This is a genomic window from Levilactobacillus yiduensis (genome assembly GCF_024718525.1).
Classification (GTDB): domain Bacteria; phylum Bacillota; class Bacilli; order Lactobacillales; family Lactobacillaceae; genus Levilactobacillus; species Levilactobacillus yiduensis.
In genome coordinates, this window is record NZ_JAMXAZ010000009.1 from 1 (window position 1) to 97,941 (window position 97,941).

The following is a 97,941-nucleotide window of genomic DNA, read 5'->3' on the forward strand; positions in this document are numbered from 1 at the left end:
GAAAACGTAAAATTCCCATCAAGCACTTGAATCATGTGTTTGATGGGGATTTTGGAGTTTCTGGTGAATAATTCAGGAATTCTTTGGCTCATTCTCTGGGGTGCAGCCGCCTACTGGGCGTTCAAGGGACCGCGACACCGGCGCGTGTTAGGTAGCGTGCTGGTCGGCCTTGCCCTACTGGGGAGCATTGGCGGTCTAGCGGCCAGCAATCCCGAGCCGACCGTTAAGACCAAGACGGTTCAGGTCGGCACCCACCGTTTAGCTAAGGCCCAGGCCGAATCGCGGCGTTTGGCCGTCTTGGTCAGTCAACAAGAAACCGCTAGCCAAAAACTCGATGACCAGTCCAGTTCACTGGCTGCGGCTAGTAGCCGTGCCGCCAGTCAGCAGGTCGCCAGCAGTCACGCTGCGGCCAAGCAAGCGGCTAAGGCGGCCGCTGCCAGTCAACGCGCTAGTCGTGCGCAAACTAGCAGCGCCACGCAAACCAGCAGCACACAGCGCGCAACCAGCCACCACACCACTAAGGGGGATGTCACGACCGGTCGCGCTGGCAAAATTATTGGTAACAAAAACTCAAAAATCTATCACGTTCCCGGTCAGGCCGACTATCACATGAATAGCAGCAATGCCGTCTACTTCCAGACAGAAGCTCAAGCCAAGGCGGCCGGCTACAGAAAGGCGCTCCGTTAAAATGAAAAAACTACTGATTAGTACCCTTACGATTCTCAGTCTCGGCGTGGTCGGACTAAGTGGATGCGCACGCAATGACGCCAGCGCAACTGCCAAACAGGCCAGTACCAAGGTCGTTTACGATCACCAGCCCCAGAAAAAGGCCAAACGGCTCGAAAAGCAAAATTCCGCGACCGCAGCGAAACTGGCTAGTGACCAGCAAGCGCTCGACCATAAACGTGCCAAGCTCAAGCAACGGACTAAAGCGAAGCCAGCTACACAACGCACCAAGTCCCAACCAACGCTGGCAAGCCGGACTTACGCGGGCCAACAGGAAATCACGCTAAGGCACAACAATCCCGGCTTCACAGCCAAACAATTGTCAAAATCCCACGGTGCTTGGCAGACTTACCACGCATTGGACCGGTTGAACCGGGTCACGGGCGCGGCGGCACTGTTGAATCAGTCGCTGATGCCCAGCGCACAACGTGAGGCCTTGACCGTCGATCCCACCGGTTGGCACAACAAGCGGACCCATCACGGTTGGCTTTATAACCGCAGTCATCTCATCGGTTACCAATTTACCGGACAAAATAATAATCCCAAGAACCTGATGACGGGGACGCGAACGCTGAACAATCCCCTGATGCTACACAATGAAATGGACATCGCCACTTACCTGCACGCCAGCGCCAAGCATTACGTTCGCTACACCGTGACGCCAGTCTTCCGCGGAAACGAACTGGTCGCCCGTGGTGTCCACATGCGGGCCCAATCGTTGGGCTCCAATGCCATTCGTTTCAATGTTTACATTTTTAACGTCGAACCCGGTTACACCATTGATTACGCGACCGGCTACAGTCACGCAAGCTAATCACTGCCCAATCCTGAAGGCACTAAAAGCTGAGAACGCCGATTTGGAGGAGTATTCTCATGAAAACCATGCGTCAAGCACTAGCCATCATTGCCGTCACCTTTACTTTAGGTGGCGTCGTTGAACCCCTGACCGCCCCCGTTCCCGATGCCCAAGCAAAGGCAGTTAAGGTCTGGATTGCCCCGAATCACGGGCACCGCTACCACTACAGTAAGACCTGCCGCGGCCTGAATCACGCTGGTAAGCTCAAACACGTGACTAAGAAATGGGCTAAGCACCATCACTATTCTCTATGTGGCTGGGAAAAATAACCGGCATCGAGGGTATCTGATTGCCCTTCAGCAGTATTAAATCAGCCGACAAAATGGCCTGGTAGATCCTACACCAGACCATTTTTATTTACTAAAAATCCGCCGCTGAGGCAAAACGGCACTTACTATTTCGGATGAAAATGCTATACTATTGAGAGATACGATTTTCTTAAGATAGCGCGGGAATTTTAAAAGATTTAAACGTAACTTATTTTAGTGAATCTAGAGGTCGACAGAAAATGAAAGAACAAGCACAGGAATTTACTGAAACTGATTGGCAACGGGCTCAAACAGCGGTCTTTGATGAGTATGATCTGTTCACGAAGCAGCTCCACGTGGAGGGTGTGGATTATACCATTTTGCAGGCTCGACGCATCGTCATTTACCAGGACTTGGTCGAAGAATGGCGGCACAGTGCCCCAACGCTGAAGGTCGACTTGGAGGATAACGTCCAGGCGCTCACGGTGTTTGAAGACCTCGCCACAGATGGCAAGAGCCACCTGCTTGATCGGTGTGCCACCAAGATGGAGAAATGGCCTGACTACATCCCCTCACCGCTGACCATTTGGTTGGAACTGGCGGAAGATGCTGAGCGAGAATAGGTTACTGGACAATTAATCAAGAAGCTTAACGGCCAGCGGTGACGCTGGTTTTTTATATACAACAAAATAGCTAGGACCGCACGTACGCACCATCCTAGCCATTCGCTTTACACCCGTACACCTAAATCAATCAGTTCCAAGTCCTCTAATTTATTCAACCGCGTGGCCACCTCCTGCGGCGACAGTTCCACTTCACCAGCTGGAATCACACAGTCGTTGGTCCATGACCAGTTGCATATCTGTTCCAATAATTGAATATCAGTATCGTCTAAGTGGTTAATCACCTGGGATAAGTGGTCCAAGAAGCCCATCGGTCCGTTGTGAAACTGAAACGCCAATCCTTTTGTCATTGGGTAACTCCCCCCTTCACCGAAGCACGCGCGAGTACTATAAAGATACTGGTAGCGTACCATTCAGTGCAGGCAGCTGCACGGGGGGCGGCTTGGCTGGATAGGTTGGTTTCTGAACGAACTGGGGGAATGAACGCCTCCATTGCCAAATACATGGAGCATTCATTGATAGCAAGATTTTAATTTAATACCAAGCAATCGTATATTGGCTAGGAAATTCGTCGACTTTCCCCATCTTAAATAAAGTACTCCTAAGATGATAGCGATAATTTTTAGCATACTCATCAATGAGTCGAGAATTGAATTTTGTCGCGGCCCTACTCCGGCTGTACATCACAACCCCCGTCCGCTTATCGCTCTCCACTTGAAACTTAAATTTAACGATATCACCATCATCTGAAAGTTGCCAAAGCTGAATCACTAGCTATCCCTCTTTTCACGCTTCCTGTAGCATCCCCTGTGAAATTACACTTCTAACTTTGCTCTTAATGCTTCCGTCAACACCTGAGAGACATTGATTTTCCGCTCCTTAGCCATCACGTTCAAGTATTCAGGAATTGTCACATTCTTACGCACCGTCCGCGAGTATTTGAGCCGAAATTCTGCTAAGTCCACGGAAATATAGACCAAAGATTCGCCGTCCTTTAAGGCGATATCTTTAGGAGCAGACGGCTTGGGATATGCTGTTTGGTCTTCCAACAAATTGCCAATTAAATCCTCAGCCATAGTCACAGCGTCCAGAGCATCAGTCCCTTGGGTAAAGCCACCTGGAAGATCAGGAACCCGCACAAAAATATACTCTCCGTCTTGACTAAAAATAGCCGGATAAATTACTATATCTTTCTTCATATCATCAGTCTCCTTTCACGATGGCCTTTTAACGTTGGCTTCTCGCAAAATCGCACTTTCCAATCCCTTACCCAGTTCTTTCGCAGGGATTGGCACCATAACGGTTACGTTGCTTTGGGGATTATAGAGTTTCAAATGTGATGAGTCATTTTGCGATTTCTCAACAAAACCATTTTCTTTTAGCAGCTTAATCATCTGCCGCGGCTTCATTGGCATGTCCCCACCTCTTTACCTATTGGACGTATTATACACACTAAATACACACTAAGCAAGACATTAGTCCTTGGCAAAATCTTTCCATTCCACACTTAGCGGTTATGGTAAAATTAGGTTAACAACAAGACTTCAAGATATTTTCGGGAGGAAAACATGAAGATAAGTAAAAGCATATTACTTGCACTGGCATCAATATTACTATGTACAACAGCGACTGGCGTACAAAATACTTCTGCTAATGCATATGGTAAACACGGCCCATCTGACATTGGATACTGGATGCACAAGCATAGAGCAATCGTTACGAAATCAATTAGAATTTACCAGTACACAAAGGGTACTATGCGGACACCTTCTCGCCGCGTGCGCAGCTTTAAGTTACATCGCGGACAGATCATCCATATAAAGAATGGCATGTTTACGAACTGGAAAGTGATTGGCCATAAGTATGTAAATAATAAACACTACGAAACTGGCAGTAATCGTTTCAAGGGCTGGTTTACCAGCTACTAAGATCATTCGATTTTTGGATTATTCATTTGCTTCCGTCTGGTGACTCACCACGGTCCGATTCCGGGTGAAGTATCAATCTCTCACGTCACCAAGAAGACGAATTTTCAAACTGTCGACAGAACCGAAAAGAATGGCCCACCGTCAAGAAGGATGACAGTGGACCATTTCTAATATTCATTCGATTTTGTCGACAAATGGGGGGCAAACGTAAAAGCATTTTGCCACAATCCACATCACTACTTCGTTTCATCTTCATCAGTCTTCAAAACAGCCATGAACGCCTCCTATGTAATTAAAAATTCTTACCTATTTTAATTACAGCTAAAGGATTCGTAGCTATTCTATGGCAGATTACTTCATAGTGCAGTGGGAATTTTTATCTATATTTATAAGGCCTGTTCTATTTTATACTATTCTTGTGTAATGTCGGCAAAACGTAGGCATTTCCATATTAGCTTATTTTCTTGTCGGCGTTGCCTACCCAACATATCCATTTGGCGAGTATATCATAGCACATAAAAAAGGGCCACCCCGCCGATAAGCGAGGTGACCCAATTTGTCTTCTATTCTACTTTACCCATTTTACAAAGTTCTTGTTGGCGGTGAAGGTCGTCTTGTGGCCGCTGTGCTGAGCCCGCCACAGGCCACTGGAGTTCTTGGCGAACTTCGATACCGACAGTGTCTTTCCCTTCTTGTACGCGTGCTGTCGCTTGCCGTGAAGGTAGGTGTAGAAAGTATTCTTGGCACGTAGCTTCTTGACCTGCTTGCTGTGATAGTAAGCCGTCACGTCCTGTGCGCGGAACCAACCGATGACACTGCCACCGTTGTAGACTAGAATGACTTGCTTAGACTTGCCGGTGTTTGCCGCCTTGGTCTGCTTGATAGTCAGATTCTTAGCAGCCACTGAGTCAGCAAGCTTGGCAGTGCTCCCATAGAAGGTAGCACCTTTCTTGACACGGACCTGTTCGCCAACCTTGCGGCCACCCACGGTGTACTTGCTAGTGGCGTTCTTGAACCACGTTCCTTTCATGACCCGATTGCCATCGACGCCCTTGCCCAAGCTAGAAGAGTAGTAGTGATCGGTGTACTGCCACAGGTCACTGGAGTACCAGCGTGAACTACTGTAGTTGGCTTCCCAGAACTTGTCGTACTTAGCTAGACTACCGATGTATGACCGATAGAAGGAGCTGCCAGAGTACAAGACGACTGGCTTACTAGTCAGTGACTGCATCTCAGTACCCCACGCCTTCACGGCGGCCTTGTAGCTTCCACTGGTCGTAGTCAGCTGTTCGGCATCGTTGACGTAGAATGATGGCTTGTACGTCTTGGCCCGCGCATACAGTACCCGTGCTTCGCTCTTGGCATCAGCAGAACTCGTATACATCGAATAGCTATACACGCCAATTGGGACACCAGCTTTGTTCAGTGTCTTAGCATTGGCTGGGAAGTACGGGTCAGCAAAAGATGATCCATACTGCACACGAAGGATAACTCCCTGAACTTCTGACTTAAGTCGCTTGGCTTGGGTAGCCGTCACCCGTCCTTGCCACTGACTGATGTCGATAACTTTACGTGAATCAGCTTTTGCGGTCGAGTTTTCCCCGAAAATGGGGAAAAGTGCCAAAATAATGACAATTCCAAGCAGCCACTTACTTCGCGTCTTCACTGGCGTCAGCCCCCTTTTTAGGCGATTGTGAGTCGGTCGTAGACGACACGTTCGTTGATTGGGACGTAGACTTGGTCAACTGGCGGTTACTGAACCACCCGTAAATTGCGACCGCTCCAGTCAATCCAGTTGACACCCAGTAATTTAGCTCATCCGAATTAATCGGCAGTGGGCCTTGACCTCTCATGGATAAAAATTGGTTGATCAGTGTAAGAAAAAGGACCGCTAAACTTGCGGCCCCCTTTACGTCAATTTTTAAATTCTTCATTTACTGTTTCCCCCTGACCGCTCAAAGAGCGTCTTGATTTCTTCATCATGGCGAGCCAAGTGAACTTCATGCTCATCTAAACGCCGATCATGTTCCTTATGCACGACATCAGCGTTTCCGCCAATTCCCTCAACCTTTTGTGACAGTGTGTCAATCGAGACTTTTAACGGTTTTACGATTGCCGTATTTACTAGCCATACAATTGCTCCAGCAACCGCCACAACCAGCGTCGCAATTGATGCCCACTCAGTTAGCTTGTAGCCAAAGAAATAATGTGGCGGGATATGTGCCTGAGCCGTAGCCACCATCATGATTAAATAATTCCATCGCACACTCCCATCACCCCTTCCCGATAAATAATCCCATCAAAAAAGCACCAATCACTAGAACTAAACCTGTGGCGTAGAACCAGTATCGGTGCTCCCAGAGTTTTTTGCGGAACCAAGAATGCTTTTCACATCTTCTTGCAGGTAGGTTGGAACTTCATCAATAGTTCGGCCCCCGTCCAAGACGTTAGCGGCGTAGATTGCTGAGAGTGCTGAAAATTTAAAATTTAACATAGTTGATTATCTCCTTATTTAGTTTGTTGTAGCTGGTCTAACGCGGTTTGCGTGTCGGCGCGGAACGGTGCGGGGACCTCTTCGAGTGTCCGAGTGCCTTCCACAATCGCTTGTGCGTAAATCTGCGCCAATGCTGAGAATGCCATTACTTCGCCTCCCCGGTTGAAGTGTCAGTTACTGTGGTAGGCGTCTTTGCCAGTTGTGCCGACAGGTAGTCAACAGCCTCCATCAGTCCCTGTTGAGTAAGCTCATTGGCCGCCTTTAGGCTAGCAATTTCTTTGGCCTTTTCCGCATTATCTTGAAGAAGTTGCGTGGTCCCATCGTACACAGCAGGAACGGAATCATCGTCAACCCTTCGTTCCTGCTCTTTACCATCTTCATCTGTATAGGACTCAGATTTCTGTTTCACCATTTTCCATCCAAAAAAGGTGTGATCACCAAGCTGAACGCCCGGCATCTGATACACCGCGAACCCCGTCGGAATGGGGCCAGACAGCATCGCATATTCATCGTTTACTGCCATTAGACATTACCTCCTTAGCCTTCTTGATAGTGCAAGCAGGCTTCATGTATTTCATGTAGAATCCGTAGCTATCAGAGTGATTGAGCCAGCCCCAGTAAGCTATAACGCTCGCCGCGTCAAAACGGTTTAGCGTTGCTTTCTTGGAAATCTTAGCCATTCTTCGCTTGATTTTTAACGCGTTACGGCGCCGCAAAGTCGTGTGGCCCCGGTAAAGGCGCATTCCTAGGAAATCAATAGGCCGTGAATTTACCTTGAAAACCTGCCAATTTGGCTTAACCTTTAAGTCCTCAGCAGCTAGGTAGCTAGAGATGGCCCGCTCTGCCTTATGAAGTTTCTTCTTGTTGGGGCCAAGTAAAACCAAGTCATCGATGTTTCGCACCAGATACGGTACTTGCAAATCATCCTTGATGTAATGGTCCAGATCTTGTAGAAAAAAGTTAGCGAACCACTGAGAAGAGTAGAAGCCGATTGGTAGGCCTTTATCGAACTGGTTTACAAGTGTATCAAGCAACCAAAGCGTATCCTGGTCTTTAATTTTTCGGCGGAACTTGGACTTTAAAACTGTGGTGTTGATGGATGGGTAAAATTTATGCACGTCCATTTTCAAGCAATATTTCGTGTTTTTAGGGTCGTTCTGCAGCCACTTCTTAACCGCCTTCTGGCCCATCGAAGTGCCACGATGAGGAATCGACCCCACACTGTACTCGTACATACCTTTCAAGAAGATTGGCTGTAGCACTAGCATCGTTGCCCACTGAATTACCTGGTCCGGGTAGAACTGTGGCTTAGCAATTGTTCGTGTTTTCACCTTGTCACGGATAACGCGCCGAACCACATGGTTAGGCACGTACTCATGGTCTACTAGCATGTCGTGAAGCCGCATGATGTAAAAATACTTGTTAGCAAGAATCCGAGCGACGCCCTTACGGCTTCGCTTCCCTCGAGATGATTCATCAATTGCGAGCTCCAAATTATCTGAGCTCACAATTTTTTCGAACAGGTTTCCATATCGTTTCATCTGGTTCCTCCTTTCGCATTAAATAAGCGTTTATGCGGTTAATTATCCTTATTGGCTTCAAGAACGTTCGATATTGCTACTAGCTCCTGCTTTGAACAGCTTAATTTTTGCCAAGCGGCAAGGAAAACACAATGCATTGATATCAAATAAGGAGACGCGACCCGTGGTTCACGTTCGTGTTCGACGAAGTATAGTTGAAGTTCCAGTAGAACGCCCCGCCATAGCCAACGTTGCTATTCCAGTAGTCGCGCACCGTGAATCCCTAAAAACAAAGTTGCCGGGGGAAAGGTCCCCCGGTCCCCCTTAAACCAAAGCCCTTCTAATGAGACGCGACCCGTGGTACACGCCCGTGCCCGACGAAGCATAGTCGAAGCCCCAGCAGAACGCCCCGCCATAGCCAACGCTGCTACCCCAGTAGTCGCCGTAATAAGCAACCATGTTACCGGTAGTGGTGAACTGATAATCGGTGTAGTAGGTAGACAGAGTCCCGTTAGCTACAGTCGCAAACTGTGCAAACGGGTGATCAGGGTCATAACCCATTTTCGTGATAAACCCACTAGCAGGCAAAGCATAGCCTAACGGTTGATATGGTGCAGCAAACAAATCTGACTGGTACTTAGCCGGGTCGTCACATACCCATGGCTTCTGATTCGTAATGTTGATTCCATCCACGAATTGATACAAATTTCCGTACATGTTTTCGATACCACGATAGTCCATTGGTCCTGTACTTGTAGCATATCCAGATGACCCAGCATGGTTAGAACCAGTACCGTTAGTCTTAGCTGAACCATTTGCTCCATTATCCAAGTTACCAGGCATAATGCTCTGAGAACTTAGGGTAGCAAATTCGATGATAAAGAGGACTTGCCAAACATCTATAACGTGGATATCAAGCAATTGGTATCCGTCACCGTTTGCTTTAGCGTCTGAACGAAACGCCGTAATCTCTAGGCTATTAGTTGGCGCCACTCCACTCTTAGACTGCAGCAAGCCACCTGTAACTGTGCCTTGATAACGGCCCACATCCACGTAATCCAATTCCTTGTTGCTTGTGAAGTCCCAGAAACACTTCGGCAGGTACCAAGTATCGTCAATCTTACTCAGGGATACTTGCCATGTAGCCAGCTTGTCAGTCTGAGTTTTTTTAATGTACAGCTTGGGAATCCGAACGAATGAATTGCCCTTATCATCGGTAATGGTCTTGTCCATCTTTGCCCAAGGACCCACAGTGTCAAAGTCATTTTGAGCACCATTGATCCCAGCTTTTAGGCCCACCGCAGCATCGGTCCGCTGTAAGGCCCCGGATGAGGAGCCATCCCAACTAACACCGTAAATGTTACCGTCCACGGTTGGCAATGGGTAACTAACCGTAAAGTAGTCGCTTGACCCGACTGCATTTTCAGCATTAACGCGTAACAAGTAATCGCTTCCGGCTTCAATGCCATCAGTAACCGTCCCAGTAAGGCTATCAGAATTTAATGCGACTTTTGTCCATTCCGTGCCACCTTGCTTTTGATACTCCAGGCTGTATCCGGTGATTTCAGAGCCACCATCACTTTCTGGTGCCGTGACCGTGTAGTCGAAGCCTTTTTTGCCAGCGTTGTACTCAGCTGTCAGTGACGGAATTCCCGGTACTGAGGCAGCCGGCAAGGTAATCACATCAGTAAAGCCACTGGGACCCACCGCGTTTTGGGCCGCCGCTTTGAAGTCATACGTCTTCGTAATATAAACGCCAGTGAGCTGGCCGGTTAAGGCATCCGGCTTAACAATGACCGTTGTCCAGTCATCCACGCTATGATCTTTCCAAAGTAAATTGTATTGTATGATGTCGCTGAGACCGTCCTTCTCAGGCACAGTCAGTGTATAGTCAAAGGCTTTGCTAGTTGCGTTGTACTTAACTGCCAGTTTTGGAATTCCGGGCGTCTTCGCTGTGATGTACGGATTGCCTGTTGTCTTATCAATTGGCGCAGTATCAAAGGTTTTTTGACCAGAAATTTCTTCTGTACCAGTATTATGAACAACTTTTGAATCATCAGCAAACTGAACCCAACTAGTAAAACTATTATATGAATTCCAAGAACGCATTCCTGAAATGGCATTATTTGTTCCGTATGCAAGTTGAACTCCGTTTGCATAATAATCAGTCAAAGGAATTACTTGATAAAGTGTAAACTTATCTGCATTAGGCATCCCATTAGTTCCACTAATCAGCTGATAAAATCCAGCAGTTTGAACAGTATTCATATCAGTTGAATTTAATTCAGTTACAGTTGAATGTAAAACTTTACTGTCATCAGCAGGTGTGTAACCAATTTTATCTTGTTTGGCGTTAACCTCTTCAATTCCCGCTACATCACTAGCTGGTTTACGCATATCTGTAGCATGCACAACTTTGGAATCATCAGATAATAACGTCCAATCAGTCCAATTTATACCCATATAAACTCTAAAGTACATGAGATTTACACTATCAGCAATTGCTATTTGTGCTTTTCTACCACTCCAACCACTAAAGTAAAATGTAGTGGCGGTAAAAGTATGAGTTTTATCAGGGCCATCCGCTATTGAAGTACCTGCAAAAACGGTCCCTAAAGGTAAATCATTAAATGAACCAGAGTTAACAAGTTGTAAAGAAGTAAGGCCTGATTTTGACAAATCATAAGTCAAACTATTAGCCGTGATTGTACCATTTTTGTTATCAGTAACTTTTGTGCTCAATCCATTGTTTAAACCGGTGGCCACATCTTTCATCGTGGCATACGCGTTCCCCTTGCTGTCCGTGGCGCCCCCTGCGAGCGTCTGCGACTTGGCGAAGGTGTTGGCCGCATCGGTCGTCGCGATGTTCTTGGGCAGCTTGCTGGCAAAGTCGTCGTCGGTGACAAATTTGGCGTCGACTTCCGCCTTCGTGTAGTAGTTTTTCATGGTACCCTCAAATACTTGCTGAGTCACCATATTAGTAGGATCAACCACTACAACGACGTTAGAAGCTCTACCCACAGTGGTATTAATTCCAAAACCCAGATAGGAACCATCAGCATCTTTGTGGACAAAGACAGGATCCTGTAGCACGGTGACTCCATACAAGACTTCTGTGCCATCGTCATCCTTGGCATATAAGGCTGCGGACCGCATCTGATAGTCAGCCTTTGACTCGGCCTGATTCACATCAACTTGTACGTAAACCGTGGTCGTGTTAATTACTTGGACTGCTGTAACCTTCCCGTCTTGTTGAATATTAGATAATTCCGTTAGCTTAGCTAAAACGTCGTCCGTATCGCTAAAGTGGTCGTCCGTACTAATGGCGGCCCGTGTAAACTGCATCTTTGTTTCATCAGCGCGGACCCGCGTTTCTAACGCAAAACCCGCATCAGTCATAATGGTTCTCGAACTATCTGCCATTTTATCCCTTCTTTAATTGCGGCACACTCATCGTCGATTCGATAACCTGTGTCGTCTGAAATTGCATTGCGTAGTAAAGCGTGGACTTAACCGTCTTCTGGAATCCGATTCCAGCTACCCTGATGCCGGCTGCTACGGAACTGCGAATTTGGTCAAGAACTAGTTTTTCTTTACGTTGTGAGTCGATATATCCGGCTGGGATGTTGGTAACCTCAATAGCATTTGGTTCGTCCTTGACCGGCGTTACGTTGATTTCGGAGTAATTTGCCCCAAGCGACTCAGCAATCAGTTTGATAATGCTGTTATACGAACCATCGACCTGTCGTTGAAGCTGCTTGGTCCGAATCATGAACCGATAAAAGTCGTCGTCAAAGCCATTACGGGCAACTCCCCAGTCAGTCCCAATCTTATCGAGCCAACCACCTTTAGCATTCGTGATATCACGCCATAAATTGACTTGATCAATCAATTCTTGCATATCGACCATATCGTCGGCCAAGACTGATAAGAGCTTGGCGTTATTACTGTCAGGGCCGTTGCTGAGAGCAGCAGGCAACTCGTTTAGAAGGTCGGTTAAGTCGTAATGTTCATTACTGTCCATCGACCATCACCTCAATTCCCTCATCCAATACGGTAGCTGTCTCAAACTCACTAAGCTGGACGTCAGAGGTAGCCAGTGTGTCCTTAGAGCGTCCAATCGTGGCAGTAGCTGAAGTTACCCCAGTTACGTTGTAAATGGCCTGAAACAGCTTCGTGTAGACAATAGTGTCACCCATGTCTACGCTGTTTACGTAGGACTCAATCCCTTGTTTGATATTAGTCGGGCCATTCAGCGGGTCGAAGGTATCGTCAGTCTCAATAGTCACCGAAACGAATAGGTGAAGTTGTGTGGCGGTATCAAAAAAGACATCGTGGATATGGCCCCCGATGTCCTCTGCCTTAACTGTTAGACTGCCAACCGTTTGAATACCAGCCCCGATATTATCAAGGATTGCTTCCCCGACAGATTGCTGTTGACCGCCTAGAACGTAGATGTGAAGTGACTTGGGCGGGTTACCTTGCTCGTCTACATCAGTAGTCAAGTTCTGGATTATTTGTACCCGTTTGACCCCAGTAACATTGTAGAGAGCCGTGTACATACCATACAAGGTGGGACCAGGCTGAGCCGTGATTTGTGAATGAATCCGCTCACGCAAGGCTGTGTCAGTCTCAGCTGACATCCCCCCACTAGCAGCATTCAAGTTAGTCACGTCTGTGACCTCCTCAACGTCGCTGACAGAAACAATAATCGAATTAGCTGATACGTTACTGGATTCACCCATACTCTCTGCAGCGGCCCATCCAGTACCCACCCCGACACCAGTACCATCGTCAACTAGTTCTACGTTGTCGTAGAGGTCGAAGTTGATACCATCCTCAGTCCCATAAGTCATGGGCTCCGAAATGGTGTATCCGGGGGTTCCTTTGAAGGTCAGCTCTACCGTTGCAGCTTGAGCCGGATTGCGGTGCAGTCCGAAGTTACTAGCCAAACGGTCAAGGCTAACACCGGTGGCGTCGTCAATGAAGGCATTATGATAGGATCCATCAACATCCTGATAGAGCAGCGCCTGGAACCATGCGAACAGCCGTAGAAAAATCCCAGTTGTGGAATTCTCATCAGTATGTGCATCAGTTCCCCACTTAGACTGGGCCCGTGCAATCATTGACTGTAAAAGCTCCTCATTGGTTGGCACCTTCATGCCTTTATCATCAATCATCGACATTCACCCCCGTTTCCATTTCATTTTTCGTTCCGTCTTGTTTCACGTACTCAATCTTGATATCCAGATTCCGATCTTCATCAGGGTCACCAATCTGGATTGACGTAATAGACGCCACCCGTGGTTCTTGCTCCGTGATGGCGTCTGAGATATCAGTCGATAGGTACTCCTTGTTGATGCCCTTGCCGTACATGTTTCCCGGGTCAAGTCCCAGTTCATCTGCTGGTTCGAACTCCGACAAACGTGTTTGCAAGATGATTTTGACCGATTGTTCTAATTCATCGTCGTCACTCACTTCATCCAAGTCATTGTTTGTAAGACTGATGTCGCCGGTATCATCGAGTCTTAAGTCCTTCATCAGATCACCCCCACTACTACGGCGTCGTTGATATCATGCTTACGGTCGCTCGCCTTAGTAAAGGTGCTTGACCCACTGAAGTTATCGATGTCGCCGTCCACAAATACAGCTACAACAGTGTCACCAGCCGCTAATCCGGAACGAGCACTCTTAATAACTAGTGCTCCATGAATCATCCCTGACTTACTACCGTCAGAATCCAGACCAAGTGGCTGGATATTAGCTGTATGTTCGCCCGAGTCATAGCTGACCACCCGGGCTAACTTAGCAACGCTCATCGAGTCTTGCACCTCATCAATCACTTGCTGAAGGACTTGATGTAGTAGGTCTTCACCATTTCGACTTGCCATTAGGCATACACCTCCGCCGTTGTCAGGAATCCAGAATCATCGCACTGATGTTGACCAGACTGTACCCGTTTAGTACCGCTGAAGTACTCGTTACTGACCTCGATAACCGAACCCACACTGACCTGGTACTGTAGCAGCATTTGAAGCTCAACAGTCTTTTTAGAGCTATCGTCGTCATCTTCGTTATAGGCAGGATAGGCGATCAGACCAGTGCCACCATGTTTACCAGCTTGGTGCATGGTAAGGAACAAATGTTCTTTATGGCCATTTGCTTTCGTTAAGTCATCCACACAGAGTACTCCACGGCGTCTGAACGCCTTTGAGCCGCCCTTCTTTGCCACAGCTTTAATAAGGGTTAGTGGTTTGCCTTTTGCAGTGTAGCCAGTCTTATAGGCTGCGTTTGGTTTAGCAAGATTCAACGTTCCGAGTGTGATACCAGCTTCCTTGGCAATCCTTCGGATAATGGTCGAAGCATTAGTACCAGCCCCAAATGATAGGTTGACCTTCTTTTTAACCTTAGCGTCCTTACCCTCCTTGAAGTTGAAAGTGAAGGTCGTATTCGTACCATCACTGGTATAAGGCGGGACTGAACTGATGAACCCTTCTGACAGCAATCCCACACCAGATTCAGCATATCCAGCGTAGACTCGTACCTTACGCCCCTTCTTAAAGAGACGCCGATGAGACTTAGATAGATTCATAATTCCAACCTCACAAGTTTGTGCAGTGGTTGAATCACTGAAAGGGATAGTGAAGGTGATACCAAAAGAGTAATTCTCGGTTTGATGGTAGTAGAACTTATAGATTTTGGAGGCTGTTTCCAGCCATACTTCGACCCGGCGGCCGTACAAGTAGCTAACCAATCAGATCACCTTCCTCATCATCGTCGTCAACATCAATTGGAGTTGGATTATCTTCATCGTCGGGATCGATATCGTCTTCATAGAGGAACATTGTCTTCATGAATTCGTCAATCCCACAGTAAGTGGATACACCCGACTCATCCATTGGGACCAATGGCGTAGTTGGGAGTCGGTCGTCATAAACGTTAACCCACAACGGTCGGTCAGCAACTATCTTTTCGCCGCGAACAATCATGTCACCTTCATAGGTGGCAATATCCACGGTGAAATAGTTACCCTCGTCGTTGTAGTCAAAGGTCAGCTGGTAGGTCGTATTATCTAGTTCGTATTCGAAGGATTCCGGCAGATTAGCAACATCGACCGGAACGTAGCTTCTCAGCGCCATTCGCCATCATCTCCTATCTCACACGTAATTTCTTAGGGTACTTCCCCGTTTTCTTATCTGGGTACATGGTCTTTTTCTCAGAGCCATTCCATTTACGAAGCTGAGTGACAGTTGTCTTCCACTTCTTGGCCAGTCCCCAGTAGGTCATACCGTACTTGACGGTAATTTTCTTGACCTTCTTTGAGCCGCCCTTCTTGTTGCCAGGGCCTTTCTTACCACCGTTTTTCTTCTTTTTCTTAGTAGCAACCCGGGCCTTGTATGCAAACTGAAAGGTAATCGAGATTTGAACGCCACCCTTGTAAGGAGCGTCCAGAGTCTTTTCTAAACTGGTCATATAGAGGTGCTTGTAGTAGATATGGTTGAACCCAGACTTCTTGACCCAATCTGACTTGTAGACCAGCTCCGTACCATCAAACTGCCACTTGCGTAGGTTGGCGAACTGCTGCTGGACTGTCTTCTTAGTCAGGCCGGCTCCCGAAACATCATTTACCTTGCCTGCCCATATCCGATCAGTTTTACTCTGGTCAAACAGCCAGCCAGTGACAGTAATCGTCTTACCGGTGCGCCGGACGTGATCCACGACAGGATCGTCTCGGTCAATTGGGTATGTGGTAGCCTCAGATTCGTTAGATTCAGCTTCCGTGCTGGCAAACAAAAACACCTCCAAACCAGTCATCGAGTTAGTTGCATGGATGCTGGCATGAGGTGCCAAATATTGTTCATAATTTAGTTTTCGTTCGGTTGCAATTCGTTTAAGCGCGGTCTGATGTCTAAGCTTCTCATAGCTGTCACGCGCTGTCTTTGCCTTCGTCGAAACTTTTTTGGCATTTTTCACAGCGTTTTCAGCATTATTTACCTTTTTTTTAAAGGCAGCATTGTTCAGCTTGGTGTTGTTCTTAGTGGCATCCTTCTGAAGCTTGTCTATTTCAGCCGATTGTTTCTTAGTAAGAGGTTTGGATTTCTTGCGTTTGACCCACTTACCCTTTTTCTGATAGTAATTTACCCCCTTTTTCATTTCATCTATTTTTTTCTGGTCCGCGTCAACAATTGCCTTATAAGACTTCTTTTTGCTAAGAATAGCAGAGTTAGTCTTATTGGCTTTGTTAAGAGCGGTTTGTGCATTAGCAACCTTTTTTTTCTCTTTATTCCATTGTTTGGTGTATACGGTCATTTACATTACCTCTTTTAGTCGAAGTCGTTACCGAGTTCGTTCGTGAACAGGTTTACCAACACGTTCTTGACTTCCTTAGCAATAGACTTAGGTGTGCCTTTGTCAGCACTTCCCTTGACGTTGACGGTTAAGTTGACAGTCACATCCGGCGATGATTTAGCACCCCGAAGCATCGATTTGGTTTCATGGTTGTTATGGATATGAGCCCCTGAACCAAAGGTTGCCAGTTCTGGACCTTCTTCACCGACCATCACTGGTTGGTTAGCTGGTGGATTACCGCCGGACTTATACCAACCATGAGCGTGACGGAAGCTGATAGCATGGCCAATTGAACCATAGCGGCTCTTGATGTAGGACTTGTACCACTTCAGCTGAGTGATTGGGTTTGTGCGCCAGTCAGACCCGGCAGACGCCATCTTAGAAGCTGGTAAGGATTGTGGCAGACCGTAAGCTCCTGAAGAGTTATGGGCCTTAGGGTTCCACCCAGATTCAGCGGAGATTATTTCATTGGTTATTGGCCACCATGATTCAGGAATACCGGCTTGTTGAAGCCAATGCTTGTGGCTACCGCTTGGAGCAGCACTAGTGCCACCGGAGCCTGAGTCGTCCTCAGTCAGTGGCATGATGTGCTTGGTAATCCATGGTAGGACACCGGCAGCTTTCAACTGATTCTTAGCATACTTTTGGAGGCCAGTATCAGCCTTCTTCTTTTTGCTAAGTCCAGTTGACTTACCGTGCATTTTAGTAACGTCGTACCATCCACGGGTAGAAGAACCACCATGATCCCATAAATAGCCCTTAGACACCCCGATGTGAACGTGGGGACCAGTACTAGAACCGATGATGCCGCCTTGGGTAGCAACTGTGTCACCGGTCTTGATGGTTTGACCAACGTGAGCCTTGATGTGGCTAGAATCACCAAATTCTTGGTAGATTTCCTGATAGCCATCGTCAGACTTGACCGTGACAACATAGCCTAAGTCTTTGAAGTCCCAAACAGGCTTACCAGCACGGGTTACAACACCACCGTGGACAGCCTTGATTGGTGTGCCCTGTGGCCCGGAGAAATCAACCCCATCATGGGAACCGAACGACCGACTTGCGCCGAACCCGTTGGTCTTAGCCATACCAGGGTCATGTCGCCATGTACCACCGGCTCCAGAGCCACCACTTTGTGCAGCATCGTTCATGACACTCCATGCAGCGTTATTCCACGGAACGCCCTTGTTGTTGGCAGCCTTCTTACTCAGTGAGCCGATTCCTGACCCCAGTTGCGAGTCGGGATTGCCCTTAGCATGATTAGTGAAGTCATTTTTCCAAGCATCATTAAGCTTGGAAGAGTTCTTCTCAATCAGTGATAGGAGCTTCTGGTTTGAGACCCCAGTACCTTTAGCAAAGTGTGGTAGGTATGGCTTAGCTTGCTCAACTTGAGAACCGTTAAGGACTTGGTCACCCTTCTTCAAAGGAGTAAGGACATCCTGGCCTTCAGGCTTAAGCAAGGTATCACCACGAGCAACCAGTTCTTGCCGCGGTCCCGATTTGGCATCGTTAAGCACAGCCATTTGGTCACTGCCGATTGGCCCTTTAGAACCAGCCGCATAGTGAATTGGTTTCAGCACCGATTTGTTCCCACCAAATTGAGACAGAGTTGAGTTGATACCCGAGATACCGCCATTAAGTGAACTGATTGCGCCACCCATCGCCTTGTGAGCATAGGGCTTCAATCGACCCATGATGTCGCCGAAGTCGCTAGTAGTAGCCTTAGCAGCTGAGTTCATCCCCTTGTGGAGCTGAGTCATTTGCTTCTGACTACCCTTTTGCATTTGGTCATAGTCTTGGATCGTATTGCGGCGCACCTTGCTAGTTTGCTTGTTAGAGTCCTTGACGATGGACTTCCATCCGCTAGAACTCTTAGAGTTAAATTTTGAAATCGACTTATTGGCCTTGGAAGTTGACTTAGAATAGCCCGACGTAATCGAACCACTAATCTTCTTCATCGAGCTCTTAGTCTTTTTCTCAGTTGAGCTCAGATTGCCAAGCTTTTTGGTAGTCGTTTTACTAGTACCACTAGTACTCGAAACAGTACTAGAAGTCGTATTAGTTGTGCCACCAGCGTATCCGGGCAAACGCTTAGAATAGCTACCATTAGCCATTGCAATCGCGTCTGAATGTTTGTAAATATGGTCACCCGGTTTAGTTTGAATAAGCTGCGCGCCACGCTTACCAACAATAGTAAATTTTTGACCACGCTGATGAATTTCATATCCATTTTCACCAACTACAGCTGTTTCCGGTTTGGTAATAAATGACCCGTTAGCATGTCCTGGCGCATTAATACCGGCTATTTTGGTTCTAGTTTGTGTCTTTTTTACTGGAACATTTGGCACGCCAATTGCTCCGCCAGCATTTGTGCTAGCTGCTATTGAAACTGATGAGGTATGAGTAGCGTTATATGCCCGCTGTTTCTTGGTGTTATTCCCACCAGGACTAGCTGGACCGTTCTTCATAGTCCAAGTTGCAAACTTTGAGAAAGCCTTACCGGCCTCCTCCCCAATTTGCTCCCCAACTATCATTCCGATTGGTCCGAATGTAGAGCCGATGGCACCGCCTACAGCAGCACCGCCACCTTCCCACATTGCACGGCCACCTTTTTTGGAATCCAGTCCATATTTGATAGCTGTCTTTGCATGTCCGCCCACGTCGGAACCTAATTGCATCCAACCAAGCGCCATGACAGCCCCACCAAATATTCTTCCTCCGCGTCGCCCAGTTTTACCCATGCTAGCGTATGAGGTTGAAGCAAACGCTCGACCAGAACGTTTGCCAACTTTAGTAGCTCCTGAGTAACTATATCTAGTTGAAGTTGTTCCGATTTTTCGTCCAACCCTAGCTGAACCGGAATATGAGTAACTAGTCATTGTTCTGCCAATTGTTCGTCCGGTCTTAGCAGCTTTCCCAACCATATACGTTGAACTAGATGTCCCCACCTTACGTCCGGTTTTAGCAGCGTCGGCATACATCCAACGACCTGCAGAACGACCAACCTTTTCACCAGTTTCGTTAGGGTTTACGCTTAGTCCTCCCTGAGATCTAGTACTACCGCTAACAACAACTCGTTGAGCAGTAATTTGGACTTCCCTAGCTTGTTTGGACTGCGAATAATCAGTGTATTGTCCTTTTGGTGTTGGAGAAATTTCTGTTCGGTTTGACTTTCCAAAAACCGAGGATACTGACGAAATTCGGTTAACTTTTTGAATAGCAGTCCAAGTACCTGTAACTACGGACCTAAGAGTTCTAAAGTTTTTTAGCAGGATACCAGTTAAAGTCATAACCGGAGAAAATGCAGCAATCCCGATTGCACCGTAAGTCACCCATTTTTTGCTGCTATCGTTTAGTTGATCAAACCATTTTGTTAATCCTGACACACCCTTAATTGCATCGTTAGCTGCTGGGAGCAGACGTCCACCCATAACAGTTGCTGTATTGATAATATTTTGCTTAAAAATCTTCCACTGTTGTAAGGTGGTCTTCATGTTTTTGTTTGCTAATTGATTGATATAGTTCTTTTTCGGAGCCTTATCAACCTGATTCTGCAGCTTTTGCAGATTCTTAGCATTCTGAGACAGTAGCATTGCTGACGTTTGACCAGTTGTGCCAAAGAACGTGTGGAAGAAGTTGAATTTCTCGTTTGAAGACATGCCCTTCATCTTTTTATTAAACTGTAAGAAGATGGCAGCAAGGTCTTTCATCTTTCCTTTGCTATTCAGCAAGTCCTTTGGCGATAATCCAATTGACGCAAGTGCGGGAATCCCACTCTTGGGTCCAGGAGCTGCCAAAGAGTTATAAACCTTACGTAGCCCTGTTCCGGCAACTGTGGCCTCTTGACCGTTGTTTGATAATTCCCCCAATGCAGCAGCAACATGGCCAACCGACTGGTTAGTCGTCTTACCAGTAGCTCCGACGTAGGTCATCCCATAACCAAGATTTTTAAAGTCGGTGGCCGTCAAGTCGGCAGCGTAAGCCATCTCGTTAACGACCTTACTCGTATTGCGAGTCATTGTGGCCGTGTTCTTTGACCGCAATCCAAAGGCTTCTAGTGCAGACGTAGAGTTCTTAACGACGTCAGCATAATCATCGCCAGAAGCAATGGCACCTTTGACGAAAGTCTTTTGGGCTGCTAAAGCTTGGTTAGACGAATAACCACGTCGAACAAGTTCTTCATATCCTTTGCCAATTTGTTGCTGTGAGACACCATACTTATTTGAGATGCCAAGTGATTGTTGCTGCATCCGCTTCACATTTCGAGTGGCTTCTGCAGCTTTCTCGCCACCAGTAGTCAGCAAGTTGGTAATCACCTTGTACCGGTTTTGAAGCTTTGCTGCTTGAGAGACGCCATAGGCAAGTACACCGCCCATCGCAGCAGATAATACTTTGGTCTTTTGGCCAACTTCTAGCATGCTATTGCCGACCTTAGTCAGCCGACGGTCCATCCGTCCTAGTGAAGTATCGCTTCGACGGTCTGCAGCATCGAATTGGTTCATCAATTGATGATAGCCAGTGCTGTTAACTCGCCATGCCATTTGAATATACGCGCTACGTGCGGCATCTGCCATGGTGTCACCCCTTTCCTGAAATCATTTTGTAGATCTTGTTCATGAGCATGTCAGTCTTCTCATCTTCGATACGCTCAGCTACAGAATTGATAATTTGTAGATCACTCATACTCATCGACTCTGCTTCCTCTAAAGTGCAAAGACCGGCTTGAACTGGACGGTAGTAGCCAACTACTTTATCGACTTCTTTTTCTCTAAGCTGCTTGTTCTTTAAATACGGATTAGCGAAACATACGGTCCATGAAGTCCCGAATCAGGTTCATATCTGTGTAGATTGCTGAGTCTAATGCCCATTGGTACAACATTTCGTTACACTTATCGATTACTTCGGAGTACCCGTTGTGATGGTCAAAGTATTCCAACCCATTGACGTCCTTGTTATCGACAATGTTTTGCAAAATTCCGGTGTTATATTCCAACCCCAGTACTCGTCCAAAGGCATCGGTTGCTTGGTCACGCATTTGTAGCATCGTCAGAACTCCTGGGAAGCTTAACCGGTAGATATGCTTAGTACCGTCATCGTCGATAGCTTCGATAGTGTCCTTCTTGTGGTCTTCAGGAACCTTTTCATCAAAGTAAGACCAGTCCAGATCAGGTTCAGTCACGACAATGTCCATGTAGTTTTGAAACAGAACCGAATCCATAGTCTGACCTTGTTGGCTCAGTGCAGTATCGTATACCCGTTGTTGCGCCCAACGAGTCCCGGGGAATACCAGGGTTACCTTGGTACCATCGTCAAACTCAATTACTTCAGACTTAGAGGCCTTACTTGTGGGGATACCAGTCTTCTTAGTCGTCTTACGCTTCTGGGTCGTCTTCTTAGGTGCTGTCTTCTTGGCTTCAGTAGCCGCTACCTTTGCCGTTTCTTCTGATACTTCTGTCTTGTTAGTTTGTTCAGCCATATTGAACAACCTCCTATTATTTTTTGTTAAAAAGAGCGGCTAGGGAGTCGAACCCCAGCCGCTCACTGTTACATGTCTTCAGCGTTCTTAATTTCGTAATCCAAAATGGTAATAGTGAAGGCCCGCGTTGGGTAATCCTTACCATCAGCCACTTCTGGTGCTTGCTTGATAACACAGTGGTCACCGCCGACGTACTCAACCCCATCATTCTTATGGAGTGAGAACACTTCGCCGGAATTGAACAGGTCAATCAGTAAGCCACAGGATGGAGAACCATACTGCATGGTTGCCGTTGCCGTCCCAAGCGAGTTGGCATTATCAGACAATCCAACTGATCCTTGTGGGTCAGACATACCAGTGAAACGTGCTTCGTCTTCACTGAAAGAGATCATGTCTCCATCTTGGAAGTTAGACAGCATGTACGTTGAGCCATCTTGCCGAACTAAGGGGTATTTGACCTCTTTAGCCCGGTACATAGCCGCGGTACGTCCGTTCCCCATCGTCAGTGAAGAACCTTCGTTGTAATTTTCCATTTATTATTCCCCCTTAGACCAGTGAGTTTTGCGTGATACCGACGTTGATATGGTTAATCGCGTTAGAAGGCTGGTAATCAAAGAAGGCACCGTTGTAGATTCGATCAACGATGTCTTGCGTTCTGAGGTCAGTCCGCTGCTTAACAGTAACGTCGAAAATGCCGGTACCTGATTCGTTGGTATCGACAATCTTTTGGGCTACACCTTGGTTCAGGATGTTCCGCAACACTTGTTGAATCTTAGCGATACCATCCTTATCGAACGTAAGCTTCCCATCCGTGTTCAGCAGGTTTTGAAGTTGTGTTTCGGTCGTCGACTTAATCCAATCCATACCATGAATCGTGTCGATGTAATCCAGTGCAGGGTTACGGTCAGTAGTCTGGTTACTGTTAGCACCCTTCGTGACATAGGCGATATAGCCATTGTCTGCAATCTTGTTAAGCTCAGTGATAGGCAGCTCTTCTGGAGTCACGTCAACCAAGTCAGATACAAACTTCCAGCTGATTGAGCCAACGGTGTAAGAACCGCCTTGGCCAACAAGCGCAGCAGCATATTCATCACTGTTTGAGCTGTAAAAGGCCCAAGTTCGATGGAACGCCTTGAATGGGCTCTCGACCGTGTAGTCAGTTACTTGAGGGAAGAATAAATGGAACCCTTTCCCGTCATAGCCACCCTTTTCAATCAGAGTTGCCAAGTCTAAAGCATCTGCAGCATCATATTCTGGCATGAGAGCGAACTCCCAGCTGTTGTAGAAGTAATCAGCTGCTGCCTTTGCCACACCAGTCAGTTGGGTGAAGTCGATGCTTTCGCCTGACGTGCTGACAGGTTCAGATTCAGTCACTGTTGCTCCATCAGCCGTTGGTGTTGCCTTAACGTCTTCGGGACTAGGTGCCACTGCTGACATCTTCCCTGTATTGTCCTTGACATAGGTCGTTACGGCCACAAGTTCTGGAGCATTCTGTTGCTCGAAAATGACGCATGCAGCGTTATAAGCTGGTGAACCGATTGGTTGGTCAGCCATAAGTGCAGATAGGCTGGAATATTCCTTATATCCTTCTGCATCGCCCTTCACGAACAAGTTAGGGTTAGACAGCCCCACAGATGGTTGTGGGTGGTCGATATCAATGGTCACATTGACGTCGGTCGTCTTGGGGATAATGATTCCCGTATTTGCCATGTTTTAAGCCTCCTTGTTATTTTTGGGTAAATTAAAATCGTTGAGGCTAAGTGAATCGATAGTCTCAACGGCGTCTTCGAATTGGTCTTGCACTCTTAGGTGGATGTCAAAGCCAACCCGGTGTTGCTCTTGCACAGCGAAGCTGACATCTCGTGAGCTAGTATCTGTCTCATCAATGAGATAGATACCAGCGTCGTCCAGCTTGAAGGTAGCAGCCTGAGTTCTCAGCGACTTAGCAGCAGATTGTGCTACGTTGAGTGCATCGAACTGGTCTTCAGCATAGGCGTCGATAGACCAGCTTGATTCGAAAATCTCATGGTCTACCACATCAACCGATACTGGCTTGTAAGGGTCTAACGGTTCGTAACTAATAAACGGGTATCCCGGCTGCTTGCCTGCAAATGAGGCTTCAACAACCAGACTACCCGTCGCTTGTTTGATCAGACTGATGATGGGTCGCATCATCGCCCGATAATCGTAAGTGCCGCTCACTTTTTGACCGCCTCCAATCCATAGACCGTGAATCCAGCAAAGTCACTATAGTCAGTGAGACTGGTCGTCTTGTATCGTACGTCAGGCTGGCTAACCTTCGATACATGGGAACCATCTGGCACCCCGTTGTGTTGGGAATACCAGTATGCCTGATACACAGCTACAGAACCGCCACCTACAGCCGTTAAGAGTGCTTGTTGACTAGTATTAAGGCCAGCCGGGATAAGCGGTTCATGGACTGTGTATGGCTCTACGGTGACTGGCACCAACTGCCCTAAGTCATTGATTTGTGGCTGTGTCATATCACTTGATGGCTCTACCTTCAGTTCAACTGATTCAGCGCTTAAAATGTCTGAAACATCTTCCACCGCTATCCCTCCTCTCTGCTAAGCCGTGGGTTCATCTTCGGTGATAGTCGCACCATCAGCCGTTGGCGTAACCTTTAAGCTAGCCGGCGTCGGTGCTTGTTGTTTTGGGACAGTAAACCCTTCGACAGGAGTACGGTCAGATTCAGTCAACATACCATCAGGGTCCACATTCGTAGCTTCATAGTCGCCTGTGGCCACCACAGTACCAGCTGCTAATCCAGTAACATCAGCGGTCGTTTTGACACCAGTGAATGCCGCTGTGGATTCACCCTTCTTGTAAAGCGTTAAGTTCAATGCCATTTAGAATTCACCTCTTTTCACTACCTGGAATTTGATACTTTTGCGCAACTTACCCGTGTTTTCCAACGGATTGTTCTTTCCTTTGACTGCCACAGTGAGAGGCGCGTTGGCAGGTGACTTCTTAGTCCGAATGCTCTTCTTGATTTGAGACTGCATCAGCTTTCCGGTCTTAGCCAGCACGCCTTCAGCCGTCTCAGTCCCATTGATAATCTTTCGTACGCCAGCAGTCGTGATTCGCTGCCACTCCTGGTTGTGGCTATCAAAAGTTGAGCGTAAAAAAGACCGCTTAGGAATATCTACTTCCTTTAAGCGGTAGAAAGTGCCCTTGGGGCCTGGAATCATCAGATAAGGAGCATTCTTAGCTCGAATATGGCAACCATACTCATTGACCACCGCAATCATTTGCAAGTGCTCATCTTCAGAAGGTAAGATACCAGCAATTACGGCAGTGTTAGCCATCTTGTCAATCTCCCGTTTGATAGTGGGTAAACGATTATAGACGTCTTTAATCAACTGACCACGCCCTTCCACGAGAATGATTCAGCCCGTAGCTATCTAGTAAGTCTTCGTACTGCTTAAGGAAGCGGTCCTTGTAATTCGGCGATAGCTTAGTCTTGCTGATAGGGCCAATCGTGAATGACTGAAGCCCATCAGCTTGTTGAAGCTCATCCGTAAGCAAGTGGCATGCGTACATTCGAACGGCCCGGTCTTGAACAGACTTGGGCAAGCCACTATGATCAACTACTTCTTTGGCTTCATCAAGTTCAAGCTGAACCAAGTCATCGTCAATCTCACTGAATCGCGGTAGCTTCTTAATCGTTGCAACTTCAACCATCAGACCACCTCTATTCTGATGGGACTAACGCCAACAAGTCCGCCTTGGCTGTCACACCGGTGTGGCTAATGCTGTGGGCATCTAACCAAGCCGTGATTTGAGCGACGGTCTGACTGTCAGTAGGTTTGACATCGCCATTAGCGTCAAATTCACTCGTGGTAGTGTCGCCATCGTCAGTAGATGGCGCTACGCTTTTGGGGTCGTCGCATCCTTAGGCGAGTTGATGGTCGGCACAATGAAACTAGGGTCAACCTTGAAGCCATACTTGACGATACCCAGCTTGCGAGGATCATTAGCGACCTTGAAAGCTGCCTTGCCGTCAATGATGGCTTGACGATATGCTGCAATGTCACTCACGACTGAGGTATCAATCGTGGTCCCATTAACTTGCATAGCAGTCACACGCTTTTGGATAATGGCTTCTTGTCCGCCGTTCTTGTACTCGTCACGGTCAACCACAAGCCCGTTCGCTGGCGTAGCAGTGGCGTATGCCATAGCACCCGGAGCAAACGCGTATGCCGCAGTCGTCCCATCAGCAGCCACTGGAATATCGTCGTCTTGGACGATTTGCAGACCGTTGTACGATGCGAATGCCAGCCCACCGTCGGAAGGCTGGAAGTCGTCAATCAGGTTTTGCTTACGCAATTCGAAGTAAGCACTCGAATTCATTGCCAGCTTGACCAGCTTAGGATTTGCCAAGTCACCCATTCGAGCGAGCGCTGCAAGGAAGTTCCCTGCTGAAAGTTCGGCTTCGTTGCCGACTCCGAAACTCTTAGCCGTTGCGATGTCAGTGTTAGCAAAGGTCGATTCTGCTACTTGGAGCAAGCGCTTAGTATCTTGGCGTACCCACCATGCTGCGAACCGACTAGTGATTTGTGTCAGTACTGGCGCACCAGTTACGAGTTGACCGAAGTCAGTGGCAGAGTATGCCTTGTCTTCGAAAAGCTTCATAGCTTCATTTGAGCCAGTCGTCAGTGATTCAGTAGTGATGTCGGTTGAATCGCTCCATTCTTCGGCCTCACCAGTCAAGTCATTGATGTATGGCAGCTGGACCGTCCGACCTGGAGACAGTAAGCGTGCTCCTAAGATTGGATCGTTGCCTAGAATCCCTGATTGGATGAAGGCGTTAGTATTGCTGACTTGTTCTTGCACATAGTCTAGGAAGACTGTGGGTTCAATCAGGTCAGACAGCTTGGTTGTTTCTGTAATTGCCATTGATTATCCCTCCTGTTTCAATTTGAAATACTTCTCTTTGTCTTCGCGATAAAGTGCGGTCCGCTCTTCGAATGTCATATCCTTGAACTTCTTGGTGACAGTCACTTTAGGCTTAGGCCCCTCACCAGCACCGGGAGTCTTGCCACCCTTGGCTTTTTCGAGTGTCTTCTTGTGAACCTCGTCGTTAAACGTGTCCATAAATGCTTCGACGTTGGCTTCGCGCTTGGTTGCGTCAGTGTCAGCGAGTAAGTCAGCAAACCTAGTTGGCAATCCCTTGTCTGCCAGCAACGCCTTAGTAGCTGTGAGAGCGTCACGCTTGTCTAAGGCCGCCGCCTTCGCCGCAACCTTTTGTTCGCGTTCCTTGATGGCTTCCTCGGCACGTTCCTGAGCCGACAACGTGGCGTCCCGCTTGGTCTTATCCACGGCCTGTTGGATTAAGTCAGGTAGGCTAGACTTCTTGAAATCTTCGACTGCCTTTTCGGCTTGTTCCTTAGCAGCCGCTGCTAGTTGAGCGCGCGTAAACGTCTTTTCCTTTTTGCCGTCGGTTCCTGGTTCTGTTGGGTCCTGTTTCTGTTTGTTCTTGTCTTCACTCATCGCGAATTCCTCCTCTTAACGTCCTGTGGACGAATTAACTTGTACGTGTCATAACAGATCAGCTGTTCTTTAACGCCCGCCGCCGAAAAAAGGGCACAAAAAATCCGCCGTTAGGCGACTCGTTGGTATTAAGCTGTCTTCCAATCGAAACTTGATTCATCATGTGGAATAATCGAGCATCGACAATTAGGATGGGCCGGGATATCAGGCACCTCACTGAGCTTGTATGGGCCCTGTTCGGCCAAGTCCACACAGATAGGGCAAGCCCCTGGCTCGTTGACGACATCGACTCTTTCGACGCCATTTAACTTGTAAATTTCCTTGTTTACCTCAGTGACTGCCCGAGCAGACTCAGTTCTAATGAGTCGCTGAGCTACGTAGTCCATCGAATCAACCTCGCGAGACACTGATCCAGCCTTAGCAGCCTCACTGATATCGGGGAAGAGTCGTTTATTCAAGTCCTCAATACCGATACCACTGGTTAAGTGCTGAGTGACCACGTTTTGAACCTTGCGGGTGAACTCGTCACTCTTCTGCCACAATCGCGGCGACCAACGCTGGGCCGCGTCCTCGAAACTGTCTTCGACGTGGTCGTGATAGATTTTCTGTTTCAACGCGTGGATTTTGTTGACTTCGTCTTGGTTGGCCTTCGCATAATTTAGCAGGCCAGTCTTGACCGCCATCGTGTCGTCCACGTCTCGTTTGATACGGCTGGCGATTTCTACTGCTGTCTTGGCAGTAGCGATCACCAACTGAACGCCCAGAATGCTCATAATCAGGTAGTTACGGTTGATTCCTGCTGTCGCCGCGTAGTACTTGATACGGGTCTCAGCATCGCTCGTCAAACTGTTGGTATCAATTGAGTCAATGGCCTGTTTCCACTGAATCATATCCCAGCGATTGACCTGCTGCATGACGTCACTAACCGTCAAACCATTTTCATCGGCATACCGTACATAAAAGGCCGTCAAATTGTCTCTGATGGCTTTTAGCGCCTCTTGGTAGAAGTTATCGAGTTGATGGTTACTCGTCTCGTCCCGCGATAGGAGCAGGCTTATTTGGTCCCTCTCCTGCGCTTGAGTTATCATCGCCATTGCTATCACCTACCTTAGTCTTGTCCTTGTCGGCAAGTGCCTGAGCGGCGATAGCTTGAGCCTCTTGTTGGTTGGCCTTTGACTGGTCCTTCATACGTGAGTCCTCTTGCTCAGCTGGTACACCAGTGACGTCTTCGGCGCGCTCTTGGATGGTCTGATCACTAATCGAACCAGTATCTTTGAGAGCCTTCAAGTTGGCGATAATCTCAGAATCGTTCTTTGGCAAGTTGAGCGTGAATGATGGCTGGAATGCCTCCATCATGTCTTCGCTAGGTAGTTCATTGATATTAGTCCAGTAATTTCCAAGTAGGCGCAGACGCCGCATAAGTCCCTTGATATACAAGGACTCCTGAGTAGCAATCTCTTGGTTGCTGCCCCAAAGCTTATAGCTCATGGCTGCTCCAGTCGCTTGACCAGAGAAGTTCTCATCGGTCATATCAGGGGTATTAGTGTCCTTGTGCATGTCCTTCATCAGCTGGTCGATGTACGTCTGCCAGCCTTGCGGGTCCAGCGACTTAGTCAAATACTCAGCCGTTGAGTTAACGACCGTTGCTGTACCACTAGGATTGTCGATGATTGACGGCTTCAGGAACATGATCTTCTTTTTCGGGTCAATGGTCGTTACCCGAACCAGCGGGTTGCCATCATCATCGTACAGCTGATTACCCTCAATGTCGGTGACGGTCTCCTTCTCTTCAGTCTCAATGTCACCAGATACTACTAAGATAGCATTACCGAAGTCCTCTTCAGAATTGGCCATCCCAGATAGTGCCTTGTCGTAGCTGTCAATGGTATCTAGCTTAGACTCCCAAGCACCCATCCGGTTGTCGTTGAGGCTGTACTCAGTCATAGGAACCTGACCAAACTGGTGGCTCTCTGATGCACTAGCTACTTCGAGTCCCCCGTTAGGATTAGTCGCTGACTTGAAGTGATAAATCGTATCGTCGGTGTACACGTCGATATAAAATACTGACTGATCCATGTAGTCCATCAAGTAGTAGCGCACCGCGAACAGGCTGTGCTGGTCGATAGAGTTGTCATACACTACGAAGGCATTTGCAGGGTCAATAGCCTTAACCGCCGGTGTGTTAGTATCTTCATGGATGTAAGTAAGCTCATAGGCTCGCCCTGTAATTACTAGGCTAGTTCCCATCGCTTTCTCATGATATTCCTCATCAGTTCGGCTGTTGAAGTCCTTAAGAAGGTCAGTGACTACTTGCTCCTCGGCATCATCAACCTTGGAATTGTCATATCCCCACTTGATAGGATTACCGTATTGATAACCCACACGGATATTAGTGATGTAGCGTGGCAATCCGCTGGCAATACGATTGTCAGCCCGGTCTGCTGCCTTCTCACTGTTCCAGTAGTGGATATCATTATCTCCAGAGTAATAGCGTTCAAGCGTGATAATACGCGGTAACTGATACGAGTAATGCTGAGTAATGAAGTATTGTACCAGCTTGCCTACGCTTGTCTGGTTGTCCTTGATGGACTCCCATTCAGAGGAGGGCATTCGATACACCTTGTTGGCATCGAAGCTGAAACGAGTACCGCTCAGCATAGACAGCTTGCCGTGCTTAGGATATGGACTTGGTAGGCTATTAGCAAAAGCCATTTTGTCATTGGTATTTTCCAAACGCTGTCACCTCCTTTAAGCCAGTCCAAAGTTCTGTAGTACTTGTGCTTGCTTGCGACGGCTGTGCGGCTTCTTACGTTCTTGTAAGAATAAGAATGTCGCAATAGCATAGCGCATCGCGTCCATCGTGTGGTCCGATTCCTTGACTGGCTCACCAGTGGTTTCATTCCACACGTATTGATAGATTTCGTCTAGGAATTGTTGGTCTTTGATGCCTTCTCGCGAGACAAAAAAAGCACCCTGCTTCATCAACTTAGCAACGTGCTCGATCCCTGTCAGGACAGACTTATATCCATAATTGCAATTTATATTTTCTCGCTTAAATCGAGCGACGTGTTCTGGACGGGCCGAGTCAGCGTAGAAGGGGACGTTATATCCGTAGCGCTCCTGAATGCTCTTGGCAATTCTTACCCAATAATCAATTTCCTCATACTGTTTGGTATGCTCCTCGAGTAAGTACCAATTACCATCACGGTCGAACCCCATGACTACGACACTACCAGCATGCTCGTACCCCCAGTCGACCCCACATATAATCGTGAGACGGTCAGGAATATCTTGGCTTGGCACGACCATTTTGCGCTCGTCGAAGTCGCGATACACGACACCCTCGCCAGACACCCACAAGCCAAGAATAGAGCGGTCATAAAACATGCCGGTTGGCGTGGTTTCCTTGAGTGATGTGACGTAATCAGGATCCAGCCGTGTGTTGTCATCCAACACGAAATGGTTAGATATGATGGTGTCTGAGTCGTTAGGGTTGTCGATATATTTCGTCTTCAACCAATGGTTAGGAACGTCTGGATTGGTATCACAGACAACGCGCGCCCCTTCCACGGAACAACGCTGACGTATTTCAGTGAATACCTCCTCGTTAGCAAGCGAAGCTTCATTCACGTACGCCCCTGTTGACGTCATACCACGAACGGCCCCTAATCCAGCGATAGAGCCAGTAAACGCTTGCACCACGGTAACTGGCGGTAATCCGTTAAATTTGACTTGAAAGCTATTGTGCTTGTCAAACTTAAACTCCAACCCAAAAGTGTTGGCAATTTCAGTCAGAACATTATTGTAGATAGACTTACTTGAGACACCAGCAAGGATATACAGTGGGTGCGCCATGTCTTTGTTCTGTGCGACCATAGCGGCGTGTCTCAACTCAAACAGGAAGACGAAGTTATCGACATAGGTTTTGCCTGCCCGGACTGCGCCGTAGTTGACCATCAACTTCCACTTAGGATTTAGAAGTTCCTGCTGCAGGACTTCGATTTGTTTCGGCGTGAACAACTTATTTAGTTTTGTCATCCTGCGCCCCACCTTCAATCAATCCAAGCAGCTTATCCATCGCCTTCATTTGACTATCCGTGTCATTATTAGCAGCTGCGGCCTTGCCCTCAGCCACCTCTGCTTCAGCCTTAATCTTGCGTGTCTTGGCAGATTCCAATTCTGGGTTAAGACCTTTACTGATGCCCAAGACGCGGGTCAGAATGTCGGCAGCCTTCATCGAATCTGAGTTCTTGGTCTTGGTGTCGACCACATCGTCGACGTCTTCGTAGACCAGCTTGTCGTACGTGTCCCCATTCGAATTGGTCATGGGAATAGTTCGAGCCTTTCGCAGTGTGACAACAACCTGTTCTAACTCCTGACGACGCATAACACGGGTCAGAAACTCCAATACCTCCTGCTGGCTGGCAACTCGCTCACTAGCAAGTTCTTTAAGCCGAGCATCGATATAATCCTTGATGTCAGGTTTTGTCAGGTTTTCCTGGCCAACAGAACGTGCCGTTCGTACTCTGTAACCCGCTTTGCGCGCGGCTTCGGCAGCATTACCTGACTTGATGTACTCGTCAGCAAACTTCTGCTGTTTTGGTGTCAATTTACGTCGCATTACATATCACCTACACCCCCATCACAAGTATTAGCTCCTTTAGTCATCGTTCGAGATGGCTGTAATCTTAAGCTCCTCAATCGCACCAACCAATTCCAACATGTTATCGTCATAGGCAAGGTACTCGGCGTCCTTGTCAGAATCTTTATGGACGATGGCAACTGCGATGCCCTTCACATCGCCTCTCACCACCATTTCATTAATAGCCCCAGCAATCACTTGAGGGTTCCAAATTCCCTTCGCATACTGGCGCTCTGATAGCGTTTCACTCATGATTATTCTTCCTCCACACCCGGATAACCTGCCGATATGGCTTAGGATTCTTCTTAGCTCGTCTAGGCACCCATTGGCCGTCCTTAAGCTCACGTTCCAGTTCACCCAAGCAACGTGCCTCTGTGGAGCTGACAAGGCCAAATTTTGTGTTTCTCATCACCATGACGCCAGCCACGCAATCAGGACTCCGACGGCGACCGCCATGAGTCCATCAATCAATCTATTCCAATCCCAACGCCTCATGGCGCCACCTCCTTGCTATTCCTTGAAGCAGACGTTCTCTCTACGCTCGTATACGTCCACATACATAGACTTGGTGTCTCCACTGTAAGTCAATTCAAAGTACAGACCAGCAACGACATCGGTGCTCATCATCGCCTTATTGTTTTGCAATGTCTTGGAGCTCCATACGACATAAAAGTCGGACCCCTTAAAGTCCGCCTTTCCACCTATGCTGTCCATCTTTCGGTTGCATAAGTCTACTAAGTTTTGTCGGCATAAATTGATAAAATTTTCACTATCCATGTGATCACTCCTTTATGTACAAAAAAGGCAGCCGGAAATCACTACGGCTACCTCGACTAATTTAAATCTAACTTTGAGAGGAGTCTTCACCTCTTTTCAGTTAGATTTTATGGGCGCATGCACTATTGAGACGGGGCGTCCATCTCCTCTTTTAAGTTTTGCACCCAATGGACCATGTAGGACTCGAACCTACGACTGGACGGTTATGAGCCGTCTGCTCTAACCAACTGAGCTAAAGGTCCAGAAACCCGGATGTTTGGGGACCGGGAAAGTTTGTATGCCTCTTTACTTAGGCAATGTGCTTGGTAGGGATTTGCACCCTACAAATCCACTTGGACGCCCACTGAATCATGCCCTCTTTCGGGCCAGACGTGTCTACCTATTCCGCCACAAGCACACACCCCTACAAACCGTACGTAACTCGGGGTATCGTCAGCAATCGCAATCAAGCGACCTTTGCACTGAGGTTCTGCGTGCCTACAGGTGATTCTCTGACACTGATCACTTATCCCATGACTGACGTTTTTGTCCTCCGCCCTTAGGCATCTGGTTGGGGGTTTACGGAGTGCAATGCCCAGTCTTGGAGTCGAACCAAGTGTGCTTAGGGTCGCGAACTACTAAGCCTCTCCGAATTCTCACTGGGCGTGATACGCATAGACCATTTTGATTGCATCGAGATAGCTCTATAGCCTCATTACATCCTCCAATCGGCTATATGCGCACGGCTGGAGTCGAACCAGCATCTAAACTGGTCGAATTCGACCAGTTTTACTCTGCCATTGAGCTACGTGCGTTTCTTTGATTCTTTCGATAGTACTAGAATACATCTGATATCCGGCTAGTGCCTGCAGTCTCACTGCACAAATACTGCATAAAAACTGCATGATTACTGCTTTTTTTCAAAAATGTGGAGATCATCAAGCATGTAGCAGTCGGCAAATTCCAGTAGCGCTTGAGGCTTGCGAACATGGAAGTAGCTGGATTCTGAGAATCCCAACTCCATGAAGCACATCGTATCTGTATCGCCCTGCAGGTATAAACTACTAAGAATACTGCGGCTGTCCTGCCCACAATGTTTAATGGCCACAACCGTCTGCTTAACAATCTGCTCCGCGTATAGTCTCCGCACAATCCGAGCATCAGTCGAATTACCAGATGGCTGTGATTTTGGCATACCGTCATAGCTTGGCGACTTTAGGTCCGTCATAGACTGACCACTCACCCGGACCATCTTAGGCAATACTACAGATAAAAAGTGTGTCACGTTTTGCAAAGTTGCTCCAACATCTACCTCTGGGAAGAGACTTCCCATGTTCATATTGTCAAAATCTAATTCAGCCAACCCTTTCAGCCCCTATCAATGGTATAATTAATTTGTTGACCATTGAGTAAGAACGAATTGGGTGAGGGCTGTTGCGTCAGCCCTTTTTTGCTATCTAAAATGGCCGTGTAAGCTCGTGTAGCACGTTATTAACCTCAGCATTGCTCATCATACCCAAAGCAATGTAAACTTCCTTAGGCACGCTGTGATCACTTAATTTTGATTGGAATGCAGCTAGTCCCATCAGTACATCATCTTTTGGTACCAATGATTCCAGATAGTTAAGCAGCATACGCTGGTTGCCGTTCATTTCGTCGCGTGTTTTATCCATATTCTCACCTCTACATAAAATAGAAATTTTATCTAGCTACTTTCCGGTAATAAACACAGTATCTAACGGAAAATCATATTCTTTCGCAAAGTCGGTATCTGGTGAGACGGTAAGCTCTGGATCGTAGCTTGGAATTAAAAGAGCAGATCCTGTCGGACGACTGTAAATAGCAACTTCTGTTTCTCCATCACACTTTTGTAGTTCATGGATTAAATCCTTGGCTTTCATTTGAAATCACCTCTACATAAAATAAGATTTTTATACCATTGTCAGCTCATGGATAACCTGGTTGCGTTCCTTCGATGACAATTTGTTAATCGCGTTGCGTTTGCTGTTGCTCAACTCGGTAAAATGATTTCCGCACCAAACTAAAGCCCGTGCCACATCGCCACCATAGCTTTTCATGCCTTGAAGCACGTAATTGCGATACTCAATCTGTTCGTGTGTCATGCTGTGCCTCCAATAGCCGTTTAACTCGTCGCCAACGCGGCTTGCTTTGATTGACTGGCTTGCAAAATAATGTGTTGATATGCTGTGCGCCGTTCAGCGCCAGCCAAAGTTGAAAATTCCATTTATTCATTGTCTTCCTCCCGTAGCTTCTCTCGCATGCAGCGCACCCAATCCTTGTCGCGGCCCATAACGCTAGCGACTCCTTGATTGTTAGGCCGATTCATGTGTTTGACGTTATATTTTAGCTGTGTTAATTCATCTGGTGTGGCTTGGTAATCCAATTCGTCACGTCTTCGCATTCTGCCACGTAATTTCTGGATATATTGAGGTGTCCTGGACCGTTCTTGTGAAATATATTTGTTGGTGAATCCGTGTAAAATCATGTGGCGTAGGATATTATTTTCCGCCGTGTGTCCTTCCTCAGTTTGACCGCGGATTTCTTTTTTTACATTTTCCGGCCACTTATCTGGATCATCACCATAATTGGCGTAAGCAGCTCTAATTTCAGCTGCCATTTTCTTGTTTAGTGACATAACTTTTACTCCTTATCAACAATTTTGAACGTGATTTCTCCTGATTTTTTAATCATTTTTGTTTACCTTCCTTAGCCTCAGCTTGGTGTTCCCGCGCGTGTTCCGCCATACGACGCTTCTTCTTGCGCATGGTGGACTTTTTCGTGTGCTTCCGTTGCTTACTCATCAAATACCTCCTCACTTTCTCTGTGAGTTTTCACAATCTCCCACAGTATTTCCGCTGCGGTTCGTTCTCGATGCAGTCCAACTCTCATGCGGTCAATCTTAGGTACTAACCGTTTCCAGCTCTTGTCGGGGCAAAGGATCATATCGACTCTTTCCGGAATAGCTTGCTGCTCCACCAGCTGCTGGGCCAGTTCGGGCAAACACACCAGAAAATTTTTATCACCGTAGAAGGTCAGCCCATGTCCAGATGTGAAATCTGCCATACTCGACTTGACCTCATAGAACTCAAATTGTCCTAATTCCACTGCTACCGCCTCCGGGGCACCCAATTTCGAATGTAACCCAACGAAGTCTACCCGCTTTTTGCCGCCATCGAAGTTTACCTCAGGTGACCAGTACATGTTTTGTGAATCAAGCCGTTTCTCAACCAATTGGCTGAGTTTCGCTGTGATATCAGGCCGTTTGCTCATGATTGTCCTCCTTAGCCTTAAGCCACTTGGTACGCGTGATGGCGTGCCAATCTTCATAAGGAATCGGCAGCCCTTCACCAGGCACCCGGTCCCACTCAGGCAGCCGCCACCAGATTGTGTGACTATCACTTGTAACGATTACATAGGCTCCGTCTACCGGTAACGGCTCGCTTTCAGCTGTTTCCTGTACCGTTCCAGGTAGCCAACAGTAACCCTCATCAGACAGTAGCTGCATTAACTCGCGGTACTGTCGCTTACCTTTAACCATGTAAGACTTCATCTTTTGATTACCTCCACATGCCAGCCATTGATGACTGGCTTTTTCTGTTGCCACAAGGCTGCCTTCACCTTCCATGTAGGTGTATGCCCCAGATAGTGGGTCCTCGCCCATGAAAGTTGACACTCGTGACAGCCCATGCTGCTCGTCAATCTAACTCGCAAAGTGATCACTTGAGTCGGGGTCGCGGTACAAGTTTTCCATCCCCAAGAAGTCGGCGATGTCAGCCAGCAGCTCGAAGTTCTCATCCCGTAACTCATCGAAACTAAGGCTGCGAATCTTACCGCCACTATCGATGTCAAATGGCTCACTTTTCTTGTTGTTCAGGTCCATCAGCTTGGCTAATGCCAGGCGTACATTTTCAGGTTTCATTTTTTGTCCTCCGTTCGATTTAGTCCCCGCTGCACAATCATCAGCGCCTCTTCGGGGCTGCGAGCTACACCATAGATGACCGGGTCCATAGCTACTTCCTTGGCAAAAAATTCTTGTGCGGGCCGCCGCTTACCGGTCTTTGTCTTGACCTCAATGAAAAACATTTTGCCGTCTGACTTGCGGTACCCGCATAAGTCCGGGAAACCCTTCTCAGGGCCCGCATGGAACCGTCTACCGTCCTTCATCTCTACTGACCCCACGTTGATTCGCCACGTCTTAAATCCGTTAAGAGACAGCATCTCGATGATGCCATCCTGAATCTTGTGTTCAGGGCCCGGACCCCGTTTCTTGTGCTTGAGTGGCCGGACAAGCTCTTTACCATCATCGGGGCTGTAGCTACGCCTTTGTGGGACACCGCCATTTGGGTACTTAATCATGTGGCGCCTCCTTGTGTTCATAGCTCTTTTCTAGCTGATAGAGGACTAACTCGACATCTCCCCATTCCAGCTGACCACAAACACGACTATGCTTTTCTAAGCTTGGTCCATACCAGACATCGGTTCCACGATTACTTTGCTCCTGCAGGAGCTTATGTGCCTCTTCAAAAGTCATCTCTAGGCCTCCTGAGCAACTGGCAAGTCGCTGCCCATTTGCTTGATGACTGCCAGCGTCGCGGTAGATGGCACCCAGTCGCTGATGTAGTCCGACACGTCGTCGAAGTATCCCTCACGAATTTGTGTCCGCGTCTTGACGTGAGCCACCTCACAGACACCCCTGTTGATGTCACGGAACAGTTTTGAACGTTGCGAGTTACTCAGTACTAGGTTGTGCATCCCCATGTAATCGCGTACCGCACGGTTGATACGACGTCCCAACCAGTTATACTCGCCAGGATCCAGCTTTTGATTCTTCTCTAGGTCAGTTAGACGGCTTTCAACGTGATCCACACGTTGATTGGTATCCTCGTTACCCTGCAGCAGTAACTTAATCTGTTCACGCGGCGTCACTGGTAACTTGTTCGTTGATTCCTGTTTAGCTAACTGCTTTTCAGCTGAGATAAAGTACCGTCGTGCTTGCTGGCCTTTCTCAGTCCGTTGAATCATGGCGAGCTCTTTAGCCATGTCTAAAGTCATCGCATATTCGATGCGAGGCCGGCCACCATGGCTTTTCGCCGAAATTGGCGTAAAGTCTTCACCTTGGGTAAAACCGTAGTCAGTCATATCTTTGAACCAGTTAGAGAAATCCTTGCCAACTTCCAAGAAGTCGTGGAGTCCTCGAGCGTTAACCGCGACGTTGTCGCTAGTGGTGCCTGTGATTAAATCTCGTAAACTTGTCATACTATGCCTCCTGCTTTTTATTTCGTTGCCGAAGTTTCTGAATCCGCGAATCTAACTCCGCCTGCTTGTCAGGACTTAGCCCCTTTGGCTTGTCCGCGGGCTTATCAGGCGTCTTCTGCGCCCAGTCTGGCAGTGTCTCCTTGGCCCTTGTAGGCTTAGATCCACCTCGTCCGCGTGACGCCGCCTGCATTTTCATTTGGTCGAATTGTTTACGGAGCTTGGCTCCTGATAAGATATTCGACTTCCAGAAATCATCGTGCTGGCACCAGTCAACCATGCCATCAAGCTTGTCGTATGCGTGGCCATCTTGGGTGTGAGCCAAACGAATATCATTAGCCCAGGTCTGTAGCTTGCGTTCGTCACCCTTAGGCGAGAAGTCAGGGTCATTATCCCGAATGGCCTTAAGCAAGTGCTGGGCGATTTGATACGGCTGATCATCAGGTCCGTACTTCGGCTTGTCCGAGTTCGGACGTATTGTTTTTTTATCCTTTACTTTGCTTTCCTTTACTTTCCTTTCCTTGCCATCCGAATCATATGGCATTGCCATAGCATTGCTATTTTTCTGAGATGGCTTTGGCTTAGATTCTTCTTCGCCAGTAGATGGATTAGCTTTAGAATTGCCATTCCAACGGGACTTGGCACCCTTTTTACCAGCTTCTGACCGCCGCCTACTTTTAGCATCCTTTAACGCCATTCTTTTGTTAAATCCTTCGGAGTAGAAGTACTTACCATCATCGGTAAAGGCAAATAACCCGAAATCTTCAACAACCGCTTTTATCTGCGAAGCATCAACACGAAGGTCAAAGGCTATAGCATTATAATCTTTGACACTCGTGTAATCGTCTTCATCGCGGAGACGTTCAAGAAGCATAAAGTAAATGGCGTACCCGATTGCACCGACTTTCATCCGAACCTGCAGCATCTTACTTGAATTTCTAGCATTGCTATCATGAGAGAAGTAATTATTCAAAAGTCGTTCACCTCTCTATTCCTCCCACCCACCACTTGCTTTACTAGAACGGTAAATCGTCGTCTGTAACGTCGATTGAATCGCTAGCCGGTACGGTCTGCTGGGTATTATGTTGTTGTGATTCACTCTGACGATCAGGCAAGTCAAAATCATTAACATTAACCCCTAGCTGGGTCTGACCATTGTACTCAGTGATTTCTAGGTCGCCCGATACAATAACATGGCTTCCCTTATGGTAGAAACGTTGAATGACGTTCGCACGGTTCCCCCAGACGGTGCATCGGAACCAGTCGGTCCCATACTGGCCATCTTCACTCTGCCGGTTCTGACGAACCGCAACACTGAAATTAGCAACCTGCATACCGTTTTGTGTTGATCGTACTTCTGGATCCTTACCTACGTTTCCGGATATTGTGATTGTTCTCATGCTGTTTTATTCCCTTCTTCAGATAACTTAGTTAGCTTGTTTGTTGCTAAAATAACCAGTTCATTTGCGCTTTCGTGTGTTAGCTGATCCATACTCGTTGCCTCTGCCTTATTGAGAATGGCGGTCGCAACGACATTTAAATCGGTCTTAGCCTTGTCTGAGATTGCTTGAAATAGTTTCCCCAGCGTGTCCTTTTGTTTCTTAGATGCTGGCGTAGGATTAGGATGTTGGCGTTTTTGAGTTCCCTGGGTATACCCGCCATTGGGATTACTATCATCGGCGTCCGGATCTTCATCCTTGTCGGTAATATTGAATAGTTGTTTGTAGAAGTACTTCTGCGCACTCGTGCAAGCCTTAGCCATTGCCTTCTCACCAGAATCTTGACCACTACCGGGCATGGTTCCGACAACCGTATTTTCTCCATCCGTAATGGTAAAGGTACCCATCACATCGACGAAATGATTCTCGCCGCCTCGCTTTGAAGCCTTATCGTACTGATTGATGACTTCATACTGAGGAATAATTCGAATACCAGCTTCACGAATTGCGGACTCGACAGCGTACTTAATTGCTGTTTCGCTTTGGAAACGATAATTTTGGAAGGAGTTGTTTCCGTCCTTACCAATTGGGCCAATGTGTTTTGAGGCCTCATTCAGTTTTTGAATTAAATTCAGTTCTTTTTCCTCGGTCACGATGTTTCCCTCCTATCGAATCCGAATGGATCGGCCTTGCGTTAATTCAGCTCCTGGAACGTCTTCACCGTCTTTAAGGGCGGCGAGAATACCCTTCTTATCGAGACTAGTTGTCGTTTTGATAAAGTCATCAGGTACTTTCTCCTCGTCCGTTAAATTGACACTGGCCGGGTTATTCTGAATCCAAATTGCTAGGTCAACGTCTTTAACGTGGTCTAAACCGGCCGCCTCTAGTCCTTGCTGTAAGGCGTCCTTTAATCGTCTAATGTTGCTAGCGAGTGAAGCCTTTCGGTCAGCATCGGCCTTCATTTTCTCGGCAAGTTGCTTTTCATCGGACGTTAGCTGCTTGATTACCTTGCCATAGCCGATTGCCTTATCTGCAATGCCATCTTTCAGACTGAGAATCGTGTCATCAAACGCCTGTTGATCTTCCGGATCGGCACTTTCGGCTAATCGAACGACTTGGTATAGATTGTCTTCCAATTGATAAAGATTCATTACTTAACCTCCACTTCGGGTTGCCATTCTGCCAGCTGATCGTTAATTCGATACAAATGATCGAGTTCTTCGTTGGTGATTGGGTGTCCCGGTTCGTCGATCGCTTCGATAAGATTAAATAGTTCGCCGCGAATATCGGCCAACCGATTACGACTTTTGCTAGTAACCTGGGCCACAAGAATCACGGGGCCGCTTGCAGTTTGCTTGCCTAATACTTGATCCATGTGATCACCTCCATGTCGCCAAACTCTTCGCCAACTAAATCAGTTAGTTCCGATCGGTTGTCCGGAAGGCTGTCGGTGTCCCGGTCGCTGTAGTCGTACAGGAAGCTCCGAATTGCTTCGGCGTTGCGGGGCACGTAGATATCCCCACCGTCGAGCTTTAGATACTCTTCGCTGTCGACCAGTCGTAAACCTGTAATGTCCTGTGGAGTAGTGTCGCCGGCCATCAGCTCATCATAGTGTGGTGCAAATCCGCCTAAAGTCATTGAATCCACCGCCCATCTGAGGTAGAATTGATGCTAAAGAAGTATGAGAGATACTTTTTATCTTTGAGTTCTGACGGCCAGGTCAGGGCTCTTTTTTTGTGCCGTAAAATCATTTCTGTTCCTCCAATCCGAAGAAATCTTTTGCCCAAGCTTTCCAGCTACCGAACTTGATTGCAATCCAGTATCCGTACGCCATGGCCGCCAGCATTGGGACCACCCAAGTGGCTATTTCACCAACGTAGAAACACCATGATTCCCACATAGTCATAGTTCACGCCTCCTTTTTATGTGCTTCGATGTTCGTCTGAATTTCATCCCGCAGGTCAATTCCCAAGTTGTCGTTCATAAACCGCTGAAGTTCGAATTTTGGAACCGATTGTTGGCTCAACATCAGACATTTAAGCTTCCCCAATCGAATCAGAGCGTAGACATTTTCGGGCGCCGTTTTTAGCTTTCTAGCCGTTTCAGGAACAGAATAAACATCTGACTCCAACTTCTGTTTAGGACGCTTTAGGACCAGAATTTTGACTTGTTCTTTAGCCATACAGACTTACCCCCAATCTTGCCATGCTTTTTATTGAACTTCTGTGTGTCTGCGACGAGATCACCGTGAGTAACTTCTTCAAGCTGACATTCATACAGAACCATTAAACTGATCAGCTGGATCCTTTCTTGTCGTAATTTTTTAGCTGTTTCCCGTTTCTCCCGGGATCGGTTCCACTTCTCATACGGATCATGCGTAAAATCATTTACTTGGTCTTGTATAGGTTCAATCCGTTTTTCTAGTGCATGAATTGCATCCAGGGTAGCAAACGGTGCGTCGTGAAATTGTTCAGCCCAATCACTATCGTTGAACATTGCAACTGACGAAAAATAGATAGCCGCCATCTGATTATTGAACAAGGTATCTTGCAAATATGCTGCATCCTTAACTGCACTAGCTGGGCTTGCGTCTGTTGTATGCCGATTGTTAGTGATGAGCTGTGGAGACTGTTTGGTATCTTCGGCCATAAGGTTTACTGAAATTCCTAAGCGCTTGATGACTGAATTAAGTTCACATCGAATATTTCTTGAAGTCTTCGTTGAATCCATTGTTTCTAACCTCCTTCTGTTTTGAATCCTGAATCACACATCGTTCTACTTCATAATGAAGTTGTGGTTCCGATAAATGTAGGAACACCATTCATAGACTCAACTCCTGTGCCATAATAGATGTGGACAGGAGGTGAATATAATGTCAGACCAACACGTTGTTCCTGATGGAAACGGTGGTTGGAATGTTAAGGGTGCTGGAAACTCACGTGCTACCGCAAATTTCAGTAACAAAGCTGAAGCAGAAGCTCGCGCTCGTGAAATTTCCAGAAATCAACATTCCGAATTAGTGGTTCACAATCGTGACGGTAAGATCTCTAGTAAAGATAGTCACGGCCATGATCCACGTTCCATTAAAGGCTAGTCCCTATTGGGATAAATCTTGACCAGGTATCCAGTAGCAGGGGTGGCATCGTCAGTGCCAATCTCTGCTACTTTTTTACCATCAGTTGTGGTAACAACGATTCGATCCCAAAACTTGCTGTTCAACATCGAACCACCGAATTCAGAATCATTAGCAGGTTCCACAACAATACAAGGTACTTGTTCAACTTTCTTACCCATCAACTCACCTCCTCAATAGTTAAATTTTCTCTTTAACTTTTTTGCAAAAAAATTCAATTGGCACGTCCAAAGCATCAGCAGCTGAGAAAGCATATTCCAAAGTTAAACGATTTTTTCCGTTCTCAATGTTCCAGTAGTGCTGGGTGGTCTTCAATCCCATCCGTCTAGCAACTTCAGCCCCGGACAGCCCTAAATCATTTCTTCGTTGACGAAGTAAGTCAAGCGCATTAGATTTGACAAACATTTACTCACCTCCTGTCTAAATGAATCATTTAACCTTATGAACTTAGTATAGTTAAATTTTACGTTTAAGTCAAGATATTTTCTAAATTTTTTGTTTAAAAATGTAAACTAATCGTTTAACAGTTATACAATACGTTTAACAGGAGGTATCCCAATGGCTGAAAAGAGACAGAATGATTTTACGAGAAAACTAATAGACCTTCGTGAAAGTAAAAACTGGTCTAAAACAGAAGCTGCTCGCAGACTTGGTCTCAGTAGTATGCAACGCTACGCAAATTACGAGTATGGAACGAATGAACCAGATTCAAACATGCTAAAAAGAATTGCAAATATGTACGGTGTGACTACTGACTATCTTCTTGGAAAAGATAGCACCCCAGCTTGGGCTACTAAGCAGGATACAGTGGATTTAAAAGAGTTTCTCGAGGCAAACGCAGGATCAATGACATTTGGCGGTGTCGATTTAACGCCTGAGCAAGATGCACAGGTACGGGTAGCGATGGCAACTATTTTCTGGAATCAAAAGAAAAAAGAGAAAAAGTAGGTGTTTTTTTGAAATTAAGTAACGTCGTGAAGACAGTGACGAATCGCTATCACACCGCCAATCCTTTTATCATCGCTGAAAAATTAAATATTCAGGTTGAATGGTGCTATTTCGATGAACTACCACTCGGAAAAACCATTTACTATGGGCCCCGGCCCATCATCATGCTCAACGAAAGTATCAAACATAAGCCCTACCAGTATTTTGTGATGGGGCATGAATTGGGCCACGTCATTTTGCAGGAAGGACTTGTCGGATACTACGTAAGTAGCACTCATGGCCACTCACAGCTTGAAACTCAGGCAGATGAATTTTCTGCCGCTCTGATGGGGGCTCTTTATATTGAGGATAACGATTGCTTGCCGGATTCCTATGAAGACTTGGCCAAGCAATACGGGCTCCCCTACAATGATATTAAATACTAAAACATAGCTTTAAAGGAGAAAAATCATGATATATGACATAGTCTTTTCACTTGCCTGCATCGGACTTTTAGCTACTATGGTAACTGCAGTATTGTGGATCATTAAAAGATTGTTTCATTGGCATAAAATTGATTGGCTCAAAGGAAAACATGTGGGATTCATTTTTTTAGCATCTATTGTCTTAACCTTCGCTGCTCCTGCCACTCAGACTAAAGCACAGCGTGCAGAACAAGCTAGGCAAGACCGGGCCGATACCATATCAGAAAGTCGTGACAAGGCTGCCTCTGAATCATCAAAGGCTAAATCTTCTGCGCTTGACTCGTCAAAGGCAGCTTCAGAATCTCGAACAAAGTTACAAAACAGAGCCGACTCCAGCAAGAAGGACGCCTCAAGTAAAAAAGCCAAAGCTAGTGTGAACAAATCAAAGTCTGAAAGCCGAGCTAAGGCCAAGCAGAACGCTGAATCCGTAAGCCATGCTAAATCAATTTCTGAATCCAAAAAGGCTAAGTCACACGCGAAGAAGTCTGCGAATAGGCCTAATACATCTCTACATTACAAGTACGTCAGTCTTAACAAGCTTACAGAGAACCCATACAAATATGACGGTGGCTTAATCAAGACAACCGGGAACGTCCTAATGGTTCAAAAAAATGGTGATGATCATAATATGTATTACGTTGTGATTGCCCCAAAGGACAGCTACTCTTCTTCAGGTTATTCAGATGGTCATGGAAGCGTTACGGAAATTGACATCGACACCATGAAAGAGCATTCAATCCATGAAGGCGACAAAATTACTGTCTATGGCTCCGTTATGGAAGGAACCGTAAAACTCAACGGTAAGACCCTTAAGACGGATATTATCGTCGACCGAGTTAGCAAGTAAGTACATCACTTATAGGAGGTACATCATGAGAACAAGAAATGGTATTTTGATTGGTGGTACCATAGCTGCTTTAATCGCTACATCAATAACACCCGCTTCAGCGAGCCTTCCAGGATACAATTCCCCATACTGGTTTAAGACGCGGACAGTTCACGTTAAAAAGGCTGTCACGGCCTATCAAATTAACCCTAACAACTGGCAGACCCACAAGAAAAAGCACCTAAAGAAAGGTACCAAAATAAAAATATCCAATACTGCCAACCTTAGTTGGGTCCTAAAATCTTCTAAGCTGAAGGCATCCCATGGATACGTATGGGTCGTAAAGGGCCACTACAATACTAGCTGGTTAAAGAAATAATTACATAGCCCCTAACCGGGCTTTTATTTAGGTTTAAGAAAGAACATACGTTTGCGTGTATTTCAACTACTAGAAACACATTTTAAGGAGGAACTTTTATGGCTGATGGATCTTTAAGAAAACGTGGAGACAAGTGGTACTACTCATTTGAAGCTGGGAAAGCAAACGGGAAAAGACGAAGAATTGAAAGATGTGGTGGTTCTACTAAGGCTGAAGCAGCTGCAGCTATGCGGGAAGCCCTTCGACAATTTGAAAATGGCGGTGTAAAGGTAAACCTTAATAACATGAGTGTTCACGATTACTTTGAGTATTGGTATGAAAATTATGTAGTGAAAAATCTGAAAAAAAACACCCAATTAAATTACTTAAATGTGATCAATAAATATATTGATCCAGCAATTGGGAAGTATCTGTTGAGGACCATCGGCCCCGCTGCTTTGCAAAAGATGATGAACGATTTGGGCGAAACTTCCTTAGCAAAACACAGCGTAGAAATAATCCTTACTGTGGTTCGTAAGGGATTTAAGATGGCTGTCTTCCCCTACCAGTTAATCAAGGAGAACCCGGGAAATTATATTGAAATGCCAAAGTATGCTATGCAGACTGAAAAAACAAGATCCGATTTAAGAATTATTACTATGGATCAATATCAACAGATTCTTGATATGACACCATTTTCTGATCCTTTTAACGTACCATTACAGATTGCATTTGGAACGGGCATGAGGCGTGGAGAAGTTTGCGGATTAGAGTGGGACGCAATCGACTTAGAAAATCACACGATTGATGTCCACCAAGCAATGCTACAGTTCAGTCAGCGGAAGAAACGCGAAGGTAAAAATAAGGAGAAGGCAGAAACTAACGGATCCCCGTATATTCCGCTACCAATTACTGGTGAGCATTCGCGAGCAAAGAAAAAGGATTGGGGGAAGTTTGTCTTGGGCCCTCTAAAAACAGCAGCGAGCTACCGGAAACTGTTAATTGGAGAATCACTAGTATCCCTGTTGAAGCACAAACGCAAGGACCAGATGGAACAACGCGTTCGTTATGGAAAGTACTATATCGAATCTAATTTCGTCTGCACTAAGGCAAATGGAGAACCCGTAACACCCAACTCTGTAAAATATCATGCAGAAAAAGTTCAGGACAAACTCGGTTTTCCGTTTGATTTTCATTCTTTACGGCATACGCATGCTACTATGCTGTTGGAAAACGGTGCAAATATTAAGGAAATTCAGGCCAGACTGGGTCATGCGAGAATTAGTACCACAATGGACACGTACTCCCACGTTACTGAGAAGATGAGTTCTGAGACCGTCGACATCTTCGAAAAAATGGTGCTCCATCAGAAAAACTGACAGTGCACCATCTTAGTAAATTATTTAATTTTGTCGACATGCCGACAATTCCGTCGGCAAATGGTAGGCAAATTGGCGGCAGCCGAAAAGGCAGTCCCCTAGAACCCGCGTCACTACTTGGTTTCATCCTCGTCAGTCTTCAAAACAGCCATGAACGCCTCTTGCGGGATATCAACCTTCCCCACAGCCTTCATCCGTTTCTTACCGACTTTTTGCTTCTCCAGTAATTTCATTCGCCGAGTGCGGTCACCACCGTAAAGCTTGGCGGTCACGTCTTTCCGGTAGGCCTTGATCGTAGTTCTGGCAATGATTTTGGCGCCGATAGCGGCTTGAACTGGGATTTCGAAGTTTTGGCGAGGGATGATGTTCTTCAGGCGAGATGCAATTTCTCGGCCCCGTGCTGGGGCGAAGGTCCGGTGGGCAATGAAGCTCAGCGCATCGACCTTGTCGCCGTTCAGGAGAATATCAATCTTGACCAGGTCAGCGGCTTGGTAGCCACTGCGTTCGTAATCCAGTGATGCGTAACCCCGGGTACTGGACTTCAGCTTGTCGAAGAAATCAAAGATGATTTCTGACAGCGGCATGTTATAAATGATGTTGACCCGGTAATCATCCAGGTACTCCATCGTCAGGAATTGGCCCCGCCGGTGTTGGCAAAGCTCCATGACCGCACCCACATACTCGTTAGGGGCCATGATGGTCGCCTTGACGATGGGTTCTTCAATCCGCTTGATAGCTGAGGTTTCCGGCATTTCTGCTGGGTTTTCAACTTCCTTCATGCCCCCGTCCGTCAAGTACGCGTGGTACGTAACGGATGGTGCCGTGGTGATCAGGTCCAAATTGAATTCCCGTTCCAGTCGTTCCTGGATGACGTCCATGTGAAGCATCCCCAAGAATCCACACCGGAACCCAAACCCTAAGGCTTGCGACGCTTCGGGTTCAAATTCCAACGCGGCATCGTTTAGCTTCAGCTTTTCCAGGGCTTCACGCAAGTCATTTAACTTAGCGTTGTCCGTTGGGTAAAGCCCGGCGTACACCATGGGACTCATTTCCCGGTAACCTGGCAAGGCCTTTTCGGCGGGGTCTTCCGCGTTGGTGACGGTATCCCCGACCCGGGTGTCCGTGATGTCCTTGATGCTGGCCGTGATGTAGCCCACGTCACCGGCAATCAGGTAGTCACGTGAAATGGGCTTGGGTGAGTTGACCCCCACTTCGGTGACTTCGTATTCACTCCCACTGTTCATCAGGCGAATCTTGTCACCCGGTTGAACAGTCCCGGCAAACAGCCGCACGCTCAACACGACACCACGGTAATCATCGTAGACGGAGTCAAAGACTAACGCCTTCAACGGTGCGTCCAAATCACCAGTCGGTGCGGGCACCTTGTGGACAATCTGTTCCAACAGCTCGGGAATACCGATACCTTGCTTGGCACTGGCCAAGACGGCGTCGGAGGCATCCAGACCAATCACGTCTTCGATTTCCTTTTTGACCTTTTCCGGGTCCGCTGCGGGCAGGTCGATCTTGTTCACGACCGGCACGATTTCCAGGTCATCATCCAAGGCCAAGTACACGTTGGCCAGGGTCTGGGCTTCGACCCCTTGGGCGGCATCGACGACCAAGATGGCCCCTTCACAGGCTGCCAGGCTCCGTGAGACCTCATAGGAGAAGTCGACGTGCCCGGGGGTATCGATCAGGTGAAATTCATAGTCGTGGCCGTCTTTGGCGTGATACGTCAATTCAACCGCGTTTAATTTAATGGTAATTCCGCGTTCACGCTCAAGGTCCATGTTATCCAACACTTGATCTTGCATGTCGCGTTTGGAGATAGTATCGGTCAATTCCAAGATGCGGTCCGCAATCGTGGACTTCCCGTGGTCGATGTGGGCCACGATGGAAAAGTTCCGAATATATTTTTGATGGTTTTTTAATTTCTCAAGATCCATGTTGATTTCCTACTTTCTTAAACGCCATTCTTGACAATTATACCAACCATCTTGGTTAAGCACAAACTAAAAGCAGGCGTCCTCGTGTGAGAATACCTGCTTCGTCAAGCTATTTCGTTTCTGCCTCATATTGTTGCAAATCAGTTGGTGCTAAGTTCTGCCATTGCTTGGTGTAGAACTTATCGCTGATGGTGTAGTGTGGTTGCTTTTGGGTCTTACTCAAGAACGGATTGACCCGTTGATCAACTGCCAACCACCCACGCCAGCCCAAGTGAATCGTGTCAGTCATGAAGTACGGCACGTTCCCCTTATTACTGAGGTCAACGATGTTGTTGAACCCTTGTGATTGTAATTGGTAGTGAATCTTTTGATCAAATTGCTTGAGCATCGTGGCTGACAAGCCAGTGTACTTTTGCCATTTGCCATTGATTGGCGGAATGATGAACATGACATTGGTATTGAGCCGGGCGAATTGATCCAAACATAACTGGAAGTCGGCGAATTCAGGTGACTTCGTGTAAGACAAGTTCTTTTGGAAGTTCTTTAATTTGCCAGTCTTCAGTTCTTTTTGTAACCCTTGGTGATAAAACTTATCGCTAATGTGGAATCGGTTATCACTCGTAGCGGCCTTTCCTAACCGACCGCCCAGTGCATCCAGTGCCGAGTAGGAATAATGAGTGGGTAACTGCTTGGCTTGCTGGTTCACTCGGTTCAGGTTTTGCGATGGTAAGTCAATGCCGGAGAAGAACTGGTCTTCTTGCGTCAACATGTTCTTCCGCGTCTGCAGGTAGAAGCGCTGGAAGTCCGTCAGTTTTTCACCCTTCGCTACCCGTTGCAGGGCCGCGTAGATGAAGTGGTCGGACTTCGCGACTGGCATCTGTAAGAGGCGTTGGGCCGCGTACTGATCGATTGCATCGTGACGGAAGTGGGTCAACCACTCTGCCGTTTGCAATTGTGAGTAGTAATAGCCAAACGCATCCTTACGCGTGCCACCCTTCACAAACCATTGCGGCGAAATCACGAAGACCGCCTTTTTATTGCGCAACTCCCCTTGGATATTTTGCATCACAAAGTATTGCGTCAACGATTGCGACCCCCGCGCGCCCAACAGAAATGGCCGGTATGAACGCCGGTACTTTTGTGCCAGAACGGACGGGTGCATCGGATCGATTCGTGACCATTCGGAAGACCCGAAGAAAGGCACATAGCCATCTTTTAACGCCTGTTCCTTCATGTGCTTGCCTCGCAAGACGTTGGGCGACAGGGAAACGGCGGCTTGCCGCTCCCGAGCCGCGCTCACATGACTAAAACCAAAGGTGACGGGCATGGCCAACACCGCAAAAACCAGAATTGCCGCGAGTATTAACGGACCAAAGATCCGTAGTAAACGCTTTGCCATTGGCTAGGCCAGGCTTTCGACTTTCGCGATGATCTTGTTGGGCGTGTCCCACTCTGACCGCTCAAATTCGGAAACGGGGACGTTGACCCCTAATTGACTTTGCAGTTGTAATAACAGTTGTACAGACCCCATGGAGTCCATCAAGCCGCTGTCAAACAGGTTGTCGTCTAATGCTCCGCTAACGTCGTTCCCAGTTAAATCGTTTAAAATGTCCAATACAGTTTGTTTGATATCCATGATAATTTCCCCCTAAATGAAATTGAAATCCCTATTCTTAATTAGTGAAACCATAATTTATCCAGCAGACCTGAGAAGATCAGGAAGCTGAAGCAGACCATGTTCGCCGTCAAGAAGATGGCAAACACTTGCGTAAAGCCATTGTGTGGCACGCTGGCCCGGTGCTTCTTCTTGTAGCGCAGCCAAGTATCATTGATGACCAAGGCGCACCCGTGGAACAAGCCGTACGTGATGTAATACCACGTGACCCCGTGCCAGAACCCCATGACTAACATGTTGATGATATAAGTGACGTTAGCCGTGGTGGTTGGCTTTTTGAAGATCTTGTGTTTCATGAACCAAAAGACCAGACGCATGTAGATAAAGTCGCGGAACCAGAAGGACAACGTGATGTGCCAACGATTCCAGAAGTCCTTGATGTTCGGTGAGCGCCAAGGCTGATTGAAGTTCATTGGCGTGGCAATGCCCATGATGTAAGACGTTCCCACCGCGAACAGCGAATACCCCGCGAAGTCAAAGAACAAGTCGGCACTGTAAGCGTACATGTACCCCAACACTGGCCAGGAAAGATCCAGGAACCCACCACGCGAATGCATCGCCATCAGCTGTAGCTTAGGCATCAACATCGTGCCGAAGTAGTATGCCAAGATAAACTTGTACAAGAAGCCGACGAAGATGTAACGAATCCCCTTTTGCACCATCCCCAGGTATTTCTCCCGGTCCGGCACCGAACGATAATCCGCTTCAAAGCGTCGATAACGGTCGATTGGCCCGGATGAGATGGTTGGGAAGAACAGCATGAACTGCAGGAAGGTCATGACTTGATAATCCTTCAGCGTGCCATCCCGCGTTTCCATCATGGTCTGGACCGCCCGGAACGTCAGGTAACTGATCCCCAGGAAGCCAATCAGTGACGACTGCCCATTTTCAACGGCCGGTGTCACCTTGACGATGGCGAGTGGCGCAATGGCCAGAATCACCATCAGGTAAAATATTGGCCCGGAATTTTGGTGCTTCCGGTAAACGGCATACCCCCAGGTCAACGCCACTTCGTACAAAATGTAGATGATCAAGGCCACCCCTTGCGTCCACTTGGGACCACCAAAGGTTAAGACCAGAAAGAAGATTGAGATCAACGTTTCGTACAGGCGCGACCGTTTGCCGTACAGAAGACCAATCATCAGTGGCAGTAACGCCACGCCCAACAAGGCGAAATACGTTGGGTTACCGTACGGTTCAAATGACAACATTATTGATTGACCTCGGCAATGATAGATTTAATATCAACCTTGCCGTTGGGGGTCATCGGTAGGCTTTCCTTGTAGACGAATCGCTGTGGAATCATGTATTCCATCATGTCACCACCCTGTAAATTGGCCTTGATCGCCTTGGTCAAGTCTAATTCACTGGCAAATTCATGAGTTGCCGGTACGATCCAGGCAATTAACTGACTCACCTTATGGTTACGATCATACCGTGGTACTGCGACGCCTACCTGAATGTGTGCTTCTTGTGACAGGTAGTGATTGACTTCTTCGAGTTCGATGCGGTAGCCGTGTAACTTGATTTGAAAATCAGTCCGGCCCCGGTACATGATCAACCCGTTATCCAGTTGGACACCCAGGTCGCCAGAACGGTAAACGGTCTTGCCGGCCATCTTAATGAAGGCCTTGGCCGTCTTTTCTGGGTTGTTCAGATACCCCTTTGACATCGACGGCCCACTGATCAGCAATTCGCCTTCAGTCCCCGCCGGTAGCGGATGTAGGTGCTCATCGACGACGGTGATTCGGGTATCATCCTTTACATGGCCAATTGGTAGCCGTGGGTAATCTGCCAGTATCCGTTCGGTAATTTCGACTTGAGTGACCGCCACCGTGGTCTCCGTTGGGCCGTAAGTGTTGAAGATACGGGCCTGGGGGAACCGCTGGTGCAAGGTGCTCGCCGTGGCGTGGGTCAATTCTTCACCACAGAAGAGGAACCGGCTCAAGTACGGGTAGTGGCTCGCGTCAAAGGTCGGTTCCATCAGGCAAATATCCACGAAGGATGGCGTTGAAACCCAGACGTTCAGATTCATCGTTGGCAGCGTTTCAAACAGTGCCTTGAAGTTATCCGTGACTTGCTTCGGTAAGGCCACCAGCGTGCCACCACTGGCCAACGTCGGTCCCCAGTCCATCACGGACAGGTCAAACGAGTATGGTGCTTGAGACAACGTGCGTGGTGCCTGTGGTAATTTGAAATCATCACTCAACATCCAGTTAACATAGCTTAACAAGTTGGTGTGTGAGATCTGTACCCCTTTTGGCTTCCCAGTCGTGCCAGACGTGAAGATGATGTAATACGTCTCATCCCCGCTGACACCATGAGTGACCTGGTAGTCGACGCGCTGATCAAAAATCGTGGTCAACGTTGTGCCGTCGATAATCGGCGTGTCACCCAAAGTTGTGGGCAAGGCGCTCACCGCAATCGCTGCGGCCGGGTGGGCAATGTCATTAATCGTGGTAATGCGTTCAACTGGTGAATGCGTGTCGATCGGCACGTAAGCGTGACCGCTCTTGACGATACCCAAGAAGGTCGCCATCATGTCAAACGTTTGGCCGCCGTACACCATGATTGGTGCGTGAGCGGGTAAAGCCATTTTGTCCAAATGTGCTGCTAGCGCATCCGAACGCTGCTTGAGCTCCCCGTAAGTGTTGGTCTGGCCCAGATCATCGTAAGCTAACCGTTCCGGGTCCTGGAGCGCCCAGTGATCCATGGCCGTAATCATGTCTCTAATCATACTCTGTCCCCCCAAAGATTGTTTCTCCTGCTACTCGCGCTAGTTGACCCCGCAACTAGAATTCATTGTAGATAAACGTTGAGCTGTTCAAGCCGCTGTAACCGTATAAATAAACTAATGCCATCAAAATTACAAAGTAGAATAAGGTCCAGCCAACAAATGCGACCACTGGCTGATGCCAAATCGCCAGCCACTTTGCTCTCATGAAATTCACCCCCAAAGTTTGTCGACCGATTCGCCCCCAAGTCGACGTCCGTACATCCCCTTAACTAAGTCAGCAACTTCCCCGACGAATCGACTGAGTTAAGCGCGGAGTTCGTGGTCCCAGCCACGCTCCTTATGTTTTGAGAATATCATTGCCAAAACCGGATTGCAAACAACCTCACTCAACCTTAAACCTTTCTTTTCTTTTTCCAGGTAAAAAAGCCATTTTGGGTCAAAAAAAAGGTTGCTGAAAACCTTCAGCAACCTTGATATATCAACTATATACACGTTTTTATCATGCGATTAATTTTCATTGAATTTATCGCGCATTTTGTTAAATAAGTTTCCTTTGCCGCTGCCTGTAACCGTTTCACCACTGGCTTTTGCGAAGTCACGTAAGGCATCGCGCTGGCCCTTGTTCAGGTTCTTTGGCGTCAAGACCTTGACCGTCACGTGCTCGTCACCATTACCATTACCCCGCAAACGTGGCGCACCTTTGCCTTTTAAGCGGAAGGTGGTCCCACCCTGGGTGCCGGCTGGAATCTTCAGCTTCACGTCACCGTGGACCGTCTTGACCGTCACGTCGTCCCCCAGTGTTGCCTGAACGAACGACAGATCCTGATCAAAGTAAATTTCCGTGCCATCGCGGCGGAAGTCCTTGCTAGGTTCCACTTGGAAGATAATGAACAGATCGCCGTAACCACCGCCATTACGGCCGGCTTCACCTTGACCCTGTAACCGCATTTGTTGCCCGTCATCGACCCCAGCTGGAATCGTGACTTCGACTTCATGCCGTTCTTCTTCGTGACCAGACCCACCACAAGTTGGGCACTTTTCCTTGATTTCTTGACCGGTACCGTGGCAGACCGGACAAGGCTGTTGACTGCGCATCCGACCCAACGGTGTGTTGGTCTCGGTCGTCACGTAGCCAGACCCGCCACATTGGTGACAGGTGACCGGTGACGTCCCCGGCTTGGCCCCATTACCGCCACAGGTGTGGCATTGGGCCTCACGGTTGTACTTGATCTTGGTCTTCTTGCCAAAGATGGCCTCTTCAAACTTCAAGTCCATCTGGTACTGTAGATCTCGACCAGGCCGTGGTGCGTTGGGGTTCCGTTGGCCGCCACCGCCGCCAAAGAATTGGTTGAAGATGTCGTCGAAACCACCGCCGCCACCAAAGCCGCCGAAGCCACCTTGTTGACCGCCGCCAAAACCACCGAAGCCGCCTTGGGCACCGTCTGCGGAACCATATTGGTCATAGTTGGCCCGTTTTTGTTCATCACCTAAGACATCATAGGCATCCTGCACGGCCTTGAATTTCTCCGCCGCATCCGGTGCCTTGTTCAAATCTGGATGATACTTCTTTGATAATTTCCGATAGGCCTTCTTGATTTCTGCTTGACTGGCATCTTTTGCGACGCCTAGTACGCCATATAAGTCCGTTTCCGCCATCTTTTTCCTCCCAATCAAACCCGATATTTTTCGCTACTAGTAAGAATAGCATACTCGAAACAAAAAGCCAAAGCCCCAGGGACTCTGACTTCTTGTCTGCACTCTCTTAAAGTGAAACGGGGCAATTACTTGTTATCGTCGTCGTGAACTTCGTGGAAGTCCCCATCAACAGTGTCGCCGTCTTTGCCGTCGCTCTTGGCATCGCCACTGGCTTGTTGACCAGTAGCACCGTCAGCGCCGCCCTGGGCTTGTTGTGCCTGTTGGGCTTGTTGATACAACTTGACGGAGAGGTCTTGGATGATCTTGTTCAAGTCATCCTTCTTGCTCTTCATGTCGTCCAAGTTGTTGGCTTCTTGGGCCTTCTTCAAGGCGTCACGCGCATCTTCGGCCTTCTTGATTTCGTCGTCAGAGACCTTGCCCTTAACGTCTTTCAACGTCTTGTCGGTCTGGAAGAGTAATTGGTCGACTTCGTTCTTGGTGTCGACTTCTTCCTTACGTTGCTTGTCGGCAGCTTCGTTTTCCTTAGCTTCCTTCATCATCTTGTCGACTTCTTCATCGGACAGACCGTCGGAACTCTTGATGGTGATCTTTTGTTCCTTGTTCGTGCCCATATCCTTAGCGGAAACATTCACGATACCGTTCTTATCGATATCAAAGGTCACTTGGATTTGTGGAACACCACGAGGTGCAGCTGGGATGTCAGCGAGTTGGAAGTTACCCAACGTCTTGTTGTCAGCAGCCATTGGCCGTTCACCTTGTAAGACGTGGATATCAACGGCTGGTTGGTTATCCGCAGCGGTTGAGAAGACTTGGGACTTGCTGGTAGGAATCGTGGTGTTGCGGTCGATCAACTTCGTGAAGACCCCACCCATGGTTTCAATACCCAAGGATAATGGCGTGACATCCAATAAGACAACGTCCTTGACGTCACCAGTGATGACCCCACCTTGGACAGCGGCACCTAAAGCAACGGCTTCATCAGGGTTGATGGAGTGGTTAGGTTCCTTACCCGTCCACTTCTTAACGGCTTCTTGAATAGCTGGAATCCGCGTAGACCCACCGTTTAAGATGACAACGTCAACGTCGCCGGCTTGTAAGTCGGCATCCTTCAAGGCGTTTTCAACTGGGATCCGCGTCTTTTCAACCAAGTCAGCCGTTAATTCGTTGAACTTGGCCCGTGTCAAGCTCTTTTCCAAGTGCAATGGGCCATTGTCGCCAGCGGAAATAAATGGCAAGCTGATTTGTGCTTCGGTAACCCCAGAGAGGTCCTTCTTCGCTTTTTCAGCAGCGTCCTTTAACCGTTGAACGGCCATTTTATCCTTGGATAAGTCAACACCGTTTTCGTCCTTGAAACCGGCAATCAACCAGTCCATGATCTTTTGGTCAAAGTCATCCCCACCTAAATGGGTATCCCCGTTCGTTGACAGCACGTCGAAGACACCGTCACCTAAGTCCAGGATGGACACATCAAAGGTCCCACCACCAAGGTCATAGACCATGACTTTTTCATCTTTGTCTTGCTTGTCCAAGCCGTAAGCTAAGGCTGCGGCCGTTGGTTCGTTGATGATCCGTTCAACGTTCAAACCAGCGATCTTACCAGCATCCTTAGTTGCTTGCCGTTGGGCATCGTTGAAGTAAGCTGGCACCGTGATAACGGCCTTATCAACCGTGTCACCAATGTAGTCTTCAGCGAAGGACTTCAAGTGTTGTAAAATCATTGCGGAAACTTGTTCTGGCGTGTAGTCCTTGCCTTCAATGGTTTCCTTGAAGCCTGCTTCACCCATGTGACTCTTGATAGATGAAATCGTGTTCGGGTTAGTGATTGCTTGACGCTTAGCAACTTCACCGACTTGGGTTTCACCATCTTTAAAAGCGACAACGGATGGCGTCGTCCGGGCGCCTTCCTTGTTCGCAATGATCTTTGGCGTACTGCCTTCAAGAACGGCAACGGCAGAGTTAGTCGTCCCTAAGTCAATTCCGATAATCTTGTTACTTGCCATCAAAAATTCCCTCTTTTTTTAATTTTTTATTTATAAATTTATTGAGCAACGACAACCATAGCGGGCCGGAGTACCCGGTCCTTTAGTTGGTAGCCCTTTTGGAGCACATTGACCACCGTTTCAGCCGTTTGCCCATCAGAGACTGGGACCGACTGAACCGCTTGGTGCAAGGTCGGGTCAAACTTCTGGCCCAGTGCGGCGATCTCCGTCACGTGATTACGCTTCAAGGCGTCTTCCATGTGATCGTAGGTCATCTGCACACCCTTTTTGATCTGCTTGCTCGTCTCATCAGTCGCTTCGACTGCTAAGGCCCGCTCCAAGTTATCGATCACGGGGAGCACGTCCTTAGCGAGTTGCTGACCATCGTACTTGATGAGCGCGGCCTGTTCCTTTTGGTAACGGGTCTGCATGTTTTGCACTTCCGCTTCGGCGCGCAGGTACTTGTCCTCGAAGCCATCCGCCTTCTTTTGCACAGCGGCTAAAGCCTCCGCGGTGACCGTTGGCGTCGACTTATCAGTGGGCTTCTTGTCCGCTGGTGCGGCTTGCTCAGTCTTGTCTGGGTCTTGCTTAGTAGTGGCGGCCTTTGCCGCAGTTTCATCATCAGTGGATGGTTGTTGCTTGTCAGCCACGATAAAAAACCTCCCTTTCTTTACTCGTCGTAGAACCGATAGTAATCTAACAGTTTCTTCGCGAGCTCTTCACGAAACGCACCGACAATCCCTAACATCCGTGAATACGGCATGCGGGTCGGTCCTAAAATAGCGATCATACCCTTACCATGTTGGTTCACGTCGTAGGTGGCGGTGATCAGGCTGAAGTTTCTCAAGGCATCGTTGGTCATTTCATTGCCAATTTGCACGGAAATGTTATCCCGCGGTTGCCCCAAGACGTTGGCGATATCATCGGTCTTATCGATCAATGAATACAACGACTTCAGTGAATCAACATCGCTATCCTGCGAGAAGTTCAACAGATTCAGTCGACCGCCAACGTAGAACCGCTCTTGCGCGGCCCGCGTCAACACGTCGCCGAAAATATCCAGAAAGCCTTCTGGACTCTGCAGGTAATTGGCAATTTTCATTGGAATATCCGCCTGCAGCTTTTGAACCACTTCTGGAAGCGTCAACCCGACCAACTGATCATTGATCAGCCGAACAACGGCCTCTAACTGGTCGCCGGTCACGGACTCACTCACGTCAAATGTCTGGTTTTCCACGTCACCACTGTCGGTGACCAGGATCGCCATCACTTGCCGCTTACCGAGGGGAACCAACCGGAAACCACTAAGCCGACTGTCCTTTAATTCCGGCTTCAACGTAAACGCGGTATAGCTCGTCAGGTTGGATAAGATCGTGGCCGATTGCGAAATAATTTCGTCAATCTTGTGGAAATCGCCACCTAACGAGGACTGAATCACGTCGATATCGTTGGGCCGCAACGGATCGGGTTTTACCAAATGGTCAACGTAATACCGGTACCCTTCAACCGAAGGAATCCGGCCGGAAGACGAGTGAGTCTTTTTAATCAGGCCCTGTTCCTCCAACGCCGCCATTTCATTACGAATTGTCGCTGAGCTTACGTGGATGGGTAACTGCTTGGCTAATGCCTTAGACCCCACCGGCACACCAGTGTTGGTAAAGTCGCGGACAACGGCTCGCAGAATCATCATTTGTCTTTCTGAAAGCATCACAATCACCCCTTTTTTAGCACTCAAACAACACAAGTGCTAAGTCACATATATAATGTAGCAAAACCGGGTTTTGAAGTCAAGAAATCTGGTAGAATTTTTAGCAATCGTTGGGTTTAAGTGCTAATTTTTTAGAATTCCCTCAGAATACAGCGGTTTCAGGATGGATTGTGGTGACTGGCCCGCCTTACCGTTCGCCAAATATGGGCTGGAACGCTGTGGGCGGACGGGACGAGCCAAAGGGCGGTCTCGGCACCTCGCTTTGAGCCGAAATGCACGTCTCAAAGACGCCAGTTCCCTAACCAGCCAAAAGCGCTGCCAAGGGAACTCCCACGGCTGAGCCCATATTTGGCGAACTCCCGGCTACGGTAGTGCCTATCGCCCACACTTGCCTAATTAACTAGTGTCTCTAAATCTATCATCTAAGTTAACCTATACCACTACTCTTACTAAACTTCTTGTCGGGATGGCGTTCAACCACCAAAATCTAGGCCTAAAAATCTTGGGATAACTTTCAACGGCCAACCAAAAAGGACTTAACTCCCGCAACGCGTTCGCTAAGCCCTTTAAATTATTTAACTGAAGATTGCAAGTGCAAAAATACCTGATAATACTCAGCTGACAAGGACTGTGAACATGAAATTAGTCCACGCCCGCCACCTGCGGCTGTCAGAGATTCCGGTAGCTATGGGGAACGCCGGCGGCCTAAGGAGCGGTCCGCCGACTCGGTTTGAAGCTTGACGAACCCCGTCAATCTCCAAACACGTCCCACGCTGTAAGCTGAGAAAAAACGCTCAGCTAACACCGTTGTCACAGCAACCTGCACCTCTGACCTCCTCCGGTTACGTCGGTGATTAACCACAAAATTAGCAGAGAAATCGCTGAACATCCACATTAGCGGACAACTTGTCACGTAACCGTGAGTGAGCTAAATTTGGACTCAGCCGTGGGAGTTTACAAGTGAACTTCTTGGAAACTGGCGTCTTCGAGACGCGGTCTTCGGCTCGAAGCGAGGTTGAAGACCGCCTTTTGGCTTCGACCGGTCCTTCCCACAGCGTCACGGTCCAAATTTGGCGAACGGTAAGGCGGCCAGCACAGAGCAAGGTGCGTTCAAAGGCTAATTTTATCCCTGTAAACCCTGGTGTCACCATAAATTTAGCTACTTTTAAACTTGCAACCTTTAGTTATTTAAGATTCACGCGTCGCAACTTGATGGAAATAGGCCCGCGTGTCTGCTTCGTCTTGCTTTAATTGCGCAACCAGACCGTCCGCGTCCGCGAATTTCACCTCGCCGCGCAACCGGTGGTGCCATTCGACCTCTACTGGTTCGCCGTACAGGTTGCCCTGGAAGTCCAGGAGGTTCATTTCGACCGTGACTGGACGGTTATCCCCAAAGGTCACGTTACGGCCCACAGAGACCATCCCAGGGTACCAGATGGCCCCAACCTTCAACCGGGCCGTGTAAATGCCAATCCCAGGGATCCACTCATCCTGTGGCGCCATGACGTTAGCCGTGGGGTAGCCGATCGTTCGGCCCCGGGCCTCGCCGTGGACTACCAATCCCGTCGAGCGGTACGTGTAACCCAGTAATTGGTTCACCAAGTCGACATCACCCGCACGCATCGCCGCCCGAATCCGCGTAGAACTAACCTTTTCGTTGCCACTGGCCTCTTCGGGGACCGTGACCACCTCAAACCGTCCCTGCGCATATTCAGGCAACCGCGCCATATTGGCCACGTCCTTCTTGCCGTAAGTGTGGTCAAAGCCAGCCACTGCCGCCACCGTGTGAAAAGCCACCAAATAGTGGTCGACAAATTCTTGCGGTGTCTGGGCCGCAAATTCGCCGGTGTAATTGACCAAAAAGACCCGGTCGACCCCCAATCGGTCCAGCTGCTGGAGCTTGCGGTTGATCGGACTCAAATACTTCTGGTCATCCGCCTGTAGCGGCCGGTAAACCAGCGCAGGGTGGTGATCATAGGTCAAGACGGCCAGCTTAACACCTTTGGCTTGGGCAAGCGCTTTGGCCCGGTTGATGACCGCTTGATGCCCGCGATGAACGCCATCGAAAAAGCCCATGGCCAAGACCACTGGCTCATCGGGAATTTGCCGTGCATCTAACGGGTGGTGTATGTGAATAACTTCCATTGGAAATTCCTCTTCTCAAAACTTAGTTCACCGCAAACATTTTCAGCGGCTTGTATTGTTGTTTTTCTTCGGACCATTGGTACAGGCACTTGGTCGCGCCCTGATACGTCAAGGCGACTTCCGGTGCCGTGGCACCATCCAGCTCATCGGCTGTGAGAAAGACGCCATTTTTGACCAGTCCCCAGACGCGGTCGCTCAATGCCACATGGGGATAAGCCGTCAACGCATAGTCGATGGGCCGTAAAATGGCCGACAGATTTTCGTTTGCCATGGCTTCGGCCACCTGGTCTAACGTCACCGTTTGGTCCAGCGTGAAACCGCCACTCTGTTGCCGGGTGAGCGATGCCATCACGGCCGGTACGCCCAACAAGAGACCCAGGTCAACGGCTAACGTCCGCACGTAGGTCCCTTTGGAACAGCCCACTTCAAAGGCCACGGTCTGCGTGCCCTGTTCGGCGTCAAACGTCCCCGCATCGGTCAAGGTGAAATGATCAACGGTCACCGTACGCGTTGGCCGTTCAACGGTTTCGCCCGCCCGCGCGTACTCGTACAACTTGCGACCATGAACCTTGACCGCCGAATACATGGGCGGCGTTTGCTGGATGGTCCCGGTCAGTTGGGCCGTCCCCGCCGTCAATTCAGCCAGTGTAAAGGGACGGGTCAGTGCCTGTCGTTCTACGACGTCGCCGTCCAGATCCTCGGTCGTCGTAGCCAAGCCAAAGGTCACCGTTCCCCGGTAAACTTTGCCGGAAGCCATGAGGTATGGCACGACCTTGGTCGCCGAGCCGATACAAATGGGTAACACACCATCGACGCTGGGATCAAGTGTCCCGCTGTGGCCGACCTTCTTGGTGTGGAGAATGTGGCGTAATTTGGCCACACAGTCAAAACTGGTGAGGCCTCGTTCTTTGTATAAGGGGATAATCCCGTCCATCCCGGTTCCTCCGTTCTTACTTGTGAAATCGTTTGGGTTAAGTCAATGAAACTGGCTAAACCAGTGCCTACGGCTGCCAGGGGTTCCGCCTGCTCTGGGGAACGGCTCCAGCCTGGCAAGCAGGCTTCCACCTCGCTTGAAAGCCTCGCTAAAACCGCGAGTCTCCCAAGTCGTCCCACGCTGTAGGCTGAGATAAAACCTCAGCCAACACCTCAGCCAACACCGTCGACACAGCTGGCTACACCCCTGGCCTCCTTCGGCAGATTGCTGTCTGTTAACCACAGGTTGTTCAGTTTACCAGGTCATCAACTAGAGCTGGGCGACAACACATTATTTAATGGCCATCATTGTTATTAACCACCACAGTAGCCGATAGTTCGTCAAATATGGGCTCAGCCGTGGGAGTTCCCTTGACAGCGCTTTTAGCTGGCTAGGAAACTGGCGTCTTTGAGACGTGTATTTCGGCTCAAAGCGAGGTGGCGAGACCGCCCCTTGGCTCGTCCCGTCCGCCCACAGCGTTCCAACCCATATTTGACGAACGGCTAGGCGGCCAAACACTACGCAAGCCAGTCAATTATGACACAGAATAGCTTATAGTTTACCACAGACTAACGGCGTGTGGCCAACGTTGCGCGTGAATTTGGACCCAAAAAGGTGCTGGCCAACACTGACCAGCACCTCAGCACCCCGTGATTACTCGCGGTGGTGTAATTCATTTAACAGTTCATCGATGTGGCTACCGTAGCGTACTGAGGAATCTTGTTCGAACGTCAATTCTGGCGTCTTGTAGATGCTCAGGCGAGAACCCAATTCGGACCGGATCAGGCCCGTGGCCTTGTCCAATCCTTGTTGCGTCTTCTCTGCGGATGAGGCCTTGTCGGATAAAATACTGTAGTAAATCGTTGCCTGTTGTAAGTCACCGGTAACTTCTACCCCGGTAACGGTCACGCCCTCGACCCGTGGATCGCGGACCCGTTTGAGGAGAATATCCGTAACTTCCCGTTGGATTTCTTGTTCCAACCGGCCAACTCGATATTGTGCCATGACAGTTGCCTCCGATTATTTATTTAACGGGAACTTCCTTCATCACGTAGGCTTCGATCACGTCGTCTACCTTGATGTCGTTATAGTTCTCGATAGTTAACCCTAATTCATAACCCATCTTAACTTGCTTGACGTCGTCCTTGAAACGCTTCAAGCTACCTAATTTACCTTCGTAAATGACCACGCCGTCACGAATCAAACGAACGTCGCTGTCAGCGGTAACGTAGCCTTCGGTAACCATCCCACCGACGATTGTCCCGACCTTGGAAGCATGGAAAATATCCTTAACTTCGATCTGGCCAATGACTTGTTCTTCGTAGGTTGGTTCCAGCATCCCCTTCATCGCCGTTTCGATTTCATCGATGGCGTTGTAGATGACGTTGTGCAAGCGGATGTCGACCTTGTCACTGTCGGCTTGGGCCCGTGCTTGTGGTGTTGGGCGAACGTTAAAGCCAATGATGATGGCATCTGAAGCTTCCGCTAAGGTGACATCACTTTCGTTAATGGCCCCTACGGCAGAGTGAATGATGTTGACCCGGACACCGGAAACATCGATCTTCTTCAGACTCCCAGCTAAGGCTTCAACAGAACCTTGAACGTCAGCCTTGATGATGACGTCAACTTCCTTCATTTCACCTTCCTTAAGGGAATCAAACAGGTTGTCCAACGTCACGTGACTCGTGTTGCGGCGTTCCTTGACCAAGGCTTCCTTGGCCCGTTCTTCACCGGCAGCCCGCGCCGTCTTTTCATCGTCGAAGACCACGAACCGGTCCCCGGCTTCTGGCACGTCGTTTAACCCAGTGATTTCAACTGGCGTAGACGGTACGGCGTCCTTGATCCGCCGACCACGTTCGTTGACCATCGTCCGGACACGACCAAACGTGTTGCCGACCACGATTGGGTCTCCAACGTGTAAGGTCCCTTGCTGAACCAGCAGTGTGGCAACGGAACCCTTGCCTTGATCCAAACGGGCTTCGATAACGTTCCCGGCACCGTTTTGTTCAGGGTTAGCCTTCAATTCCAGCACTTCGGCTTGTAGCAAGATCATATCGAGCAATTCGTCGATGTTCTTGCCAAACTTCGCAGAAATTTCAACGAAGATGGTGTCGCCACCCCAGTCTTCAGGAATCAATTCATATTCCGTCAATTGTTCCATGACGTGGTTCGGGTTAGCACCCGGCTTATCGATCTTGTTGACAGCCACGATGATTGGCGTACCAGCCGCTTTGGCATGGTGAATAGCTTCGATTGTTTGTGGCATCACACCGTCATCCGCAGCAACCACCAACACGGTAATATCGGTGATTTCCGCACCACGGGCCCGCATTTCGGTAAAGGCCGCGTGTCCTGGCGTATCCAAGAAGGTGATCAGCTTGTCATTGTAGTGGACTTGGTAAGCCCCAATGGCCTGCGTGATTCCCCCGGCTTCACCCTCGGTAATGTGTGAATGCCGCAAGTGGTCCAGCAACGTGGTCTTCCCATGGTCAACGTGTCCCATGATCGTAACAACTGGTGCCCGCGGTACGAGATGGTCCGTATTGGCCATTTCAGCGTCGAAGGCCTTGTCGATATCGGAAACGTCGACTTCAACCTTTTCCTTGGCTTGGATGCCATAGTCGTCCGCCAAAATTTCAATCGTATCCTTATCCAGGGATTGGTTTTGGTTGACCATGACGCCTAACATGAAGAGTTTCTTCACGATTTCAGCTGAGGAACGGTGTAAGATCTTCGCCAGGTCTTGGGCGTTCATGCCATCGCTATAGACTAAGACTTCTGGTAAAGCCTTGTTCTTCCGTTCTGGCGCACCCTTGTGCTGGTTCGTGTCTTTGATCCGTTGGTTCTTCTTGTAACGATTATTGTTGTTATTACGGCGGCGGTTATTGCGGTTGTTCCGGTTATTCCGGCCCCCACGACTGTTGCTGTTGTTGCTACCACGCCGGCCGTTACTATTATTTGTATTATTATTCAAGCTTCCACCAAATCTGCCGGTACCGGAATTACGTTGTTCACTGTGATTTCCGGTCTGGCTGTTATTTTTATTATTGTTACGGTGATTCTGATTACTGCCCCCATTACCATTGTTATGGTTCCGGTTACCGTTGACAGAAGACTGCCCGCGATGGCTGTCGTTACCAGCATGGGTCTGCTGGTGACCGCCCCGGTTGGCAGTAGACTGTGACTGGCTCGCCTCACGCTTATGCGTGGTGGCGTGCCCCGTCTGGTTACCGGATTGGGCTGGCCGCGCCGCTTGCACCTTTTCAGGTTGTGACTGGGTCTTCCCGTGGGACTGAAAAGCAGCCCGTAACTGACGTTCTTCGTTCTCGCCGAGCGTTGACATGTGGTTTTTCACCGGAAAGCCCTTAGCTGCGGCCTTGTCGATGATCTGTTTACTGGAGACATTAATTTCTTTGGCGAGTTCATAAATTCGCTTTTTCCCCATATCTTCACACTCCTTCATATTCTACCGATCACGAGAACGTCAGGTGGCTACTCAAGTAATTGTTGTAACTTCCGGACGAATCCCGGATCAGTAATTGCTATGACCGTGCGCGCCGACCCAATGGCCGTGCTCAGTTGGTCCTTGGTAAATGAGTCATTCAATGGAACGTCATAGCTCGTTGTTTTGTCGCGGAATTGTTTTTGACTACTCTTACCGGCATCACTGGCTAAAAACACTAGCCGAGCCGATTGATCCCGCACAGCGGCTAGGACAAAGGATTCGCCGGTAACCAATTTACCTGCTCGCCGGGCCAATCCTAATAATTGTAAAGCACGCTCAGAATTAGTCATTGTCAAATAATTCCCGCCGCGCTTGTTGATGATCAACGTACGCAATCAAATCGTCGTAAAATTGGTCATCGATTTTGACACCAAAGGCGTGGTCAAAGGTCCGTTCTTTCTTCGCCTTTTGGGCAATGGCGACATCCAAGCTAATGTATGCGCCCCGACCGGACTGTTTGCCTGTCGGATCAATGCTGACCTCTTGCGCTTGGTTCCGGACGACCCGGACCAATTGCTTTTTTGGTGCCATTTCCCCAGTCACAATATCCTTGCGCATGGGGATCTTCCGTTGTTTCATGGACCTAACCCTCCTTTAGCACAACGCTACTTGGCGTCGTCGCTGTCGTCAGTCGTGTCACTGGCTTCGTCAGTTGTCGCGGCTGCGTCGTCGGCAGCTGCGTCGCTTGGCGTTGCAACATCTTCAGGCGTTACGTCAGCTGCAGCGTCACTAGTGGCATCAGCCACCGGTGCGTCTTCAGTCACGGCACTGTCATCACTGGCAGTCGCGTCGTTAGCGGCCTGATCAGCTTCCATTATAGCAGATGCTTCGGATTCTGATTTGATATCAATCTTGTAACCAGTCAACTTAGCGGCCAAACGGGCATTTTGCCCCCGCTTCCCAATGGCTAAGGAGAGTTGATAGTCCGGCACGATGACCTCACAAGCGCGTTCGTTGTTCGGATCAAAGATGACATCGAGTACTTCGGCGGGGTTCAAGGCGTTGGCGATGAACTTTGCTTCGTCATCCGTCCACTCAACGATATCCATGTTTTCGCCACCGAGTTCGTTGACGATGGTCTGGACCCGTTGTCCCCGAGGGCCGACAGTGGTCCCCACAGGATCGATATCCGGGTTGTTGGAGCGAACCGCTACCTTGGCCCGGTCGCCAGCTTCACGGGCAATTGCCATGATTTCCACAGTCCCATCGTAAACTTCTGGGACTTCTTGTTCAAACAATCGCTTCAATAAATCGGCGTGGGTCCGGCTAACGAAGACCTGTGGCCCCTTAGTCGCGTTTTCGACCCGGGTCACGTAAACCTTGATGCGATCGTGAATCCGGTACGTTTCGTTAGGCATTTGATCCTGACGACCCATGACGGCTTCGACCTTACCTAGGCTCACGTAAACGAAGCGGGAGTCTTGACGTTCAACTTCCCCAGTCACGATTTCATTTTCGTATTGACTGTATTGGTTGTAAATGATGTTGCGTTCCGCTTCACGAACCCGTTGCAAGATCACTTGCTTAGCGGTCTGCGCAGCGATCCGACCAAAGTTCTTGGGAGTCACTTCAAACTTGATGTCATCCCCAATTTCATAACCTTTGTTGATGGTCAACGCTTCGTCTAAGCTGACTTCCAACCGAGAATCGTAGACCTGGTCAACGACCTTCTTCACGGCAAAGACGTGAATATCGCCCTTACGCTGGTCAAAGTTGACTTCCACGTTTTGGGCTTGGTCATAATTACGCTTGTAGGCCGACACCAAGGCCGCCTCGAGCGCGTCGATGACGATTTGCTTGTCGATGCCCTTTTCCGTTTCCAGAACGTCTAAGGCACCCAATAATTCTTTACTCATGTGTTGTTTCGCTCCTTATTTAGTTAGAACTTGATGGCTAACCGGGCTTGGGCAATGGCGTCACGGGGAATCGTCAAGGTCTTGATGCGGCCCTTCAAATTCACGGTCAGTTCCATGCTAGTCTCAGTCAGCGAGTCTAACGTTCCTTCGTAAACCTTGCTGTTACCAATCTTTTGGTAAAGCGACACGTGGATGTAATCCCCCACGGCTTTTTCAAAATCAGCTGGTTTCTTCAGTGGTCGTTCAGCACCCGGTGAGGATACTTCTAAGAAATAGGCTTGAGGAATGGGATCAGGGTCGATGCTGTCCAATTTCTCAGACACTTCATCACTGACCATCGCACATTCTTCAATGTTGATGCCCCCGGGCTTATCGATGTAGAGCCGCAGGTACCAACTCTTGCCTTCCTTGACAAATTCAACGTCAACTAATTCAAACTGATGATGCGCCACGATTGGCTGGGCTAAGGCCGTCACGGTCTCGACGACAGTACTCAAAGAATTCCGCCTCCTACATTTATCCATTAAAAAGAGTGAGCATTGACTGCTCACTCATTTAAAAAACGAGTTTAACTACAAGTACTACAATACTACACTAACCCCGAGATTGCAACTGTTCTGCCGCCTAGGCTTCACAAGTTAACAGTAATAAAATAAATCCCACGATAGTAATAAACTCAAAAACTAAGAAATTCAGACGCGTCGTGGCCATTGATCGCAAACTGATGGCCTTGATCAGGGTCAATACGAATGCCACCACGAAGTACGCCAGGACCATGGCCAAGAACGTGGCTTCCCCGACGCTCGCCAATGTACCGAACAAAATGTAACCTAAGCCAATCAAACAATAACCTGCCAGAAAAATCCACCCATCTGGTAATCGTACGAATCGCCGTAACATGGTGAACACCCGCTTTCGCTAAAGTTTATTAATGGTTTACGTTTCCTTGTGTTAAGTATAACATAATCCAGCTGTTTTGTAAGCGCTACCAAAACGCTAATTCGGTTAATCACCGGGTGGGCTATTCTCTAGAAAATAGCCCAGTTTAAGCACTGAACTGGCGACGTTTACCGGCCCGAAACTGCCGCTACTTTTCAGCCACCAGATGCAAAAAAAGAGGCCAGGACCGTAGTCCCAACCTCTTAGACAATATTTTTTAAATGGCCGAAACGTGCGCCAACAGGCAACTGGTTCCGCTTAACACTGCTAGGCAAATAATCCAAGAGCAGGATTATCCGCCTAGCACCGTTAATGCTCGCCAGTTAACCGCCTGTTGGCCCACTCTTTGACTTACATCATATCATCAAACAAACTCAATTGGTTCTCATCCGGCAAGCCCTTCAGCACGCCGTTTTCCGTCATGAAGTCGATGATGGTCTTGGAAACCTTGCCACGTTTAGCCAGGTCTTCCTTGGAAATAAATGGCCGGTCATTACGGGCCGCCACAATCTGCTTGGCGACGTTCAACCCCAAACCGGGGGCGGCTTGGAACGGCGCAATCAGTGTGTCGCCGTCAATGATCCAGTCGGCAGCGTCGGACCGTTCCAGGTCGATCATCTTGAACTTAAAGCCCCGTTCCAGCATTTCGTTGGCTAATTCCAGCACCGTCAAGAGGTTCTTATCCTTGGCGGAAGCGTCCATTCCCTGGTCATTGATGGCCTTCATGGCCGCCTTGACCGCCGTCTTGCCCTGTGACATGGCCACAACGTCAAAGTCGTCGGCCCGCACGGAGAAGTAAGCAGCGTAGTAAATGATGGGGAAGTAAACCTTGAAGTAGGCTACCCGTAGCGCCATCAACACGTAGGCTGCGGCATGGGCCCGGGGGAACATGTACTTGATCTTCAAGCAAGAATCAATGTACCAATCTGGGCAATCCGTTTGCTTCATCTTCTCTTGCCACTCGTCTGGAATTCCCCGGCCCTTCCGCACGTGTTCCATGACTTGGAAGGACGTTTCAGAATCCAGGCCGAAGTTGATCAAGTCGGTCATGATGTTATCCCGGCACCCAATCACGTTGGCGATGGTGGCCGTGCCGTTTTTGATCAGCTCTTCGGCATTGCCCAACCACACGTCGGTCCCATGAGACAGGCCAGAGATCTGTAGCAGTTGTGAGTAGTTTTGCGGATTGGTTTCTTCCAGCATCCCCCGGACGAAGCGCGTCCCAAATTCGGGCACGCCCAACGTCCCGGTCTTGGACTGAATCTGTTCTGGCGTGACCCCCAAGGAGTCCGTCCCGGAGAACAACGCCATGACGCCCGGATCATCCATCGGAATCGTCTGTGGATCGACCCCGGACAAATCTTGCAGGGTCCGGATCATGGTCGGGTCATCGTGTCCCAGAATATCGATCTTCAAAATATTATCATGGATCGAATGGAAATCAAAGTGGGTCGTTTGCCAAGCGGCGTTCTGGTCGTCGGCCGGGTACTGGATCGGCGTGAAGTCGTAAATATCCATGTAGTCCGGCACAACAATGATCCCCGCGGGATGTTGGCCGGTGTTTCGTTTGACCCCGGTCACACCCTTGGCCAAGCGGTCGACCTCGGCCCCCCGCAGATTCTGTTCGGTGTCTCGCTCGTAAGCCTTGACGTACCCGTAACCGGTCTTGTCAGCCACGGTCCCAATCGTTCCGGCCCGGTAAACGTTCTTCTCACCGAACAAGACTTTGGTATAGTTATGTGCGATGGGTTGGTAGTCCCCGGAGAAGTTCAAATCAATATCAGGAACTTTGTTTCCCTTGAATCCCAAGAACGTTTCGAACGGGATGTTGTGGCCGTCACCGATCATCAGCGTCCCACACTTGGGGCAGTTCTTTTCGGGCAAATCGTAACCCGAGCTGTACTCACCCTTGGTGTAGAAATGCGAATACTGACAGTTGGGGCAGCGGTAGTGTGGCGGCAATGGGTTCACTTCGGTAATCCCGGTAAACGTTGCCACCACACTGGAGCCAACGGACCCCCGGGACCCAACCAAGTACCCGTCCTTGTTGGACTTGGCTACCAGTCGTTGGGCAATCAAGTAAATCACGGAGAACCCGTTTCCAATGATGGACTTCAACTCCCGGTCGACCCGGTGTTGTACCAACTCGGGGAGTGGATCGCCGTACCACGCGTGGGCAGTGTCCATGGTCCGTTGGCGAATTTCGTCTTCGGCCCCTTCCATCCGCGGCGTGTACAGCTTGTCCTTCAGTGGGTGGACCTCGTCGATCTCATCAGCAATCTTATGCGTGTTGGTGACCACGATTTCCTTGGCCGTGTCCTCACCCAGGTAGGCAAAATCATCCAGCATCTCGTTGGTCGTCATGAAATGCGCATCTGGCAATTCTTGACGGTTCAACGGGTTGGCGCCTCCTTGCGAGTGAATCAGGATTTTGCGGTAAATAAAGTCCTCCGGATCCAGGTAGTGTACGTCACCGGTCGCGACCACGGGCTTGTCGAGGTCGTGGCCCAGCTTGACCATGTTCCCCACGATTTCTTCCAGGTTGGCCTCGTCAGCAATCAAACCGGAATCGATCAGAGGTTGGTAGGCCGCCTTGGGTTGCACTTCCAGGTAGTCGTAGTATTTGGCCTTGGCCGCGGCTTCGACCTGGCCCTTTTGCATCATGGCGGTGAAAACTTCACCAGATGAACAAGCAGACCCGACCAGAATGCCTTCACGGTAATGGTCTAACACGCTCCGGGGAACTCGTGGTACCCGATAGAAGTAATCCACGTTGGATGCGGAAACGAGCTTGAACATGTTCTTTAAACCGGCCTGAGTCTGTGCCAGTAAAATGGCGTGACTCGGCCGCGCGTGTTTGTAGGCATCATTATCGGTCATGTGGTCATTCAACTGGTCGTGGTACTGAATATTGTAGCGGTCCTCGGCGTCCTTTAAGAACAGGTAGTTCAAATGTCCGGTTGACTCCGCATCATAGACGGCCCGGTGATGGTGCTCCAGGCTGACGTGGAAGCGTTTGGCCAGCGTATTCAATCGGTAACTCTTGAGTGTTGGGTATAAGAAACGAGCCAACGTCAAGGTATCAATGATGGGGTTGGGAATCTCCGGCATGCCGTGCCGCTGGTACCCGGTGTTCATGAAGCCGACATCGAAGGTCACGTTATGCCCAACGATGATCGCGTCGCCACAGAATTCCCGGAATAGCTTGAAGACCTCTTCTTCTGACTTAGACCCCGCGACCATATCATCGGTGATACTGGTCAGGTTCGTCGTCTGTTCTGACAACGGGAAGCCAGGGTCAATGAATTCTTCAAATTGGTCGATCACATTCTTATGCTGCATCTTCACGGCGGACAGTTCGATGACCTTGTCATAGATGGCCGATAGCCCCGTCGTTTCCACGTCAAAGACCACGTAGGTGGCGCCGTCTAGCGGCACGTGGGCACTGTTGTAGCCAATCGGCACGCCATCGTCGACTAGGTTGGCCTCGACGCCGTACAACATCTTCACACCGGCCTTGGATCCCGCATTAAAGGCGGCTGGGAATCCCTGCACATCGGCGTGATCCGTGATAGCCATGGCTGGCATGCCCCACTTTTTCGCCCGACTAACGTAATCGCCAATGGGGTTGGTGGCGTCCATTTGGCTCATGGACGTGTGCAAATGCAGTTCAATGCGCTTCTCATCGGCCGGCGCCGTATCCTGGCGCGTGGCGTGCTTGACCTGGTTGATGTCATAGGCGTTGAGTGCCAAATCGTGCATGTACGTGTCTTCTTGGACACTCCCACGAACCTTGACCCAACTGCCCTCTTCAACGCCGGCAAATTGGGCCTCGTCTTCCGCACCACGTGAGAATTTCTTCACGGCAAAGGACGACGTGTAGTCGGTAATCTTCAGCGTCAGCAGTTGCCGACCTGAACGCAGCTTCCGTACTTCCTTATCGAAGACGTAGCCTTCCACCACCACGGAACGTTCTTCTTGAGTGATGTCAACCATCCGCGTAATAGGTTGATCGCCCTTGATGGCCTTCCCAATCTGAGTGGGACCCGTTGCGGCCGGGGTATCCCCCTGAGTGGCCCGCTTCTGGTTGGCCTTTTCGATAGCCGCAGCCGCTTGCTGGGCCAGTTGCGCATCCGTTTTTTCTTGGCGCGCCTTGAACTCGTCGATCTTGGCTTGTGACTTGGATTCGTCGACCATTACCCGGATATTGAACTTCGGAAAGCCCGCATCCCGGTAGGTCGCTTCCAACGGCCCCAGAGCCTGGTTGGCCAAGAAGTCCTTGACCACTTCGTTTTGTGCGTAGAGCAGCACCCGGTTATCGGCGTCGAGTTCGGGCACCTGAGACTGACACAGTTCTTGCACCAAGTTGCTGGTCAAGCCGCTGTTTTCGACGACCCATTTCCAGTAATCCCCCAACGCCCGGTTGGTCAGCTCAGGCGCGTCGACTTCCAGGGTCGCTTCAACCTGGGCAATGTCTTTGAACGCCATCTGTAAATGGTTATGGAAATCCACGAAGGCCGTGAACGGCATTAAACTAGGCAGCTTCAAGAAGAAGTGCCAGCGCCGCGACTGCTCGTGCACCGTCAGTCGGTCAATGGTGGCCGTCTGAAAATATGGTTGCTCCGCAGCGGCGGTCAGATCTAGTTGTTGTAATAATTTTTCAAATAAAGCATGGCGATCTTCGTCCACGAGGAAACTCCTTTCGTTACTTAAAACTGGTTAGTGACTAAAATAATTGCGTGAAGACTTGAAATATACTGAGTAATTAGATACTGGTGTCACAGTGATTGATGACCTGTACTTGCGCAAAACACCAGTATAACAGTCCGGTCCGCAACCCTATATTGCCCCCAGTCTGGCTGAACACGCACCTAGTTCTTGGGGCAGGCTAGTCGGATGACTAATCACTCCTCTAGCCGAGAGTGAAGTGAAAGTCAGGCTCAGCCGGGGAATTTAGCAGCGCTCTTAGCTGATAAATTGGTGACTTTGAGACGTGTTCTTCGGCTCAAAGCAAGGGGCGAGACCTTGGCTCGGCCCGTCCTCCCCCAGCGTTCCAGCCTGACATTTCACGTAACGTCAGGCGGACAGCACAACACCAGCCTGGGACCAAAAAGACCAGCCGCGACAGCTGGTCTTTACGGTGAGGTTAGTCAATATCTTTAAACAAAATCTCGACGGTGCTTGCTACCTCGTCTTTGATCACTTCGACCGTCTCACCAGTCTTGCGAATCTTAATTTCAACGATGCCTTCGCCGGCCTTCTTACCAATCGTGATGCGGACCGGAATCCCCATCAGATCTGAGTCAGCAAACTTCACACCGGGACGTTCTTTCCGGTCATCGGTCAAGACGCGATAGCCCTTGGCCGTCAACTCATCTTCCAATTCGGCAGTCAGGTTGGCTTGGTCTTCCTTCTTCAGGTTGACTGGGACCAAGTGAATGTCAAATGGCGCAATGTTCCGTGGCCAAACCAGGCCGTTTTCATCAGCCTGTTGTTCCGCAATGGCGGACAGTAACCGGCTTACACCGATACCGTATGACCCCATGACAACGGGCTTTTGCCGGCCGCCTTCGTCTAAGACCGTGGCACCTAGGGCATCGGAATATCGCGTCCCCAGCTTGAAGATATGGCCAATTTCGATACCGCGCGTGAACTTCAGCACACCGGAACCGTCTGGTGACAGGTCACCGGGTTGGACTTCTCGCAAGTCAGCGTAAGCATCCACTCGGAAATCGCGGCCCGCGTTGGCATTTTGATAGTGGTAGCCGTCTTCATCGGCACCCACAGTAACGTTGACCATGTCGCCCACGTATTGGTCGGCTAAGATCTTCACGTCTTCGCCCACACCAACGGGTCCCAATGACCCAAAGCTGGCGTTCAAATACTTTTTAGCATCTTCTGGCGTCGCAGGATCTAAGAAGTCGGCGTTCAAGTAATTCTTCAGCTTGGTCTCGTTCACCTCATGGTCGCCGCGAACCAGCACCATCACGGGTTGGTCCTTGTCAGCCACGTAGAGCATGCTCTTCACCAAAGTCGTTGGCTTGACATCGAAGAATTCAGCGACCTCATCGATCGTCTTGGCACCTGGCGTCGCAACCTTCTTCAAATCTTCTGGTTGGGCATGCGACTTCTTACTGATGAAGAGGCTCTTAGCCATTTCCAGGTTGGCCGCATAGTCAGAGGAGTCGGAGTAAACGATAGTGTCTTCACCCACTGGCGCAATGGCGGAGAATTCCTTGGAATCCTTACCACCCATGGCACCCCCGTCACCGACAATAGCCCGGTAGTTTAAGCCGACCCGGTCGAAGATGTTTTCGTAGGCCTGTTCCATTTGGTCGTAGATCCGGTTGAGGTCCTCATCGTTGATGGAGAAGGAATAACCATCCTTCATGATGAATTCACGGCCCCGCAATAGGCCGTAGCGTGGACGGTCTTCATCACGATACTTGGGCTGGATTTGGTACATCACCAGCGGCAGGCGCTTATAAGACTTGACGGCATCACGAATCAACATGGTAAAGGTTTCTTCGTGCGTTGGTCCCAGGATAAAGTCAGTGTCGTGACGGTTCTTCAGCTTAAATAAGTTGGCACCGTACGTGTCGTACCGACCAGATTCCTGCCATAGACTGGCTGGTAAAATGGCTGGCATCAGGGTTTCGACAGCATCGATCTTGGCCATTTCCTCACGGATGATGGTTTCGATGTTCGTCAAGACCCGGTAGGCCAATGGCAAGTAGGCGTAAACCCCCGCCGTGACCTGACGAATGTAGCCGGCCCGCAACATCATTTGATGGCTGAGGGCCTCAGCACCATTGGGCACTTCCTTTAAAGTTGGAATGAGTAGTTTCGATTGTTTCATAGTTCAATATTCCCTTCTCGTAACGACCGAATTTGTTAATGAATGAAGTAGCGTTCAATATCGTTCCACGTGACTAACAACATCAGTAGGACCAAGAACCCTACACCCACCAACGTAATCGCCGCTTCCACATTTTCGGAAAGTGGTTTGCGCCGGATAGCTTCAATAAAGTTTAATAATATTTTACCACCATCCAGGGCTGGAATTGGTAGTAAATTGACAATTGCCAAGTTAATCGACAGAAATGCCAGGAAATTCAAGATTCCCACGGCCCCATACTGGGTCGCCTGTGAGGTCGTGGCAAAGATCGCCACGGGACCGCCCAAGTCATTTAAGCTAAAGTGACCCGAAACCATGTGCCACAGGGCCCCAAAGAGGGCTTTGGTCATGGTCCAGGTTTGGGTAAACCCGGAAGCCAAAATGGCCCCCACGTGCTTATCCTGGGCCTGGGTAATCCCAATCATCCCCACGGTTTTGCCGTTAGACTTCTGACCAGCCGGCGTCAACGTGACTTGTTTCGTTTTTGACCCGCGTTGAATAGTCACCGTGGTCCTCTTGTTCGCCCGGGGTTGGATGGCGGTGCTCAGATCCGTCCAGCTAGTGGTCTTCTTCCCATTGACCGCAGTGATCTTATCGTTAGTCTGAATGCCGGCCTTCTTGGCCACAGAAATGGGTGAACTGGCCACCTGAATTTGGTTGGTGCCCATCGCCACGCCACCTTGCACGAATGACATCAACATGAAAGTCACGATGGCCAACAGAATGTTGTTCATCGGCCCAGCAAAGTTGGTCATCAACCGCCGACCTAGCGTAGCCGACTGAAATTGCACGTCTTTAGGCGCAATCTGCAGCTCGGTCCCATCGGCTTCAATGATGGTCGCGTTATGGGCAACAGGATAGCGTTTGACTTCAGACTCGTCACCATTCTCGTACCCTTCGATCCACAGTTCATCTTCCAGGTCCGTTCCCGTGACTTCTAATGGAATCCCGTTAAAGAGCGTTGATTTTTTACTCGTGTTAATCCGTTGCACCTTTTCGTCAGCGCCGACGTAGAGGCTGACTGGTGTCCCCGGTTTGATTTCTTCTTCGTCGTCTTCCGCCCCAGCCATGCGGACGTACCCACCAACGGGCAAGAGCCGTAACGTGTAGGTCGTCCCGTCTTTGCCTCGGTGATAGACCAACTTGGGGCCCATCCCGATCGAGAATTCTCGCACCAAGATGCCACCGCGTTTGGCAAAGTAAAAATGCCCAAACTCGTGCACGATGACCAGAATCCCAAAGACGATGATAAAGGTAATAATCGTTGTAATCACAGGTGTCGTCCCTTCTTCAGTTAAGAGTAGCGTGTCGTTTTTTACATCTGCCCCCTAGCATACCCTAAGGACCCTAGGCGGCGCAAGCGAACAGCCGCGCTTAGATCAATCCGAATAAATGGATAACGGGGAGAACTAACAGTAAACTATCAAACCGGTCTAAAATTCCCCCATGCCCGGGCAAAATCTTACCGGAATCCTTGACGCCGTAGTAGCGTTTCAATGCGGATTCGACCAAGTCACCAAATTGTCCCACGATGGAGAACAGCAGTGTCAAGATGATCATAATCGCTGGGTTGAAGTGACCAATCGGGAAAAAGAGCCAAAAGGCCATACCCACAACGGTGGCCACGAGACTCCCCCCGATCGACCCTTCCCAGGTCTTGTTGGGACTGATGTGTGGTGCCAGCTTGTGCTTCCCTAATTTACGGCCGATCATGTAGGCGCCAGAATCCGTCGTCCACACGATAAACAGCGCGTACAACAATGCCATTAGGCTCACGCCACGCGCGGCAATAAAGAAGTGAAAGCCAATGCCGATGTACAGCATGCTCAGGGTGATCACCCCGGCATCGTCAAAGGAAAAGCGGTTCTTAGAAACGACCGTCCGTAACAATAATAACAAGACGAAAAGATAGACGATGTACCAAGGATTCAAGTGGCTGGGTAACCAGTTCCACCAGCTATCCGGCGCAATCACCGCGATGATGCCCAGGCCGGAGATCCAAGCTTCCGGGCTAACCAATAATTTCTTACGCATGATCAGGACTTCAGACAACGCCACTAACCCTAACGCAATGGCCGCAATATCGACCCAAATACCCCCGGCAATGATGATGGGGATAAAGATAATCAAGGCGATAACCGCCGTAATGACCCGTTGTTTCATAATTAAAAACTCCTCAGTTTAATTTTTCTCCGGTTCAGGTGTCAGCCCACCAAAGCGCCGGTGACGCTGTTGATACTCATAAATAGCCTCTTCCAGGGCCGCTTGGTCGAAGTCCGGCCAATGTTGTTGCATGAAGACAAACTCGCTGTAGGCGACCTGCCAGAGCATGAAATTTGAGAGTCGTTCTTCCCCGCTGGTCCGAATCAGCAAGTCGGGATCCCGCAAATCCCCCAAATCATGGGTCATCAGCTGGCGGTCGATGGCCGCGTCGTCAATGGCTGCTGGGTCTAGCTGACCGGCTTGTACCTGTTGGGCTAAGGCTTGCACGGCCGTCACGATTTCGGCCCGACCACCGTAATTCAACGCAAAGTTGAGCACCATCCCCGTACAGTGAGCAGTGTCCGCAATCGCGTTGTTCACTGCTTGTTGGGTGGCAGCCGGTAATTGATCCGTATACCCCATGACCTTGACGCGGATATTGTTCTTGATCAGGTCTGGCACAAACGTTCCGAAGAAGTCCACGGGTAGCTTCATCAGGTAGTTCACCTCTGCCGTTGGTCGCTTCCAATTTTCCGTCGAAAAGGCATAGAGGGTCAGTACCTTCACGCCCAAATGACTGGCAGCCTTCGCCACCGTCTTGACGGTGTTCATCCCTTGTTTATGACCGGCGATTCGCGGTAAATGCCGCTGTTGCGCCCACCGACCGTTACCATCCATGATGATGGCCACGTGAGCTGGGATATTGGTTTCATCTAACTGTCGCTCCTCGACTTCACCTGTCGCTTGATTTTTATTTGAAAATGAAAACACGGCGCACCTCCATTGTGGTCTTTACAACCTCTCATCATAACAAAAAAGAGACCGGGAAACTATCCCGGCCCCCAAATTGAGCGAAAACTTAAATTTTGACCGGTTACTCAATTAACCGCCATTCGCCACGTTTAGCATCTGCTAACGTACCAAAGTAGCTCAACAGGTTGTTGGCGTCATCGGCGCTAACTTGGCCCAGCAGGTTCAAGCCTTCCCCGGTTGGCAATGGATCTGAGAGGTCCGTAATTTCGTTGCCGTTCTCGATGGTTGCCTTAGAAAAGGCCACGATCCAGTCGTCCCCAATTAATTGGGTGACCACGAAGAAGAGGTTGAAATCATCACTCACAAAAGCGGGTTGGGCGTACACGCCATCTTGGATTTCTTCCAATTCAGCACCGTTGTAGTTCAAGATTGAGACGTTCTCGGCGTTGACCGGATTGTTCAACCGGAAAACCATCTTGCCGAATTCCTTGGAACCCGGGGTGATTTCAATGTTTTCTGGTTCTTCTTGGTTATTTTGCTTGTCTTCTGCCATGTTTAAGCGCTCCTTGTCCGTGAATTAGTCGGTCATAATTTCTTTTTCTTTGTCAGCCGCAATCGCGTCGACACCCTTGATGGCCTTGTCCGTTACCTTTTGAACTTGGTCTTCCAGGTTGTGTAAATCATCGTCGGTGTAGTCGCCATTCTTGTGGCCCTTCTTGATGCTGTCCATCGCATCACGCCGGACGTTACGAACCGCTACCTTGCCTTCTTCGGCAGTCGCCTTAACTTGCTTGGCGATTTCCTTACGGCGTTCCTCAGTCAATTGCGGAATGACCAACCGAATGGCCGTTCCGTCGTTGGCTGGGGTGATACCGACGTCAGATTCCATGATGCCCTTTTCGATGTCTTCCAAAGCGGACTTATCGTAAGGCGTCACCATCAAGACCCGTGCTTCAGGAATGGTGATGGAAGCCACTTGGTTCAGTGGCGTTGCGGTGCCGTAGTATTCAACCATGACCCGGTTCAAAATGCTGGCGTTGGCCCGGCCGGCCCGAATCGTTCCCAATTCGCGCTTTAAGGCGTCTTCCGCTTTTTTCATTTTTGTTTCTGCAGTTGTTACAATCTGATCAGCCATAATTATTTACCCCTAACTGTCGTCCCAATGTTTTCGCCCTCAACGACCTTGCGGATATTGCCCGCTTGGTTCAAGTTAAAGACGACGAATGGGATGTCATTATCCATTGAAAGTGAGCTAGCCGTGGTATCCATCACGTGCAAGCCCTTGTTAATAATATCTAACTGCGTTAATTGGTCAAACTTCACGGCGTTAGGATCCTTGTTCGGATCAGCTGAGTAAATACCATCAACCCCGTTCTTCGCCATCAAGATGGCGTCAGCGTTGATTTCAGCTGCTCGTAAGGCCGCCGTCGTATCCGTGGAGAAGTACGGTGACCCCGTGCCCCCAGCGAAGATAACGACGCGTTCCTTTTCCAGGTGCCGAATGGCCTTGCGCCGGATGTAAGGTTCCGCGATCTGACGCATTTCAATAGAAGTCTGCACCCGCGTTGGCACCCCGATGGATTCCAAGTTGTCCTGCAATGCCAATGCGTTCATGATGGTCGCTAACATGCCAATGTAGTCGGCTTGGGCCCGTTCCATGCCCATCTGTTCACCAGATACGCCACGCCACATGTTACCACCACCAACCACAATAGCGATTTGAATGCCCAAGTTATAAACACTCTTGACCTCTTCCGCTACGGTTTTAATTACTGGCGGATTGATGCCAAACCCTTTGTCGCCGGCCAAAGCCTCGCCACTGAGCTTCAGCATAATCCGTTTATACTTTACGTCCGCCATTGTGTTTCCTCCTATTGTATTCTGACAATAATTCTATCATAAACGCGGGGCGAACGATAGTCAGGGGCGACGAAAACCGTGAATTCCTTACAAATTCGCTGATATTTCCACTCGCCACCTGGCTAAGCCACCCCCTGCACACGCCAGTCTAACAAAAAAGCGTAGTCCCTTACCGGAATCTACGCTTTTGTTTCAAAAATTAGCCGTTGATTTGGTCTTGAACTTCTTTGGCCAGGTCAACCGTCTTCTTTTCGATTCCTTCACCAACTTCGTAACGGACAAAGGTCACTAACTTGCCACCCTTGCTAGCAACGAATTGGCTAACAGTTTGGTCGCCGTCTTTAACGAATGGTTGGTCAGCTAAGCTGATTTCAGCCAAGTACTTGTGCAAACGACCTTCGACCATCTTTTCAACGATCTTTTCAGGTTTGCCTTCGTTCAAGGCTTCTTGCTTCAAGACTTCGCGTTCGTGTGCCAAACGGTCAGCTGGAATGTCATCGCGAGAAACGAATTCTGGGTTGATGGCAGCGACGTGCATTGCAACGTCCTTGGCAGTGGCTTCGTCAGCACCTTCCAGGACAACCAATGCGGCGATTTGGCCACCTTGGTGTAAGTAAGAACCGAATACTTGGCTATCGGTCTTCTTTTCAACAGCGAAACGACGTAACTTCACGTTTTCACTAGTCACTTGCGTCGTCTTAACGATGGCTTCGTTGATCGTGTCGCCATCAGCGGTTGGTAATGCCAAAGCAGCATCCAAGTCAGCTGGTTGCTTGTCAGCAATCGTGTTCGCAATGGAATCAACTAACGCGTTGAACGTGTCGTTGGTGGCAACGAAGTCAGTTTCAGAGTTCACTTCGATGATGGCTGCGGTGTTGCCGTCAACCTTCACGCGTGCCAAACCGTTAGCAGCAATGTTGCCGCTCTTCTTCTTGGCCTTTGCGATACCCTTTTCACGTAAGAAGTCGATGGCTTTGTCCATGTCGCCTTCAGAAGCAACGAGGGCCTTCTTAGCATCCATCATCCCAACTTGAGTCTTGTCCCGTAACTCTTTAACTTGTGCTGCAGTGATTTTACTTGCCATGTGTAATGGCCTCCTTTTATCAATTCATTCAAGGCACCAAAAAAGACTGACTCAATCTCAGGCCATTATCGGTCCTAAACATTAAGCCAGCCTAAGGTGCTTTAAATCATATTTGGAAAGTTGTGGTTGCCCACAACCTTGCATTTAATTACTTGTTGTCGCCTTCAACGGCGTTAACGATGCTTTCCATTGAGTTGTCAGCGGTCTTCTTGTCGCCCTTAGCGGCATCAGACTTTTGGCCTTCAAAGGTCTTCTCGTCAACTTGGTCTTCACCTTGACGGCCTTCAACGATAGCGTCAGCCATCTTAGAAGTGATCAAACGAACGGCACGGATAGCGTCATCGTTAGATGGGATAACCACGTCAATTTCGTCTGGGTCAGTGTTCGTATCAACCATCGCAACGATCGGAATGTTCAACTTTTGTGCTTCGTGAACGGCGATTTGTTCCTTACGAGGGTCAACGATGAACATAACGTCAGGTAACTTAGGCATGTCTTCGATACCGCCTAAGAAACGTTCCAACTTGTCTTGAGACTTCTTCAGCAAGGAAACTTCCTTCTTAGGAAGAACATCAAAAGTACCGTCAGTCGCCATCTTCTTCAAGCTCTTCAGACGCTTGATCCGAGTTTGGATGGTTTCCCAGTTGGTCAAAGTCCCACCTAACCAACGGTGGTTAACGTAGTATTGACCGGCACGAGTAGCTTCTTCTTCGATAGAGTCTTGTGCTTGCTTCTTAGTCCCAACAAACAGAACAACGGCGCCCTTAGCAGCTTCGTCCTTCATGTAGTTGTAAGCAGCATCGATCAACTTCACCGTCTTTTGTAAGTCGATGATGTAGATACCGTTACGTTCCGTGAAGATGTATTGCTTCATCTTAGGGTTCCAGCGACGCGTTTGGTGACCAAAGTGGACACCGGCTTCGAGCAGTTGTTTCATTGAAATAACAGCCATGATAAAATGCCTCCAAATAGTTTTTGATTTCCTCCCCCACGCTCATTTGACTGGAGAACTCGCAAGCGAGCACCCCTCCGGTCATCACGCGAGGTGTGAATTGGCGCATACGCACCGAAAGTTATTATACAAAACACTAGCGGTAAACACAAGTTAAATTTGCCAAGTTCGGGATTAAATTGGCTTTTTTTTCTGAATATGGTAAACTGCTAAGGAATTAAACGAGGAGGAAACGAAATGATAAAAGCGGTCGTCTTCGATGTCGATGACACGCTCTATGACCAAAAGGCGCCTTTCGTAGCCGCCTTAGCCCCACTAGTAACCAACTCTGAGAATTTTGATTTCACCCAAGCCCTGCAGGATTACCGTTGCCAAAGTACCCAGGCGTATGCCCAAGTGGCCAATGGCAATTGGACCCACGAGGAGATGGCGGTCAATCGGTTGAACGCAACGCTGAACCAACAGCATCGTGGCCTGGTGACGCCCGCCATGGCGGTGACCTTCGAACGAACCTATGCCGAAGGACTCAAGCACATTACCCTCTTCCCTGGCCTGTCAACGGCCTTAGACCAGCTGAAGGACCAATTCAAACTGGGCATTATTACCAATGGTAAAACGCAACACCAATTGGCAAAAGTGATGCAACTGCAAATGCACCGGTGGGTCGACCGGGATAATATCATCACGTCCGAGGAAGCTGGCTTAGCCAAGCCGGATCCCCAAATCTTCACCTTGATGAATCACCGACTCAACCTGCGTGCCAGCGAAGTGGCCTACGTGGGCGATTGCTACGGCATGGACGTCAAGGGTGCCAAGCAAGCCGGGTGGCACGCCTTTTGGTTTAACCACCGCAACGCGGAAATGACGAATGGCAACTGGATTCCTGACCAAACCGTTGGGGATTCGTTGGAGCTGCAGGATCTCCTGCTAGCCCTATCCGCCGTTCCCGAAATGTCCTGATTAACTCTAACGGCCGATAAATGTCATTATGTCCAGCTGCACAGTCTGGACTGGCCGCCTGCCGTCCGCCAAATATGGGTCGGAACGCTGTGGGCGGACGGGTCGAGCCGAAGTGCGGTCTCGACACCTCGCCTTTGAGCCGAAATTCGCGTCTCAAAGACGCCAGTTACCTAAGCCGCATGAAACCATGCCGCTTAGGTAACTCCCACGGCTGAACCCATATTTGGCGGACTCTCGGCTACAAAAGTAAGTACAATCGACAATTGGCTTACCGATAGGGTTAACTGAGGTTGTATGCAATCAGCATCTATCAACTGGCAGTGGAGCCATGGTTTTCAGACCGGAGGCGTCCTCCAGTGCAGGCAAACCTGCTAGCTGATGGTGGTATTCTGGTCTCGCTAATTTTAGCAATCAGCCTACCACTGGACCGAAGTTTACTGACACAATCATTTTTCAATTTGACTTTTAAAACTGGTTTAGGGATATGCTTTGGCTATCCCCTGACCAGTTTTTGTTTGCCCTGAACGAAATCTTTTTCCGAAAGAAATGACCAGCCAACTGAATGTTCAGTCGACTGGTCATTTTTAGTCCAACTCGTCAAATGACTCGTCAGACATCTTCGCGGTTAGTGCTTAAAACTTAACTTCGTTTTCAGCCTTGCCCGTTTCGATCAATTGCTTGTTGTTGTTCAAAGCAAATTGCACCATGTTCTTAACGGCAGTCTTGGTGTAGAAGGCGATGTGTGGCGTAACCAGCACGTTTTCGCGCTTCATCAAGTTCTTCAGCCGTTCGTCAGGAATAGCATCGAAGCTGCCAAAGTCGGTGTTGAAGATACCAACTTCGTCTTCGTAAACATCCAAGGCGGCACCGGCAACCTTGCCGCTGTCTAAGGCCCGGATCAATGCATCAGTGTCGATAAGGGCACCACGGGCAGGGTTCAAGATCCAAACGCCATCCTTCATCTTGCTGAAGGCGTCGTCGTTCAACATCTTGTCGTTGTCCTTCGTTGCTGGGGCATGTAAGGAAATCACGTCAGCTTGGGCGTACAATTCGTCCATGGTGTCAACGTAGATCCCTTGCTTTTCCAATTCTGGGTTGTGGTAAACATCGTAAGCGATGACCTTAGCACCAAAGCCTTGGTAGATCTTCATCGCAGCGCGGCCGATTCGACCAGTTGCCACAACACCAACAGTCATGCTGTTCAATTCATCAGCAATGTCTGGGGCCCAAGTCAAGTCACCATTGGCTTGTTTGCGGTCGAACGTAGGGGTCCGACGTAACAAGCGCATCAGTTGGGTCACCGTTAATTCAGCGATGGCTTCTGGTGAGTAAGCTGGGACGTTGGTAACCTTGAAGCCGTTACGCTTAACAGCGTCAGCATCAACGTTATCAACCCCAACGTTCCGTAATGACAGATTCGTAACCCCGTTAGCGGCTAGCTTGTCTAAGACTGCCGCCGTATAAGGCTTTTGTTGGTAGACAACTGCGCCGTCATAGCCCTTAGCAAGATCAACCGTCTTTTCGTCCAGTAAATCTCCAACAGCCTTAACTTCAATCCCTTGGTCCTTAGACCATTGCTTCAAGTAAGGTTGTTCATCGTCACGAATGCCATAAGCAATAATTTTCACAGTTAGTTCCTCCTAAAAAGATATCTGTTTCTAAAGCACTTAATTAGTTTAACACAAAAACTGGCTTGTGCACCACTAAACACTTATTCCGTGCGCCGCCAAATACGCTAATTTGTGCTGGCGGCTCTGATGCTTGAAGGCCCATTCGGCGTGGAGTGCATCGTGTTTGTTGTCAAAAGCCTCGCTGTAGAGCACCTTGAGCGGTCGATGGACCTTGGTATACTTGGCTCCCTTACCGGCTAAATGGGTCGCAAACCGTTTGGCAACGTCCGTGGTGAATCCCCCATACAGTGAGTTGTCTGCGCATAACAGCACATAGAAATAATACGCCTTATTGGCGGCCATAGAGCAACGCCTCCACTTCTGGCGTGTAGTTGCCCTGCGCATCGTATACAGTCACTGGCGCCGGGAACCGCACACCACCGGGCTTTCCATCCTTGATGGCCTCAACTAGAACCATGTTGGCTTCTTTGTTCGGCTTGGGGTGGACCAACCGGATGCGTTTGGGAGCCAAGCGGTTAGCCGCCATCAGTTGTAGCAGCTGAAACAAGCGGTCCGGCCGGTGAACGAAGTAGGCCTTGCCGTTCATCTTCAATAGACCACTGGTCGTTGCCACGATGGTCGCCAGGTTCGTCAAAATTTCGTGACGGGCGATGGCCAGATAACGGTTCGGATTCTTCTGACTGTCCGGTAAATCCTCAAAGTACGGCGGGTTACAGGTCACCACGTCTGCTGAGTCCTTGGGAATCCACTGGTTGACCTGGGCCAAGTCCCCCTCGTAGACGGTCATCTGGTCGTCTAGCTGGTTCAGGGCCACACTTCGACGTGCCATGTCAGCCAAGCGGGGTTGGATCTCCACCTCGGCAATCTTGCCGTGTGTCTTGTGACTCATGAACAGGCCGACTGCCCCGTTGCCGGCACACAGGTCAACGGTCTGGCTACTGGCCCGTAACGGCAGCTTGGCGAAGTCCGCAAGCAACACGGCGTCCAGTGAGAACGCGAAGACCTCGGGGCTTTGAATGATCTGAATATCTTGGCTATACAACTGGTCAATGCGTTCATCGGGTTTCAAGGTCAATTTGACCACCCACTTTCAAAATTTTTAGAGATAACTTGCAACGGTGCCGTTTTTTTTGCATACTAGATGAAATGGTCTCATTCGAGAGGAGCGCACCACATGTTTTATAAATTTCTACGTGGCGTGGTTTGCACGATTCTATTTCTCATCAACGGTCGCGCCCGCTACGTTCACCAAGCTGACTTACCGGATGGCCCCTACGTCTTAGTGGGCCCGCACCGTACTTGGTTTGACCCCGTCTATTTCGCGATGGCGGCCTATCCCCGGAAGTTCAGCTTCATGGCAAAAGAAGAATTGTTCCAAAACCCTATTTTCCGATGGTTGTTGAAACATGTCAATGGTTTCCCGGTAAATCGTGATCACCCGGGGCCATCCGCCATCAAGACGCCCGTGCGCATCCTGCGCCAAGGCGACCTGTCCTTGATCATGTTCCCATCCGGTTCACGGCATTCTAGTGAACTCAAGGGGGGGGCCGCGGTCATTGCCAAAATGGCTGGGGTGCCCCTGGTGCCCGCCGTTTACCAGGGTCCACTGACGTTCAAGCAACTGTTCTCACGCAAGCCCGTCACGATTGCCTTTGGCACACCAATCGTCATCGACCGCAAGATGAAGCTCAACGAAGAAGGCCAGGCCGTCATCGAAAAGCAGATGCAGGCGGCCTTTGACCAACTCGACCAAGAGATCGATCCCAATTTCCATTACGTCGATGTCACCGGTGAAAAAAAGAAGTAAGCAAAAGGATTGTTCCTGCCAGCACCCGCTGACGAGAACAATCCTTTTTTGATGACTAAAGGTTGCAAGTACCGAAACACCTTATAATTACCCAGCTGACAGGGATCGTGAACATTAAATCAGTCCACCCCGTCACCTGCGGCTGTCAGAGATCAAACATAAAGTTAGCAAGAACATCGCTGAAATAACAACGTTCATCAACATGCGCGAATGATCTGCCACGTAGCCGTGAGTGAGCTAAATTTGGACTCAGCCGTGGGAGTTTTCAAGTGACTTGCTTGGAAACTGGCGTCTTCGAGACACGATTTTTGGCTTCGACCGGTCCTTCCCACAGCGTCACGGTCCAAATTTGGCCAACGGCAAGGCGGCCAGCACAATCATCGTCACTCCGCAACGTGAGCCGCGTTTTGCAGTTCAATCATGTCGTAGTAGTAGCCGTGCTGGGCCATCAATTCATCGTTGGTCCCCCGTTCGACGATTTTTCCTTGGTTCAAGACCAGAATCAAATCGGCGTTTTGAATCGTGGATAACCGGTGGGCAATCGCAATCGTCGTCCGGTTTTCTTGAATCCGATCCAGGCCATTTTGAATCATGGTTTCCGTTTCCGTATCGACGTTAGCCGTGGCTTCGTCTAAGATCAAAATCTTTGGATCCGTGACCACGGTCCGAGCAAACGTAATCAGCTGGCGTTGACCGGCTGAATACTCCGTCCCCCGTTCAAGTACGGGTGTGGCGTACCCTTGTGGCAACTGATCGATGAACTCGTCAGCCTGAACAAAGTGCGCCGCACGCTGAACTTGTTCGTCCGAAATATCCGGGTTGAACATGCGAATATTGGTCTGAATGTCGCCGTAAAAAAGCTGGGGTTCTTGGAGGACCAGGCCCATCTTCGACCGTAATTCAGCCGCTGGATACTCGCGGATGTCACGCCCGTCGATCAGAACTTGGCCGGATTGGAATTCGTAGAAGCGCATCAACACGTTGATGGTTGACGTCTTCCCGGACCCCGTCTGGCCCACTAAGGCGACCGTTTGGCCCGGTTCGGCGACGAATGAAACGTCACGCAAGACTGGGTGTTCTTGGTCGTAGGCGAAGGTCACGTGGCGAAATTCAATTTTGCCGGCCGTGATTTTCGCGTCCGCCACCGGATGCTGCTGCGGCGCTAAGGTCCGATCATCAATGATCCGTAAGACCCGCGAGCCAGCCACCATCCCGTTTTGGAAGTCACTCAGATTATCCATCATATTACTCATTGGGCTGTAGAAGTTGTTCAGGTAGGTAATGAACGCGTAAATCACCCCGGCAGCCACAACCTCGTGGACCCCGCGAATCCCGAAGAGTCCTAAGATAATGACCGTTCCCAACGCATAGAACAAGTTGATGATGGGGCTCAACAGAAGTGAGTTGGTCCGAATCATATCACGCCGTGTACCGTAGTACGCCTCGTTGGTCTTTTCAAAGTTTTTCGCCGTTCGCTTTTCTTGCCGGAATTCCTGAATGACGCTGATCCCGGTAATGGCTTCGGCCAGCTTGGTATTTAGCTCACTGAGCCGTTCCCGCATGCGCCGGTAGACCTTGGAACTGAAGCGTTGGTAGTACCAGATCGTTAACGCGAGAAATGGCACCAACACCAGCGTCCACAGCGCCACCGTCACGTCCGTCACGAACATGGCGATGAAGGACGAAATGACCGCAAATAGGGCCAGCACCAGCGTGTTGAACAGGGCCCAGAAGTTGGAGAACGTCATGGTATCGTTCATCAACCGCGACAGGATCGACCCGCCCGGCGTTTGATCGAAGTAGCGCATCCCCTTGCCGTGCAAATCGTTAAATAATTTGCGACGGACATTTTCCAGCATGTACTCGGCCCCCATGGTACTGGTATAGTTTTGCCAGAACTGGAAGACGGCTTTCACGATCATGCCGAAGAGGTAAAGCCCAGCAAACAGCCACATGATTACAATGGTGGCATTGTTGGTCCGTAAATATTTGTCCATGTAGGTCTGCAGCAGCCACGGCAAGAAGGCGTTGACCGCACTGATCAACGCCGACAAGATGACGGAACCGATGAAAAACCATTTGTACGGTGCCGCAAACTTGAAGAGCCGCTTGATCACGGTCAGTTGTTCCTTGCTGGACATGCTGTGCGCCCAAGCTGACTGGTGTGTCTTATCTGCCATCACTGATGCCTCCCTTCACTTGTGTTTCTAATTGTTGCTGATTAAACATGCGTTGGTACCAGCCGTGAGCCGCCATGAGGTCCTCATGCGTTCCGCGTTCGACCACGGCCCCTTGATCCAAGACCAAGATTTCGTCGGCGTTCATGACGGAACTTAACCGGTGAGCGGAAATAATCGTGGTCTTGTTGGCCCGTTCGGCTTTCAAATTCTCCAGGATCTCCGCTTCAGTCTCAGCATCCACAGCCGACAGGGCATCGTCTAGGATCAGCAATTCAGGATTGATCAGCAACGCTCTGGCAATCGCTAACCGTTGTCGTTGTCCCCCAGACAAGGAGATGCCTTCTTCACCGACTTCGGTCTCATACCCCGCCGGTAATTTGGCAATCTGCCCCGCTAGATCACTCTTGGCCGCGGCAGCTTCAACCTCAGCTTGTGAGGCGTCGGGCCGAGCAAACCGAATATTTTCAAAAATGTTGGATGAGAACAGGAAACTTTCCTGAGGCACGTACCCAATGGCTGGCAAATAGCTGTCCAGCGCGTAATCCTTGATGGGGTGACCCCCGAAGTCGATCTCGCCGGAATAATTGTCAAATTCCCGCAGGATCAATTTCATAATCGTGGACTTCCCCGCACCGACCCGGCCAACGATGCCCAGCGTATGCCCGGCTGGCAGCTCGAAGTCGATGCGTTTCAGACTGGCCCCAGCATTGTCCGGATAGTCAAACTGCTGAACGTGATAGCTCAGCGTTCCGCTTGGCCGCGTCTGAATCCCATTGGTCTGGTCAATGATGTGGGTCTTTTGAGCCAGTAGCTCCATGACCCGGTCATAACTGGCATTGCCCCGTTCCATGGTGTTAAACAGCATCCCGACAGCAAACATCGGCCAAACCATCATGGCTAGGTAACTGATGAAGGACACCAGGTTCCCAATCGTAATCACGTTGTGGGTGACAAACAGGCCCCCAAGCACGATGGTCGCCACGTAAGAGATCGAGATAATTAAGGTAATGGCGGGGTCAAACATGGAATCCAACCGGTTCACGCGCCGGTTGATCTGAATGGTCTGGTCGACCTGACTGTCAAAGTCGGCAACGTCGGCGTCATCTTGACCGAGAGCCTTGATGACCTTGATGCCACTAATACTTTCCTGAGCCTTATTGTTCAGCCGCGAAAATGCCGCTTGAGACTCCCCAAAGGCCCGGTGAATCTTCTGTCCCAGATACCACGAGATGACCGCGAGAAATGGAAATGGCACGATGGCCAATAACGTCAGCCGCCAGTCGATCAATGCCATCATGGCAATCAACGTGGTACCCCCGGTAATAATCGCATCGGCGAATTGGAGAATCCCGCCGCCGGCGACCCGTTGGACGGCCTCCAAGTCATTGGTTGCGTGGGCCATCAGATCCCCGGTCCGATACTTCTGGTAAAAGACCCGGTCCATTTGCATGAAATGGTTGAACAGTCGGTTACGTAATAATTGCTCCAACCGGGCCGCACCACCCCAGATGGCGTTACGCCAAATGTAGCGCGTGCCATACTGGGCGAGTGCCGCCAGCGTCACGAATAATAAGTCCATGGCCAGCACGTGGCCCGTCATGGTCTGCCCGTGAATGCCATCGACCATGTTCCCGATGATCCGCGGGGGAATAATCGCGATGAGTGCCGTCAGCAACAAGCCAATGACCCCGACCAGGTATCGCCGCCATTCCAACCGGAAATACCAAGATAATTTGCGAAAAATACTCACGAACATCCCTCCTTAAAAATTAGAATATGATTAAAATATAGCACAGACTTTATCATTTTACTGGAAATCTGAGAAAATACAACGAAAAAGACTCGCTCCAGGAAGAAAACTGGAAGCGAGTCTCAAAAAAACCAACTTATTTTTTGTGTGCATTTTGTTGCATGGCGTTCATCATTTGATGAAGTTTCCGCTGTGAAGGCTTTTGGCCCATTTGCAACATCATTGCCCGTAATTGGTCTTCGTTGATTGGTGGATTGTCTTTCAGATAGTTTTCCATGTACTTCCGTGCGCCGAAAAAGCCACCCGCTGCACAGGCTAAACCGACGACGATCACGATTAAGATCCAGATCCAAGTTGCCAAGTCGTTTCCCCTCCTTTGATGAAGTCATTCATTTAACAATTCTACACAAACTTAAACCAAATTAAAAGAGCGAATCCCAAAAAGGACTCGCCATTACCGCTTAATCGTCCCGCAAGCCCTTGTTGCGTTGGATCTGACGGACCTTTTCAGGGGTAACTTCCTTGCCGTTCTTGTCGTAGACCTGCAGCATTTCAACTTGGCTACGGAAGCTGGCCTTGAAGAGCTTCAAATATTGTTGCCGTAAGCCAGCGCGTTCCGTCTTCTCAGCGGGCGTCAGGCCTTCAGCCTTGTTCTTGTGTGCGAGTTCGTTGATGCGTGTTAATAGGGTGTCCATTGTGGGTTCTGCCATGAACAGTCCTCCTTGTAAAAGTATTTGAGTTTAGTTACGTTATTTTCCTTGAAAATTCAAGTCGACACCTATCATATCAGGGTTATTTTCAAATTTCAACCAATTTAACCGAACATCTGTTTGAAAACGTTCGGTACCTATGCTACAATTGCACTAAACAAAACTACGAATGACGAACGAGGTGGCAGAAAAAATGAGTAAGGCTTCTGAAAGCAAACAAATCGCCGTTCTCCGCTTCATTTGGGAACGGGTCAATGAAAAAGGGTATCCCCCCACTGTCCGTGAAATTGGGGAAGCCGTTGCGCTTTCTTCAACGTCGACGGTCCACGGTCACATCGCCCGCCTAGAAAAGAAGGGGCTGTTAGTCAAGGACCCGACCAAGCCCCGGGCACTGGAAGTCACGCCCGCTGGGTTAGAAGAATTAGGCGTCCACGAAGAACAAACGCGAATTCCCGTCTTGGGAACCGTTACGGCCGGCGAACCAATCCTTGCCGTTCAGGAAGCCACGGACTACTTCCCCGTTCCGCCTGAATTTGAAAATGATGACGATCAGCTCTTTATGCTCACGATTCGGGGCGAAAGTATGATCAACATCGGCATCTTAAACGGCGACCAGGTCATCGTCCGCCGGCAACAATCCGCCGACAACGGCGATATCGTCATTGCCATGACGGAAGAAAATGAGGCCACTTGTAAACGGTTCTTCAAGGAAGCCGATCACTACCGGCTTCAACCAGAAAACGACACCATGGCCCCGATTATTTTGAATCACGTCAGCGTTTTGGGCAAAGTCGTCGGTCTATTCCGTGACGACGTCCACTAACGACCGCATACTTATGTTAAAAAGCCAGCTCTCCATCTGCGAGGGCTGACTTTTTTGCTGAAATTATCGGATTAAATGACTTTACCTTGGTAATGACTTTCTGGCAATGTGGCAAAATCATAGGCAGCCAAGGCTTCGGCTTCGCGGAGGTAGGCGTGGAGCCCTTCCGCTAGCATCAAGTTTAAGATGGTGTCCTTTTCGTGTAAGACCACGACTGGCTTCTTGCTGTGAAAGGCGTAACCAATCTCGAAGGCCGTCCCGGAGTCCACCTGGTCATCCACGAAGTCGACCAAGGCAACCACAACGTCCGCCTGGTCGATCTGGTGAACATCCATTTGGAAGGTTTGCGTCGCCCATTCAGGCGTGCCCATTTCTAGGCCAGGAATTTCACTTAACCGAGGGCTAAACACGTTGGCCACTCGGGGATTGGCAGCTAAGGCCTTTTCTGCCCGTTCGATCCGGGAAGTCTGTTCATCATCAAAGAAGGGTCCTGCTAAGTATACGTTAGTCAATCGAATCTCCTCATTTCTCTCTTGAATGTCTTTATTATACCCGAAACATTAACTCTATGCGATGGATTTTTGATTAATATTCGGTTATAATTCCCCGAGAAGCCGTTTTCATTGCTGAAGCCAAGAAAATATTCGAGTTTGCATAGTCTTTCACGTTTTGTTTGCTCTGGCCGACACGTCCTAACCTTCCTCACCGCTTTCATGCTATACTTAACCTAACTTATCATGCGGAGGGGTTAACATGTTCTTAGGAATTGCGATTCTGGGTGCCATTTTTATCGTCATTACCTTTTTTTCAGTAATCAACGCCGGGCGACGGGGAGAATCCCGGCGTGGGCCGCTGATCGTTTTAGTGCTCACGATTCTGGTCACGGCCGGTGCCGTTTGGAAACTGCCCTACTGGTCTGGCCATCAGCAGCGGGCCCAGTCAACCGAAAGTGCCGTTTCCAAAACGTCGGCCATCAGCTCGCAATCTGGTCAGGCCTTTGCTAGTAGCGACCACACCATGACCCAAGCAGATGCCGAAAAGCAGGTCACCCAACAATTAGCTAAGTCCCTGAAAAAGCTGGGGCCGGTGACCTTTGACCAGGCAACCAAGACGTACACACTGACCATTACCAATACCAGCCTAAAGAAGACCATCAAGGCCCTCCACGCGGACCCGAGTCAGGCCAAGCAAGCCAAATGGCCCAAGTTCGCGCACAACTTCATCCAAACCAGTGCCTCATTGAAGAAGGCTTTAGGTAAGGGCTACAGCTTGATCATCCGAGTCGGCAAGCAGTCTCCCGTCCTGGTCTACAAAGACGGCTACCTCACGAAGAACCAATTTGAGTAGATCAACCGAAATACGGTGACCAGTAGCATTTGATTTCGACTATTTAAAGTTCCTATGTAAAAAGGCGTTTGACGATTTCCGCCAAACGCCTTTTTAATTTCTAAAATTATCAGGATTCACCGTTGCCGGTACTGTCGCTGCTGGTGTTGCCGCCCCGCTAAATAGTATGGTGCGGTCACTTCGCCAACAGCCAACTGTGTATCACGACCATCATTGCTTAACTGTTGTTGGAAAATGGCCTCGTATTCGGCCACACTAACGGCTTGCCGGTCGGCCAACTGCTGCGCCAGGAAGGCCTCATCAAATCCGGAACGATACGTCGGCTGTAGCACACCACTGAAGAATTCGCCCTCAGCGCCGGACCCGTAACTGAAGAAGCCCAGCCGTTCACCACCGGTCAGCGTACCGTGCCGTAACAGGGACAAAAAGCTCAGATACAGCGATCCCGTGTATAGGTTCCCCACCTCACGATTGTCAGCTTGACTAGCTTCAAAGGCGGCCGTCAACGCTGCTTGTTGGGGCGTGGACGCTTCCGGTAAGATCTGCCGCAACCCCTTGCGCCCCATTTTCGTGAATGGCAAGTGGAATACAAAGGCTGAGAAATCAGCGATGGACCGAGCCGTCTGGGCCTGATAGTCTGACCAGACCGTTTTGAAGAAGTCCAAGTAGACGTTGGTTGAATATTTGCCATCGACCAGGGCTTCGGTCCGGTAGGTCGGCCGCCAAAAGTCCATCACGTCTTCTGTGTGGTAACTGCTGATGGCATCTAAGGCCAGGATACGGGGGTTAGCCGTGATCAGCATCGCCACGGCCCCGCCACCCTGCGTGACCTCACCGGCCGTTCGCAAGCCGTAGCGCGCGATGTCGGCACCAATGACCAATACCTTGGCCGTCGGATGGACCCGGACAAAGTCGGCCGCCAACTGTAGTCCTGCTGTCGCCCCGTAACAGGCTTGCTTCAATTCAATGGCGCGGGTGTTGGCGGGTAGCCCTAACAGGTGGGCCAAGTACACTGCGGTGGCCTTGGAATTGTCCACGCCCGATTCGGTGCCAAACAACACCATGTTGATGTCAGCCTTAGTCGTCGGGGTCAAAATCTGGCTGGCTGCATTGGCCGCCATGGTGACGACGTCTTGGGTTGGCGGAATGACCGCCTGTTTGGATTGGCCAATGCCAATGAGATACTTGTTGGGGTCCTCTCCCCGGGCGTGTGCCAGATCGACCATATCTAAATACTGGTCGGGGGTATAAAAACCCATTTTATCAATGCCTACAGTTACGGTCATGGTGTCAAAATCCTCCTAAAAAATCCTGTGCGTCTTGCTGGTCCATTGGTCGTGTTTTTATTCAGTGGTTCCAATTTTTCTGTCACAATTCAGTCAAACTACTTTAGCATGACTGGCTGTTTACTGGCAAATTTTGCGATATTGTATCATACAATTTAGAGCTCAGTCTCTATTCGAAATTTACTGTCATAAGGCTTTTTGCCTATTACAATTCACCCTTTTTCAACTGATGTAAGGTCGTCTTTAGCTTACTTCTAGTCTCGGCGGAGACGACCGGATAAGTTGGGTGAATGTTCTGCAGGCGTTTGACCAAAATGTTCGAGACAATCAGGCGAGCCGCCCCCTTGTCATCGGCCGGAATCACGTACCAGGGCTCCTCCTTGGTGGCCGTGTTTTCCAGCATCTTGGTATAGGCAACTTGATAGTCCGCCCAAAAGGCCCGTTCACTCATGTCGCTAGGTGAGAATTTCCAGTTCTTGCTGGGAATCTCAATGCGCCGTTCGAAGCGATTGGTCTGTTCCTCGCGGGATAGGTGCAAGAAGAACTTGATCGTCACGAAGCCCTGGTGCCGCAAGTACGTTTCAAAGTGACGTAGGTCGTGGTAGCGCCGGTCAAAGAACTTCTCGCCGACGTCTTCCAAGCTATTCACGTCTGGTAGGTTTTGCCGCAACAGCATTTCCGGATGGACGCGACTGATTAGGACGTCCTCGTACTGTGAGCGATTGAAGATGCGAATCTCACCACGTTCTGGCAGGGCTTGGTTGACCCGCCATAAGAAATCATGGTTCAGCTGCAAATGCGTTGGCTGTTTGAAGCTGATCACGCTGGTGCCAGAGGGATTCAAGCCACTGAAGACGTGGCGAATCAGGCCATCCTTCCCCGCCGTGTCCATCCCCTGTAAGATGATGATCACACCGGTCTGCTTTTCCGCGTACAAGCGCGTCTGCAGATCACTTAACGTGGCCACGTTAGCCTCTAAGGCGTTCGTGATGACGGCCTGCTCTGGCAAATGATCAGCGCGTGTTGACAGCTCACTGAGATTGACGGGGGTCTCCCCCGTATAACGGTAACGACTTTCAGTACTCAAAACGCATCGCCTCCTGTTACTAAAAATCATAGCATTCTTTGACCCCCATGACTGCCCCAAAGTGTTAAAATTCACGAAAAAACTTTTTCGCCGTCGAAATGAGTGCGTTTGTTCAGTAGCCTTGCTATACTGAACTTGTAACCACTTACCAAGTTTACGAAGGAGTTTCCAATATGAAAAAAATTACGGCATATTTTGTGCGTCATGGCCAAACGATGTTGAATCACTATAACAAGGTTCAGGGCTGGATCGACTCGCCCCTTACGGAGAAGGGTCGCGCTGATGCGAAACGCGCGGGCGAACAGCTCAAGGGCGTTCACCTAGCGGCCGCCTACAGCAGTGATTCCGGCCGGGCTATTGAAACGGCTCGCATTGCCTTACGCCAGAATCCCGAGAACATGAACATCGTGTCCTACCAGTACCCTGAGTTCCGCGAACAGTGCCACGGTTATTTTGAAGGCAACGATTTAAACCAAATGTGGCAGTTCGTTGGCGCCCAGGTCAAGTTGACCTCCGAATCCGCCGTCTTGGGGACCTACGGCTTAGAAAAGGCCCGCGACCTGATTCACAAGGCCGACCTATACGGTGAAGCCGAAAGTAATGATATGTTCTGGGAACGCTTGGACCGCGGTTTTGACAAACTCCGGGACAATTCTCAAGATGGTGACACGGTCTTGGTCGTTTCCCACGGGATGACGATTCGTTCCATCGTGGACCGCTACGCACCGGAACTAGACGAAGGCGTGGCCACCATCAACGGGAGTATCACCAAGTTAGAAATCACTGATGATACCATTCATGTGGATTTCTTTAACAAAACTGATTTTCAATCTTAAGTCATTATCTGAGGAGGATGGACTTCATGAAAAATATTCATCGTTCAGCTAGCAACCGGGTCTTCGCCGGCGTCATTGGCGGCCTGGCAGAACACTTTGATTGGAACGTGGGCGTGGCCCGCATTTTATTCGTCGTCTTAGCGATAACGCCAGCCTTCCCTGGCATCATCGCCTACCTGATCTTATGGATGATCATGGGTAATCCGGAATAGGCATTCTACCAAGCAGTTCTCCCGATTTTTTCGGCAGAACTGCTTTTTTAGTTGACGTGGGCGATCCAATCTTCTAAAATTTAGGGTGTAACTTGTTACGTCATGAGCAATGCGCTTGGTTGCTCCAAATACAAGGAGGTCTCTATCATGGCAAACTCAGAAAAGACTTTGGTACTGGTAAAACCTGACGGTGTCGCTGAAGGACACGTTGGTGAGATTATTTCACGACTAGAAAGAAAGCGCTACCAAATAACTGCATTGAAAGTTATCCGCGCCACTCCTGAACAACTTGAAAGGCACTACTGCGAACAAGTGGACAAACCTTATTTTAACGAAATCGAGACCTACATGACGGAGGGGCCACTGGTCGCCATCATCGTCACCGGGACCGATGTGGTGAAGGCCGTCCACAATTTAGCGGGTAAAACGCGACCGAACGATGCCCAGCCAGGTACCATTCGTGGCGACTTTGCCCACGAATATCCCGATGGCATTCTCAGAAACATTGTGCACACCGCGGATAGCCGCGAAAATGCCCACCACGAAATCGCGATTTGGTTCCCTGAGCTCGCGGTGGAAGCCCACCAGCAACAAACAGCCAAGCAACAAAAAGTCACTGAATAAAAAATTGACGGGTCCCGCAACTTGGACCCGTTTTTTGTGCCATCTCTGCTATAATCATCAGTAACTAAGGTGGTGAAGCACAATGACTTTTCCGGAAGATATTTTTGAAGCTGCGGCCTACGAATGGCTCAAGCAGCAGGATCTCACGCAACACACGCCTAAGGAGGTCACCAACGCCTTGACCGAAGCCATCAGACAGGCTAAGGGCTTGGCACCCGCGACTGAAGATCCTTGGCAACCCAAACCATAACTGGGAAAGGACTGGTCCCATGACCGGCAAATTAACCTATATCGACGCACTAGCTTTGACGCCACATCCCGAGGGCGGCTGGTACCGGCAAACTTATCAAAGTGACGAGAAATTTTTCGATAACACCAGCCAGGATGCACGCTACCAGTACACCAGCATTTATTTTTTGCTGGACGACACACACCCCTCGCATTTCCACCGACTCACCCACGATGAACTGTGGTTCTTCCATGATGGCGCGCCCATCACGATCCACTGCATCGCGCCCGATGGTAACTATTCTCAGGTAACGCTGGGACCCGACGTGACGGCCGGTGAACGCTTGCAGTTCAAGGTCCCCCATGACACGATTTTTGCTTCAGAGGTGACTAGGCCCAATGCGTTTGGCTTGGTCAGTTGTGTGGTCGCCCCTGGGTTTGATTTTGCAGACTTTACGTTGGTGGACCGAGAAACATTGTTGGCGGCCCATCCAGGGTTGGTTGACGTGATTGACCGGCTGGCGGATTAGGGAAAACTATTATAGTGACAAGTAATTAACTTGTAAGCACCTAATAACTGACCGTATTGAAATATAATTTAAAAAGAGATGGCCCGTCCTCGTTTTTTGAGGACGGGCC

At 49.2% G+C, this 97,941-nt stretch carries 116 protein-coding genes and 2 tRNA genes; 20 read left to right on the forward strand and 98 right to left on the reverse strand.

The window, feature by feature from the left end:
- The first annotated feature begins 63 nt into the window (after window positions 1-63).
- From NGM66_RS06730 to NGM66_RS06745, 4 genes are all read left to right on the forward strand, one after another.
- A complete protein-coding gene (locus NGM66_RS06730) occupies window positions 64-687 on the forward strand; it encodes a sunset domain-containing protein (RefSeq protein ID WP_258115464.1) in 624 nt (207 codons plus the stop codon).
- A gap of 1 nt (window position 688) precedes the next feature.
- Entirely contained in the window at window positions 689-1,540 is an 852-nt protein-coding gene (locus NGM66_RS06735; RefSeq protein ID WP_258115465.1) for a DNA/RNA non-specific endonuclease, read from the forward strand.
- Between the two features lie 59 nt (window positions 1,541-1,599).
- A complete protein-coding gene (locus NGM66_RS06740; RefSeq protein WP_208909534.1) occupies window positions 1,600-1,851 on the forward strand; it encodes a hypothetical protein in 252 nt (83 codons plus the stop codon).
- A 239-nt stretch (window positions 1,852-2,090) separates the two neighbouring features.
- Entirely contained in the window at window positions 2,091-2,453 is a 363-nt protein-coding gene (locus NGM66_RS06745) for a hypothetical protein (protein ID WP_208909533.1), read from the forward strand.
- A 107-nt stretch (window positions 2,454-2,560) separates the two neighbouring features.
- On the opposite strand, the gene NGM66_RS06750 is transcribed toward NGM66_RS06745, so the two are convergent.
- From NGM66_RS06750 to NGM66_RS06760, 3 genes are all read right to left on the reverse strand, one after another.
- Entirely contained in the window at window positions 2,561-2,803 is a 243-nt protein-coding gene (locus tag NGM66_RS06750) for an Lrp/AsnC family transcriptional regulator (protein WP_208909532.1), read from the reverse strand.
- A 465-nt stretch (window positions 2,804-3,268) separates the two neighbouring features.
- Window positions 3,269-3,652, reverse strand: coding sequence for a type II toxin-antitoxin system HicB family antitoxin (locus NGM66_RS06755; RefSeq protein ID WP_208909531.1), 384 nt, complete (start codon window positions 3,650-3,652; stop codon window positions 3,269-3,271).
- Between the two features lie 15 nt (window positions 3,653-3,667).
- Window positions 3,668-3,868 (reverse strand): type II toxin-antitoxin system HicA family toxin, encoded by a 201-nt coding sequence (locus tag NGM66_RS06760; RefSeq protein WP_208909530.1) that lies wholly within the window; start codon window positions 3,866-3,868, stop codon window positions 3,668-3,670.
- Window positions 3,869-4,021: 153 nt separating this feature from the next.
- Between NGM66_RS06760 and NGM66_RS06765 the strand changes: the two genes are divergently transcribed.
- Complete coding sequence (locus NGM66_RS06765) at window positions 4,022-4,381, forward strand: hypothetical protein (RefSeq protein ID WP_208909529.1); 360 nt, start codon at window positions 4,022-4,024, stop codon at window positions 4,379-4,381.
- 568 nt (window positions 4,382-4,949) lie between these two features.
- Here NGM66_RS06765 and NGM66_RS06770 read toward each other — a convergent pair.
- From NGM66_RS06770 to NGM66_RS07030, 54 genes are all read right to left on the reverse strand, one after another.
- Window positions 4,950-6,047, reverse strand: coding sequence for a GH25 family lysozyme (locus NGM66_RS06770; RefSeq protein ID WP_208909528.1), 1,098 nt, complete (start codon window positions 6,045-6,047; stop codon window positions 4,950-4,952).
- Window positions 6,031-6,315 (reverse strand): phage holin, encoded by a 285-nt coding sequence (locus tag NGM66_RS06775; protein ID WP_208909527.1) that lies wholly within the window; start codon window positions 6,313-6,315, stop codon window positions 6,031-6,033. Before NGM66_RS06775 ends, NGM66_RS06770 begins: the two co-directional genes overlap by 17 nt.
- Window positions 6,312-6,647: a hypothetical protein gene (locus tag NGM66_RS06780; RefSeq protein WP_225893705.1), complete on the reverse strand. Its 336-nt coding sequence runs from the start codon at window positions 6,645-6,647 to the stop codon at window positions 6,312-6,314. Before NGM66_RS06780 ends, NGM66_RS06775 begins: the two co-directional genes overlap by 4 nt.
- Window positions 6,648-6,704: 57 nt before the next feature.
- Window positions 6,705-6,875 (reverse strand): CD1375 family protein, encoded by a 171-nt coding sequence (locus NGM66_RS06785; protein WP_204120331.1) that lies wholly within the window; start codon window positions 6,873-6,875, stop codon window positions 6,705-6,707.
- Between the two features lie 14 nt (window positions 6,876-6,889).
- Window positions 6,890-7,021, reverse strand: coding sequence for a CD1375 family protein (locus NGM66_RS06790; protein WP_258115468.1), 132 nt, complete (start codon window positions 7,019-7,021; stop codon window positions 6,890-6,892).
- The gene (locus NGM66_RS06795; protein ID WP_208907181.1) at window positions 7,021-7,398 is read right to left on the reverse strand and encodes a hypothetical protein; all 378 of its coding nucleotides are present in this window, start codon (window positions 7,396-7,398) and stop codon (window positions 7,021-7,023) included. The genes NGM66_RS06790 and NGM66_RS06795 overlap by 1 nt, the downstream gene beginning before the upstream one ends.
- Window positions 7,382-8,416: an RNA-directed DNA polymerase gene (locus NGM66_RS06800; protein WP_208909526.1), complete on the reverse strand. Its 1,035-nt coding sequence runs from the start codon at window positions 8,414-8,416 to the stop codon at window positions 7,382-7,384. The genes NGM66_RS06795 and NGM66_RS06800 overlap by 17 nt, the downstream gene beginning before the upstream one ends.
- A 303-nt stretch (window positions 8,417-8,719) precedes the next feature.
- Entirely contained in the window at window positions 8,720-11,818 is a 3,099-nt protein-coding gene (locus NGM66_RS06805) for a fibronectin type III domain-containing protein (protein ID WP_258115469.1), read from the reverse strand.
- 1 nt (window position 11,819) lies between these two features.
- A complete protein-coding gene (locus NGM66_RS06810; protein ID WP_258115470.1) occupies window positions 11,820-12,419 on the reverse strand; it encodes a hypothetical protein in 600 nt (199 codons plus the stop codon).
- Entirely contained in the window at window positions 12,409-13,575 is a 1,167-nt protein-coding gene (locus tag NGM66_RS06815; protein ID WP_258115471.1) for a baseplate J/gp47 family protein, read from the reverse strand. Before NGM66_RS06815 ends, NGM66_RS06810 begins: the two co-directional genes overlap by 11 nt.
- Window positions 13,568-13,936, reverse strand: a complete 369-nt coding sequence (locus NGM66_RS06820; protein ID WP_258115472.1) for a contractile injection system sheath initiator — start codon at window positions 13,934-13,936, stop codon at window positions 13,568-13,570. Before NGM66_RS06820 ends, NGM66_RS06815 begins: the two co-directional genes overlap by 8 nt.
- The gene (locus NGM66_RS06825; protein ID WP_258115473.1) at window positions 13,936-14,286 is read right to left on the reverse strand and encodes a hypothetical protein; all 351 of its coding nucleotides are present in this window, start codon (window positions 14,284-14,286) and stop codon (window positions 13,936-13,938) included. Before NGM66_RS06825 ends, NGM66_RS06820 begins: the two co-directional genes overlap by 1 nt.
- A complete protein-coding gene (locus NGM66_RS06830) occupies window positions 14,286-15,149 on the reverse strand; it encodes a phage protein (RefSeq protein ID WP_258115474.1) in 864 nt (287 codons plus the stop codon). The genes NGM66_RS06825 and NGM66_RS06830 overlap by 1 nt, the downstream gene beginning before the upstream one ends.
- Window positions 15,142-15,534: a phage baseplate plug family protein gene (locus NGM66_RS06835; RefSeq protein WP_258115475.1), complete on the reverse strand. Its 393-nt coding sequence runs from the start codon at window positions 15,532-15,534 to the stop codon at window positions 15,142-15,144. The genes NGM66_RS06830 and NGM66_RS06835 overlap by 8 nt, the downstream gene beginning before the upstream one ends.
- A 13-nt stretch (window positions 15,535-15,547) precedes the next feature.
- Window positions 15,548-16,705 (reverse strand): LysM peptidoglycan-binding domain-containing protein, encoded by a 1,158-nt coding sequence (locus NGM66_RS06840; protein WP_258115476.1) that lies wholly within the window; start codon window positions 16,703-16,705, stop codon window positions 15,548-15,550.
- Window positions 16,706-16,719: 14 nt separating this feature from the next.
- Entirely contained in the window at window positions 16,720-21,318 is a 4,599-nt protein-coding gene (locus NGM66_RS06845) for a phage tail tape measure protein (RefSeq protein ID WP_258115477.1), read from the reverse strand.
- Between the two features lie 221 nt (window positions 21,319-21,539).
- Entirely contained in the window at window positions 21,540-22,220 is a 681-nt protein-coding gene (locus NGM66_RS06850; RefSeq protein WP_258115478.1) for a hypothetical protein, read from the reverse strand.
- A 68-nt stretch (window positions 22,221-22,288) separates the two neighbouring features.
- Window positions 22,289-22,753: a hypothetical protein gene (locus NGM66_RS06855; RefSeq protein ID WP_258115480.1), complete on the reverse strand. Its 465-nt coding sequence runs from the start codon at window positions 22,751-22,753 to the stop codon at window positions 22,289-22,291.
- 13 nt (window positions 22,754-22,766) lie between these two features.
- Window positions 22,767-23,930 carry a DUF3383 domain-containing protein gene (locus tag NGM66_RS06860; protein WP_258115481.1) on the reverse strand — a complete coding sequence of 388 codons (1,164 nt, stop codon included), beginning with the start codon at window positions 23,928-23,930 and terminating at the stop codon, window positions 22,767-22,769.
- 3 nt (window positions 23,931-23,933) lie between these two features.
- Window positions 23,934-24,422 carry a phage neck terminator protein gene (locus tag NGM66_RS06865; protein ID WP_258115482.1) on the reverse strand — a complete coding sequence of 163 codons (489 nt, stop codon included), beginning with the start codon at window positions 24,420-24,422 and terminating at the stop codon, window positions 23,934-23,936.
- Window positions 24,419-24,790, reverse strand: coding sequence for a hypothetical protein (locus tag NGM66_RS06870; protein WP_258115483.1), 372 nt, complete (start codon window positions 24,788-24,790; stop codon window positions 24,419-24,421). Before NGM66_RS06870 ends, NGM66_RS06865 begins: the two co-directional genes overlap by 4 nt.
- Before the next feature lie 18 nt (window positions 24,791-24,808).
- A complete protein-coding gene (locus tag NGM66_RS06875; RefSeq protein ID WP_258115484.1) occupies window positions 24,809-25,090 on the reverse strand; it encodes a hypothetical protein in 282 nt (93 codons plus the stop codon).
- Window positions 25,091-25,549, reverse strand: a complete 459-nt coding sequence (locus NGM66_RS06880; RefSeq protein WP_258115485.1) for a hypothetical protein — start codon at window positions 25,547-25,549, stop codon at window positions 25,091-25,093.
- Window positions 25,550-25,595: 46 nt separating this feature from the next.
- Window positions 25,596-25,925, reverse strand: a complete 330-nt coding sequence (locus NGM66_RS06885; protein ID WP_258115486.1) for a DUF4054 domain-containing protein — start codon at window positions 25,923-25,925, stop codon at window positions 25,596-25,598.
- Window positions 25,926-26,111: 186 nt separating this feature from the next.
- Window positions 26,112-27,140: a phage capsid protein gene (locus NGM66_RS06890; protein ID WP_258115487.1), complete on the reverse strand. Its 1,029-nt coding sequence runs from the start codon at window positions 27,138-27,140 to the stop codon at window positions 26,112-26,114.
- A 3-nt stretch (window positions 27,141-27,143) separates the two neighbouring features.
- Window positions 27,144-27,734 (reverse strand): DUF4355 domain-containing protein, encoded by a 591-nt coding sequence (locus NGM66_RS06895; protein WP_258115488.1) that lies wholly within the window; start codon window positions 27,732-27,734, stop codon window positions 27,144-27,146.
- 128 nt (window positions 27,735-27,862) lie between these two features.
- Window positions 27,863-28,828, reverse strand: a complete 966-nt coding sequence (locus tag NGM66_RS06900) for a structural protein (RefSeq protein ID WP_258115489.1) — start codon at window positions 28,826-28,828, stop codon at window positions 27,863-27,865.
- Window positions 28,758-30,344, reverse strand: coding sequence for a phage portal protein (locus NGM66_RS06905; protein ID WP_258115514.1), 1,587 nt, complete (start codon window positions 30,342-30,344; stop codon window positions 28,758-28,760). Before NGM66_RS06905 ends, NGM66_RS06900 begins: the two co-directional genes overlap by 71 nt.
- A gap of 138 nt (window positions 30,345-30,482) precedes the next feature.
- A complete protein-coding gene (locus tag NGM66_RS06910) occupies window positions 30,483-31,772 on the reverse strand; it encodes a PBSX family phage terminase large subunit (RefSeq protein WP_258115490.1) in 1,290 nt (429 codons plus the stop codon).
- Complete coding sequence (locus tag NGM66_RS06915; protein WP_258115491.1) at window positions 31,756-32,355, reverse strand: terminase small subunit; 600 nt, start codon at window positions 32,353-32,355, stop codon at window positions 31,756-31,758. Before NGM66_RS06915 ends, NGM66_RS06910 begins: the two co-directional genes overlap by 17 nt.
- Window positions 32,356-32,394: 39 nt before the next feature.
- Window positions 32,395-32,628 carry a hypothetical protein gene (locus tag NGM66_RS06920; RefSeq protein ID WP_208909506.1) on the reverse strand — a complete coding sequence of 78 codons (234 nt, stop codon included), beginning with the start codon at window positions 32,626-32,628 and terminating at the stop codon, window positions 32,395-32,397.
- Between the two features lie 258 nt (window positions 32,629-32,886).
- Window positions 32,887-33,153 (reverse strand): DUF6275 family protein, encoded by a 267-nt coding sequence (locus tag NGM66_RS14365; protein ID WP_373418478.1) that lies wholly within the window; start codon window positions 33,151-33,153, stop codon window positions 32,887-32,889.
- A 168-nt stretch (window positions 33,154-33,321) separates the two neighbouring features.
- Window positions 33,322-33,395: transfer RNA gene (locus NGM66_RS06925), tRNA-Ile, on the reverse strand.
- Window positions 33,396-33,869: 474 nt separating this feature from the next.
- Window positions 33,870-33,946 (reverse strand) — tRNA-OTHER (locus tag NGM66_RS06930).
- A gap of 93 nt (window positions 33,947-34,039) precedes the next feature.
- The gene (locus NGM66_RS06935; RefSeq protein WP_245155236.1) at window positions 34,040-34,495 is read right to left on the reverse strand and encodes an ArpU family phage packaging/lysis transcriptional regulator; all 456 of its coding nucleotides are present in this window, start codon (window positions 34,493-34,495) and stop codon (window positions 34,040-34,042) included.
- Window positions 34,496-34,589: 94 nt separating this feature from the next.
- Complete coding sequence (locus NGM66_RS06940) at window positions 34,590-34,805, reverse strand: hypothetical protein (protein WP_208909505.1); 216 nt, start codon at window positions 34,803-34,805, stop codon at window positions 34,590-34,592.
- 36 nt (window positions 34,806-34,841) lie between these two features.
- Complete coding sequence (locus NGM66_RS06945; protein ID WP_208909504.1) at window positions 34,842-35,033, reverse strand: hypothetical protein; 192 nt, start codon at window positions 35,031-35,033, stop codon at window positions 34,842-34,844.
- 30 nt (window positions 35,034-35,063) lie between these two features.
- Window positions 35,064-35,255: a hypothetical protein gene (locus tag NGM66_RS06950; protein WP_208909503.1), complete on the reverse strand. Its 192-nt coding sequence runs from the start codon at window positions 35,253-35,255 to the stop codon at window positions 35,064-35,066.
- Between the two features lie 122 nt (window positions 35,256-35,377).
- Window positions 35,378-35,788, reverse strand: coding sequence for a hypothetical protein (locus NGM66_RS06955; protein ID WP_208909502.1), 411 nt, complete (start codon window positions 35,786-35,788; stop codon window positions 35,378-35,380).
- 158 nt (window positions 35,789-35,946) lie between these two features.
- On the reverse strand, window positions 35,947-36,423 hold the full coding sequence (locus NGM66_RS06960) for a hypothetical protein (RefSeq protein ID WP_258115493.1): 477 nt from the start codon (window positions 36,421-36,423) through the stop codon (window positions 35,947-35,949).
- The gene (locus NGM66_RS06965; protein WP_258115494.1) at window positions 36,407-36,757 is read right to left on the reverse strand and encodes a hypothetical protein; all 351 of its coding nucleotides are present in this window, start codon (window positions 36,755-36,757) and stop codon (window positions 36,407-36,409) included. Before NGM66_RS06965 ends, NGM66_RS06960 begins: the two co-directional genes overlap by 17 nt.
- Window positions 36,758-36,853: 96 nt before the next feature.
- Window positions 36,854-37,072: a hypothetical protein gene (locus NGM66_RS06970; RefSeq protein ID WP_125766068.1), complete on the reverse strand. Its 219-nt coding sequence runs from the start codon at window positions 37,070-37,072 to the stop codon at window positions 36,854-36,856.
- Entirely contained in the window at window positions 37,069-37,509 is a 441-nt protein-coding gene (locus NGM66_RS06975) for a VRR-NUC domain-containing protein (protein WP_258115495.1), read from the reverse strand. The genes NGM66_RS06970 and NGM66_RS06975 overlap by 4 nt, the downstream gene beginning before the upstream one ends.
- Window positions 37,502-37,684: a hypothetical protein gene (locus tag NGM66_RS06980; RefSeq protein ID WP_258115496.1), complete on the reverse strand. Its 183-nt coding sequence runs from the start codon at window positions 37,682-37,684 to the stop codon at window positions 37,502-37,504. The genes NGM66_RS06975 and NGM66_RS06980 overlap by 8 nt, the downstream gene beginning before the upstream one ends.
- Before the next feature lie 2 nt (window positions 37,685-37,686).
- The gene (locus NGM66_RS06985; RefSeq protein ID WP_125766066.1) at window positions 37,687-38,409 is read right to left on the reverse strand and encodes an antA/AntB antirepressor family protein; all 723 of its coding nucleotides are present in this window, start codon (window positions 38,407-38,409) and stop codon (window positions 37,687-37,689) included.
- Between the two features lies 1 nt (window position 38,410).
- Window positions 38,411-39,379, reverse strand: coding sequence for a phage replication protein O (locus tag NGM66_RS06990; RefSeq protein ID WP_258115497.1), 969 nt, complete (start codon window positions 39,377-39,379; stop codon window positions 38,411-38,413).
- 43 nt (window positions 39,380-39,422) lie between these two features.
- Entirely contained in the window at window positions 39,423-39,806 is a 384-nt protein-coding gene (locus NGM66_RS06995; protein ID WP_061777463.1) for a single-stranded DNA-binding protein, read from the reverse strand.
- On the reverse strand, window positions 39,803-40,498 hold the full coding sequence (locus tag NGM66_RS07000; RefSeq protein ID WP_258115498.1) for an ERF family protein: 696 nt from the start codon (window positions 40,496-40,498) through the stop codon (window positions 39,803-39,805). The genes NGM66_RS06995 and NGM66_RS07000 overlap by 4 nt, the downstream gene beginning before the upstream one ends.
- A 12-nt stretch (window positions 40,499-40,510) precedes the next feature.
- A complete protein-coding gene (locus NGM66_RS07005) occupies window positions 40,511-40,996 on the reverse strand; it encodes a siphovirus Gp157 family protein (protein WP_258115499.1) in 486 nt (161 codons plus the stop codon).
- Entirely contained in the window at window positions 40,996-41,220 is a 225-nt protein-coding gene (locus NGM66_RS07010) for a hypothetical protein (RefSeq protein ID WP_061777466.1), read from the reverse strand. The genes NGM66_RS07005 and NGM66_RS07010 overlap by 1 nt, the downstream gene beginning before the upstream one ends.
- Complete coding sequence (locus tag NGM66_RS07015) at window positions 41,205-41,483, reverse strand: hypothetical protein (RefSeq protein ID WP_258115500.1); 279 nt, start codon at window positions 41,481-41,483, stop codon at window positions 41,205-41,207. Before NGM66_RS07015 ends, NGM66_RS07010 begins: the two co-directional genes overlap by 16 nt.
- Window positions 41,484-41,592: 109 nt before the next feature.
- Window positions 41,593-41,751 carry a hypothetical protein gene (locus NGM66_RS07020; RefSeq protein ID WP_258115501.1) on the reverse strand — a complete coding sequence of 53 codons (159 nt, stop codon included), beginning with the start codon at window positions 41,749-41,751 and terminating at the stop codon, window positions 41,593-41,595.
- 3 nt (window positions 41,752-41,754) lie between these two features.
- Window positions 41,755-42,027, reverse strand: coding sequence for a hypothetical protein (locus tag NGM66_RS07025; protein ID WP_258115502.1), 273 nt, complete (start codon window positions 42,025-42,027; stop codon window positions 41,755-41,757).
- Window positions 41,994-42,575, reverse strand: coding sequence for a hypothetical protein (locus NGM66_RS07030; protein ID WP_258115503.1), 582 nt, complete (start codon window positions 42,573-42,575; stop codon window positions 41,994-41,996). Before NGM66_RS07030 ends, NGM66_RS07025 begins: the two co-directional genes overlap by 34 nt.
- Before the next feature lie 142 nt (window positions 42,576-42,717).
- On the opposite strand from NGM66_RS07030, the gene NGM66_RS07035 reads away from it, so the two are divergent.
- The gene (locus tag NGM66_RS07035; RefSeq protein ID WP_258115504.1) at window positions 42,718-42,939 is read left to right on the forward strand and encodes a DUF2188 domain-containing protein; all 222 of its coding nucleotides are present in this window, start codon (window positions 42,718-42,720) and stop codon (window positions 42,937-42,939) included.
- Here NGM66_RS07035 and NGM66_RS07040 read toward each other — a convergent pair.
- Together NGM66_RS07040 and NGM66_RS07045 are read right to left on the reverse strand one after the other, a co-directional pair.
- On the reverse strand, window positions 42,936-43,139 hold the full coding sequence (locus tag NGM66_RS07040) for a hypothetical protein (protein ID WP_258115505.1): 204 nt from the start codon (window positions 43,137-43,139) through the stop codon (window positions 42,936-42,938). The genes NGM66_RS07035 and NGM66_RS07040 overlap by 4 nt on opposite strands.
- A 19-nt stretch (window positions 43,140-43,158) precedes the next feature.
- A complete protein-coding gene (locus tag NGM66_RS07045) occupies window positions 43,159-43,383 on the reverse strand; it encodes a helix-turn-helix domain-containing protein (protein WP_258115506.1) in 225 nt (74 codons plus the stop codon).
- 153 nt (window positions 43,384-43,536) lie between these two features.
- Here NGM66_RS07045 and NGM66_RS07050 point away from each other — a divergent pair, with 153 nt between their 5' ends.
- From NGM66_RS07050 to NGM66_RS07070, 5 genes are all read left to right on the forward strand, one after another.
- Window positions 43,537-43,926, forward strand: coding sequence for a helix-turn-helix domain-containing protein (locus NGM66_RS07050; RefSeq protein WP_258115507.1), 390 nt, complete (start codon window positions 43,537-43,539; stop codon window positions 43,924-43,926).
- An 8-nt stretch (window positions 43,927-43,934) separates the two neighbouring features.
- Entirely contained in the window at window positions 43,935-44,351 is a 417-nt protein-coding gene (locus NGM66_RS07055) for an ImmA/IrrE family metallo-endopeptidase (RefSeq protein WP_204120206.1), read from the forward strand.
- 76 nt (window positions 44,352-44,427) lie between these two features.
- Entirely contained in the window at window positions 44,428-45,237 is an 810-nt protein-coding gene (locus NGM66_RS07060; RefSeq protein ID WP_258115509.1) for a hypothetical protein, read from the forward strand.
- A gap of 25 nt (window positions 45,238-45,262) precedes the next feature.
- Window positions 45,263-45,595: a hypothetical protein gene (locus tag NGM66_RS07065; protein WP_204120204.1), complete on the forward strand. Its 333-nt coding sequence runs from the start codon at window positions 45,263-45,265 to the stop codon at window positions 45,593-45,595.
- Window positions 45,596-45,693: 98 nt separating this feature from the next.
- Entirely contained in the window at window positions 45,694-46,953 is a 1,260-nt protein-coding gene (locus tag NGM66_RS07070) for a tyrosine-type recombinase/integrase (protein ID WP_258115510.1), read from the forward strand.
- Window positions 46,954-47,066: 113 nt separating this feature from the next.
- Here NGM66_RS07070 and lepA read toward each other — a convergent pair whose 3' ends face one another.
- From lepA to rpsB, 29 genes are all read right to left on the reverse strand, one after another.
- Window positions 47,067-48,899 (reverse strand): translation elongation factor 4, encoded by a 1,833-nt coding sequence (lepA, locus tag NGM66_RS07075; RefSeq protein ID WP_258115511.1) that lies wholly within the window; start codon window positions 48,897-48,899, stop codon window positions 47,067-47,069.
- 109 nt (window positions 48,900-49,008) lie between these two features.
- Window positions 49,009-50,298, reverse strand: coding sequence for a D-alanyl-lipoteichoic acid biosynthesis protein DltD (gene dltD, locus NGM66_RS07080; RefSeq protein WP_208909484.1), 1,290 nt, complete (start codon window positions 50,296-50,298; stop codon window positions 49,009-49,011).
- 3 nt (window positions 50,299-50,301) lie between these two features.
- Window positions 50,302-50,535 (reverse strand): D-alanine--poly(phosphoribitol) ligase subunit DltC, encoded by a 234-nt coding sequence (gene dltC, locus NGM66_RS07085; RefSeq protein ID WP_208909483.1) that lies wholly within the window; start codon window positions 50,533-50,535, stop codon window positions 50,302-50,304.
- A 41-nt stretch (window positions 50,536-50,576) separates the two neighbouring features.
- Window positions 50,577-51,785 carry a D-alanyl-lipoteichoic acid biosynthesis protein DltB gene (gene dltB, locus NGM66_RS07090; RefSeq protein ID WP_208909482.1) on the reverse strand — a complete coding sequence of 403 codons (1,209 nt, stop codon included), beginning with the start codon at window positions 51,783-51,785 and terminating at the stop codon, window positions 50,577-50,579.
- The gene (gene dltA, locus NGM66_RS07095; protein WP_208909481.1) at window positions 51,785-53,311 is read right to left on the reverse strand and encodes a D-alanine--poly(phosphoribitol) ligase subunit DltA; all 1,527 of its coding nucleotides are present in this window, start codon (window positions 53,309-53,311) and stop codon (window positions 51,785-51,787) included. The genes dltB and dltA overlap by 1 nt, the downstream gene beginning before the upstream one ends.
- A 55-nt stretch (window positions 53,312-53,366) precedes the next feature.
- The gene (locus NGM66_RS07100) at window positions 53,367-53,516 is read right to left on the reverse strand and encodes a teichoic acid D-Ala incorporation-associated protein DltX (protein ID WP_208909480.1); all 150 of its coding nucleotides are present in this window, start codon (window positions 53,514-53,516) and stop codon (window positions 53,367-53,369) included.
- Between the two features lie 302 nt (window positions 53,517-53,818).
- Window positions 53,819-54,967 (reverse strand): molecular chaperone DnaJ, encoded by a 1,149-nt coding sequence (gene dnaJ / locus NGM66_RS07105; protein WP_208909479.1) that lies wholly within the window; start codon window positions 54,965-54,967, stop codon window positions 53,819-53,821.
- A 125-nt stretch (window positions 54,968-55,092) separates the two neighbouring features.
- Complete coding sequence (gene dnaK, locus NGM66_RS07110; RefSeq protein ID WP_208909478.1) at window positions 55,093-56,967, reverse strand: molecular chaperone DnaK; 1,875 nt, start codon at window positions 56,965-56,967, stop codon at window positions 55,093-55,095.
- 38 nt (window positions 56,968-57,005) lie between these two features.
- Window positions 57,006-57,596 (reverse strand): nucleotide exchange factor GrpE, encoded by a 591-nt coding sequence (grpE, locus tag NGM66_RS07115; RefSeq protein WP_208909477.1) that lies wholly within the window; start codon window positions 57,594-57,596, stop codon window positions 57,006-57,008.
- A 20-nt stretch (window positions 57,597-57,616) separates the two neighbouring features.
- Window positions 57,617-58,654, reverse strand: a complete 1,038-nt coding sequence (hrcA, locus tag NGM66_RS07120; RefSeq protein ID WP_125575893.1) for a heat-inducible transcriptional repressor HrcA — start codon at window positions 58,652-58,654, stop codon at window positions 57,617-57,619.
- 1,188 nt (window positions 58,655-59,842) lie between these two features.
- Window positions 59,843-60,799 carry a riboflavin biosynthesis protein RibF gene (gene ribF, locus NGM66_RS07125; protein ID WP_208909476.1) on the reverse strand — a complete coding sequence of 319 codons (957 nt, stop codon included), beginning with the start codon at window positions 60,797-60,799 and terminating at the stop codon, window positions 59,843-59,845.
- A gap of 22 nt (window positions 60,800-60,821) precedes the next feature.
- Complete coding sequence (gene truB, locus NGM66_RS07130) at window positions 60,822-61,733, reverse strand: tRNA pseudouridine(55) synthase TruB (protein WP_208909475.1); 912 nt, start codon at window positions 61,731-61,733, stop codon at window positions 60,822-60,824.
- Window positions 61,734-62,426: 693 nt separating this feature from the next.
- On the reverse strand, window positions 62,427-62,777 hold the full coding sequence (gene rbfA / locus NGM66_RS07135) for a 30S ribosome-binding factor RbfA (RefSeq protein ID WP_125575896.1): 351 nt from the start codon (window positions 62,775-62,777) through the stop codon (window positions 62,427-62,429).
- Window positions 62,778-62,796: 19 nt separating this feature from the next.
- Window positions 62,797-65,217 (reverse strand): translation initiation factor IF-2, encoded by a 2,421-nt coding sequence (gene infB / locus NGM66_RS07140; RefSeq protein ID WP_208909474.1) that lies wholly within the window; start codon window positions 65,215-65,217, stop codon window positions 62,797-62,799.
- Between the two features lie 47 nt (window positions 65,218-65,264).
- Entirely contained in the window at window positions 65,265-65,567 is a 303-nt protein-coding gene (locus NGM66_RS07145; protein ID WP_208909473.1) for a L7Ae/L30e/S12e/Gadd45 family ribosomal protein, read from the reverse strand.
- The gene (gene rnpM / locus NGM66_RS07150) at window positions 65,560-65,856 is read right to left on the reverse strand and encodes an RNase P modulator RnpM (protein ID WP_135368073.1); all 297 of its coding nucleotides are present in this window, start codon (window positions 65,854-65,856) and stop codon (window positions 65,560-65,562) included. The genes NGM66_RS07145 and rnpM overlap by 8 nt, the downstream gene beginning before the upstream one ends.
- A gap of 26 nt (window positions 65,857-65,882) precedes the next feature.
- Entirely contained in the window at window positions 65,883-67,133 is a 1,251-nt protein-coding gene (gene nusA / locus NGM66_RS07155; protein ID WP_208909472.1) for a transcription termination factor NusA, read from the reverse strand.
- A gap of 23 nt (window positions 67,134-67,156) precedes the next feature.
- Complete coding sequence (gene rimP, locus NGM66_RS07160) at window positions 67,157-67,630, reverse strand: ribosome maturation factor RimP (protein WP_208909471.1); 474 nt, start codon at window positions 67,628-67,630, stop codon at window positions 67,157-67,159.
- A gap of 127 nt (window positions 67,631-67,757) precedes the next feature.
- Window positions 67,758-68,033 (reverse strand): hypothetical protein, encoded by a 276-nt coding sequence (locus NGM66_RS07165; protein WP_208909470.1) that lies wholly within the window; start codon window positions 68,031-68,033, stop codon window positions 67,758-67,760.
- Between the two features lie 390 nt (window positions 68,034-68,423).
- Window positions 68,424-72,761 (reverse strand): PolC-type DNA polymerase III, encoded by a 4,338-nt coding sequence (locus NGM66_RS07170; RefSeq protein WP_208909469.1) that lies wholly within the window; start codon window positions 72,759-72,761, stop codon window positions 68,424-68,426.
- A gap of 457 nt (window positions 72,762-73,218) precedes the next feature.
- Window positions 73,219-74,931, reverse strand: a complete 1,713-nt coding sequence (locus NGM66_RS07175) for a proline--tRNA ligase (RefSeq protein ID WP_208909468.1) — start codon at window positions 74,929-74,931, stop codon at window positions 73,219-73,221.
- Between the two features lie 35 nt (window positions 74,932-74,966).
- A complete protein-coding gene (gene rseP, locus NGM66_RS07180; protein WP_208909467.1) occupies window positions 74,967-76,244 on the reverse strand; it encodes an RIP metalloprotease RseP in 1,278 nt (425 codons plus the stop codon).
- A 100-nt stretch (window positions 76,245-76,344) separates the two neighbouring features.
- Window positions 76,345-77,133 carry a phosphatidate cytidylyltransferase gene (locus tag NGM66_RS07185; protein ID WP_208909466.1) on the reverse strand — a complete coding sequence of 263 codons (789 nt, stop codon included), beginning with the start codon at window positions 77,131-77,133 and terminating at the stop codon, window positions 76,345-76,347.
- Window positions 77,134-77,151: 18 nt separating this feature from the next.
- The gene (gene uppS / locus NGM66_RS07190; RefSeq protein WP_208909465.1) at window positions 77,152-77,943 is read right to left on the reverse strand and encodes an undecaprenyl pyrophosphate synthase; all 792 of its coding nucleotides are present in this window, start codon (window positions 77,941-77,943) and stop codon (window positions 77,152-77,154) included.
- 103 nt (window positions 77,944-78,046) lie between these two features.
- Window positions 78,047-78,478 carry a hypothetical protein gene (locus tag NGM66_RS07195; protein ID WP_125575908.1) on the reverse strand — a complete coding sequence of 144 codons (432 nt, stop codon included), beginning with the start codon at window positions 78,476-78,478 and terminating at the stop codon, window positions 78,047-78,049.
- Between the two features lie 24 nt (window positions 78,479-78,502).
- Window positions 78,503-79,060: a ribosome recycling factor gene (gene frr, locus NGM66_RS07200; RefSeq protein ID WP_208909464.1), complete on the reverse strand. Its 558-nt coding sequence runs from the start codon at window positions 79,058-79,060 to the stop codon at window positions 78,503-78,505.
- A 2-nt stretch (window positions 79,061-79,062) separates the two neighbouring features.
- Complete coding sequence (gene pyrH / locus NGM66_RS07205) at window positions 79,063-79,785, reverse strand: UMP kinase (protein WP_125575910.1); 723 nt, start codon at window positions 79,783-79,785, stop codon at window positions 79,063-79,065.
- A 199-nt stretch (window positions 79,786-79,984) separates the two neighbouring features.
- Entirely contained in the window at window positions 79,985-80,869 is an 885-nt protein-coding gene (gene tsf / locus NGM66_RS07210; RefSeq protein ID WP_208909463.1) for a translation elongation factor Ts, read from the reverse strand.
- A 148-nt stretch (window positions 80,870-81,017) separates the two neighbouring features.
- Window positions 81,018-81,821, reverse strand: a complete 804-nt coding sequence (rpsB, locus tag NGM66_RS07215; RefSeq protein WP_208909462.1) for a 30S ribosomal protein S2 — start codon at window positions 81,819-81,821, stop codon at window positions 81,018-81,020.
- A gap of 237 nt (window positions 81,822-82,058) precedes the next feature.
- Between rpsB and NGM66_RS07220 the strand changes: the two genes are divergently transcribed.
- The gene (locus tag NGM66_RS07220) at window positions 82,059-82,781 is read left to right on the forward strand and encodes an HAD family hydrolase (protein ID WP_208909461.1); all 723 of its coding nucleotides are present in this window, start codon (window positions 82,059-82,061) and stop codon (window positions 82,779-82,781) included.
- 632 nt (window positions 82,782-83,413) lie between these two features.
- Here the strand turns inward: NGM66_RS07220 and NGM66_RS07225 are convergent.
- From NGM66_RS07225 to NGM66_RS07235, 3 genes are all read right to left on the reverse strand, one after another.
- Window positions 83,414-84,409, reverse strand: coding sequence for a D-2-hydroxyacid dehydrogenase (locus NGM66_RS07225; protein ID WP_208909460.1), 996 nt, complete (start codon window positions 84,407-84,409; stop codon window positions 83,414-83,416).
- Between the two features lie 75 nt (window positions 84,410-84,484).
- Entirely contained in the window at window positions 84,485-84,754 is a 270-nt protein-coding gene (locus NGM66_RS07230) for a GIY-YIG nuclease family protein (protein WP_208909459.1), read from the reverse strand.
- Window positions 84,741-85,496, reverse strand: coding sequence for a tRNA1(Val) (adenine(37)-N6)-methyltransferase (locus NGM66_RS07235; protein ID WP_208909458.1), 756 nt, complete (start codon window positions 85,494-85,496; stop codon window positions 84,741-84,743). Before NGM66_RS07235 ends, NGM66_RS07230 begins: the two co-directional genes overlap by 14 nt.
- Window positions 85,497-85,586: 90 nt before the next feature.
- Here NGM66_RS07235 and NGM66_RS07240 point away from each other — a divergent pair, with 90 nt between their 5' ends.
- Window positions 85,587-86,219 carry a lysophospholipid acyltransferase family protein gene (locus NGM66_RS07240; RefSeq protein ID WP_208909457.1) on the forward strand — a complete coding sequence of 211 codons (633 nt, stop codon included), beginning with the start codon at window positions 85,587-85,589 and terminating at the stop codon, window positions 86,217-86,219.
- A 383-nt stretch (window positions 86,220-86,602) separates the two neighbouring features.
- On the opposite strand, the gene NGM66_RS07245 is transcribed toward NGM66_RS07240, so the two are convergent.
- The 4 genes from NGM66_RS07245 to NGM66_RS07260 form a co-directional block, all read right to left on the reverse strand.
- Window positions 86,603-88,399 (reverse strand): ABC transporter ATP-binding protein, encoded by a 1,797-nt coding sequence (locus NGM66_RS07245; protein ID WP_258115512.1) that lies wholly within the window; start codon window positions 88,397-88,399, stop codon window positions 86,603-86,605.
- Window positions 88,389-90,149, reverse strand: a complete 1,761-nt coding sequence (locus NGM66_RS07250) for an ABC transporter ATP-binding protein (protein ID WP_208909455.1) — start codon at window positions 90,147-90,149, stop codon at window positions 88,389-88,391. Before NGM66_RS07250 ends, NGM66_RS07245 begins: the two co-directional genes overlap by 11 nt.
- Window positions 90,150-90,285: 136 nt before the next feature.
- On the reverse strand, window positions 90,286-90,510 hold the full coding sequence (locus tag NGM66_RS07255) for a YneF family protein (protein ID WP_125575920.1): 225 nt from the start codon (window positions 90,508-90,510) through the stop codon (window positions 90,286-90,288).
- A 100-nt stretch (window positions 90,511-90,610) separates the two neighbouring features.
- On the reverse strand, window positions 90,611-90,859 hold the full coding sequence (locus NGM66_RS07260) for a DUF896 domain-containing protein (RefSeq protein ID WP_208909454.1): 249 nt from the start codon (window positions 90,857-90,859) through the stop codon (window positions 90,611-90,613).
- Window positions 90,860-91,052: 193 nt separating this feature from the next.
- Between NGM66_RS07260 and lexA the strand changes: the two genes are divergently transcribed.
- Window positions 91,053-91,682 carry a transcriptional repressor LexA gene (gene lexA, locus NGM66_RS07265; RefSeq protein ID WP_208909453.1) on the forward strand — a complete coding sequence of 210 codons (630 nt, stop codon included), beginning with the start codon at window positions 91,053-91,055 and terminating at the stop codon, window positions 91,680-91,682.
- A gap of 71 nt (window positions 91,683-91,753) precedes the next feature.
- Here lexA and NGM66_RS07270 read toward each other — a convergent pair whose 3' ends face one another.
- Complete coding sequence (locus tag NGM66_RS07270; protein WP_208909452.1) at window positions 91,754-92,194, reverse strand: nucleoside 2-deoxyribosyltransferase; 441 nt, start codon at window positions 92,192-92,194, stop codon at window positions 91,754-91,756.
- A 241-nt stretch (window positions 92,195-92,435) separates the two neighbouring features.
- Here NGM66_RS07270 and NGM66_RS07275 point away from each other — a divergent pair, with 241 nt between their 5' ends.
- Window positions 92,436-93,029, forward strand: coding sequence for a hypothetical protein (locus NGM66_RS07275; protein ID WP_208909451.1), 594 nt, complete (start codon window positions 92,436-92,438; stop codon window positions 93,027-93,029).
- Window positions 93,030-93,145: 116 nt separating this feature from the next.
- Here NGM66_RS07275 and NGM66_RS07280 read toward each other — a convergent pair whose 3' ends face one another.
- Window positions 93,146-94,315, reverse strand: coding sequence for a hydroxymethylglutaryl-CoA synthase (locus NGM66_RS07280; protein ID WP_208909450.1), 1,170 nt, complete (start codon window positions 94,313-94,315; stop codon window positions 93,146-93,148).
- Between the two features lie 205 nt (window positions 94,316-94,520).
- Window positions 94,521-95,402: a PPK2 family polyphosphate kinase gene (locus NGM66_RS07285; protein ID WP_208909449.1), complete on the reverse strand. Its 882-nt coding sequence runs from the start codon at window positions 95,400-95,402 to the stop codon at window positions 94,521-94,523.
- A gap of 173 nt (window positions 95,403-95,575) precedes the next feature.
- Between NGM66_RS07285 and NGM66_RS07290 the strand changes: the two genes are divergently transcribed.
- The 5 genes from NGM66_RS07290 to NGM66_RS07310 all read left to right on the forward strand — a co-directional run bounded on the left by NGM66_RS07290 (window position 95,576) and on the right by NGM66_RS07310 (window position 97,832).
- The gene (locus tag NGM66_RS07290; protein ID WP_258115513.1) at window positions 95,576-96,238 is read left to right on the forward strand and encodes a histidine phosphatase family protein; all 663 of its coding nucleotides are present in this window, start codon (window positions 95,576-95,578) and stop codon (window positions 96,236-96,238) included.
- Window positions 96,239-96,264: 26 nt separating this feature from the next.
- A complete protein-coding gene (locus NGM66_RS07295; RefSeq protein WP_208909447.1) occupies window positions 96,265-96,450 on the forward strand; it encodes a PspC domain-containing protein in 186 nt (61 codons plus the stop codon).
- Between the two features lie 147 nt (window positions 96,451-96,597).
- A complete protein-coding gene (gene ndk, locus NGM66_RS07300) occupies window positions 96,598-97,074 on the forward strand; it encodes a nucleoside-diphosphate kinase (protein WP_208909446.1) in 477 nt (158 codons plus the stop codon).
- An 82-nt stretch (window positions 97,075-97,156) separates the two neighbouring features.
- Window positions 97,157-97,324 (forward strand): hypothetical protein, encoded by a 168-nt coding sequence (locus NGM66_RS07305; RefSeq protein WP_208909445.1) that lies wholly within the window; start codon window positions 97,157-97,159, stop codon window positions 97,322-97,324.
- 19 nt (window positions 97,325-97,343) lie between these two features.
- On the forward strand, window positions 97,344-97,832 hold the full coding sequence (locus tag NGM66_RS07310) for a cupin domain-containing protein (protein ID WP_208909444.1): 489 nt from the start codon (window positions 97,344-97,346) through the stop codon (window positions 97,830-97,832).
- Window positions 97,833-97,941: the final 109 nt, after the last annotated feature.

Bases quoted from the DNA above. Each gene is read 5' to 3' on its own strand.
- NGM66_RS06735 (WP_258115465.1), top strand. From the start codon at position 689: ATGAAAAAACTACTGATTAGTACCCTTACGATTCTCAGTCTCGGCGTG.
- NGM66_RS06740 (WP_208909534.1), top strand. From the start codon at position 1,600: ATGAAAACCATGCGTCAAGCACTAGCCATCATTGCCGTCACCTTTACT.
- NGM66_RS06745 (WP_208909533.1), top strand. From the start codon at position 2,091: ATGAAAGAACAAGCACAGGAATTTACTGAAACTGATTGGCAACGGGCT.
- NGM66_RS06750 (WP_208909532.1), bottom strand. From the start codon at position 2,803: ATGACAAAAGGATTGGCGTTTCAGTTTCACAACGGACCGATGGGCTTC.
- NGM66_RS06755 (WP_208909531.1), bottom strand. From the start codon at position 3,652: ATGAAGAAAGATATAGTAATTTATCCGGCTATTTTTAGTCAAGACGGA.
- NGM66_RS06760 (WP_208909530.1), bottom strand. From the start codon at position 3,868: ATGCCAATGAAGCCGCGGCAGATGATTAAGCTGCTAAAAGAAAATGGT.
- NGM66_RS06765 (WP_208909529.1), top strand. From the start codon at position 4,022: ATGAAGATAAGTAAAAGCATATTACTTGCACTGGCATCAATATTACTA.
- NGM66_RS06775 (WP_208909527.1), bottom strand. From the start codon at position 6,315: ATGAAGAATTTAAAAATTGACGTAAAGGGGGCCGCAAGTTTAGCGGTC.
- NGM66_RS06785 (WP_204120331.1), bottom strand. From the start codon at position 6,875: ATGTTAAATTTTAAATTTTCAGCACTCTCAGCAATCTACGCCGCTAAC.
- NGM66_RS06790 (WP_258115468.1), bottom strand. From the start codon at position 7,021: ATGGCATTCTCAGCATTGGCGCAGATTTACGCACAAGCGATTGTGGAA.
- NGM66_RS06795 (WP_208907181.1), bottom strand. From the start codon at position 7,398: ATGGCAGTAAACGATGAATATGCGATGCTGTCTGGCCCCATTCCGACG.
- NGM66_RS06800 (WP_208909526.1), bottom strand. From the start codon at position 8,416: ATGAAACGATATGGAAACCTGTTCGAAAAAATTGTGAGCTCAGATAAT.
- NGM66_RS06805 (WP_258115469.1), bottom strand. From the start codon at position 11,818: ATGGCAGATAGTTCGAGAACCATTATGACTGATGCGGGTTTTGCGTTA.
- NGM66_RS06810 (WP_258115470.1), bottom strand. From the start codon at position 12,419: ATGGACAGTAATGAACATTACGACTTAACCGACCTTCTAAACGAGTTG.
- NGM66_RS06815 (WP_258115471.1), bottom strand. From the start codon at position 13,575: ATGATTGATGATAAAGGCATGAAGGTGCCAACCAATGAGGAGCTTTTA.
- NGM66_RS06820 (WP_258115472.1), bottom strand. From the start codon at position 13,936: ATGAAGGACTTAAGACTCGATGATACCGGCGACATCAGTCTTACAAAC.
- NGM66_RS06825 (WP_258115473.1), bottom strand. From the start codon at position 14,286: ATGGCAAGTCGAAATGGTGAAGACCTACTACATCAAGTCCTTCAGCAA.
- NGM66_RS06835 (WP_258115475.1), bottom strand. From the start codon at position 15,534: ATGGCGCTGAGAAGCTACGTTCCGGTCGATGTTGCTAATCTGCCGGAA.
- NGM66_RS06840 (WP_258115476.1), bottom strand. From the start codon at position 16,705: ATGACCGTATACACCAAACAATGGAATAAAGAGAAAAAAAAGGTTGCT.
- NGM66_RS06845 (WP_258115477.1), bottom strand. From the start codon at position 21,318: ATGGCAGATGCCGCACGTAGCGCGTATATTCAAATGGCATGGCGAGTT.
- NGM66_RS06850 (WP_258115478.1), bottom strand. From the start codon at position 22,220: ATGGCTGAACAAACTAACAAGACAGAAGTATCAGAAGAAACGGCAAAG.
- NGM66_RS06855 (WP_258115480.1), bottom strand. From the start codon at position 22,753: ATGGAAAATTACAACGAAGGTTCTTCACTGACGATGGGGAACGGACGT.
- NGM66_RS06860 (WP_258115481.1), bottom strand. From the start codon at position 23,930: ATGGCAAATACGGGAATCATTATCCCCAAGACGACCGACGTCAATGTG.
- NGM66_RS06875 (WP_258115484.1), bottom strand. From the start codon at position 25,090: ATGGCATTGAACTTAACGCTTTACAAGAAGGGTGAATCCACAGCGGCA.
- NGM66_RS06880 (WP_258115485.1), bottom strand. From the start codon at position 25,549: ATGGCTAACACTGCCGTAATTGCTGGTATCTTACCTTCTGAAGATGAG.
- NGM66_RS06885 (WP_258115486.1), bottom strand. From the start codon at position 25,925: ATGGTTGAAGTTGCAACGATTAAGAAGCTACCGCGATTCAGTGAGATT.
- NGM66_RS06890 (WP_258115487.1), bottom strand. From the start codon at position 27,140: ATGGCAATTACAGAAACAACCAAGCTGTCTGACCTGATTGAACCCACA.
- NGM66_RS06895 (WP_258115488.1), bottom strand. From the start codon at position 27,734: ATGAGTGAAGACAAGAACAAACAGAAACAGGACCCAACAGAACCAGGA.
- NGM66_RS06900 (WP_258115489.1), bottom strand. From the start codon at position 28,828: ATGGCGATGATAACTCAAGCGCAGGAGAGGGACCAAATAAGCCTGCTC.
- NGM66_RS06905 (WP_258115514.1), bottom strand. From the start codon at position 30,344: ATGCCCTCCTCTGAATGGGAGTCCATCAAGGACAACCAGACAAGCGTA.
- NGM66_RS06910 (WP_258115490.1), bottom strand. From the start codon at position 31,772: ATGACAAAACTAAATAAGTTGTTCACGCCGAAACAAATCGAAGTCCTG.
- NGM66_RS06915 (WP_258115491.1), bottom strand. From the start codon at position 32,355: ATGCGACGTAAATTGACACCAAAACAGCAGAAGTTTGCTGACGAGTAC.
- NGM66_RS06920 (WP_208909506.1), bottom strand. From the start codon at position 32,628: ATGAGTGAAACGCTATCAGAGCGCCAGTATGCGAAGGGAATTTGGAAC.
- NGM66_RS14365 (WP_373418478.1), bottom strand. From the start codon at position 33,153: ATGGATAGTGAAAATTTTATCAATTTATGCCGACAAAACTTAGTAGAC.
- NGM66_RS06940 (WP_208909505.1), bottom strand. From the start codon at position 34,805: ATGGATAAAACACGCGACGAAATGAACGGCAACCAGCGTATGCTGCTT.
- NGM66_RS06945 (WP_208909504.1), bottom strand. From the start codon at position 35,033: ATGAAAGCCAAGGATTTAATCCATGAACTACAAAAGTGTGATGGAGAA.
- NGM66_RS06950 (WP_208909503.1), bottom strand. From the start codon at position 35,255: ATGACACACGAACAGATTGAGTATCGCAATTACGTGCTTCAAGGCATG.
- NGM66_RS06955 (WP_208909502.1), bottom strand. From the start codon at position 35,788: ATGTCACTAAACAAGAAAATGGCAGCTGAAATTAGAGCTGCTTACGCC.
- NGM66_RS06960 (WP_258115493.1), bottom strand. From the start codon at position 36,423: ATGAGCAAACGGCCTGATATCACAGCGAAACTCAGCCAATTGGTTGAG.
- NGM66_RS06970 (WP_125766068.1), bottom strand. From the start codon at position 37,072: ATGAAACCTGAAAATGTACGCCTGGCATTAGCCAAGCTGATGGACCTG.
- NGM66_RS06975 (WP_258115495.1), bottom strand. From the start codon at position 37,509: ATGATTAAGTACCCAAATGGCGGTGTCCCACAAAGGCGTAGCTACAGC.
- NGM66_RS06980 (WP_258115496.1), bottom strand. From the start codon at position 37,684: ATGACTTTTGAAGAGGCACATAAGCTCCTGCAGGAGCAAAGTAATCGT.
- NGM66_RS06985 (WP_125766066.1), bottom strand. From the start codon at position 38,409: ATGACAAGTTTACGAGATTTAATCACAGGCACCACTAGCGACAACGTC.
- NGM66_RS06995 (WP_061777463.1), bottom strand. From the start codon at position 39,806: ATGAGAACAATCACAATATCCGGAAACGTAGGTAAGGATCCAGAAGTA.
- NGM66_RS07005 (WP_258115499.1), bottom strand. From the start codon at position 40,996: ATGAATCTTTATCAATTGGAAGACAATCTATACCAAGTCGTTCGATTA.
- NGM66_RS07010 (WP_061777466.1), bottom strand. From the start codon at position 41,220: ATGGATCAAGTATTAGGCAAGCAAACTGCAAGCGGCCCCGTGATTCTT.
- NGM66_RS07015 (WP_258115500.1), bottom strand. From the start codon at position 41,483: ATGACTTTAGGCGGATTTGCACCACACTATGATGAGCTGATGGCCGGC.
- NGM66_RS07020 (WP_258115501.1), bottom strand. From the start codon at position 41,751: ATGACTATGTGGGAATCATGGTGTTTCTACGTTGGTGAAATAGCCACT.
- NGM66_RS07025 (WP_258115502.1), bottom strand. From the start codon at position 42,027: ATGGCTAAAGAACAAGTCAAAATTCTGGTCCTAAAGCGTCCTAAACAG.
- NGM66_RS07030 (WP_258115503.1), bottom strand. From the start codon at position 42,575: ATGGATTCAACGAAGACTTCAAGAAATATTCGATGTGAACTTAATTCA.
- NGM66_RS07035 (WP_258115504.1), top strand. From the start codon at position 42,718: ATGTCAGACCAACACGTTGTTCCTGATGGAAACGGTGGTTGGAATGTT.
- NGM66_RS07040 (WP_258115505.1), bottom strand. From the start codon at position 43,139: ATGGGTAAGAAAGTTGAACAAGTACCTTGTATTGTTGTGGAACCTGCT.
- NGM66_RS07045 (WP_258115506.1), bottom strand. From the start codon at position 43,383: ATGTTTGTCAAATCTAATGCGCTTGACTTACTTCGTCAACGAAGAAAT.
- NGM66_RS07050 (WP_258115507.1), top strand. From the start codon at position 43,537: ATGGCTGAAAAGAGACAGAATGATTTTACGAGAAAACTAATAGACCTT.
- NGM66_RS07060 (WP_258115509.1), top strand. From the start codon at position 44,428: ATGGTAACTGCAGTATTGTGGATCATTAAAAGATTGTTTCATTGGCAT.
- NGM66_RS07065 (WP_204120204.1), top strand. From the start codon at position 45,263: ATGAGAACAAGAAATGGTATTTTGATTGGTGGTACCATAGCTGCTTTA.
- NGM66_RS07070 (WP_258115510.1), top strand. From the start codon at position 45,694: ATGGCTGATGGATCTTTAAGAAAACGTGGAGACAAGTGGTACTACTCA.
- lepA (WP_258115511.1), bottom strand. From the start codon at position 48,899: ATGGATCTTGAGAAATTAAAAAACCATCAAAAATATATTCGGAACTTT.
- dltD (WP_208909484.1), bottom strand. From the start codon at position 50,298: ATGGCAAAGCGTTTACTACGGATCTTTGGTCCGTTAATACTCGCGGCA.
- dltC (WP_208909483.1), bottom strand. From the start codon at position 50,535: ATGGATATCAAACAAACTGTATTGGACATTTTAAACGATTTAACTGGG.
- dltB (WP_208909482.1), bottom strand. From the start codon at position 51,785: ATGTTGTCATTTGAACCGTACGGTAACCCAACGTATTTCGCCTTGTTG.
- dltA (WP_208909481.1), bottom strand. From the start codon at position 53,311: ATGATTAGAGACATGATTACGGCCATGGATCACTGGGCGCTCCAGGAC.
- NGM66_RS07100 (WP_208909480.1), bottom strand. From the start codon at position 53,516: ATGAGAGCAAAGTGGCTGGCGATTTGGCATCAGCCAGTGGTCGCATTT.
- dnaJ (WP_208909479.1), bottom strand. From the start codon at position 54,967: ATGGCGGAAACGGACTTATATGGCGTACTAGGCGTCGCAAAAGATGCC.
- dnaK (WP_208909478.1), bottom strand. From the start codon at position 56,967: ATGGCAAGTAACAAGATTATCGGAATTGACTTAGGGACGACTAACTCT.
- hrcA (WP_125575893.1), bottom strand. From the start codon at position 58,654: ATGCTTTCAGAAAGACAAATGATGATTCTGCGAGCCGTTGTCCGCGAC.
- ribF (WP_208909476.1), bottom strand. From the start codon at position 60,799: ATGGAAGTTATTCACATACACCACCCGTTAGATGCACGGCAAATTCCC.
- truB (WP_208909475.1), bottom strand. From the start codon at position 61,733: ATGGACGGGATTATCCCCTTATACAAAGAACGAGGCCTCACCAGTTTT.
- rbfA (WP_125575896.1), bottom strand. From the start codon at position 62,777: ATGGCACAATATCGAGTTGGCCGGTTGGAACAAGAAATCCAACGGGAA.
- infB (WP_208909474.1), bottom strand. From the start codon at position 65,217: ATGGGGAAAAAGCGAATTTATGAACTCGCCAAAGAAATTAATGTCTCC.
- NGM66_RS07145 (WP_208909473.1), bottom strand. From the start codon at position 65,567: ATGACTAATTCTGAGCGTGCTTTACAATTATTAGGATTGGCCCGGCGA.
- rnpM (WP_135368073.1), bottom strand. From the start codon at position 65,856: ATGAAACAACGGAAGATCCCCATGCGCAAGGATATTGTGACTGGGGAA.
- nusA (WP_208909472.1), bottom strand. From the start codon at position 67,133: ATGAGTAAAGAATTATTGGGTGCCTTAGACGTTCTGGAAACGGAAAAG.
- NGM66_RS07165 (WP_208909470.1), bottom strand. From the start codon at position 68,033: ATGTTACGGCGATTCGTACGATTACCAGATGGGTGGATTTTTCTGGCA.
- NGM66_RS07175 (WP_208909468.1), bottom strand. From the start codon at position 74,931: ATGAAACAATCGAAACTACTCATTCCAACTTTAAAGGAAGTGCCCAAT.
- NGM66_RS07185 (WP_208909466.1), bottom strand. From the start codon at position 77,133: ATGAAACAACGGGTCATTACGGCGGTTATCGCCTTGATTATCTTTATC.
- NGM66_RS07195 (WP_125575908.1), bottom strand. From the start codon at position 78,478: ATGGCAGAAGACAAGCAAAATAACCAAGAAGAACCAGAAAACATTGAA.
- frr (WP_208909464.1), bottom strand. From the start codon at position 79,060: ATGGCTGATCAGATTGTAACAACTGCAGAAACAAAAATGAAAAAAGCG.
- pyrH (WP_125575910.1), bottom strand. From the start codon at position 79,785: ATGGCGGACGTAAAGTATAAACGGATTATGCTGAAGCTCAGTGGCGAG.
- tsf (WP_208909463.1), bottom strand. From the start codon at position 80,869: ATGGCAAGTAAAATCACTGCAGCACAAGTTAAAGAGTTACGGGACAAG.
- rpsB (WP_208909462.1), bottom strand. From the start codon at position 81,821: ATGGCTGTTATTTCAATGAAACAACTGCTCGAAGCCGGTGTCCACTTT.
- NGM66_RS07220 (WP_208909461.1), top strand. From the start codon at position 82,059: ATGATAAAAGCGGTCGTCTTCGATGTCGATGACACGCTCTATGACCAA.
- NGM66_RS07230 (WP_208909459.1), bottom strand. From the start codon at position 84,754: ATGGCCGCCAATAAGGCGTATTATTTCTATGTGCTGTTATGCGCAGAC.
- NGM66_RS07240 (WP_208909457.1), top strand. From the start codon at position 85,587: ATGTTTTATAAATTTCTACGTGGCGTGGTTTGCACGATTCTATTTCTC.
- NGM66_RS07245 (WP_258115512.1), bottom strand. From the start codon at position 88,399: ATGGCAGATAAGACACACCAGTCAGCTTGGGCGCACAGCATGTCCAGC.
- NGM66_RS07260 (WP_208909454.1), bottom strand. From the start codon at position 90,859: ATGGCAGAACCCACAATGGACACCCTATTAACACGCATCAACGAACTC.
- lexA (WP_208909453.1), top strand. From the start codon at position 91,053: ATGAGTAAGGCTTCTGAAAGCAAACAAATCGCCGTTCTCCGCTTCATT.
- NGM66_RS07275 (WP_208909451.1), top strand. From the start codon at position 92,436: ATGTTCTTAGGAATTGCGATTCTGGGTGCCATTTTTATCGTCATTACC.
- NGM66_RS07280 (WP_208909450.1), bottom strand. From the start codon at position 94,315: ATGACCGTAACTGTAGGCATTGATAAAATGGGTTTTTATACCCCCGAC.
- NGM66_RS07290 (WP_258115513.1), top strand. From the start codon at position 95,576: ATGAAAAAAATTACGGCATATTTTGTGCGTCATGGCCAAACGATGTTG.
- NGM66_RS07295 (WP_208909447.1), top strand. From the start codon at position 96,265: ATGAAAAATATTCATCGTTCAGCTAGCAACCGGGTCTTCGCCGGCGTC.
- ndk (WP_208909446.1), top strand. From the start codon at position 96,598: ATGGCAAACTCAGAAAAGACTTTGGTACTGGTAAAACCTGACGGTGTC.
- NGM66_RS07305 (WP_208909445.1), top strand. From the start codon at position 97,157: ATGACTTTTCCGGAAGATATTTTTGAAGCTGCGGCCTACGAATGGCTC.
- NGM66_RS07310 (WP_208909444.1), top strand. From the start codon at position 97,344: ATGACCGGCAAATTAACCTATATCGACGCACTAGCTTTGACGCCACAT.